This window comes from Serratia sp. K-E0102 (assembly GCF_029962625.1).
GTDB classification, from domain to species: domain Bacteria; phylum Pseudomonadota; class Gammaproteobacteria; order Enterobacterales; family Enterobacteriaceae; genus Serratia; species Serratia sarumanii.
On the sequence record NZ_CP124754.1, the window covers coordinates 3,277,068 to 3,389,838 of the forward strand.

The window sequence follows — 112,771 nt, forward strand, 5'->3', positions numbered from 1 at the left end:
CGCGCGATATTCCGGAAGGCGCCTACGTCAACCTCGGAATAGGGCTGCCGACCCGCATCGCTAACTACCTGCCCGCCGACAAAGAAGTGATTCTGCACAGCGAAAACGGCCTGCTCGGCATGGGGCCGTCACCCGCGCCGGGCGAAGAAGATCCGGAACTCATCAACGCCGGCAAAGAGCTGGTGACCTTGCTGCCCGGCGGCAGTTATTTCCATCACGCCGACTCTTTTACCATGATGCGCGGCGGCCATCTCGATATCTGCGTGATGGGGGCGTATCAGGTCTCGGCTGCCGGCGATCTGGCCAACTGGAGCACCGGCGCCGAAGACGCGATCCCGGCGGTGGGCGGCGCCATGGATCTGGCCATCGGCGCGCGCAAAGTCTATGTGATGATGGACTACCTGACCAAGACCGGCGAATGCAAGCTGGTGGAACAGTGCAGCTACCCGTTGACCGGGTTGGCCTGCGTCAGCCGCATCTATTCGGATATGGCAATCATTGATATCACCCCGGACGGCCCGCAGGTGCTGGAGCTGTGTCCGGGGCTCACCTTTGACGCGCTGCAAGCGTTAACCCCGATACGTTTACTGCAATCTGACCTGATCCCCGCTTGAGGAAATCGCCATGCAACAGGCTTTAATCTGCGATGCCGTTCGTACGCCCTTTGGCCGTTACGGCGGCGCACTATCCGCGCTGCGCGCCGACGATTTGGCCGCTCTGCCCCTGAAGGCGCTGCTTGCCAGACTGCCGCAGCTGGATCCCCAGGCCATTGATGACGTTATTCTGGGGTGCGCCAACCAGGCCGGTGAAGACAACCGCAACGTGGCGCGAATGGCGCTGCTGCTGGCCGGATTGCCGCACTCCGTGCCGGGCACCACCCTCAATCGCCTGTGCGGTTCGGGATTGGACGCGGTAGGGATGGCGGCGCGCGCCATTAAATGCGGCGAAGCGGAGGTCATCATCGCGGGCGGCGTGGAAAGCATGTCGCGCGCGCCCTTTGTCACCGGCAAAGCGGACAGCGCCTTCAGCCGATCGCTGAAAATGGAAGATACGACGATGGGATGGCGCTTTATCAACCCGCAAATGCGCGCTCAGTTCGGTGTCGAAACCATGCCTGAAACCGCCGAAAATGTGGCTCGCGAATTCGCCGTCAGCCGCGCCGATCAAGACGCCTTTGCATTGCGCAGCCAACAACGCACCGCCCGCGCTCAGGAGCTGGGCCTGTTTGATGAGGAACTGATCGCCGTCAGCATTCCGCAACGCAAAGGCGAACCGCTCAACTTGGTTCGCGACGAACATCCCCGCAGCACCTCTTTGGCCGCGCTGTCCGCACTGAAAGGCGTCGTACACGCCGAGGGGAGCGTCACCGCCGGCAACGCCTCGGGCATCAACGACGGGGCCAGCGCCCTGCTCATTGCCAGCGAACGCGCGGCGGTGCAGTATGGACTCGCCCCGCTGGCGCGGGTGGTCGCCATGTCCGCCTGCGGCGTAGAGCCGCGCATCATGGGTTACGGGCCGGTTCCCGCGGTCCGCAAGGTACTGGCGCAAACCGGTTTGAGCCTGGCGCAAATGGACGTCATCGAGTTGAATGAAGCCTTTGCCGCCCAAGCGCTGGCCGTGACGCGCGCCCTGGGGTTACCGGATGATGCGGAACAGGTCAACCCTAACGGCGGCGCCATCGCGCTGGGCCATCCTCTGGGCGCATCCGGCGGCAGGCTGGCCATGACCGCCGCTTATCAGCTGCGTCGCACCGGCGGGCGCTTTGCCCTGTGCACCATGTGCGTAGGTGTTGGGCAGGGCGTCGCCTTGATTCTGGAACGGATATAACCAATGTCACTCTATAGCGCAATGTTTATGACGTCGCCATTAACGCCCTGCTTCAGCGATACGGCCCTGCTACAGGGCATGCTCGATTTCGAAGCCGGCCTGGCGCAAGCCCTGGCATCTGCAGGGATTATCGATGACGAGTCGGCTCGAATCATACGCAGCCACTGCCGGGCGGAAAAACTCGACGCCGCCGCGCTGGCGCAGTCCGCCGGATTGGCGGGCAACTTAGCGATTCCGCTCGTCAAACAGTTGACGGCGCTGGTGGCTCAACGCTCGCCGGACGCGGCGCGCTTCGTTCACTGGGGGGCAACCAGTCAGGATGCGATTGACAGCGGGCTGGTGCTGCAACTGCGCAGCGCGCTCAACCAAACCGACACGCTGCTCAATCAGCTGATTGCGGCGCTGACGGCGCAATGTCGGCGCCATAGCGCAACGTTAATGGTCGGCCGCACCTGGCTGCAACACGCGTTACCCACGACGCTGGGGCTGAAATTGGCCGGCACGCTGGACGCCCTGCTGCGCTTTCGGGTTCGTCTGGCTGAGATCCGGCCACGCGTGCTGGCGCTGCAATTCGGCGGTGCCGCCGGCACGCTCGCCTCGTTCGGCGAGCAGGGAGAACGCGTCGAGCAGGCGCTGGCGGAAGCGCTGGCGCTGCCGCGCAGCGCCACGCCGTGGCATACCCAACGCGACCGGTTGCTGGAACTGGCCGGCTGGTATGCCGGACTCACGGGCACGCTCGGCAAGCTGGCGCGTGACATGTCGCTGTTGATGCAAACCGAGGTCGCTGAAATCAGCGAACCTTCGGCCCCGGGTCGCGGCGGCTCCTCCACCATGCCGCATAAGCGTAATCCGGTACTCTGCGCCGCCATCCTCAGCGCGGCTAACCGCTTGCCTGCGCTGATGGCGGGATTGTATGCCGGCCAGGTGCAAGAGCACGAACGCGCGCTGGGAGGCTGGCAGGCCGAGTGGCAAAGCCTGCCGCAGCTCCTGGTGCTGAGCGGAGCGGCAATGGCGCAAAGCCTTGACCTCGTTAACGGCCTGGAGGTGCATGAAGCGGCGATGCGGCGCAATCTGGCGCTGACGCAGGGGCAGATCATGGCTGAATCGGTTTCCCTGGCCTTAGCCCCGCTTCTCGGCCGCCAGCAGGCGCACCAGCATATCGCGCAATGTTGCCGCCAGGCTCAGGCAACGCAGCAATCCCTGTTAACCCTGCTGTGCGCCGATGCGGAAGTCTCTTCCCGACTCAGCCGGGAAGCTCTGGAGACGTTGCTCGATCCGGCCAATGCCACAGGCAGCGCACAGCGTTTCATTCAACAAGTTCTGGCATCGGCCGAAAAGGAGCAATGATGTTGAATTATGTCCTGGAAGGGCCCGAAAACGCCCCGGTCATTCTGTTCAGCAACTCGCTGGGGACGTCATTGGCAATGTGGCAACCGCAGCGCGACGCGCTCATCTCCCACTATCGCATTCTGCGCTACGACGTTGCCGGCCACGGCGCATCGCCGCCCGGTGAACAACCCGGATCGCTGGCGCTGCTGGGCAGACAGGTGCTGTCATTGCTGGACGCTCTGGCGATTGAGCGCGTCCATTTTTGCGGTATCTCCATGGGGGGGTTAACGGGATTATGGCTGGCGCGTTTTCATCCCGAGCGCTTGCTGACGTTGACCATCGCCAATAGCGCAGCAAAAATTGGAACGGCGGCGAATTGGCGACAACGCGCCGCGCAAGTTCGTCAGTCGGGGATGTCCGCCGTCAGCGATGGCGCAGCATCACGCTGGTTCACGCCGGCATTTTGCCAATCCGCCCCCGCCAGGGTGCAAGCATTATTGAATCAGCTGACGGCCTGCGATCCCAACAGCTATGCCGCTTGCTGCGAAGCATTGGCGAACGCCGATTTACGCGCCGAGCTGGAAGGGATCCTCGTGCCGACGCTGATTATCGCCGGACATGACGACGCGGTAACCACCGTCGATGATGCCAAAGCGTTAGTGGCGGGCATTCCCGGCGCTCAATGCGTCATCTTGCCCGCCTCTCACCTTTCCAGCGTCGAGGCCTGGCGGGCATTCAATCGCACTTTCCGGGCCTTTTTGGATGAACAGCTCACGCAGCGGCAACGCTATCAGCAAGGCATGACGGTGCGCAGAGCCGTATTGGGCGATGAACATGTCGATAATACCCTCGCGGCGCTGTCGCCGTTCAACGAGGAATTTCAACATTTCATCACTCGCTACGCCTGGGGGGAAATGTGGACGCGTCCGGGTCTGTCGCGCCATACCCGCAGCCTGATCACCATCGCGATGTTGATCGCCTTGAATCGCGAAGCTGAACTGAAAATGCATATACGAGCCGCCTTCAACAACGGAGTCACGCGCGAAGAGCTCAAAGAAGTCCTGATGCATGCGGCGCTTTACTGCGGCCTGCCCGCCTCGAACGCCGCCTTTCATTTGGCGCAATCCGTCTTTGCCGAACACGATGCCGGGCAGCCGCCGGTCGAATAGAACAGCCGTTTATACCGGCACATCCAGTACTCTCTGACGCAGCGCTGCGACCAGGCGCTGCTGCTCAGGGGGCGTGAACGCCTCTTGCCGGGTAATGATGCCCAACGGTTCTGCCATTCCCTGAGTAGGCAACGGCAGCGCACGCAGGTGATTGCCGAACAGATCGTCGCGCACCGCGCCGTAAGGCACCAGCCAAACATAGCCATACTGCAACGTCAGGCAGCGCGCCAGCGTGACCGACAAGGTCTCGACGCAGCCTTCCGGCACGGCCAGCCCGTGGCTGACAATGAGCGCCTCCGCATTCTGGCGCGGTACGGTCCCACGCGGTGAGAGCACCAATGGCCAACTCAGGGCCTCCGCCAGCGTGACATCCGCATGCAGCAGCGGATGATGGGGGGAAACCACCAGCCGCAGCGTTTCATGATACAGCAGCTCGAAATTGAGCCCCTCCATGCGAGAGGGGTCTGACATACGCCCTATCCCTAAGGTTAATTGCCCGGATCTCACCGCCATCATCAGCGCATCGTTGGCCAGCGTCGAAACCTGCATGCGCCAACCTGGCGATTGCTGCTGCAACCCCACCACGACCGGCGCGACCAAACTCACCAGCGTGGTGGGCAGCGCCCCGATATGCAGCGGCGCCGGCAGCGCCTCGCTGTCCGATGCGACCGTACGCCCCAACACATTCAGCGCATCCAAAACGCGCCCCGCATCCTGCAGGAAACGCGCCCCAGCGGCGGTCAGCTCTGCCCCCTGCCGGCTGCGCGAAAACAGGCGCTCGCCGGCCAGGCTTTCCAGTTCATTGAGCGTTTTGGAGAGGGCGGGCTGCGTGATGCCCAATTGCTGTGCGGCGCGCACCAGCGTCCCCTGCTGCGCGGTAGCGACAAAGGCGTGCAGATGACGCAGGCGGATGCGTTGGCTAAAGCGAGAAGTCATGTTCATGATTTATAGTATTAACTTGCCGCCGACGCGGCAAGCTCATTCACAGGGCAAACGGAGGTCAAATATCAAAAAAAACGGTCTCGTTCTCGCCCTGTAGCCAGATATCGAAATGGTATACCGTCTGATCACCGCGCTGCCGCCTTTGCGCCAATAACGTGCCGCGCCGTTTCTCCCATTCAATGAGGTTCAACACCGGATCTTCAGCGTTCGCCGCCTGCTCGTCGGCGAAGTAAAGACGCGTGTTCAACCCGATGTTGATGCCGCGGGCCACGATCCATAAATTGAGATGAGGCGCCATCAGCCGGCCGTCGCGCCCCATCACTCTGCCCGGTTTGATCGTCTCAAATTGCCACAGGCCGCTGGTGAAATCCGAACAGGTTCGCCCCCAGCCGCGAAAAGCGGGGTCGTCGGGTTTATCTCGTTGGCCGTCGGCGGGATGCTGATATCGTCCGGCGGCGTTGGCCTGCCAGACTTCAACCAGCGCGTCTCGCACCGGCGTGCCGGTACCGTCATAAACATGCCCTTCCACCACGATGCGTTCCCCGCGCGTTTCCGGTTGCGTCAACACATGGGTGAAATTACGCTCAAAAATGTCAAAACCGGCGGCATGCGGCGCCAAACCGATGTGCACATAAGGGCCGGCGGTTTGCGAGGCCGTTTCAGACAAATACTTTTTCATCACGCGGCTCCCTGTGTACGGTTCTCAAACCACGTGGCCCGATGGCCGCGCAGCACCAGATCGAAGCGGTAGGCCAGGCTGTCCAGCGGCACGGCGGCGTGCATATCCAGCTCGGCAATCAGCGTGCGCATCGCATCGTCGCTGCCTACCGACTGCAAGATGGGGCAACGAACGAGCAACGGATCGCCTTCGAAATACATCTGCGTGATCAACCGCTGCGCGAACGCCTCGCCGGAGAGCGAGAAGTGAATATGCGCCGGACGCCAGTCGCTGACCTGATTGCGCCAGGGGTACGGGCCCGGCTTGATGGTGCGAAAACAGTAATACCCGTTGTCGTCGGTCAGCATCCTGCCGCAGCCGCCAAAATTGGGATCGATAGGCGCCAGATACTGATCCTTCTTGTGACGATAGCGCCCTCCCGCATTGGCCTGCCATACCTCGACCAGGGCGTTGCGCACCGGCGCCCCGAAGGCATCGCGCACATATCCATGCACGATGATCCGCTCGCCGATCGGTAAGCCGTCTTTGGCGTAGTTCAGAATCAGATCGTGATCAATCGGGCCGATATCCGTTGGCGTGAACACGGGTGCGGTCAGTTCAGACAGCGAGTTTTGCAATGAAATTAATGCATTGCGCGGCGATCGCAGCACGCTGGTTTTATACAGCGGCGCCAGCGCAGGCGGGTGATGGCTGTAATCGCGATGCACCAGTTCTCGCGCCATCCAATCACTTTTCATCCCGGTATCCTTATTATTTGAGGGTACATGTCGACAGAGTGTAGGAAGCGCAATATGTAAAAGTAAAGTGAGAAAACCGATCGCTTTATATAACCAAAAGTCATGGAATGTTCTGAATTGACGAAACATTTCATTTGGTCCATAACAGGTTTCAATTCCCGTCGGTGGTCCGCCTCGCTACTGAATGGTCGCTTTCAGGTCATCCATGACCGCTTAACTGGAGGCAATGATGAAACGTTCTATCGCGACGGTCTCGGTATCGGGCTCGCTGCCGGAAAAACTGCGGGCTATCGCCGCCGCAGGCTTTGATGGCGTCGAAATTTTCGATAACGATCTGGTCTATTACCCCGGTTCACCGGCGCAAATCCGTGATCTGTGCGCCGAACTGGGCCTGGAAATTTTGCTGTTCCAGCCGTTTCGGGACTTCGAAGGCGGCCCGCGCGAAAGCCTGGCGCAGAACCTTTCACGCGCAGCGCGCAAGTTCGACGTCATGCAGCAATTGGGCTGCTCGCGCATGCTGCTCTGCAGTAATGTCTCGCCCGACAGCAGCGAAGACATGGCCACGCAAGTGAGCGATTTGCGCGCGTTGGCGGAGTTGGCCGCCGAGTATGATATTACTGTCGGTTATGAAGCGCTGGCATGGGGACGTCACGTGAACCTGTGGCGCGACGCCTGGGCGCGGGTTAAGGCCGTAGACCATCCGGCGCTGGGGATCATTCTCGATAGTTTTCATATCCTGTCGCGCGGCGATAATCTTGACGGCCTTGATGAAGTCCCGCCCGAAAAAATTGTGTTTGTACAACTGGCGGACGCCCCGCTGCTGAAGATGGACGTGCTCGCCTGGAGCCGCCATTTCCGCTGTTTCCCCGGCCAAGGGGAGCTGAACCTGGCTCAGTTCATAACTCAACTTTCCGCGCATGGCTATCGCGGCGCCTGGTCGCTGGAGATATTTAACGATGGTTTCCGCGCCTCGCCGGTGCTTCCCACGGCTCAGGACGGTTTCCGATCGTTGTTGTGGCTGGAGGAACAAACCTATGACTGGTTGGCCAAACAGCCTCTGCTGCCCAACGCCATGGCCTCGCTCATAGAACATTCATTATTTCATTCAGAAGCGCATCCCCCCTTGCTGGCGCTGGAGTTTATCGAATTTGCCGTCTCGCACAGCGATGGGCTGGCGATGGGCCAATGGCTGACGCAGTTGGGATTGGTTCACGCCGGCGAACACCGCTCCAAAAGCGTCGCCCTCTATCGCAACGGCAAAGTGAATGTCATTCTGAATGCTCAACCGGAAAGTCAGGCCAGCGGCTATTATCACTTGCACGGCATTTCTCTTTGCGCCGTGGCGTGGCGAGTTCGCGGCGTAGCGCGTTTACTGCAACGGGCGCAAGACTACGGTTACGCCCTCTGGCAAGGAGAAACCGGCCCCAACGAACGGCAAATTCCCGCCCTGTGCGCACCGGACGGCAGCCTGATTTATCTGGTCGAGGCGGACGAAGATCCCAAGAACGATATTTATCACACCGATTTTCATCTGACTCATCGCAGCGCGCCGCCGCCTGCACTGCAGAGCATCGATCACCTCGCGATAGCGCTGACGGACGAATCTTGCGGCAACTGGATCATGTTCCTGCGCAGCGTGCCGGGTTTTGTGCAGGACAACGAGTGGGAATTGCCCGATCCGTTGGGTTTGGTTCGCAGCCGCGTGTTGCGCAGCCCCAACGACGCCATCCGGCTGCCGCTGAATATGTCGGTGAGCCGGGAAACCCAAATCGCCCAGGCATTAACCACCTATCAGGGCGCGGGATTACAGCATGTCGCCTTTGGCTGTAATGATTTGTTCAGCGTCGTGAAAGCGGCTCAGCAGCGTGGATTAAAAACGCTGCGCATCCCCGATAACTACTATCAAGACCTCAGAGCACGTTTCGATCTTGATCCCGTTTTCCTTTCGCAGCTGCAAGCGTTCAATGTGCTCTACGATCGAGACGAGCAAGGTGGAGAATTACTGCACGTCTATACCGTCGCCTACGAGAAAGGGCGCTTCTTCTTCGAGTTATTGGAACGTCGGGGCGGCTACCGCGGCTTCGGGGCCGCCAACGCCCCGGTTCGGCTCACCGCCATGCGTTAACCGTGCGGGCCATCAAGGCCCGCTCATTCTTTCATCTTACTGAAAAGGTTAATGATCGCGCTCACACTCTCAACCGCTTCCGGCTCAGACATTCCCACGGCAATCCCTTTTCATAACATAAGGTTAACATTCCACCCTCACTTCCCTCTCACCTCATCGTCCGATAAACGCACATTATTTCGATAATCGACATTTATTGCCCCACCAACGGTTGCTTATAGTGATGACACTCAACTACTGCACCGGGAGCCCCCCATGTCGGGAAACAACGCAATCAATGTTCGGGCGCTGATCGACAGCCGCCCCTTAGGGAAATGGCAAAAGATGGTCGTGCTGCTCGGCTTTTGCATCATTGCTCTGGATGGATTCGATATCGTTATCATGGGATTTATTGCGCCAGAGCTTAAGGCCGATTGGCAAATCACTAATCGCGAGCTGGGGCTGGTGATCAGCGCGGCGCTGATTGGCCTGTCGCTGGGCGCGATGCTTTCCGGGCCATTGTCAGACAGGTTCGGCCGCAAAGTGGTCATCATCAACAGCGTATTCTTTTTTGGCGTTTGGACGCTGGTGACGGCGTTTTCTCAAAATATGGAGCAGATGATGTTATTTCGCCTGCTCACCGGGTTGGGACTGGGCGCCGCCATGCCGAATGTCGGCACCCTGGTGGCGGAATTCGCGCCTGCCCGGCGCCGCGCTTTCTTGATTACCGTGGTCTTCTGCGGCTTCACCTTTGGCGCCGCCTTGGGCGGATTCGCCGCCTCCTGGCTGATGCCACGCTTCGGCTGGCATTCCGTGCTGCTGCTCGGCGGGATCTTGCCCCTGCTGTTCGCACCCGTGCTGATGGCGGCGTTACCCGAATCGGTGTGTTTCCTGGTGGAGAAACGGGCGAAAAACGACGGAATTCAGCGGATTTTGGCGAAACTGGCGCCCGACCTCGATCTTCGGCACAGCACCATCATATTGCCCCCGCCAAACCAGGCCTGCGCGCACCCCATCAAATTAGTGGTGAGCTCGCAGTACCGTTTCGGCAGTTTAATGCTGTGGGGATCGTATTTTTCCGCGCTGTTTCTGTTCTATACGTTGGGCAGCTGGCTGCCGTTGCTGATTAAAGACGGCGGCTTCAACGTCACGCAAGCGGCGATCATCACCGCCCTGTTTCAGGCGGGCGGCACGCTGGGCTCACTGTTTTCCGGCTGGCTGATGGACAGGTCCGAACCGCATCGCGCTTTGGCGTCCATTTATGGGATGGGGGCGCTGTTCACCCTGCTTATGGGGCCGGCGATGGGCTACCCCGTCCTGATGGGAGGCTGCGCGATGGCGATCGGATTCTGCATCGGAGGAGCCAACACCGGCATGAACGCCCTGTCGGCCAGTTTTTATCCCACCGAAGCCCGGGCTACCGGTTCCAGCTGGATGCACGGCATCGGTCGTTTGGGCGCCATATTGAGCGCGCTGGCCGGCGCTGAAATGCTGGCGCTCGGTTGGAGCTTAAGCACCATTTTCACCGTGCTGGCGCTGCCGGCGCTATTGACGGTGGCGATGATCGTCGCCAAAGGGCGCCATCAAGTTCGCCAGGCGGCAGGGCATGGGTATAAGGCTTACCTTGACGCACGTTCAAATGACATGCGCTGAACGCGCGGAGTAGCCCCCGTTTGAACAGCGACGACAGGATAGCGGGAATGACATTCCCCCCCTTCCTTTCTTCGGTACAGACGCCTTCCGGCTGCAAACACGCGGCGCCCCAGCCGGAAGGCGCAACGCCACCTCATTCCCCTTTTTAACCGCCTCAGAGAAAAATCACTAAGGAGCTCATATGCAAAAAGCACACAGGACGCGGGACGGGAAGAAGTACCTCCTGTGGTTTCTTGCCGGATTGATGTTCATTATCGGCCTGGCAATCTGCCTTCTCGGCGCCAGATTGGCCTTCGTCGGCGGAACGTTTTATTTCGTGGCGATGGGTCTGGCGATGATTATCGCCGCCGTACTGATTGCCCGGCGCCGTCGCAGCGGCATTATCCTGTACGCGATCGCCTTCGTCGCCTCCCTGTTTTGGGCCGTCGCCGATGCCGGCTGGCATTACTGGCCGCTGTTCTCGCGCCTTTTCACCCTCGGCGTTTTAGCGTTTCTTTGCGCTATCGCCTGGCCATTGATGCCCGGTCATTCGGCCAAAAAAGGCCCGGCTTTCGGCTTAGCGGCGATCCTGGCCATCGGGCTGGGGGTCAGCTTCGGGTGGATGTTCAGATCCCAACCGCTGGTCAGCGCGACGAAAACCATCCCCGTATTTCCAGTAGCCGCCGGCGAGCAACAAAAGAATTGGGAGCACTGGGGAAATACCCCGCACGGCGATCGCTTCGCCGCACTTGATCAAATAAACAAGCAGAACGTTTCCCGCTTGCAGGTGACCTGGACTGCCCATACCGGCGATCTTCCCGTGAGCAAAGGTTCGGGCGCGGAAGATCAGAATACGCCTTTGCAGGTCGGCGACACGCTTTATGTCTGCACCCCGTACAGTAAAGTACTGGCTTTAGATGTCGATAGCGGGAAAGAAAAATGGCGTTTCGATCCGCAGGCCGCCTCGCCGAACTGGCAGCGCTGCCGGGGCCTGGGTTACTACGAGGATCACGCCGCTCCTGCAGCAACAGGCTCGAGTCGCCCACCCGCGATCTGTTCGCGTCGTTTGTTCCTGCCCACGATTGACGCCAGACTCATCGCCCTTGATGCCGACACGGGGAAATTGTGCGACGCCTTTGGCGATCGCGGTACCGTCGATCTCGGCAGCGGCATGGGCGAAATCAAACCGGGCTATTATCAACAAACCTCCACGCCGCTGGTGGCCGGAGAAATCGTCGTCGTGGGGGGACGCGTAGCGGACAACTTTTCCACCGATGAGCCTCCCGGCGTTGTTCGAGCTTATGATGTTCACTCCGGCAACCTCATGTGGGCCTGGGATCCGGGCAACCCTGAACTGAGCGGCCTGCCGCCGGAGGGGCAAACCTATACTCGCGGCACGCCGAATGTCTGGTCAGCCATGTCCTATGACAAGCGGTTGAACCTCATCTATTTACCCACAGGCAACGCGACGCCAGACTTTTTCGGCGGCACTCGCAGCGCGCTGGACGACAAATACAGCTCCGCCGTCGTCGCCATAGACGCCGCTACCGGCAAAGTTCGCTGGCACTATCAGACGACCCACCACGATTTGTGGGACTTCGATCTGCCCTCACAGCCATTGTTGTTCGATTTGCCCGACGGCAAAGGCGGCATTACGCCGGTTCTGGTGCAAACCAGCAAGCAAGGCATGATTTTCATGCTCAACCGCGTGACCGGCGAGCCCGTCGCGCAAGTTGAAGAACGCCCGGTGCCAACGGGAGCTATCAGGGGGGAACGCTATTCCCCCACTCAGCCGTACTCAGTGGGGATGCCGATGATTGGCAATGAACAACTGAAAGAGTCGGATATGTGGGGCGCAACGCCGATTGACCTGCTGTTATGCCGCATTCAGTTTAAAGAAATGCGCTATCAAGGCATTTTCACCCCGCCGGGTGAAGACCGCGCCCTGCAATACCCAGGCTCCCTGGGAGGAATGAACTGGGGCAGCGTCGCCGTGGATCCACACAATAACCTGATGTTCGTTAACGACATGCGTCTGGGATTGGCGCATTATCTGGTGCCGCGGGATAAGGTGCCAACCAACGCCAGCGGTATTGAAATGGGAATAGTCCCGATGGAGGGCACCCCGTTCGGGGCCCTGCGAGAACGCTTCCTCTCCCCGCTGGGGATCCCCTGCCAGAAACCGCCGTTCGGCACGATGTCCGCCGTGGACCTGACTACCGGCAAATTGGTGTGGCAGGTCCCTGTCGGGACAGTCGAGGATACCGGGCCGCTCGGCATCAGCATGCATATGCCGATCCCTATCGGCATGCCAACGCTGGGCGCGCCGCTGTCGACGCAGTCGGGTCTTCTGTTTTTCGCCGGCACGCAGGACTTCTATTTACGCGCCTTTGACACCGCCAACGGTAAAGAGATTTGGAAATCGCGCTTGCCGGTCGGGAGCCAATCCGGCCCGATGACTTACCTTTCGCCGAAAACCGGCAAGCAGTACATTGTCATCAATGCGGGGGGCGCACGCCAATCACCGATGCGCGGCGACTACATTATCGCCTATGCGCTGCCGGACAAGTAATCCCGCACGAGAAATATCAAGGCGCATCGGGTTTACAGAGTGAGTCAATCCCATCGGCAACGGGCGGCGTCAAACCCGCCCTATCGTTCACAACATGACAAACGGTAAGACGAAAAGACGGTTTGATAACGTCGGCAAAGGGTCGGGACAGGAAAATAAGAACGACAGCCGATAAGAACGGTGGTTTTACTGTGATGGGGATCGTTGAAAGATTTATTCGTAAGTGATTGAATAGTGGCGGAGAGAGGGGGATTTGAACCCCCGGTAGAGTTGCCCCTACTCCAGTTTTCGAGACTGGTCCGTTCAGCCGCTCCGGCATCTCTCCTGACAACGCTTGCTATCATGCCCGCTTTTGCGGCATTTTTACAGCATTAGCATACCGCTGAACGTTCAAGTGATGAGTTTACGAGCAACCTGATGATTAAATGGCCGTGGAAAGCGACTCAACCCTCTCAATCCCAGGCAGACATCGAGGCCCAGTGGCAGGACGCGCTGGCGATCCCGCTGCTGTCGCCGCTGAATGAGCAGGAGCGGCAGCGGCTGGTGGCCGTCGCCGGGCAAATCTTGCAGCAAAAGCGCATCGTGCCGCTGCAGGGGCTGCAGCTCACCTCACAAATGCAGGCGCGCATCGCCCTGCTGTTCGCCCTGCCGGTGCTGGAGCTCGGCGCGGAGTGCCTCGACGGCTTCAACGAAATCCTGCTCTACCCCACCCCGTTCGTGGTGGAAGACGAATGGCAGGACGAAATCGGCCTGGTGCACTCGGGGCCGGTGGTGCAGTCCGGCCAGAGCTGGGAACAAGGGCCGATCGTGCTCAACTGGCAAGACGTGCAGGACTCTTTCGATCTCTCCGGTTTCAATCTGGTGATCCACGAAGCGGTGCACAAGCTGGATATGCGCAACGGCGGCGTCGCCACCGGCGTGCCGCCGATCCCGCTGCGCGAAGTGGCCGCCTGGGAGCACGATCTGCACGCCGCAATGGAAAGCCTGCAGGACGAGATCGACATGGTCGGCGAAGAGGCCGCCAGCATGGACGCCTACGCCGCCACCGATGCGGCCGAGTGCTTCGCCGTGCTGTCGGAGTATTTTTTCAGCGCCCCCGAGCTGCTGGCAGAACGCTTTCCGGCGCTGTATCAGCACTTTTGCCGCTTCTACCGCCAGGATCCGCTGGCGCGCCTGCTGCGCGGCCAGGCGGAAAACGATGCGCAATGGGCTGACTGACGGGCATATTGCTCAGATACCGAGCAGTCGCGCCGCCTGGGGCAATTTAGCGTTGACACACCCGGGGCGGCTGGATATGATGCGCCCCGTTCACACGATTCCTCTGTAGTTCAGTCGGTAGAACGGCGGACTGTTAATCCGTATGTCACTGGTTCGAGTCCAGTCAGAGGAGCCATATTTAGAGAAGCCCGCTTAAGGAAACTTAAGCGGGCTTTTTGCTGTTGGGCGTTTACAGCCCGCGTTTTTCCATCAGCAGCGCCAGATCGACCAAGCGGTTGGAGAAGCCCCACTCGTTGTCATACCAGGCGAGCACCTTCACCAGATTGCCGCCGATGACCAGCGTGGACAGGCCGTCGATGATCGACGAGCGCGCATCGCCCCGATAGTCGCTCGACACCAGCGGTTCATCGCTGTACCCCAAGATCCCTTTCAGCGGGCCGGACGCCGCCGCCGCGCGGAAAGCGGCGTTGATCTCCTCCACCGTCGCCGGGCGTTTCAGCGTCACCGTCAGATCGACGATCGAGACGACCGGTACCGGCACCCGCAGCGAGTAACCGGTCAGGCGGCCGTCGAGATCCGGGATCACCTTGCCGAGCGCCTTGGCCGCGCCGCTGGAGTATGGCACGATCGACTCCGCCGCCGCCCGCCCGCCGCGCAGATCTTTTTCCGGCTGATCGTGCAGCGCCTGGCTGTTGGTATAGGCGTGAGTGGTGTTCATCAGCCCGTATTCGATGCCGAACGCCTGATGCAACACCTGCGCGGCGGGCGCCAGCCCGTTGGTGGTACAGCTGCCGTTGCTGACCACTTTATGCCGCGCCGGATCGTAGAGCTGGTCGTTAACCCCCATGACGATGGTGATGTCGTCGTTCTTGGCCGGCGCCGAGATAATCACCCGCTTAGCGCCGCCGTGCGTGATGTGCACTTCCGCCTTGGCTTTATCGGTAAAGAAGCCCGTCGCTTCGATCACCACGTCCACGCCCACGCTGCGCCAGGGGATCTCGGCGGGATCGCGCTGGGAAAACACCTGAATTGGCCGGCCGTCCAGCAGCAGCTGGTTGTCGCCGGCTTCCACTTTGGCCGCCAGCGTGCCGGAAAGCGTGTCGTATTTCAGCAGGTGCGCCAGCGTTTTGCTGTCCGTCAGATCGTTGATCGCCACCACTTCAAAATCGCTGCGCCCCAGCGCCGCGCGCAGCACGTTGCGCCCGATCCTGCCGAAGCCGTTAATGCCTACTTTCACCATGATGCTCTCCTCGTTTGGGCTTTACCTCAAATCTAGCCCTGCCCCGAGGCGGCGTAAATGACGTTTACAGATCAATTTACGCCAAATTGCGCGCATGGAAGCGTTCGCGGTATTCGCTCGGGGTCAGCTGCAGTTTGCGCTCAAACACCCGCCGCAGGTTAAGGCCGTTGCCGAAGCCGGTGGCCAGCGCGATCTGTTCGATGCCCTCCGCACTCTGCTCGAGGCGCTGCCTGGCGGTATGCAACCGCCCTTCTTCGACGAATTTGGCGGGAGAAATGCCCGTCTCGCGGGTGAATACGCGGGTAAAGTTGCGCGGGCTCATCGCCACGCGTTCGGCCAACCGATCGACGCTGAGATCGTCGGCGAGGTTTTCCAGGATCCAGGACTGTAGGTCGCGGATCGGGCCAGGCGATTTGGCCTGGTTGAGCGGGTAGCGGCTGAACTGCGCCTGCCCGCCGGGGCGGCGCAGAAACATCACCAGATCCTGTGCCACTTCGCGTGCCTGCACGAAGCCGTAGTCGTCCTCCACCAGCGCCAGCGTCAGATCGAAGCCGGAACTGACGCCGCCGGAGGTCCAGATCGGCCCGTCCTGTACGTAGATCGGGCCGTTCTCGACCTGCACCCGCGGGAAGCGCGCTTGCAACGTTTCCGCCAGCCGCCAGTGGGTAGTCGCCCGCCGCCCGTTCAGCAACCCGGCCTCGGCCAGCAGCAGAGCCCCGCCGCAAACGGAAGCGATACGGCGCGCCTGCGGGGCCGCGCGGCGCAGCCAATCCGCCACCAGGGCGCCCTCTTCTTCGGTCGCCCCCTTGCCGGCGACAATGACGGTATCGCGCGGCAGGGCCGGATCGAGATCCGCCAGGCGGTGGTCGGCCAACAGGCTCAGCCCGGACAGGCCGTGTACCACCCGATGGGATTGCGTGGTGGCGACCGCGATCTGATACAGCGGCGCCTCGGCAGGGCTCAGACGGTTAGCCTGCATCAGGATATCGGCGATGCCCGCCGCTTCGAACAGCATGCCCCCTTCAGGGACGATAATCAGGAATGTATGCATGGCGACAATAGGAAGAACAAGCAAAAAAGGTCAGACAGCCACTGTATAAGAAAAGCCTCGCCAGTTCACCCTGCGAGCATAAAAAAGCCCGCCGGCAAGCGCCGACGGGCCAACAAAGCACTGTCCTCAAGCCTGCGGCAGGCTCACCCCGCCGGCGCGCGCCAATTGCGCCAGCAGCGCCGTTTGAAACGCCTCGTCGTATACCGCCGCGTGGGGATCGAAGCGCTGTTGATGGTGCCAATAGCCGCCGGACGCCAGAGCCTGCGGCTCATCGCTGCTCACCAGCCACGCCTGCGTCACATGCCCCAGCGCCAGATCGTCTGGCGCATCCGCGCCGCCCATTTTGGTCGGCACCCAGCCGGGATCGACCGCGCTGCTGATCACGTCAGGCCACAGGCGCGCCACGGCGGCGGCCAGCGCGGTGACGAACAGTTTGCTGTCCGAATAGGAGCCGGCTGCGCCGCCGAGCCAGTCCACGCCGCTCAGTTCCGCCACGCCGTCAAAGTGCATGCTGCTGCTCAGATAGACGATACGCTTGGGGCGTTCGATCAGGGCCGTCAGCAGGTAGGGCGCAACGACGTTCACCGGCATCACCTGCGGCCCGGTAAACATACCGGCGTTGTGGATCACCGCGTCCGGGCGGCCGAGGCGGTTGACCTGCTCGGCAAGCTGCCGGATCTGCTGCACATCGGACAGATCGCCGATCGCCGCCTGCGCACCGCGATCCAGCAGATCGCGCACCGCGTCCAAACGGCCGGGTTCACGCGCATGCAAAATCACCTGATGCCCTTCGTCCAACAGCGTTTGCGCGGCGGCGCGGCCCAGCCCGTCTACCGAGCCGGTAATGAAAATGCGTGACATGCCATTCCTCCGTTTAGCGCCAGCCGAGCGCCGGCGCGACATGGGTTAAAATCGATTCGATGACGTGGGCGTTGTAATCCACGCCCAGCTGGTTAGGCACGGTCAGCAGCAGCGTATCCGCTTCGGCGATGGCCTCGTCCTGCGCCAGCTGCTTGATCAGCTCGTCCGGCTCGGCGGCATAGCTGCGGCCGAAGATCGCCCGGGTCTGCGCGTCGATATACCCCAGTTGATCGCCCTCCTTGCCGCCGCCGCCGAAGTAGTTGCGATCCCGCTGATCCACCAGCGCGAAGATGCTGCGGCTGACGGAAACCCGCGGCTCGCGCGCATGGCCCGCCTCTTGCCAGGCGGCGCGGTAGGCGCGGATCTGCTTGGCCTGCTGGATATGGAAGGGTTCGCCGGTTTCGTCGTTTTTGAGCGTCGAACTTTGCAGGTTCATGCCCAGCTTCGCCGCCCAGACGGCGGTGGCGTTCGAACCGGCGCCCCACCAGATGCGGTCGCGCAGCCCGGCGGAAAACGGCTCCGGCCGCAGCAGCCCAGGCGGATTCGGGAACATCGGCTGTGGATTGGGCTCGGCGAACCCTTCACCGCGCAGCGCTTCCAGGAACACTTCGGTGTGGCGGCGAGCCATGTCCGCGTCGCTCTCGCCGTCGGCCGGGGCATAGCCGAAATAGCGCCAGCCGTCGATCACCTGCTCCGGCGAGCCGCGGCTGATGCCAAGCTGCAGCCGCCCGCCGGCGATCAGATCCGCCGCGCCGGCGTCTTCCACCATGTACAGCGGATTTTCATAACGCATGTCGATCACGCCGGTGCCGATCTCGATGCGTTGGGTTTTGGCGCCGATGGCGGCCAGCAGCGGGAACGGCGACCCCAGCTGGCGTGCGAAGTGGTGTACGCGAAAATAGGCGCCGTCCGCCCCCAGATCTTCGGCGGCGACCGCCAGATCGATGGACTGCAGCAGCGCATCCGCCGCGGAACGGGTGCCGGACTGGGCGGAAGGCGACCAGTGGCCAAACGAGAGAAAACCAATCTTTTTCATCGGGAATCGTCCTCAAAGGCAAATCATCGGCCTACAGTGACAAAAACCGCGCGCCCTGCGCCAGCAAAATCGCCCCCGATCGCACTAAACGAACCGATTGCCGCCGCGCCGCCCGGCGATTGTAATCAAAAAACAAATGTCGTATAACAAGCAGCTCCGAGGGGTGTCCTGTTACGGGCTGAGATGGCGCAAGCCGAACCCTTTGAACCTGATCTGGGTCATGCCAGCGAAGGGACGGTTAGGCAACAACGCTCTCACCCGTTGCCTGTTCATACCCCAGCGTGCCCGGATCTCCACTGACTCAAGGAGGTCCCATGTCCATCACCACCCTGTTCGAAAGCGGTCTTTACGGCCGGTTGCGCCAACAAGCCGGCAGCCACTGGCAAGATTACGTTGATCACCCGTTTCTGCAGCAGCTGGCCGCCGGCACCTTGCCCGAACGCGCGTTTCGCCGCTACCTGACGCAGGACTATCTGTTCCTGCTGCACTTCGCCCGCGCCTACGCGCTGCTGGTCAGCAAGCTGCGCACCCTGCCGGAGATGCGCGCCGCTACCGCCTCGCTCAACGGCATCGTCGCCGAACTGCCGCTGCACGTGGCCTACTGCGCCGAATGGGGGCTGAGCGAAGCGCAGATCGCCGCCCAGCCGGAAGCGGCGGAAACCATGAACTATACCCGCTACGTGCTGGATATCGGCCATGCCGGCGACGCCCTCGATCTGCTGGCTGGCCTGCTGCCCTGCGTGGCCGGCTATGCCGAAATCGGCCTGCGGCTGCTGCACGATCCCGCCACCCAAATGGAGGGCAATCCTTACGCCTCCTGGATCCGCAACTACGGCGACGAGGGCTATCTGGCCGGCGTGCGCGCCGCCATCGAGCTGCTGGAAACCGTCGGCCACCAGCGCGGCGCACCAGGCCGCTTCCCCGAGCTGGCGCAGATTTTCACCACCGCCACCCAGCTGGAATCGGCATTTTGGCAAATGGGGCTGAACGCCTCATGACCTCCCCGCTTCTCCCGCCCGGCATCCAGGTGCGGGATCTCAGCCTGCGTTTCGGTCAGCAAATCGTCTTCGACCGGCTGAGCTTCGACATCGCCGGCGGCAGCTTCGTCGCCCTGCTCGGCGCCAGCGGCGCCGGCAAAACCAGCCTGCTGAAGATCATCGCCGGCCTGGCGCAGGCCACCTCGGGCACGGTGACCGGCAGCGACGGCCTGCCGATCGCCGGGCGCATCGCCTACATGGGGCAAAAAGACCTGCTCTACCCGTGGCTGACCGTCGAAGAGAACGTCGCCCTCGGCGCGCGGCTGCGCGGCGAAACGCCGGATCGGGCGTGGGCGGCGCACCTGCTGGAGCGCGTGGGCCTGGCCGCTCATGGCCGCAGCCTGCCCGCCGCGCTGTCCGGCGGCATGCGCCAGCGCGCCGCCATCGCCCGCACGCTCTACGAACGCCAGCCGATCGTGCTGATGGACGAACCCTTTTCCGCGCTGGACGCCATTACCCGCGCCGAGATCCAGAGCCTGGCCGCCGAGCTGCTGGCGCAAAACACCGTGCTGCTGATCACCCACGATCCGATGGAAGCCTGCCGCCTGAGCCACCGGCTGCTGGTGCTGTCGCCCTGGCCGCTGGGCCTCGACGATACCCACCGCATCAGCGGGCAACCGCCGCGTGCGCCGGATGACGCCGGCCTGCTGAAAAGCCAGGCCGAGCTGCTGCAGCAGATGGTGAGGGCCGCGCAATGAATATCGCCAAAGAGCGCGGCCTCACCCGCCTGCTGCGCGGGCTGACGGTGTTCGTCGGCCTGCTGCTGCTGTGGTGGCTGGCGGCGCAAAGCGGCATTCCGGCCTTTCTGCTGCCCACGCCGGGCGCGGTGGCGCAGGCGCTGTGGGACGGACGCGGCTATCTCGCCTGGCACACGCTGGTCACCGCTTCGGAGATCGTCAGCGGTCTCGCGCTCGGCGTGCTGCTCGGCGCGGCGCTGGCGCTGTGCATGATCTTCTCGCCGCGCCTGCAGCGCTGGCTGATGCCACTGGTGCTCACCAGCCAGGCGATACCGGTGTTCGCCCTGGCCCCATTGCTGGTGCTGTGGTTCGGCTTCGGCATGAGCGCCAAAGTGGCGATGGCGGTGCTGGTGATCTTCTTCCCGGTGGTGTCGGCCTTTTTCGACGGGCTGCGCCGGGTCAACAACGACTATCTCGATCTGGCGCGCACGATGCACGCTTCGCGTTGGGCGCAGTTGCGGCACGTGCGGCTGATGGCGGCGCTGCCGGCCTTCGGCTCCGGCCTGCGCATGGCCGCCGCCGTCGCGCCGATCGGCGCCATTATCGGCGAATGGGTCGGCTCGGCCGAAGGGCTGGGCTACGTGATGCTGAACGCCAACGCGCGCATGCAGACCGACGTCTGCTTCGCCGCGCTGTTTATTTTGGTGCTGATGACCGTGCTGCTGTGGGCTGCGGTGGATGCGCTGCTGCGGCGCCTGATCGCCTGGGCGCCGGAAAACGACTGATGATTGCAACCATAACCAGGGATAAAGGAACGACCATGATCAAACAAACCGTTTGCGGGCTACTGCTCGGCGCCGCCCTCACCGGCCAGGCCGGCGCGGCCGACAAGCTGACGCTGGTGCTCGACTGGTACATCAACCCCGATCACGCGCCGATTATGGTGGCCGAGCAGATCGGCGCCTTCAAGGCCGCAGGGCTGGACGTCAAGATCGTGCCGCCGTCCGATCCGGCGCTGCCGCCGCGCCTGGTGGCCGCCAAACAGGCCGACCTCGCCATCACCTATCAGCCGCAGCTGCATTTCTTCGCCGATCAGGGCCTGCCGCTGATGCGCGTCGGCACGCTGATCAACACGCCGCTGAATACGGTGATCGCGCTGGATAAAAACATCACCTCGCCGGCGGATCTCAAGGGCAAAACGGTGGGTTACTCGGTCAGCGGCATCGAACAGGCGACGCTGGCCACCATGGTCGAGCACGAGCACCTCAAGCCGCAGGATATCAAGCTCATCAACGTCAACTTCCAGCTGACCAGCGCCCTGCTGGCGGGCCAGGTCGATGCGGTGATCGGCGGCTACCGCAACATCGAAGCGCTGGAGCTGAAGCTGCAGGGTAAAGAACCGGTGGTGTTCAACGTCGAAGATTACGGCGTGCCGGCCTACGACGAGCTGATTATCGTCGCCCACCGCGATGCGGTGAACGAGCCGAAAATCCGCAAGTTCCTCGCCGCGCTGAAGAAAGGCAGCGACTACCTGCACGCGCACCCGCAGAACACCTGGCTGGCGTTCGCCAAGGCGCACCCGGAGCTGAATACCGAGCTGAACAAACAGGCGTGGCAAGCCAGCCTGCCGCTGTTCGCGCGCGATCCGGCCAAGCTGGATCGCGCCCGCTACCAGGCTTACGAACAGTTCCTGTTCGACAACAAGCTGATCAAGAAAATCACTCCGGTGGAACAGTACGCGGTGGAGTTGAACTGATCACGCCGAGGCGGCCGGCGGCGCCACCGTCACCTCACCCTGGCCGCTGCGCTGCAAGGCCGCCTTCACCAGCCCGTTGGCCTTGCAGCGCTCGATAAAATCGTTCACGTAGGCGGCGCCCTGCGTTTTTTGCCGCGGCACCGCCAGCGCCTGGCGGATAGCGGTGAAATGCCCGTCCAGCACCCGGTAGCCGGGATGGGCGGCCGCGGCGGCCAGCAGCGGTTGGCGCACACCGGCCGCCGCCTCCAGCCCCCGGTCGAAAAACAGCGCGATCGCCTCGGCGGAGGTTGCCGCCCGCACCAGTTGCGCCTGCTGCAGCGTGCGCGATAAAAACAGATCGTACGCCGCCCCCTGGCCGACCGCGATGCGCACCTCCGGCCTGTCGAGCTGCGCCACCTCAAAGTAAGGCGCGTCGTTCGCCACCAGGTAAGTCCCCTCGATGATCACGTACGGCTCGCTGAAGGCGATCTGCGCCGCGCGCACCGGCTCGATGGCCATAAACGCCAGGTTCCAGGCGCCGCTGTCCAGATCGGCGAACACCTTGCCCGCCGCATCATAGGTCACCAGCTCGAGCGCCACGCCCAGCTCCTGGGCCAGCGCGGCGGCCAGCTCCACCGAAGCGCCCTGCGGTTTGCCGCCGGCTCCGGCCTGCGCCAGCACCGGATTACCGTAGTTGATCGCCGCGCGCAACACGCCTTGCGGGGCCAGATCGTCGAGTACCGCGGCGGGAATCGTCTGCATACTTCCTCCTGAATGGCTGATGGGCGCGCCGTCGTGGCGCTCATTAAGCGTAGAGCGAAACCTCGGACCAGCAAGCTTTCGCCACCGAAGCCGCCGCCGGCGTGATTAACGTCACACTATTGTCATAAAAATGTACAATAGCCGCCGTTCGTCGGCCGTAGCGGGAGATCGCGCGTTGTTCCGCCGCCGGCAATAGGCTATACCCTTCACTTTTCGCGCCGCGGCACGCTCGGCGGCGCAGACCAGGGCAGCAACGGTTTTATTTCAATCAGACAGGGTTTGGCGGATGGTTTTAGCAGTCGTTTCGTTTGTTCTCTTTTTGGCGTCGATTTTGATTTATCGCACCCGGGCCGCCGCCAACCGCTGGTGGTTCGCCATTCTGCTGACGCTGCTCGGCAGCTATCTGGTGCTGAACGTCATCCTGATCGCCAGCAACTACTTCACCGGCGACGGCATCACCGACGCGGTGATCTACACCGTCACCAGCAGCCTCAAAGGCGCGGGCATCAGCAAATACGTGCTGCCGTTTATCGGCCTGCTGGCGGCGCTGGGGCTTATCTTCGCGGTGCTGGCTCGCAGCCTGCTGCGCCGCAAGGCCAAAGGCAGCAGCGTGGCCTACAGCATCGTCGCCGTGCTGCTGGCGCTGTTCTCGGTCGGCACCACCCCGGCGTTTCAGGACATCTCGCTGCTGGTCAAGAGCCAGATCGTCGGCGATACCGCCGATTTCGCCACCTATTACAAGGCGCCGAAAAAGACCGTGCAGGGCAAGCGGCCGAACCTGGTGTACATTTATGCCGAGAGCCTGGAGCGCACCTACTTCGACGCCGAGCTGTTTCCCGGCCTGGCCGACGAGCTGAACACCCTGCGCACGGACAGCATCGATTTCAGCAACACCCAGCAGCTGCCGGGCACCGGCTATACCATCGCCGGCATGGTCGCCTCGCAGTGCGGCATTCCGCTGTTCGCGCCCTTCGACGGCAACGCCTCCAGCGCGGTCTCCACCTTCTACCCGGAGAACGTCTGCCTGGGCGACGTGCTGAAGGCCGCCGGCTACAGCAACTATTTCTATCAGGGCGCCGAGCTGGCATTTGCCGGTAAAGACACCTTCCTGAAATCCCACGGCTTCGACCACGTTTACGGCTTCAAAGAGCTGCGCGAACAGGTCGCCGATCCGAGCTACAAAAACGACTGGGGCTGGTACGACGACAGCGTGCTGGACGTGGTGTACGGCAAGTTCGTCGAGCTGTCCAAGCAGCGCCAACCCTTCTCGCTGTTTACCCTGACCGTCGATACCCATCACCCGGACGGCTTTATCTCCGCCGGCTGCAGCAAGAAAAGTTACGCCTGGCAGAACAAGGAAAACCGCTCGCTGAGCGCGGTGGCCTGCAGCCAGCAACACATCGCCGCGCTGATCGACAAGATCAAACGCTCGCCCTATTTCAGCAACACCGTGATCGTGGTGTCCTCCGATCATCTGGCGATGAACAACACCGCCTACGATATCCTGACCAAACAGAAGCGCCGCAACCTGTTCTTCATCATCGACGGCACCCGGCCGCTGGCGGAACAGCGCAACGAGAAGCGCAGCACGCTGGACAACGGCGCCACGGTGCTGGACGTGATGGGCGGCGACAACTACATCGGCCTCGGCCGCAGCAGCCTGTCGGCGCCGTCGCTGTCTACGGTGTTCCTGAACATCGAAGAGAAAATCAACGGCTGGAAACCGGCGGTGATCAACCAGTGGGGCCTGCCGAACCGCATCAGCGACTACAGCGTGGACACGCGCCAGCGCAGCTTCAGCTTCTCCGGCGTCACCTACAAGGTGCCGTTCATTCTGCGGGTGGGCGATAACCGCATCGAACCGATGTTCAACGTCTACCTTTCCACCCCGCTGCGCAAGCAGCTGGCCGGGCTGGGCGCGGGGGAGAAATTCGTCTGGGTCGATAAATGCTACGAGATCGGCCGGGTCTGGGCGCCGCAGCTGGCGCTGAGCACCGACATCTGCGTGGCCTCCGGCACCCTAGCCTCGCCGCCGCAGATCGTGCAGGCCAGCGGCGAACGCTTCCGCGGCAAGGTGAGCTTTACCGCCCCGGCAGCGGACAGCGTCGCCGATTATCAAAACGCCGTCGCCCGCCTGCAGGTGGACGACGCGGCGATGAAGTACCGGGCGGACAGCATCGAGTTCATGCTGCCCGGCCTGCCGGAGCAGGTGAAGGCCATCACCGGCGTTTCCGGCGTCGAGGAGTGGGGCCGCTGGTCCGACGCCAACCTGGCGCCGGCGGTCGACATCGATTACGTCGATCCGCTGCCGAAGCGCTTCGATCTGGTGCTGCGCGCCCGCGCCTACGGCAATAACGTCGGCGAACCGATTTCGGTGCGCGTCGGCGACGAAGAGCGTTTCGTGTCGCTAGGCGAACAGGACAGCACCGTCACCCTGCGCTTCGACAACCCGCGCGGCGCGCAGAAGATCAGCATTACCCCGCCGGCGCCGACCGAGCCGAAAGAGAGCGCCAGCGGCGGCTTCACGCCGAAGAAGCTGGGCATCGGCCTGGTGTCGCTGAAGGTCGAGGCGGCCGCCCCTTCCTCCTGATCCCCACGCCTTCACGGGCGCGGTATTTTCTTTGCTGCGCCCGTCATTTCGACCAAGCTTTTACGCCCTTCTTCGGCTAACCTGTGACGGTAAAACGCCGCAACCCCGCCACAGAGCCGGGACATCCAAGGAGAAAGTATGAGCTATGCCCCACCTCGCAGCGGCCTCAGCGCCGATCAGGCACTCGATCAACTGGAAGCCCTGTATGACGCCGCGGTAGACGCGCTGCGTCAGGCGGTCAGCGACTTTATCAACCACGGCACGCTGCCGGATGCGCAGGCGCGCGCCGCCGGGCTGTTCGTGTATCCCGAGCTGCGCGTCAGCTGGGACGGGCAGCAGTCCGGCCCGAACAAAACCCGCGCCTTCGGCCGCTTTACCCATCCCGGCAGCTACAGCACCACCGTGACCCGGCCGCAGCTGTTCCGCCACTATCTGGCCGAACAGCTGGCGATGCTGGAGCACGATTACGCCGCCCATATCGAAGTGGCGCCGTCGCAGCAGGAGATCCCGTTCCCTTACGTGATCGACGGCTCCAGCCTGGCGCTCGATCGCTCGATGAGCGCCGGCATCGCGCAGCATTTCCCCACCACCGAGCTGGCGCAGATCGGTGACGAGACCGCCGACGGCCTGTACCACGCCACCGACAGCCATTTCCCGCTGTCGCATTTCGATGCGCTGCGCGCGGATTTCTCGCTGGCGCGGCTGCGGCACTACACCGGCACGCCGGTGGAACACTTCCAGCCGTTCGTGCTGTTCACCAACTACACCCGCTATGTGGATGAGTTCGTGCGCTGGGCCTGCGCCCAGATCGCCGATCCGGCCAGCCCCTACATCGCCCTCTCCAGCGCCGGCGGCACCTATATCACGCCGGAAACCCGCGCCCCGGAGCAGGCGGTGTCCGATCTGGCGTGGAAAAACCACCAGATGCCGGCCTATCACCTGATCTCGCGCACCGGCCAGGGCATTACGCTGATCAACATCGGCGTCGGCCCGTCCAACGCCAAAACCATCTGCGATCACCTGGCGGTGCTGCGCCCGAGCGCCTGGCTGATGATCGGCCACTGCGGCGGCCTGCGCGAAAGCCAGAAGATCGGCGATTACGTGCTGGCCCACGCCTATCTGCGCGACGATCACGTGCTGGATGCGGTGCTGCCGCCGGATATTCCGATCCCGAGCATCGCCGAGGTGCAGCGCGCCCTGTACGACGCCACCAAGATGGTCAGCGGCATGCCCGGCGAAGAGGTCAAACAGCGTTTGCGCACCGGCACCGTGGTCACCACCGACGATCGCAACTGGGAGCTGCGCTATTCCGCTTCGGCGCGGCGCTTCAACCTCAGCCGCGCGGTGGCGGTCGACATGGAGAGCGCCACCATCGCCGCCCAGGGTTACCGCTTCCGGGTGCCGTACGGCACGCTGTTGTGCGTCTCCGACAAACCGTTGCACGGCGAAATAAAACTGCCGGGCCAGGCCAACCGCTTCTACGAAGGAGCGATCTCCGAGCACCTGCAGATCGGCATCTGCGCCATCGATCTGCTGCGCGCCGAGGGCGATCGCCTGCACTCGCGCAAGCTGCGCACCTTCAACGAACCGCCGTTCCGGTAACGGTTCTCAGGCCCGCTGCGGCGGGCCATTTTTTCCTTAACGCACCAACGCCAGCGCGCGCTTCTCCTGGCTGCGGCCGCCGGCGATCGACAGCAGCAGGTCTTTGACCAGCAGCGCCGGGGCGGACAGCGCCTGTTGGCCCGACATGCACAGCGACAGCGGCACCGACATCGTCGGCGCATTGATGCGCGCCATCCAGGCTTTGGCCGGGCCGATCATCGCGCGCGCCACCGATTCCGGCAGCACGGTCGCCCCCAGCCCGCCGGCGATCGCGGCGCTCAACGCGCCCGAGGATTCGATCTCCCCCACCACGTTGACAGCCAGCTTGCGCAGCGCCATCGCCTCCTCCAGCTGATTGCGCACCGCATCGCCCTCGCGCGGCAGGAACAGGTTTAGCCGCGCCACGTCCAGCAGCTCGACGCTGTTGCCGGGATGCGGCACCGCGCGCGTCGCCACCAGATAAAGATCTTCTCGCATCAGTGCGATGGCGTGCAGCCCGGCGGGCATTTTGGCGCCGTAGACCATCGCCATGTCCAGCGTCTGGTTAGCCACCTGCCCGGCCAGCGCCGCGCCGCCGTTTTCATGCAGGCTGAGCAGGATACCCGGCTGCTGATCGCGCAGGCTCTGCAGCAGCGGCAACGCCAGCTGCGCCGCGGTGCTGCCCGACGCCAGCCCGAGAGACACCTGGCCGCTCATCGCCTGCCCGGCGCTGTTGACCGCACTCTGCGCCTGCTCGCACTGGCGCAGAATGGTCTGCGCGTGGGCATACAGAATGTTGCCGGCCTCGGTCGGCTGCACGCCGCGCTTGGTGCGGATCAGCAGCTGTTGCTTCAGCTCCCCCTCCAGCGTCGCCAGCTGCTGGCTGAGCGCCGGCTGGGCGATGTGCAACACCTCCGCCGCCTGGGTCAGGCTGCCGATATCGACGATTTTCACGAAGTACTTCAGACGTCTGAAATTCATAGTGCCTCCAGCGAGCCGCTAAATTGAGAATGCCGAAATCCGGTCAGGCAACCACAGCAAGATCCAGGCCAGAGTCGGTAAACGGCCACGGAAGCGGGATATACGGCGGTCAACGGCCGTTCGCCGGGCGGCGCGCGCCACCGCGCAGGGCAGCCGTTGCACCATCGGCAGGCAAATGCGCCAAACAGCGGGCAATCCGGCGGCGCTGCGCGCGGGATAAGCGATAAAAGCGAGAAAAAGCAGCAGGTTGGGCAATCTTGCAGCAAACGAACGCGTCGGGCGTTTTCACGCTTTACAAGCCGCAACCGCCCCGCTATTATTCGCCCCGTTCACACGATTCCTCTGTAGTTCAGTCGGTAGAACGGCGGACTGTTAATCCGTATGTCACTGGTTCGAGTCCAGTCAGAGGAGCCATATTTAGAGAAGCCCGCTCAGGGAAACCCGAGCGGGCTTTTTGCTTTCTGCCGCCGTCAAAAGCTGCGTTTCGCCACCAGATAGGCGCCCGCCACCAGCAACAGGGCGCCGACCAGCGCCGGCAGATTGTCGCGCAGCGCCGCCGGGCCGGCGCGGTAGACGTCCACCAGCAGCCCCATGCACAGCTGACTGGCGACCAGGATCGAGATGGTGGCCGCCGCCCCCAGTTTTTGGTAGCCCAGGATGCCGGCAAACACGAACAGCGATCCCAGCAGCCCCGGCAGCAGCATCCACCACCTGGCGGCGCCGGTCACTTCCACCACCGCGCCGAGGCCGTTTTTGGCCAGTAGCAACCCCACCAGCAGCAGCAAACCGACGCTGGAGTTGATCACCAGCGTGATAAGGATGGTCGAGACGCTTTCGGTAATGCGCACCATCAGCAGATTCTGCACCACCAGCCCCATTCCCGCCGAGATCAGCAGCAATAGCATATTCATCGCCCTGTCTCCAGGATCAGCGCGCCGGCGGCGCCGTTCGCTCGTCGAGCGTCAGCTGCAGGAAAGTCAGATCCAGCCACTGGCCGAATTTGGCGCCCACCTGTTCCATGCGCCCCACCTCGCGGAACCCGAGCGCCAGATGCAGCTTAATCGAGGCCTGATTGCCGGATTCGATACCGGCCACCATCACGTGCTTGCCGATCTCCCGCGCCCGTGCGATCAGGGCGATCAACAGCGCTTTGCCAATCCCTTCACCGCGATGCGCCTGATGGACATACACCGAGTGTTCTACGGTATGGCGATAGCCGTCCCAGGCGCGCCAGTCGCCGAACGACGCGTAGCCGATCGCCTCGTCCGCGCCGTTCACCGCCACCAGCACCGGGTAGCCCGCCGCCTGCCGTTCGCCGATCCACGCCGCGCGGTTGGCCGCATCCACGGTTTGTTCATTCCAGATGGCGGTGCTGTTCAACACCGCGTCGTTATAGATGGCGGCAATCGCCGCGCTATCGTTGAGCGTCGCATTTCGTATAATCATGGTTTACCCCGGCCAATTGTCCACTATAATACTACGATATGAATATTAAATTAGACAATCTAAATCAGCTGATCGGCGCACGCATTCGCCTTGAACGCGAGGCGCGCCACTGGTCGCTGTCCGATCTGGCCGAGCAGGCAGGCGTCTCACGGGCGATGGTTCATAAGATCGAGCGCGGCGAGAGCAGCCCGACGGCGATGCTGCTGGCCAGGCTGGCGGGGGCGTTCGGCCTCAGCATGTCCAAGCTGATCGCCCGGGCGGAAACGCAGGAAGGCCGGCTGCTGCGCCGGGAAGATCAACCGGTCTGGGTCGATCCGGAGAGCGGCTACGTGCGGCGCCACGTGTCGCCGCGCACCGATCTGCCGCTCGATCTGGTGCGTATCGAACTGCCGGCCGGCGCGACGATCCCGATGCCGGCTTCGGTGTATGCCTTCAAGCGTCAGCTGATCTGGGTTTTATCCGGCGAGTTGGTCTTTGTGGAAGGTGACGCGCACCATGACATGGCCGAGGGAGACTGCCTGGAGCTCGGCCCACCGGCGGACTGCCGCTTTGAAAACCAGAGCGATCAACCGTGCGTGTATATGGTGGCGGTGCTGAGCGCCGCCTGATGCCCCGCCCGCGCTAGCCCTGCGTCGGCCGGTTATAGCCGGCGCGGAAAAACTTCTCCGCCAGCCGGCTGTCGCCGCCGGAAAAAAACTCGCTCATCGGCTCGCTGCCGAGGCCATAGGCGCGGCTCAGCTGCCCGGCTTCGAACGCCGCCCGATTCTCGTCGCCGCAGCGCTGCGCTAAATGGTGCGCATAGCCGAGCACAAAGCCGCGCTTGTAGTCGGAGCAAAAGCGCGACAGCTCCGTCTCCGGCTTCAGGTTCTCCGCCTTTAGCCCCGCCAACAGCCCTTTGCCAAAATGGTCACCCACGGTTTCCTCCTCATTACGCCATCGCTATATAACAAAATATACAGCGAATGAGCGAACGAGAACATACTCCCTAAGTTTTACTCGCCGCATAAAAAAGGCCCGCCAAGCGGGCCTGAGGGTAAGCGGGCAATCACAGCGTGAAATTCAGCCCTTCGCTGACGGTTTTGCCCAGCGGCAGGCGGCCCGACGGCGCCTCTTTTTCCTGCAGGAAATCTGGCAGGCGGGCCTTGTCGCCCGGTTTGCCGATCGCCACCATGGCGTGCACCGCATAGTCGTCCGGCAGCTGCAGCGCCGCCTTAATCTTGTCGTGGTGAATGCCGCTCATGCAGTGGGTCAGCCAGCCTTTCAGGTGCGCCTGATGCGCCAGGCTGGCCCAGGCGGCGCCGGTATCGAACGCGTGGGTCGGGTTGTCCACCAGCCGTTCGCCGTTCAGGCTGGTGGTTTTGGAGACGATCACCACCAGCGCCGAGGCGTGCTGCGCCCAGCCGCGGTTGAAGTCGATCAGGAATTCCAGGTAGTTCTCCCAGCTGTCGGAACCGTGCTTGCTATAGGCAAAGCGCCACGGCTGAATGTTGTAGGCCGAAGGCGACCAGCGCGCCGCTTCAAAAAAGCTGAGCAGCGTTTGATCGTCGATGGCGTCGTTGGCCATCGCGCGCGGCGACCAGCGTTCGATAAATTGCGCATCAATCGGATAATCGGAAGTTCTTGGCTGGCTCATGATAGGTTCTCGCAGTGAAGTAAAAACAAAAGTTCGCTGATATTCCCACAGCTTAGGACGATAAAACTTTTATTTCGTGCCATTGCCCTGCGGCAGTTCCTGCTGCAGCCAGGCGAGAAACGCCCTGACCGGCGGATGCCGCTCGCGCCCCGGCGCGCACAGCACGCTGTACGCGGCGCCCGGTACGCGCACCTCCGGCCGGTACGCCACCAGCAGACCGTTGTCCACCATATCGGACACCATCACCGAGCTGGCGAGCACCATCCCCTGCCCGGCCACCGCCGCCTGCAGGGCGTAATGCTCCTCGTGATAGCTGCGCATCGCCGCATGGCGCTGCCACCAGTCCACGCCGGCGGCCAGGCACCAGTCGCGCCAGCCGCTGTCGTACAGCGCCGAATCCCCCCATTTGACGGTGATCAGCACCGGGTTTTCCGGTTCGGCGGCGGCCAGCCCCGGCGCCGCGTAGACGCCAAAGCTTTCCTCCAGCCGCGCCGTCTGATGCAGCGCGGGATAGTGCGCGCGGCTGTAGCGCACCGCCACGTCCACGCTGGCGTCCTGCTGCAGATCGATCACCTCTGCGCAGGCCTCCAACCGCACCAGATAGTGCGGGTACGCCTGGTAGAAACGCCCCAGGCGCGGCACCAGCCACAGCGCCGCGAAAGAGTGCGTGACCGAGACGCACAGCGATCCAGTGCTGGGCTGCGGCCGCAGGCCTTCGAGCGTGGCGGCGACGTCCAGCAGCGCGCCGTGCACCCCGGCAAACAGCGTTTCGCCCTTCGGCGTCAGCCGCACGCCGCGCGGCACCCGCTCGAACAGCGCAAACCCCAACTGCTGTTCCAGCGCTTTGATCTGGTGCGAAATCGCCGTCGGCGTCACCGCCAGCTCGGCCGCCGCCAGCTTGAAGCTGCGCAGGCGAGCGGCAGATTCAAAGGTGCGTAATGCGTTGACGGGTAGCGTGGCGAACATGGCGAAACCTCTAGAGATGAGTTGATCTCATCCTGGCAGAAAAGTCGTCATTTGTCGCCTGCCACTACTTGTTTCTAGAGTAGGGCTGAATCCACTTCATACCGAGGAACATGACATGAATACAACTCATCAGTCCAAACGTCTGGTGGTACTGGTCGGCAGCCCGCGCCGCGACGGCAACAGCGCCACGCTGGCGCAGGCGATCATGGCGGGCGCCGCCGAAACCGGCACGTCCGCCAGCCTGCATTTTCTCGATGATTACCTGAGCGGTTTTCTGAGCGATGAGCGCCATACGCCGCCGCCGGCCGATCGCTACGCCGAACTGTTTCTGGAGCACTTCCTGCCGGCCGACGGCGCGGTATTCTGCACGCCGATTTACTGGTACGGCATGTCGGCGCAAACCAAGGCCTTTTTCGATCGCTCGTTCAGCTTCTATTCCAATGCCTACCCTCAGGCGGAACAGGTGCACCAGCGCATGAGCGGCAAACGCATCGGGCTGGCGGTAGCGTCGGAAGAGACCTATCCCGGCGCGGCGTTGGGCATCGTACATCAGATCCAGGAGTTCAGCCGCTACACCCATTCCGCCTTCGTTGGGCTGGTGCACGGCGCCGGCAATCAGCGCGGCGAGATCGCCCGCGATCCACGCAATCCGCTGCAGGCCGCCCGCGAGTTGGGACGCGAGTTTTTCACTCGCCCCTATTCGGATTATCAGATGGACAGCCCGCGCAGCACGCAGGTGTGGGCGGAGTAAGCGCGGCGCCCGGAGGCAATTGCAAGCATAACGTTAGCATCTGTCGCAATCTGTTGCGGGCCATTGGCCCGCCGTTGCCGCGCTTGTATGATACGACGCGGCGCCAGACGGTGGCCGCCGATCTCAAGCGGAAGCGAACTGCAATGTCTAAACAGTGGAAAATAGCGGCGGCCAACGCCGGGCTGCGTCTCTATACCCGCATCGCGGGCAATTTCCGGCCCGTAGCAAGTTTCGATCCGCAGCAATCCTTTGAGCGTATCGTGATTTTCTCCACCAGCGCCCTCGGCGATCTGATGTTCAACACGCCCGCCATTCGCGCACTGTGCGAACGCTATCCCGACGCGCAAATCACGCTGGTCTCCAGCCATAAAAACCGGCAGCTGGTCGAAGGCAGCCCCTGCTTTCATGACGTGATTTACTGGGACCACAAGGCCAAAGACATGTTGGGCGTTATCCGGCGCCTGCGAAAAAACCGGCCTCAGCTGGCGGTCATCCTGCACTCGAAGGCGCCTTACGATGTACTGGTCGCCATCGCCGCCGGCTGCCAATACCTGTTCAAAGACATTTATGGCAACAAACCGAGCGGCATGGAGCGCTGGCTGACCGGCGTCAGCCGCAGCACCGGCGGCCATTTGATTCAGCGCAAGCTGGATATGATGGGGCAATTGGGCTGCCGCACCGATAACCCGGCGATGTTCATTCCCGTCGCTTTCCCTGCGCGCGCCAAACCGGCGGGCAAGATCCTGATCGGCTTTCAGATGGGCGCTTCCGAAACGCTGCGCCGCTGGCCGGTCGACCACTTTGTTCAGCTGGCGCAACGGCTGCTGGCGCACTCTCCCGACTGTCAGATCGAGTTGATTGGCAGCAAGGCGGAGCACAGCCTCGAGCGGGAGTTTATGGCGGGTTTGAGCGAGGCGCAGCAACAGCGGGTAGTAAGCCATATCGGCGCGACCACGCTACCGCAACTGCTGGCGACGATCGCCAATCTGCAGGTACTGGTGACCGGCGATACCGGCCCGCTCCACCTCGCCGTGGCGTTGAAAACCGCCACCGTCAGCCTGTTCGTCACCGCTAACCCGCGGCATACCGGCCCCTATCAGGACAGCGAACGGCATCAGGTGATGCACGTGCCGGTTGACAGCGCCGCGCTGAGTGCCGCTGAGCGACGCCAACCGCTCAGCATCATCGCGGCGGAACAGGTGCTGGAGAAGACGCTGGCGGCGCTGCCGTCCGCACAGTCCCGATCCGTTTAGGCTGCGACAGCAGCAACGCCAGCGGCAGCCAAAACAGGTACCAAAACTCCGCCGGATTGGCGATCACAAACATGCCCTGCGAACTGTAAAATACCAGCATAAACAGAAACAGGCCCGCCTCCCAACGCCGCCCTGCGCGCCAGTGCGCGATGGCGAGCCGCGCGCCGTATCCCAGCAGCGCCAGCAACAACAGGAAACCCACGCAGCCGCCCTTCAGCAACGCGCCAAGGTACAGGCTGTGCGTGGTGTGGTTCAGCTCGCCGGTGTAATTGAGAAAGTTAAGCTGCTTATCAAAGCCGTAGCCGAAGAACGGCGCCTGTTCGATCAGCGCCAAGCTGTGGCGCCAGATGCTGATGCGAACAAAGCTCTGTTGATACAGCTCGCCAAAACGCGTAAGCAACATTTCGCCGATCGCGCTGTAAACGACGGCGAGAACCACAGCCAGCGCGCCGGGCAACAGAAACCACAGCCATCGTCCCGGCCGGTGTCGATAAGGCATCGCCACCACCACCGCGAACGCCAGCGCGATCAGCGGGCCGCGGCTTTGCGTCAGCACCATGAACGCCAGCAGCGGCGGGATAAAGCACAGCGCCGCTTTTTGCCCGGTATCGCGGAAGATCATCAGGCTCAACAAAATGGCGATGGCGGCGTAACCGGCCAGATCGATCACGTTGCTCGGCCCCGGATTGCGGGCGGTGGTTTCCCGCAGATGATAAATCGACGGGGCGTCGACCAGCGTCAGATACAGGCACAGCGACGTTATGCCGGCCAGCATCGCCCACTGCAGTTGATGACGCCGCTCACCGTCTAGCAGCGTCACCAGCCAGGCGAGATAGAGCAGGATATAGGCGCTGTGGGTCAGGGCCGACTGCATGTCACCCGGCGTCTCGCCCCACAGCGCGCTGAGGGAATAATAAAGCAAAAACATCAGCGCCAGCCCGCCGCCCCAACGCGCCTGACGATTGATCCACAGCTGCCGCCGCAGCGGCGGCCAGGTGAACACGGCGGCCAGCCACAGCAGCGCCGCCAGATGAAACAGGTTGTTGACGCGGGTCTGCCCGCAAAAGATCGCGCTTAAAAATGCGAAGGCTAAAAACAGCGCGCTGCCGAGGCGATAACACCGCTCAGGCTTGCTGAAAGTAAACATTGCCGTCCACCTTCTCGAAGATATCGCTGCCGATAGCGCTGTGCGGGGAAAGGTTTTTTATCGCGATCTGCTGTTTTTGCATGACCGCGCCGGCATGCCGAAAAGCGGGGATCACCAGCGACTCCACTTTGTCCGACAGGAACGTCGGTAACCGATCCAGCTCCGTTTCGTAAAAGCGCGGCTGGTGGAAGTTGTTCATGTCCAACCCGGCGATAAACAGCTGCCTGAAGCCGAGATAGGCGATGATTTGCAGCGCCCAATAGGCCACGGTGCCGGCATCGAAAATGCCACAGCGGATATCCTGGCTGAAGCCGAGCGTGCGGTTCGCGATGCAAAACTCCACCCCGTTTTCCCGGCAGTAGTGATCCCACAGCGCGCCGCTGTCGATCCGGGGACGGTAAATCTTGCAGGCCGCGTCTTCGACAATCGCCAATCGGCAGCCGATCGCCGCCTGTCCAAAACGATCGAGAATGCGCGCCACGCCGTGCACGGTGGTGAACAGCGTCAGCGCCGGCCGTTGAATGACATCGCGCACGATCTCCGGGCGGTTATCGATAAACCCCATGTCCACGATGACGTAGAAGTGAAAATCCACCTGCCGATGCAGGCAATAGGCGCCGTTGACCCCGATCGCGGGCATGGCGGGAATATTTTCGAAGCGCAGCGCCTTCACCGACGGGCCGGTAGCCGTCAACAACGCCGGCCCCCGGCAACTGTTGCGCAGTTCGCTCAGCGGGACGATCGGCACCGGCCGGTGCTTGTACCATAAGGCGGCGATTTCACCGCCCTCGCCGCGCGCAATCTTCACGTAGGGCCAGAGGTTTTCGTTATGCCGATAAGGGCGCGCGTGGGAATAGCGGTAGATCTGCTTAAAAAAAGAGCCCATGGTGGCGATGTCCTGTCCAGAGTGCGTGACGATACCTACAGAGGCATCTTTCTGTATGCTCAGAATTTAAAAACGTGTCAGCACTGGCCAGGCCGCACAGCGAGTATCTAAATATTCGTTTAGTGAGGCAATTTTTGTAATTTGAATTATTAGTCAGCGTATCGGCAAGAAATGTGTCGAAGTGTTATTTGAATGAGGAACTGTTGCCGTGCGTAAAAATACCGTGAATGGCGGCAGCGCCGCCGCTTGGCATTGATGGGGTTTTGTTATAACGTATCACAACTTCAGCCAAAGGAAGACGACGATGAAAATCCAGCTGTCGCTGCTGTTTCTCTGCCTGCTGGCCGGCAAGGCCGCGGCGTTTCAGTCGAAAGTGCCCGAACCGCGCCCGGAACAGGCGCGCGCGGCGGAACAAAACATCGAAAATCTGTTTTACGGCTTTCACGCCATGGACGCCCAGCCGGTGAACATCGGCAGCTGCGCGGCTGTGCCGGTGGCGGGATGCCAATGCGCGTTCTGCACCCAGCTGCGGCAGGCCGGGCGCTGAGCCGCCCCCCTTATTCAATTCAACTCAGCGCATACTGCACGATCAGCTGCCCCTTCTTCATCTTTACGCCGGTGATAGCAATCGCGCCCACCTCGCCCAGCGCGGCGACATGGGTGCCGCCGCAGCCGTAGGCGGGCAGTTCGCCGAAACCGACCTGGCGCATCCCGTCCACCGCCTGTTGGCGGCGCGGCAGATCGGCGGCGATCAAGCGCGCCAGCTCCGCCTGCAAAAAGTCCGCTTCTATCGTCTGCGCATCCGGCCCTGGCGCGAACGTGATGCGCCCCTCTCCCGGCCAATGATGCGCCTTGACCGGCCGCCACCCCCGGCTTTCGCCCAGCCAGCCGATCAGATGCCCGCCGGAGTGCCAGCGGGCGTGCAGGCGGCGCTGCGCCTCATCGACTTGCAGCGTGACCGGCCCGAGCGGCAGCGGCGCGGCGGTAAAGTGCAGCACGGTATCCCCCTGCTGCTGCACCCGCAGCACGGCGACGCCGCCTAACGTCCCCACGTCGGACGGCTGGCCGCCGCCCTGTGGGTGGAACAGCGTGGCGTCCAGCTCTACGGCGTAGGCGCCCGCCTCGGCCGGCGTACAGCTCAACACCTGCGCCTGGCCCTGTACATCGTCGCTGTAGTAATAACGTCGTTCGGTCATCATTTTTCTCCTCGGTTCGAAGAGCCATTATATTCATGTCATAATCGATGGATAATCCGCCGTCATCACAATGGACCTTTGCGTCATGAGCACAAATTTTTCTTACGCGCTGTTGCCCGAAATGGCCGTTTTCGTTCAGGTGGTAGAGAGCGGCAGCTTTTCCGCCGCCGCCCGCAAGCTGGATACTTCGCCTTCCGCCGTCAGCCGCAGCGTGGCAAGGCTCGAACAGGCGCTGGCGCTGCAGCTGTTGCACCGCACCACCCGCAAACTTCGGCTGAGCGAAAGCGGCGAAGAGGCGTATGCGCACTGCCGCACCCTGCTGGCGGCGGCCGACGCGGTTATGGCGATCGGCGGGCGCGGCGCCGCGGAGCCCGAAGGATTGGTCAGCGTCAGCGTGCCCAAGGCGGTAGGCCGCTTCGTGCTGCATCCGCACATGCCGGAGTTCCTGCGCCGCTACCCGAAGGTGGACGTGCGGCTGCGGCTGGAAGATCGCTACATGGATCTGATCGACGATCGGGTCGATCTGGCGCTGCGCATTACCGATCGCCCATCGCCCGGGTTGATCGGCCGCCAGTTGATGAGAATAGACCATCTGCTGTGCGCCACGCCGCACTACCTGGCGCAGCGCGGCACCCCGCAGCACCCGCACGATCTGGCGGCGCACAGCTGCATCTATCTGGGTGAAACGCCGAGCGACGCGCAATGGAAGTTCCGCCGCAGCGGCAAAACGGTGGCGGTCAACGTGCGCGGTCGCTACGCCGCCAACCATACCGGCGTGCGGCTGGACGCGGTGAAACAGCATATCGGCATCGGCAGCCTGCCGTATTTTACCGCCCGCCAGGCGCTCGATGACGGCGAGATCGTGCAGATATTGCCGGCGTGGGATTTCCTCAGCAGCTATCACGGCGGCCTGTGGTTGCTTTACGCGCCCAACCAGTATCTGCCGCCCAAACTGCGGGTGTTTATCGACTATCTCGTCGCCTGCCTGGCGCAGGAGCCGCAGCTAAAGCGCCTTGCGTAGCGTGATGTTGATGCGGTGCGGCCCCACCAACGAGTGATAGCCTTCCTTGACCGGCAGGATGCCGTGAAAACAGAGCCGCGATGGGCCGCCCCACACCACCACGTCGCCGTGCGCCAGCGGGATGCGCCGCGCCCGGTCGCTGCGTTGCAGGCCGCCGAACTGAAATACCGCCGGCAGCCCGAGCGACACCGAAACGATGGGTGCGCCGAAGTCGTGCTCGTCTTTATCCTGATGCAGCGACAGCTTGCTGCCCGGATCGTAGCGGTTCATCAGGCAGGAATCCGGCACGAAGCGGCCGAATCCCGCCTGCTGCGCGGCTTCGTCCGCCAGCGCCATCAGGATCGGCGGAATGGCCGGCCAGCGTTTGCCGCTGCGCGCGTCGCGTTCCGAATAGCGGTAACCGCGGCTGTCGCTGGTCCAGCCGTTGCCGCACCAGCTCATCGCCACCGACATCACGTGCCCGCCGGGCGTGGTCAAATGCCGCCACGGCACCTGGGCGACGACGCCCTGCACCGCCGCCAGCAGTTCCGGCCCGTGATCGCGCACGAAGCCGTGCATCACCACCGCGCCGGGGGCGATTTCTTCGCGCCACGGCGGCGGCAGCGCGTCTTCAAAAAGATCGATTGTCATCGCTAAAGCCTGTATGAATACACAGTATTCATTGTAACCCGCCGCCGCCGATTGTCCAGCGCCCGGCAACGCCATTGTCGTTGGCGGCAAATTTCTCTACAGTAGCCGCCATAAAATCAATCACTCACCAGGAATGCGTGTGATTAAGGGCATCACTCTCTCGGTCGTCGCCTCCATCTTGTTCGGCGCGATGTATTACTTCACCTCTACCCTCACCCCGCTGAACGGCGAGCAGGTCTACGGCTGGCGCACGCTGCTGACGCTGCCGTTCCTGACGCTGTTCATGGCGCTGTCCGGCGATTGGCGCAAAGTGGGCGACACGCTGGGCTGGATCGGCCAACGGCCGCAGCGTCTGCTGGGCCTGCTGCTCACCTCGGCGCTGCTGGGGGTGCAGCTGTGGTTATTCCTGTGGGCGCCGCTGCACGGCAAGGCGCTCGACGTGTCGCTCGGCTATTTTCTGCTGCCGCTGACCATGGTGCTGGCGGGCCGTTTGATCTACCGCGATCGGCTGTCGCTGCTGCAAAAGCTGGCGGTGGCGTGCGCCATGGTGGGGGTGGGCAATGAGCTGTATCAGGCGGGCGGCGTCTCGTGGCCGACGCTGGTGGTGGCGCTGGGCTATCCGCTCTACTTTATTTTGCGGCGGCGTTTCGGCACCGACAATCTCGGCGGGCTGTGGTGCGAGCTGGCGCTGATGCTGCCGGCGGCGGCCTGGTTCGCCTTCGGCGACGGCGGCGCAGCGGCGTTGCCGATCAATACCGAGCTGTATTGGCGCATTCCGCTGCTCGGCGTCATCAGCGCCGTGGCGCTGGTGTGTTACATCCTCGCCAGCCGCCTGCTGCCGTTCAGCCTGTTCGGCCTGCTGAGCTATGTGGAACCGGTGCTGCTGGTGATCGTCGCGCTGCTGCTCGGCGAGAGCATCGGCCAAAGCGAATGGCCAACCTATCTGGCGATCTGGCTGGCGGTGCTGCTGCTGGCGGCGGAAGGTGCGCAGCACCTGCTGCGCCGCCAGCGGGTCTGACTCAGGCGGCCAGCGTGGCGCCGCCGTCGATCACGATATCCTGCATAGTGATGTGGCTGGCCAAATCGGAGGCCAGGAACAACACCGCATTGGCGATTTCGTCCGGGCGGGCGATTTTGCCGAGCGGGATCCCCAGCTTGAACATCTCGGGGAAACCGGCAATGGTGCGTTGCTGCGCATCGTCGGTCTGCCACATGCCGCGCTGCATCGGCGTGTCGGTCGAGCCCGGCGACACCAGATTGCAGCGCACGCCGAACGGCGCCATCTCCAGCCCCACGCAGTGGTTCAGGCTGGTCAGCGCCGCCTTGGAGGCGCAGTAGGCCGCCATCTGCGTGCGCGGCACGTGCGCGGCGTTGGAGCCGATGCTGACGATCGCCCCGCTGCGCTGCGCCTTGAAGTGCGGCAGCACGGCGCGGAACAGGTAAAACGCCCCCGAGGCGTTGACGTTGATGCACTGATGCCAGTCATCCACGCTCAAATCTTCGGTATTGCCCATGCGCAGAATGCCGGCGGCGTTGACCAACACGTCCAGTTTTGGGTTCTCCGCCAGCTGTTGGCGGCACACCGCCTCCACCTGCTCCGGCCGGCTGATGTCCAGCGTCACGCAAGGGTAAGGCAGATCCGGGTTGGCGAACTCGCGGTCAAATCCCACCACCTCGGCGCCCTGCGTCAAAAAATGCCGGGCGATCTGCTCGCCGATGCCGCGCGCCGCGCCGGTCACCCACACGCGTTTGCCGGTGAAATCCATCTGAATGCTCATGCGCGCACCGCCATCCGGGCGCACAGCCGGGTCATGTTGTTGTTCATCGTTGTCTCCTGCGAAAGCGTATGACGCGGCGCGCACTGCGCCGCAAAGAGGCCTACAGCGCGCCGCTGTTCAGGCCGAAAGCGTTGAGCATGGTGCCCAGTTTGGCGGCGGTTTCCATCCACTCGGCCTGCGGCGTCGAGGCGGCGACGATGCCCGCGCCGGCGAACAGCCGCACCCGGTTGCCGCGCAGCAGGCCGCTGCGGATGACGATCGCCCACTCGCCGTCGCCGTTGGCGTCGCACCAGCCGACAATGCCGCTGAACAGGCCGCGATCGTGCGGTTCCAGATCGGCGATCAGTTGGCGGGCGCTCTCGGTCGGGAAGCCGCACAGCGCCGGCGTCGGATGCAGCAGGCAGGCCAGCTGCATCACGTTGAGATTCGGGTTCAGCAGCTCGCCGCGAATGCGGGTGGACAGGTGCCACATGGTGCCGGTGCTGAGCAGCGACGGGCCGCTGGGCACGCTCAGGCTGGCGCACAGCGGCGCCAGGTGACGGCGAATGTCGTCGATCACCAGCTTGTGTTCGTATTTGTCTTTGGTCGAGCGCATCAGGCGCTCGCTGCCGAGGCGATCCTGCTGCGGATCGTCCTGACGGCGCGCCGAGCCCGCCAGCGGATTGGTGTGGATCTCGCCGCCCTGCTTGCGGATCAGCAGCTCCGGGCTGGCGCCGATCAGCACGCCGCCATCGGCCAGCGGCAGGGAAAAGTGGTAACCGGTCGGGTTCTGCACCATCAGGTTATTGAGGATCTGGTGGCCCGCCACCGGCTGCTCCAGCTCGATGTCGAGGATGCGCGACAGCACCGCCTTGTCCAGCTTGCCTTGTTTAAAGCGGCTGACCGCTTCCGCCACCGCGTGCTTGAAGCGCGGCTCGTCCGGAATGCTGGTGCAGGCGGCCAGGCGATGCGGCTGTTGCAGCATCGGGCGCGCGGCGCGGGTAAAGCTGTCGTTGGCGACAAACTGGCAGTTTTCAGGCACGTACAGGCTGGAAGGCCGGCGCGTATCGAACGGAATGGCGCCCACCACCACCGGCGTCTCCTGGCCGGCGGCTTTGGCGCGCGCCAGCGCCTGGCGGATATGCTGCGCCAGCGCGCTGCCTTCCTGCTCGCCGCCGAACGCCGGCGTCTCGATACGCTCGAACACGCCATCGGCGGAGAGGGAACGGAATTCGGACCGGTACAAAAAGGTCGATTGTTCGGCGTACACAAACCCGGGGAAGGTTTGGTTTTCTGTCGTCAGTGTCGCCACAAGACCACTCCTTTGTTGCGCCTTACCAATGATAATGTTTATGCGAATAATTATCATTAGCTGTAAAAGGAGGATAAATTACACCGGATCCCCAGCGTGGGTCAATCTCCGATGAATGAATCTTTCCGCCCGCCGCGGCAAACCTGCGTTACGGCAAATAAAGAAATAACACACTGTTATTATTGGATTTTAGCAAAAGATAAAAGTCGTGACATCGTCACCTTTACGCCAAAAACGCCCGCTAAACCGGCGACCGGCGGGGCAATTTGGCGTCAGCGTCTTAAGCAACGTTAATACAAACGTCTGCCGCTGCGCATCCACGGCGACCATGCGCGCATCGAGAAAATCGAAGTAACAGCGCACCTGCGGATACAGCGCCTTGAACAGGCTCTCTTTGGCGGAAAACGTCAGCGTCAGCAGTTCATTGAACGGCAGCGCCTCGCGCAGCAACGCCTCGCGCTCCGCCGGGGAAACGATCGCCCCCCACAGCTCCTCCGCCCGCACGTCGGAAAGCAGCGTCTCCACATCCAACCCAACGCCGCCCAGCCCGCGCTCGCGGTGCACGGCGCACAGCGCGGTATCCGAATTATGGCTCAGCGCCCCGGCGATGCCCGACGGCCACTGCGGCGCGCGATCTTCGCCGCGCGCCAGGGTGAAGTCGGCAAAACCGAGCGGCGCCAACAGTTGCCGCGCCAGAACACGCCCGGCCAGATACTCCGCGCGGCGCTTCGGCACCGCGCGCGCCAGATGATCCGGCAGTGCAAAACCCGCCTCGGGAAAACTGTCGTCGCGATACTCCGCCAGCGCAAAATGGCAGCGCGCCACCTGGCCCGGATAGCCGTCCGGCGTGAAAAATTCGATATTGCGGATAAAAGTGGGCAACGGCGGTATCCATGATAAGCAGGCAGGCTGATGATGTTAGCCCCCGAAACGGCCTGCAACAATGACCCTGGGCAAAATAAATGGCGTTAACGCCTGCACGGCGGCGCATTAGCCGGGGTGGGGAGAGGCCTCTCCCCCGCGCTCGGGAGAGAGGCTGGGCATTACAAGATGCCTTTCATGGTCTTTTCGAAATCGCTCCAGGCGCAGAAACCGTCCTTGTCGATCGGGCAGCCTTTCAGCGCCAGCGTCACGCGCTGCGGCGGGGTTTGCAGCGTCAGCGGCGTCGCCTTGCGCAGTTGCTCAGTGGACTGATAGACGTACTCGATCTTCAGCAATTCACGGTCGTTCTGCGCGTCGCGCCAGCGCTGGAACACCAGTTTGCCGCCGATCGGCGTTTTCTCGTATTGCTGCGGCAGCTGATACGGCTGGAACTGCATGGCCGACAGCAGCGAGGCAATATTGGAATCGTGGCCGACCAGCACCGTCAGCTTCGGCGCGTCCGGTTTGCGCTCGCCGAGCAGCGCATTGTTGATGTAGGTCAGCAGCGGCTTGGCGACGTTCTGCGCCACCACCGGCGAGGTGAACAGCGAGTCCTGATAGCCGTCTTTCAGCTGCGCCAGCTGCTGCCACTGGTGCGGGGTGGCGATTTTGCCCCAGGCCACCTCTTTCATCGGGAAACCTTCGTAATACTGCAGCATAAAGGCGTCCACCAGCGAGTTGCCCACCCGCAGCGGGCCGGAGACGCCCGGCTCTTTGCCCGGCACCGCGCTCATCACGCTGGCTTCTTTGCTCAGGTCGCAGTGTTTGTCGGTCTTGCAGGCGGCAGAATCCTTGTAGTCGATGATCTTCGCCAGCTGTTGGTAAGAGGCGTCCAGCTTCAGCGATCCCAGCGCGGCGTTCATCGCCGCCAGCGCCTGCTGGTTGAAGGCTTCGCTGGTGTCGGTGATGATCGGGTTGAAGGTCGGATCCATCTCGCCCATCTTGTCCTGATGATGCACGCCGACGTCGCAGCCGGGGAACGCGCCGTTGCTGAAGAACTGCGCGGTGGCGACCGTGCGCTGCAGGCTGTTGGCGTAGACGTACACGCTGCCGGCGGTCGGGCAGCCCTCTTGCGGCAACAGGCCGGTCTGCTTCAGCCAGGCGTTGAAGTAGTGCCCCATATACACTTCCAGCACCCCGCCCTTGGTGGTCAGCTGGCCGCCCGGCGTTTCCCAGGCCGGCCAGGCCTTCGGCGTGGACTGCGCCAGCACGCTGCCGTTGTTGGCCAGCGGCGCGCGCAGGTTATGGCGGCTCATCACCAGCACCTGTTCCAACTGATAACCGCCGGCTTCCGCCAGCGCGTTCCCGGTGAATAACAAAGGCAGGCACAGCAATAGCGTTTTTTTTCTCATCCGCAGAGGCTCCCGGAAAATGATTATTTTTAAGGTGTTAGCGTTTGCCCGAGTATGATGGCGGGGTTAGTGTGACAAGTGTGTGACAGGGTTCACGGGAAAGGATCGTAACCGCGGCCACCGGGCGGTGGCCGCGTGGCTTCAACTCAGTACCACAGGCTCATGATCGGCCAGCCGATCAGCAGCAGCGCGGCAATGTACACTACGCCGAGAATGCCACCCAGGCGCCAGTAGTCTTTCGACTTCACGTAGCCGCAGCCGTAGATGATCACCCCCGGCCCGGTGGCGTACGGCGTCAGCACGCCCATGATGCCGATCGACAGCACCAGCAGCATCGACAGCTGCTCCATCGGCACGCCCGGCAGCCCTTTGCCGACCGCCAGGATCACCGGCAACATGGTGGCGGTGTGCGCCGACAGGCTGGCGAACAGGTAATGGGCGAAGTAGAACACCAGCACCAGCGCCACCACCGTCATGTTCGGCGAGAAGCCGTCCAGGTGGGTGCTCATGGTCTGGGCGAACCAGTCGATAAAGCCGGAGCGCGTCAGGCCGTTGGCCATCACCACCAGCGTCGCCAGGTTAACCAGCGTGTTCCAGGCGCTGGAGTATTTGGTGATCTCTTTCCACGACACCACGTGCAGCGCCAGCATCAGCGACACCGCCAGCAGGCACACCGCGGTGGCGTCCAGCACTTTGCCGCCGAACACCCACAGGCACAGGCTGAGCAGCACCAGGCCGATCAGGGTGTATTCTTTGCGCGTCAGCTTGCCCATTTCCCCCAGCGCGGTATCCGCCCAGGCGGCCACTTCGCTGCTGTGGGTCACGCCCGGTTTGTACAGGTAGTAGGAGATCAGCGGCGCAACGATCAACAGCAGCAGGCCGACCGGCAGGAACGCCAGGAACCACTGCATCCAGCTGATGTGCACCCCGGCGATCTTGCCGACGAACTCGATGCCCAGTACGTTCGGCGCGGCGCCGGTGACGAACATCGAGGAGCTGATGCTGGTGCCGACCACCATCATCCACATCAGGTAACCGCCGATGCGGCGTGAAGAGGGATCGTTGGGGAAAGAATCGAACAGCGGCGGCAGGTTTTTCACCACCGGGAACACCGTGCCGCCGGTGCGCGCGGTGTTGGACGGCGTGAACGGCGCCAGCAGGATATCGATGATCACCACCGCATAGCCCAGCGTCAGCGTGCGCTTGCCCATGAACTTCACCAGGAACAGTGCGATGCGCCGCCCCAACCCGGTGGCCTCGTAGCCCAGCGCGAAGATAAAGGCGCCGAACACCAGCCAGACGGTGGTGCTGGAGAAGCCCGCCAGCCCCCATTTCAGCGCCTCTTTACCGGCCTTGAAGCCCGGCTCCGCCAGTTCCTGCTCGCCGAAAAGCACCCAGTTGGCGCTGAGCACGCTGGCGGTCACCGCGATAAAGCTGATGGCGGTGGCCGGGATCGGCTCCAGAATCATGCCGACGATCATCGCCACAAAGATGGCGAAGTAGTGCCACGCCTGTGGCGGCATGCCGTCGGGCACCGGTATCAATAACAGGATCGCGAGCACCGCCAGCGGCGCTATCGCTTTCCAGATCTTTTCCTGGGTTTGGGACATAGGGACTCTCCTGAAGGCTTGGTTATTATTCTTGGGCACCCAGCTGCGCCAGCAGCCAGGTCACTATCAACAGGTCGGCGCTGCCGCCGGGGCTGAGGTTGCGGGCGATACAGTCGGCATCGAAGCGCCGCAGGCGCGCCAGGCCCGCTTCCCCCGCCGAGCCGCCCTGCGCCAGCAGCAATGCCGCCCGGCGCCGCAGCCAGCGCAGCCCGTGCAGGCCGCCGCGCGAGGCGACGTTGGTGTCGTCGTTGTGAGCCATCAGCCACAGCAGGCTGTCCAGCAGCGCCCGCTGTTCGTCGCCGCCGGCGGCCAGCCGTTGCCGATACAGCGGCAGCGCGCCGTCAAGCACCAGCTGGAAACCGGCCTCCGCCTCGCCGCGCGCGCCGCTCAGCCCGTGCGCGGCGAACAGCCGCTGGCCGGCGGTCTGCCCGGCGTTGTTGCGCCGCAGCTCGCGATCCACCAGCCCCCGGCACATCGCCGCCACCTCGGCGCACAGCTCCTCTGCGCCGATGGCGCGGCCCTGCTGCTGCAGGCGGCCGAAGGCGGTGCACAGCAACCCGAGCGAGAACACGCTGCCCTTGTGGGTGTTAATGCCGCCGGTGGCGCGGAACATCTGGTTTTCGCAGGCCAGGCCGAGCGGCCGCAGCCGCGCCAGTTGCTGCTCTGCCGGCAAAGTGGCGTCTTCGCGCCCGCGTTGGATAAAGCGCGGCAGCCACACGCCGATGGCGCGGGCGCTGCGATAGAAGTGCCCGAGATCCATATCGCGGTGGGCGCCGGTGTTATGGCGATCCACCAGCCCCGGCTTGGGCGTAAGGTTGACCTCCACCAGCAGCGCGCGGAAAGCAGCGCGGGCGAAGTCGCAGGCCGGTTCGGCACGGTGGGCGGGCAGGTTAATCGGCAGAGATCGCATCGTTGAACATCCTTTCCATTTCATGCAGCAGCTGCTCGCTGCTATGCCGCCGCTGGCGGGCGCAGATCTTGGCCGGTTGGCCGCACAGCAGGCAGCGCCGTTCCGGCAGGCCGATGTCGCGGCGCGACAAAATGCGCCCCTGCGTATCCAGCACGTCGATATCCCACAGCCGGCCGATCGGGCGGCTCACCTCCAGCTGCATGGCGCAGTCCTTCACCCGCTGGGCATCGGCGCGCAGCGCGACAAACCCTTCGCAGCCGGTGGAGAGCGCCAGCGCCTCGGCCTGCGGGCTGGGCCAGCCCTGTTCGGCGCACAGCCGCAGCAGCGCCGCCCACCCGAGGTTGAATATGCCGCGCGTCAGCGCGCTGTCCTTCACCGGGCCGGGCACCACCAGCGTCAGCACCAGCAGCGTGCACTGGTGCTGCGCCAGCCATGCCTGCTGGCGCGCCTGGCGGCATTCGCGGCTGGTGAGCAACTCCGGCAGGCTGACCGCGCGTTCGGCGGCCAGTTGGGGATCGACGGCGGCCATCGGCTACTCCGCCACCTGATGCACCACATCGATCACCGAGCCGTCGCGGTAGCGCACCACCGCCACCACCTTATCGGTAAAGGCGATCGGCTGCGGTTCGCCGGTCAGCTGCAGCGCGCGGGCGCGCAGCCAGTCGATGCTCACCACCTCGAGGCCGGCCTCCCGCAGGCGCTGCGCCAGCTCCGGCCGCGCCGGGTTGACGGCGATGCCGTGGTCGGTCACCAGAATGTCGATGCTGGAGCCCGGCGTGACGCAGGTAGTCACCTGCTCCACCAGCGTCGGGATGCGCCCGCGCACCAACGGCGCAACGATGATCGCCAGCCGCGCGGCGGCGGCGGTGTCGCAGTGGCCGCCGGACGCGCCGCGCAGCACGCCGTCGGAGCCGGTCAGCACGTTAACGTTGAAGCCGGTGTCGATTTCCAGCGCGCTCAGCACCACCACGTCGAGCCGATCGACCGACGCGCCCTTGGAGCTGAAGTTGGCGTACTGGTTGGCGCTGATTTCGATATGGCGCGGGTTGCGCGCCAGCGAAGTCGCCGCCGCCCGATCGAAGCTCTGCACGTCCAGCAGCTTGCCGATCAGCCCTTTCTCGTGCAGATCCACCATGGTCGAAGTGATGCCGCCGAGGGCGAACGCGGCGCGAATGCCGCGGGCGCGCATCTTGTCCTCCAGGAACCGGGTCACCGCCAGCGAGGCGCCGCCGGTGCCGGTTTGCAGCGAGAAGCCTTCGGTGAAGTAGCCGGAACCGGCGATCATCTCGGCGGCGCGGCGGGCGATCAGCAGCTCGCGCGGGTTCGAGGTCATGCGCGTGGCGTCGGCGCCGATCTTGTCGGCGTCGCCCACCCGCTCCAGCTGCACGATCAGATCCACCCGATCCTGCGCCAGGCTGGCGGGATGATGCGGATACGGCACCAGCTGCTCGGTCAACAGCACCACGGTGCCCGCCGCCTCGGCGTCCACCCGCGCATAGCCGAGCGAGCCGCAGCAGGCTTCACCGCTGTAACCGTTGGCGTTGCCGAACTCATCGCAGGCCGGCACGCCGAGGAAGGCCACGTCTATCTTCAGCTCGCCGGATTCGATCAGGTTGACCCGGCCGCCGTGCGAGTGAATTTGCACCGGCTCCGCCAGCAGGCCGCGCGAAACCGCGTCCGCCAGCGGGCCGCGCAGCCCGGAGGTGTAAATGCGGCTCACCACGCCGTGGCGGATATGCTCAACCAGCGGCGCATGGCAGTCGGTCAGCGAGCTGGACGCCAGCGTCAGGTTGCGGAACCCCATCGCCGCCAGCGTCTCCATCACCTGATTGAGCGTCAAATCACCGCCGCGAAACGCATGGTGGAAGGAAATGGTCATGCCGTCCTGCAGCCCGCTGCGGCGCACCGCTTCCTGCAAAGAGTCGCACAGCTTGAGATCGCGCGGTTTGCGCGCCTGCTGATTGGCTTTGGACACGTCCTGATAGCCCGGCAGATCCGCCGGGTTGGCGAAGGTCATCAATCGTTGTTGGCGGTTCATCATGCTTCCTCCCCGTGCTGCGCCGGTTCTTCCCGTAAGCCGGACAGCGCGGCGCGCTCCAGCACCAGCCGGGCGCGCTCAATCACCGGGCTGTCGACCATTTTTCCGTTGAGCGACACCACGCCGCGCCCTTCCCGCTCCGCCGCTTCGGCGGCGTCCACCACCCGCTGCGCGTGCGCCACCTCTTTGGCGGTCGGCGCGTACAGGTTGTGCAGCAGCTCAATCTGGCGCGGGTTGATCAGCGATTTGCCGTCGAAGCCGAGCTGTTTGATCAGCGCCGCTTCCTGCAGGAAGCCGGCTTCGTTGTTGGCGTCGGAATAGACGGTGTCGAACGCCTGAATGCAGGCGGCGCGCGCCGCCTGCAGCAGCGAACAGCGGGCAAACAGCAGCTCGATGCCCTCCGGCGAGCGCTCGGTGCGCAGGTTGCGCACATAGTCTTCCGCCCCCAGCGCGATGCCGATAAGCCGCGGCGAAGCGTGCGCGATCGCCACCGCGTTGGTGATGCCCTGCGCCGATTCGATCGCCGCCAGCAGCCCGGTGCTGCCGACCGGCCGCCCGCAGGCCGCTTCGATGGCGGCAATCTCGCGCTCCATGTCGACAACGTCCTGCGCGCTGTCGGTCTTCGGCAGGCGCACGATGTCCGCGCCGCCGCGCACCACCGCCTGCAGATCCGCCAGGCCGTAGGCGGAGTCGAGCGCATTGACGCGCACGATGGTTTCCACCTCCTGGTACAGCGGGTGCTGCAGCGCGTGGTACACCAGCCGGCGCGCCGCGTCTTTTTCACGCAGGATCACCGAGTCTTCCAGATCGAACATCAGCGCATCGGCCTGGTAGATAAAGGCGTTGCTGACCATCGCCGCGTTGGCGCCGGGGACGAACAACATGCTGCGGCGCAGCCGGGTTTTATTCAGCGTTTTCATCTTTCGCCTCCCACGGCAGTTGGCCGCCCTCGCAGGCGCGCATCAGCGCCGTTTCCAGCCGGGCGCGCAGCACACAGTCCAGCGCGCCCTTGTCGTCGACGATCACCTGCACCGGCTCCACCTCATAGCGCTGCAGCACCTCCAGCAGGGTGTGGCGGATCGCCGCGCCGAACTGTTTTTCCACGCTGCTGGCGATCAACAGATCGTGCTGCGGCCCCTCGGCGGGCGCGATGCGCACCATGACATCGCTGGATTCCAGCGTGCCGGCCATTGCTTCTCGGATAATTTTCATCATTCACCTGATTGTGCGGACTCAAAAGGATGCGGGGCCGCCTTGGCCCGGCGCTGCGTTTGCAGATCCTGCAGGTAGTACAGGGTGTCCGGCGGCACCAGCGGCGCGGCGGCGTGGAAGTCCCCCGCCGCCAGCAGCTTGCGCACCCAGGAGGCGGAGATCGCCGTGCCCTGATATTGCAAACGCTCGATTTCCACCAGCGCGATCGGCGGGCTGGGCAGCGCCGGCGTTTCCAGCCAGTAACGCATGTCGCGGTTGTATTTCGCGGTCACCGCGCAGAACGGCTCGTTGCCGACGAAGCGGTGGGTAATGCCCAGCGCGGGCGCCAGATACTGGCGGAAGATCTTCAGATCGATTTCGGTGTAACAGTCGTCGGCCACGCCCTGATCCTTGATGAAGTAACAGGGGAAGGTGGCGCGCGAGATCACGTACTGCGAGCCTTCGTGTACCGTGAGGTTGGGGATATCGGCGGTGCCGGCCAGCACCAGCCGGCGGCGGTCTTCATAGCTGAAGCGCGAGGTGTTTTCCTTCACCAGAAACAGGTGCAGCCAGTCGCAGCGTTTGGCCGCCTGACGCACCAGATACTGATGCCCGCGGGTGAAGGGGTTGGCGTTCATCACAATGCTGCCGATGGTATCGCCCGGCCGGCGCTGGCTCGCCAGCTGGGCGGCGTAGCGCTTCAGGCGGCACGGGCTGTTTTCCATCAGCACCACGATATCCGGCACGGTGGCGATCGGGTAGAAACCGCACTGGCGGAACAGCGGCTCGTTCTGCACCTTGGTGTAGATAAACAGCTGGGTGTGGTGGCGCTCGTAAGCCAGGTTCACCAGCTCGGTCGCCAGCGCCAGCGCCAACCCTTCGCCGCGCATCAGCGGGCTGATGGCGACGCATTTGATAATATTGTCGGCGATGCCGCCGCAGGCGACCAATTTGTCGTGCTGGGTAACGGTAATAAATATTTCAACCGTGGTGTCGATATTCAGATCGTTACTGCGCAAGAAGGCGCTTATTTCCGAAATCGCTTTATGATCCGATCGCTTTACCCGATTAAATACGGTATCGCCTAACATAACACGCTCTCTGGGTTAACTAGCAAACAACAAATTAAATACAAAAAGGCATTTTAATTAACATCGGCAAGGGTAATTAAAACCTTAAAAACCATGCAGATAAACGCGACTTTGCGTTCGATAAATTAATGGTAAACAGAAAAAAAACGCCGATTATTGACCTATTTCACAAACCGATTCCGGTTAATAAGTTATTTAATGTTCTTTATTTGCTTAATTAATCTTATGGTGTTTATTATTGAGATAATCTTTATTTGGCGCCGCAATTTACTTACATTCATTTAGCATCTTGATTGCAATAGTAGGTTTCATTATGGAATGGCTGAACATCCTGATCGTTGAAGACGAAACGCCGCTGGCGGAGATGCACGCGGAGTTTATCCGCCAGAACGGCGGCTGCCGCCAGATTTGGCTGGCCGGCACGCTGTCGCAGGCGCGCGCCATGACCGAGCGCTTCAAGCCGGACCTGATCCTGCTGGACAACTTTCTGCCCGACGGCCAGGGCATCACCCTGCTGCGCGAACTGACGCTGAGCGGGTATCGCGGCGGCATCGTGTTCATCACCGCCGCCAGCGACATGGCCACCGTGGCCGAGGCGTTGCGTTACGGCGTATTCGACTACCTGATCAAACCGCTGGCCTATGACCGGCTGAGCCAGACCCTGCAGCGCTTCAGCCAGCGCCGCGAAGCGCTGAAAGACAAAGCGCGCCTCAACCAGCGCCGCATCGACGAGATGTTCAACACCTACGCCCGCGGCGAACAGCAGGCGGCGCTGCCCGCCGGCATCGACGAGCTGACGCTGGGCAAGGTCCGCGCGCTGTTTGCCGAACCCGCCGCGCGCCACACCGCTGAAAGCGTTGCGCAAAAAATGGGGCTCAGCCGCACCACCGCGCGCCGTTATCTGGAGTTTTGCACCGCCGCGCAGCAGCTGCGCGCCGAGATCATTTACGGCAAGGTCGGCCGCCCGCAGCGGATCTACCGCGCCGGCGAACCGCATTAGCGGTTATTTGATCGCCCTTGCAAGGTTGCGTGTAACCGCTTTACTTTTTATGCGCCGGTCAGCATCTTGGTGAGCATCACCTAGCCGACTGGACGATCGCCGATGCCCGCTGCGCCCCTTGCTTCCCTGACCGAGATCCTCGCCCGCCGTGACTGGCAAAACCCCGCCTGCACCCACTACCGCCGGCTGGACGCCCACCCGCCGTTCGCCAGCTGGCGCAAGGTGGAAGACGCGCGCAACGATGCCCCCAGCGCCAGCCGCCGCTCGCTGAACGGCGAGTGGCGCTTCAGCTATTTCCCGCGCCCAGAGGCGGCGCCGGAAGGCTGGCTGCAGCAGGATCTGCCGGATGCCGCCCCGCTGGCGGTACCGGGCAACTGGCAGCTCGCCGGCTACGATGCGCCGATTTACACCAACGTGCGCTACCCGTTCCCGGTCGATCCGCCGCGCGTGCCGGAAGACAACCCGACCGGCTGCTACTCGCGCACCTTCAGCGTCGATCCGGCCTGGCTGGCCGCCGGCCAGACGCGCATCATCTTCGACGGCGTCAACTCGGCGTTCTATTTGTGGTGCAACGGCCACTGGGTCGGCTATTCGCAGGACAGCCGCCTGCCGGCGGAGTTCGATCTCAGCCCGTGGCTGCAGCCGGGAGAAAACCGGCTGGCGGTGATGGTGCTGCGTTGGTGCGACGGCAGCTATCTGGAAGATCAGGACATGTGGCGCATGAGCGGCATCTTCCGCGACGTCAGCCTGCTGCACAAACCCGCCACGCACCTGAGCGATGTGCGCATCACCACGCCGCTGCATGACAGCTTTACCCGCGGCGAACTGGTGGTGACGGCGCGCGCCAGCCGGCCCGGCCCGCTGCAGGTGCAGATTCAGCTGTGGCGCGATGGCGCGCGGGTGGCCGAACGCACCCAGCCGCTCGGCAGCGAGATCGTGGACGAGCGCGGCGCCTATGACGATCGCGTCACGCTGCGGCTGCCGGTAGAACGCCCGGCGCTGTGGAGCGCCGAAACGCCCGCGCTGTATCGCGCCACCGTCGCCCTGCTCTCGCCCGAGGGGGAGGTCATCGAGGTGGAGGCCTATGACGTCGGCTTCCGCCAGGTGGACATCAGCGGCGGGTTGCTGAAGCTCAACGGGCAGCCGCTGCTGATCCGCGGCGTTAACCGCCACGAGCATCATCCGCGCCACGGCCAGGTGATGGACGAGGCGACGATGCGCCACGACATCCTGCTGATGAAGCAGCACAACTTCAACGCGGTGCGCTGCTCGCACTATCCCAACCACCCGCTGTGGTATCGGCTGTGCGACCGCTATGGGCTGTACGTGGTGGACGAAGCCAATATCGAGACCCACGGCATGCAGCCGATGAACCGCCTGGCTGACGATCCGCTGTGGCTGCCGGCGATGAGCGAGCGCGTTACCCGCATGGTGCAGCGCGATCGCAACCACCCCTGCATCATTATCTGGTCGCTGGGCAACGAGTCCGGCCACGGCGTGAACCACGACGCGCTGTACCGCTGGGTGAAAAGCCAGGATCCGACCCGCCCGGTGCAATATGAAGGCGGCGGCGCCGACACCGCCGCTACCGACATCATCTGCCCGATGTATGCGCGGGTGGATCAGGATCAGCCGTTCCCGGCGGTGCCCAAATGGGCGATCGGCAAGTGGATCGGCCTGCCGGAGGAACAGCGGCCGCTGATCCTGTGCGAATACGCCCATGCGATGGGCAACAGCTTCGGCGGCTTTGGGCGCTACTGGCGCGCGTTCCACGAACATCCGCGCCTGCAGGGCGGCTTTGTCTGGGACTGGGTCGATCAGGCGCTGATCAAGCGCGACGCACAGGGCGAAGAGTTCTGGGCCTACGGCGGCGACTTCGGCGATACCCCCAACGATCGCCAGTTCTGCCTGAACGGGCTGGTGTTCGCGGATCGCACCCCGCACCCGGCGCTGTTCGAAGCGCAGCGGGCGCAGCAGCTGTTCCGCTTCGCCTTCGACGCCGCCTCGCTGACGCTGACCGTCACCAGCGATTACCTGTTCCGCCAGACCGACAACGAGCAGCTCAACTGGCGGCTGGAGCTGGACGGCGTGGAGCGCGCCAGCGGCAGCTTCGATCTGGCGCTGCCGCCGCAGGGCAGCCATAGCTTCACCCTGCTCGACCGCCTGCCGATGCTGCATCAGCCCGGCGAGCTGTGGCTGAACGTGGAGGTGGTGCAGCCGCAGGCCACCGACTGGTCCGAAGCGCACCACCGCTGCGCCTGGGATCAGTGGCGGGTGCCGCGCGCGCTGCATCCCGCGCCGCCGCCGGCGCAGGGCGTGCCGCCAACGCTGATTGAAGACGATCAGGGGCTGACACTCACCCACGGCGACCAGCGCTGGCGCTTCGAGCGCAGCAGCGGCCATCTGACGCAGTGGTGGCAGAATGAGCAGCCGCAGCTGCTGACGCCTCTGCGCGACGGCTTTGCGCGCGCGCCGATCGATAACGACATCGGCGTCAGCGAGGCGGACCGTATCGATCCCAACGCCTGGATCGAACGCTGGAAGCTGGCGGGCCTGTACCGGCTGGAGGAACGCTGCACGCGGCTGCAGGCCGATGCGCTGCAAAACGGCGTGCAGGTGGTGAGCGAACACCAGTTCGGCGTGGACGGGCAGATTTTGCTGATCGGCCGCAAACAGTGGCTGTTCGATGCGCTGGGCGCAGTGAACGTGAGCGTGGAGGTCGAGGTGGCCGACGCCCTGCCGCCGCCGGCGCGCATCGGCCTGCACTGCCAATTGGCGACGGTGCAGCCGCACGCGGAATGGCTGGGCCTGGGCCCGCACGAGAATTACCCGGATCGCCGCCTGGCCGCGCAGCACGGGCGTTGGCGCCTGCCGCTGGCAGATCTGCACACGCCGTATATTTTCCCCGGCGAGAACGGCCTGCGCTGCGACACCCGCAGCCTGCGCTACGGCGGCTGGCGCATCGACGGCCGCTTCCATTTCTCGCTCAGCCGCTACGGCCTGCAACAGCTGATGACCTGCAGCCACCAGCATCTGCTGCAGCCGGAAGCCGGCACCTGGCTGCATCTGGACGGCTTCCATATGGGGGTGGGCGGCGACGACTCCTGGAGCCCGAGCGTACACCGGGATTACCTGCTCACCGCCGGCGTTTACCGCTATCAGTTGCGCCTGCAACTGGCGCCCGAGGGCTAAATCTGCCAAAAAACTCAACGGGTTGCGCATTCTGTAAGCAAACAGTCACAGAATGTGTAATCCGCCTTTGACATGCCGACGGCGCCTCGCTATTATTCGCCCCGTTCACACGATTCCTCTGTAGTTCAGTCGGTAGAACGGCGGACTGTTAATCCGTATGTCACTGGTTCGAGTCCAGTCAGAGGAGCCATATTTAGAGAAGCCCGCTCAGGGAAACCCGAGCGGGCTTTTTGCTGTTGGGCGGATCATAATCGATGATCCCCTACACACTCTCTATCCGAAACCGGTCAGCCATCCGTTGAACGGGTAAGTTGCTCCCATTGTTCAATTTCCTTACCTAACGCCTCGAGCTTTTGCCGCACCAAACTTAATGCGTCACTGCCTAACAACAGATGCGTGGGTGGGGTTCGGCTCTCGATCAATGCCAGCATGGCGTGAGCCGCCTTAACCGGATCGCCCAGTTGCTTGCCGCTTTTTTCCTGACGCGCCTGACGAACAGGTTCAAATAACGCGTCATAGTCCGGAAGACAGCGAGGGCTGCGTACCATTGAACGCCCGGCCCAGTCCGTCCGAAACGAGCCGGGCGCTACTGCGGTCACGTGTATGTTGAACGGGACAAGCTCTTTGCTTAACGTTTCTGATATCCCTTCCAGTGCAAATTTGCTGCCGCAGTAATAGCTGATACCAGGTAAGGTAATGAAGCTGCCCATTGAGGTGATATTAATAATGTGGCCGCGGCGGCGCTGGCGCATGCCCGGCAGCACGGCTTTGATCATCGCCACCGCGCCAAACACATTAACGTCAAACTGGCGGCGCAGCTCTGCAAGCGGGGATTCTTCCAGTATGCCTTCATGGCCGTAACCGGCATTGTTCACCAGCACATCTATCGGACCGACGGCGGACTCTATCTCTCCAACCACCTCATCAATACGTTCAACGTCCGTGACATCAAGCAGATAGCCAAAAGCCCGCTGCGTATCGAGCGCGCCGAATGCCTGCAGTGCTTCGCTGTTGCGCACCGTCCCTACAACCCGATGCCCTACGGCGAGGGCTTCCCGCGCCAGCGCCTGGCCAAAGCCACTGCTGACGCCGGTGATTAAAATCGTTTTTGCAGATGCCATAAAAAGAACTCCCATGAACCATGAAGGTTGCATGGTATTCTCTGTACTGCCGCATTTTTAGGCCGTATCTTCTCTTTTTCTTGCCTGATTTTATGAGGTGGTGGGATGTCCGACATGATTGCCCTGATGAATAGACTTGCGGTGCAAGAGGGATACAACCTCACTGCCCTACCTGATGTGCGAATTTTGCGATCCGATCGCCCGCTTGCCAGAACGCCGGTGCTTTACGATCCGGGGATCGTGATTGTCTGTCAGGGCAGCAAACGCGGCTATTTCGGCCAGCAGACCTATTTATATGATGAGCAGCACTACCTGGCGGTTTCGGTGCCGGTGCCGTTTGTGATGGAAACCGATGCGTCGGCAGCACATCCGCTGCTGGCGATTTATATGCATCTGGATTTTCAGCTTGCCGCTGAACTGATGTTGCAGATTGAACAGCATGGCGCCCCGCACCCTCCCGTCGCGCCGCAAAGCATGATGTCGAGCCCCATGGACGACAGGGTAAAAATGGCCGTACTTCGCTTACTTGAAGTCCTGGCTGACCCGCTTGAGGCGGCGATCCTCGGCCCGACGCGGCTGCGTGAGCTTTATTTTCGCGTGCTGACAGGCGCACAGGGCAACGCCATGCGTGCCGCGCTGGCCTTGCAGGGCCAGTTTGGCAAAATCGGTAAAGCGCTGCAGCACATCCATGCCGCTTACGCGGAGCCGCTAACGCTGACGCAGCTGGCGATGAAGGCCGGCATGAGCGTGCCGACCTTTCATAGCCATTTCAAAGCGATAACGAAGATGCCGCCGATGCAGTATGTGAAATCGGTACGCCTGCACCAGGCACGGATGCTGATGGTGCGCCAACAAATCACCGCCGCCGCCGCGAGTTACGCCGTTGGCTATGAAAGCCCATCGCAATTTAATCGCGAATTCAAACGTCTGTTTGGCCTGCCACCGGCAGAGGAGATAAAACGCATGCAGCGTCACTTCGCCATTCCGCCCGCGCAGCCTGCCTCGATATTTGTTTCGTCGCACTGAGGCTTGTTCGGTATGGCAAACGCTACCTTGAGGTAGGTAGCGTCCGTTTATGCCACAAAACCAACCGTCGGATCACCTACTCAACAATCTCCGCAAACACCAAAAAGCCCGCCCCGTCCCCAGGCAGGCCTTTGGCCCTCCGCACTGTCTCAGGCGCCATCCCGCTCCGCAACCCGCGCCATCAACGCCCCCAACAGCGCCAGATCGACCAGCAACGCCAGCGCGAAACAGCCTCCTCTCGCGCCCGGCGCGGCGTAGGTTTGAATCAGCAACGCGGCAACCAACACGGCCACGATGCTCACCACCGTCGTCAAACGGTGCGCCACGGTGAGCGCTCTTTTTTCCCCCACCGCCGTGCGGTAGGCCACGCCCTGCCCCAGGCCGCCGAGGGCGATGCCCGGCAGCAGGCTCATCCCGCCGTGGCCGCCGAACAGCATCAGCAGCGTCAATAGCCACCCCGCCGCCGCCAGCAAAAAACCGTAGCGGAGCATAGCCAGCGCAGGCCGGTTCCGCAGCGGCTGCCAGCGGGCCAGCGCGGCGCCGCCGAGAAACGCCAGCGCCAATGCCGTTAGCAGCATCAGCGTTGCGCCGATGCCCAGCAGGCTTTCGGTCTTCAGCAGCAAGGCGCCCGCCGCGACCGGCACGCTGAGCGCCAGGGCGCTCGCCGCCGTACCCGTGTGTTCCATGGCGCCCAGGGCGCCGTTGTTGACATATATGCTCATCGTTAACTCCCGACATGGTGGAAATGATGAAATAAATTCATTTCCCTGTTCACATGTCAGTAGCCTATCTCTTGTATAATCGGTCAGACAAACTCATAGTTTTCAGCCTTAGATGAGAATAACTCAGCCATGAGAAAACCCCGTTTGCCGCCGCTGGGCGCGCTGCGCGCCTTCCACGCCGTGGCCGGCTGCCGCAGCTTCAAACTGGCCGCCGAGGAGCTGGGCGTCAGCGCGACGGCGGTCAGCCACCAGATTAAGCTGCTGGAGTCGGTGCTGGCATGCCGGGTGTGCGAGCGCAGCGCGCAGGGCGTCAGCCTGACCGAGATCGGCGAGATCCTGTATGCCGGCACCCAGCGCGCCTTTGCCGCGCTGGAGCAGTCCGTCGCCCAAATCACCCGCGCCCAACAGCCGCCGGCGCTGACCGTCACCACCACTTCCAATTTTCTCACCCACTGGCTGGTGCCACGCCTGGCGGATTTCAAGGCGGAGTTTCCCGCCATCGATCTGCGCCTGCACACCAGCGTCGAGCGCGTCGATCTCAACCAGCGCACCGTGGACGTCGCCATCCGCTACCGTGAAACGCCGGAAACCGATCTGCACTGCACCCTGCTGCATGAGGATCGCTTTATCGTGGTGGCCAGCCCGGCGCTGGCGCTGGAGCGCAGCGAGGATTTGCAGCGGGTAACGCTGTTTCACGTGGAACATCGGCAGGTGCCTGCCGACGCGCCGACCTGGGAAAACTGGCGGCGGCGCTACGGGCCGGAAGGGTTGAACGTGGAAGCCGGGCTGACCTTCAGCGACGAGACGCATGCGCTGCAGGCGGCGGTGGCGGGCCAGGGGGTGGTGATCGCCAGCCGGCTGCTGGCGCGCGATTTGTTGCAGCGCGGCGTGCTGGCCGCGCCGTTCGAGATGTCGTTACCCGGCGCCAACTATTATCTGGTGGCCACCGAAGAAACCGCGCAGCGCTCCGATATCATTGCGCTGCGCGAGTGGCTGCTGCGGCAAATGGCGGTGGGCTAACGGCGCTCGGGGGCGATTTCCCCCAGGCGGATCGCCACGCTGATGGCCTGCGCGGTGGTGGCGGCACCAAGGCGTTGGCGAATGCGCCGCAGGTGGTTTTCCACCGTGCGCTCAGACAGGCCGAGCATCGCGGCGATATCCGCCTGCCGCCGGCCGATGGCGGTCCAGCTCAGCACCTCGCGCTCACGCGCCGACAGCCTGCTCTCCCCCTCGCCGGCCGCCGGTGCGAACAGCCGCCGCGCCGCCTGAAAGGCCGCCGTGCCCACCAGCACCAGCGCCAGCCGCACCGGCGGCGAGGCGTCGATGCGATCGCCCCCCAGGCTGACGGCGCCCTCCAAACCGGCCGGGCCGAACACCGGGATCTGCACGCCGTGCAGGCCGGCGCCACGCGGCGTGCGTACAATCCGGTAGCGCTCGCCCTGCTGCGCCCGGGTCTTGGTCCAGAAGAACGGCTCGCTGACCCGCAGCATATGCCGGGTCACCGGGCAGTGCCGCACGTAGGTCAACGCATCGACCGCCTCGCCGTCGCCGAACCAGTCGCCCTCGACCCAATAGATATGCTCGATCCCCGCCTCCGCCGCAGCGGAAGCGGAAAACAGCACAAAGCGATCGAAGCCGAACGGCGCGGCAAAGGCACGAACCCGCCCCTGAATGGCGGACAGGGTTCGCTCGTGGTCCATCGCCAGCGCCGTCTGGAAAGCGCGCTGCGCGATCTCGTCGCTCATCGCGCGGCGACGTCGGCCAGCAGCGTCTCTGCCGCCAGCTTGCCGAGGTTGTTGGAAGCCAGCGGGCTGTCGCCGGTCAGCAGGCGCCGATCTTTATGCACCTTGCCGGTGATGTCGGCGTTAACGATCTTAACGCCCAGCTCGCGCAGGCGTTCGCCCACCAGCCAGGGCATCGGGCCGGGGATGTAGCCGATGTCGATGTTGGCGCCGGTATCGAGCGAGTCCGGGAACACGCACATTTCATAGCCACGATAGAGGAAATCCTCTTTGCTCTCGTCGATGCCCGCCGCCAGCAAACCGGCCGGCCCGTGGCACAGCGAAATCACGTAGCGATCGTTGTCGTGCGCCCAGTGCAGGGTCTTTTTCACCTCTTCGCTGAACGGGATACCGTTGAGCACGCCGTGGCCGCCGGGGATGAAAACGCCGAGGTAGTTGCCGCCATCCAGATCCTTCACCACTTCCGTCAGCTTTTTCGGCTGCTTGAGCTGGCTGCGGTACTTCTCGTAGGTGGCCTTGACCGCGTCGTCTTCCTGCGGGAACGCCCACATCTCCAGCTTCACCGGATCGCCGGACGGCGTGGCGATGTCGATCTCGAAACCGGCCAGATCCAGGTGATGCATCGGCAACAGCATCTCGACCGGGTGATTGCCGGTGGAGAAGAACTTGCCGTTTTGCATCAGCAGGTAGCGCTCCTGCGAGGCGATCATCAGCACCTTCCATTTGCCGCCGCGATAGGCGTTCGGGTAGCTGGCGCCCGCGAAGTCGGTTTTGGACGAGGTGTACTGACTGAGGGAGTAAGGCGATGGGAAGAACGCGTTGTCTTCCGCCACATCCGGGGTGGGATTACGATCGTTGGACACTGAATCAGTCATGATTATCTCCATATTCACCGTTACGTTGCCCTTTCAGCTTAAATAACCGCCGGCGGAGCCGCAATGAGGGATATCCCTCAAGCAATCTTTGCAGCCGAAACTCAGGCGAGATTGCGTAGAGCGATAATAAAGGTTTCTTCGCCGGCGCCCTGGTGTTGATAGTGGCACTTTCTTACCGGCACCCGGAAATAGCGCTCCAGGATATCTTCCCGCAGCACAGCGCTTTTAACGCCAAACAACGACTGCCGTTTTGCCATCAGTAAACACTTGTCGGAGATGCGTTCGGCGTAATTGAGGAAATGCGTATTCAGCACGATCGTCATCTGCCGCTCTTTGGCGAGGCGCCACAGCATCTCGATCATTTTGGCCTGATTGTAAAAATCCAGATTCGATTCCGGTTCGTCGAGGATCATGACGTCGGGATCTGCCACCAGCGCCTTGGCGAAATAACACATCTGCAGTTCACCGCCGCTGATCTGGTTGATATTTTTCTGCGCCAGCGGCGCGATCTCCAACGCGTGCAACACCGCCTGCGCCCTGGTGAAATCTTGCCGCCGCGGCCCGGCGAACCATCCCGCATGGCGGGCGCAGCCGAAAGTGACAAAATCGAGTACGCCATAGGAAAAATGTGGCGCCTTCGCCTGCGGCACGTAGGCCAGGCGCGCCTCTCGATTATCGACGCGGCCGATCTCGCACCTGCCGGCGCTGGGCCGACACAGGCCCGCAATATTTCTCAGCAGCGTCGTTTTGCCGGCGCCGTTCGGGCCCAGCACGCTGAGGATCTCGCCGCGCTTAAGCTCGAAGCTGACGTTGTCGAAAATGGGCTCCCGCCCCTTGAAACCAAAGGCTAGCCGGCTAGCGGTGATCATATCGATTCCCCAGAATAAAAAGCACCGCGAAAAGCGGCGCGCCGATCAGCGCGGTCAGGATACCGATTGGAATTTCCGTATAGGTGGCGCCTCTCGCAATATTGTCGATAACCAGCAAAAACAACGCGCCGCCGAGCGCCGATGCTGGGATCAAACGGCCGTGGTTATATCCCAGCACGCTTCGCACCAAATGGGGGATCACCAAGCCAACCCACCCCACCACGCCGGCCAAGCTCACGGAAGCGGAAACCAGCAGAGAGGCGGCGATCAGCAATAGGATCTTCAGCCGGGGCGGATTCAGGCCGGCAATGCGCGCCTCGTCGTCCCCCAGCGAGAGAATGTTCATGTTCCACCTGAGCCGGTAGATAGTCAGGTAACACGCCGCAAACAGCGGGATCAGCCAATAGACCTGCGCTTTCGCCACCGAAGCGAAGCTGCCCATCAGCCAGAAGACGATGGCGGGCAAGGTATCCTGCGGATCGGCGACATATTTGATGGCCGAGACAAACGCGATAAACACCGACGCGATAATCATGCCGGACAGGATCGTCGTCAGCGCATCCTGCCGGCGTTTCAGGCGGCAAATGCCAAGCACCAGCAACAAACTCACCACGCCGAAAAGAAACGACAGCAGGGAACTCAGGGCAAAAGGCAAACTCAATAAAATGCCCAGCGCGGCGCCAAAGGCGGAGGCGGAAGACGTGCCCAGCACGTCCGGGCTGGCTAACGCGTTTTTCAGCACCGCCTGAAAGGTCGCGCCGGCGACCGCCAACCCGCCGCCCACCAGCATCACCGCCACCACCCGCGGCGCACGCAGGTTAAAAATCACCGAATAGTGGGCCTGGTTTTCCCCCGGCATGTTCCCCTGCCATAAAATCTGCAGCACGTCATGGGCCGACAAGGCGTAACGGCCGGCAAACAGTGATGCGACGGCAACCACACACAAGGCTAAAAACAGCCCTACCATGATCGCCATATATTTTCCTCTGCCCGGCATCCCCAAGCTCCTCCAACCCACTAACGCAATTCAACCGTGGTGCTAGCGCTGTGCCAGCACCTCATCCAACAAACGGTCCGGGATCGCATAGGAGAACATCGTCTGATAATAGCGGCGCGTCTCCTCCCGCAGCGTCTTGTCGCTAATGTCTTCAGGGGCATAGCGGTTGATCATAAACAGCGGCAGCAGTGACGTTTCCGCCGACAGGCCCCCCCAGTTATGAATGCCCACCGGCGTCGAGAAAACCTTGCCGTTTTTTACCGCCCTGAGCGTCTCCCAGGCCTGGCCGGGGATCCCCCCGTGCAGCAGCGCTTTAGCGCTGCCGAAAACCACGAAAATCACATCCGGGTCCCAGGCCATGATCTGCTCCATCGAAACGTTGATGTACCTGCCGGCATCCCCTTTCACCGGCAAATCCCCGGCGACGTTGTCCATGCCGGCCATTTTCAGGTAGGTGTCGCCGTAGGTATGCGGGCCGCTCACCTTCAGCTGCCTGCCGTCGCTTTCTTCGAGATACAACGCCCTGACGTGCTGCGCGCGGATGGCTGCGGCATAGGGGCGGATCTGCTTCAGGGTCTTTTCCCAGGCGTCTTTGAATTTGTGCGTGCGCGGCAGGCCGAGCGTGTCGGCGAAGGTATTTTCCCAATACATCTGGGTGACCATCGGTTGGTACTTTGTCTTCCCGCCGGCATCCAGATCGACGGTCATCACGCCCGCCCTTTCCAGCCGATCGTCCTGGCTTTTGCCGTAGTAATAAATAATGTCGGGCCGTAGATTCATTAACGACTCCATGTTGACCCGGTAGTCCTTATTGATGAAGGCGGAGGTGATCCTGCCGATGTCAGGCTTCATGTCCTTCAACACATGCATATCGGCATGCATGAACGCCCAGGGCCCCACGCCGACGACGTGCCGGTAGGCCGCCTCGTTCGCCAGGATCACGCCGAAGGGGCAGTTGCCGGTGATGACGATCCGCTGATAGTGGCCAGGCAACTTTTGCACCGCTGCGCTCTGCGGCCGTTCGGCCGCCGCCGGCTGACTACCGCTGGCGCAAGGCGCCGTCGGCAAGGCGAATATTGCCAGCAGCGCGGTGGCGATAAATTTCACTGTGACGCACATGGAGCCTCCTGTGCGCACGCTCGGTGGCGTGCGGCGATGGGCTGCGTTAGGCCGACGCGGCGATGCCGGCGGCCATGATGGTTATCCCGGCCACAAAGACGATTGCCGTGGTGGCGACCGCGCCGCCGCCGACCAACGCGGCGGTTTTTCCTGTGGAAAGGTCTTTTCGTTGCAGGAAAGAGAGCTGCGACAGGGGAATGATTTTTCCGCTGTCGGCGACCAGGTCTTTCGGTTCAACCTTCGCCACCGTCAACTCGCCGCCGCTGCCGTCCTTCAGACCATATTTCAACCGGTCGCCGACATAGACCGGCGGCTGCAGCAGGTAATATTGGCTATTGAGCCCCGTCTCTTTTTGTTGCAACGCCACGTCGTGGTAGGTCGTGCAGCCGGCAAGGGAAAACGCCGCCATGCCGATAACCAACGGCACTAATGGGATAAATCGCATGGGAAACCTCGTGCTTCTATTTACTGGTTTTTAACGTAACGGCGGACTTGAAGCGCATATAGCTCACGACCAGAGAAAGGAACGAGAATGCCGCCCCCGCCATTAAACTGATATTCGTCGCTTGCGCGCCCCGCATGTTGAAGAAAATCGCCACCAACGCCGAACCGACGATTTGCCCAATCAGCCGGGAACTGCCCAACAGGCCGCTGGCGATGCTGCTGTTTTCATGGGAGACCGACGTCATGATCAACAGGTTGTTCGGTGATTGAAACAGGCCGAAACCGATGCCGCACAGCGCCACGCGCCATACGATCGCCCCATTCGACGGATCGCTCGGCAGATTGGCCATCAGCAGCATGCCTGCCAGCAGACAGGCAAGGCCCGAGAGGGCAACAAGATTGGGATCGTACTTCTTGGCCAAATCGCCGGAAATTAGCGAAGACGCCATGGTGGCCAGCGGCCAGGCGGTCAGCAACAGACCGATTTCCACCACGTTTCTTTGCAGAACGTTGTGAAAATAAAAAGGCAGCGAAACATAGGCCAAAAGCTGGGTGCTGTAGGACAGCATCGACATCAGCAAAGACAATGACAGCGTCGGGTTATGCAGCATCGCGATCGGGATCAGCGCGGCGTCGGCCTTTCTTTTTTGATTGATGTACAGCAACCCGGCCAGCCCGGCGAATACCGCAAAGCTCAGCGCCGCCGCCGGCAGATGGTGAGTGGTCATGCTCATGGTGCTGAGCGAGAAAGCGATAAACAGCACAAACACCAACAGGGCGCCCCCGCTGTCGAACCCAACGCTGCGCCGCTCGCGGGAACCCAGGAATATCACGCTCAGCAGCAGCGACAGGCAGGCGATGGGAACATTAATGGTAAACAGCCAGTTCCAGCTCGTTTGAGAAAGTATCGCCGAGGCGATGGATGGCCCGGCGGCGGCGGAAACCGACACCACCATCACGTTTATGCCCAGGCCGCGCCCAAGCAGCCTTGCCGGGTATATCTCCTTGATCAGCGCCGCATTGACGCTGAGCACCGCCGCCGCGCCGAAGCCCTGTATCACCCTGAATGCCGTCAGCATCTCCAGCGTCGTGGACAGCGCGCAGCCCAGGGATGAAAAAGCGAACAGCACCACCCCGGCCATAAAGATTTTTTTATTGCCCACCGCGCGACCCAGCGCCGCGAAGGGCATCAAAGAGGCCACGACGGCAAACTGGTAGGCATTAATAATCATGATGGAGGCCGATTCGGAAACGCCGAAATCTTTGGCGATCACCGGCAGCGCCACGTTGGCGATGGTACTGTCGAGCATGGCGATAACCGTGCTTAACGAGACGGCGAGAACGGCGAATATATTTAATGTCTCTTTTTCCTGGTGTTTAAAAGTCATGTTAACGCTCCAAAAACGTGAGTGACTTCATGCCGGCGGCAAAGACCCCGTTTTTTATCCGTTTTAGTAATTACGTTATAACATATCAATTAAAGAGGAGAATAAATCTCATTTGAAATATTAGATTAAATAGTGTGTCAAAATAAGAATTAACAAATACAAAACAAATTAATAGCAATACGAATATTCAATAAACAAAATAAATGCAGTATAAAAAACCAGTGAATTTAAGGAATGACATTAAAAGTAACAGCCGCTAACAGACAACCCCGCTGGCGCGTGAAATTGTTATGTTATAACAAAAACACCCTTTCCTTTTATGCTGGTTAACCTTATGGCTAAGACGGACCTTTTGAACACCCGGTTATCTCGCCGCAGAATGATGTTGGCAGGGCTGGCGGCCCTGACGCTGAACGGCGCCGTTTCCCCGCTGGCTCACGCCCACGGCCTGCCGCGCCCCAAACCTCAGGGGGCGCGAAAAAGATTCCTGGTCATGTTGGATCCCGGTCATGGCGGCATCGACTCCGGTGCCATTGGCCACACCGGTTCGCTGGAAAAACATGTCGTTCTGGCGATCGCCAAAAATGTGCGTGCACAGCTCGATCGACACGGCATCGATGCCCGCCTGACGCGCGACAGCGACGTTTTTATTCCGCTTTACGATCGGGTGGAGATCGCGCACCGGCACGGTGCGGATCTTTTCATGTCCATCCACGCCGACGGTTTTACCTGCCCCAGCGCCTGCGGCGCTTCGGTCTTTGCGCTTTCCAATAAAGGCGCCAGCAGCGCGATGGCGAAATACTTATCGAACAGTGAAAACGCGGCGGACGATCTCGCCGGCCCTAACGTCATCAAGAAAGACCGCTATTTGCAGAAGATACTGTTTGATTTGGAGCAGACGGAAACGATCAAAGAAAGCCTGACGCTGGGCTCGCACCTGATTCAACATATTGCGCCCATTCATCACCTGCATGCCAAAAATACCGAACAGGCGGCCTTCGTGGTCTTAAAATCCCCGTATATTCCTTCCGTGTTGGTGGAAACCTCTTTCATCACCAACCCTGAGGAAGAAAGGCTGCTCGGCACCCCCGCATTCCGCAATAAAATTGCCACGGCGATCGCTCAGGGGATCGTCAGCTACTTTAAACGCGAAACGCACGCTTAAGCTTCGCCGAGGCGGCAAGCTCACGGGCTTGCCGCGCACAGGGACGGTGTCATCATGATAAAATGCAATCCGCGTTATTTTTCGGCGGGCATGCTTTTCCCCCTGCTGGCCCTATTACCACGCGGCGCCTTCGCCGTGTCGTTGACGGGGTCGCAGCAAAACAGCCTGAATTTCTACGGCACGATTATCGCCAGACGCTACAGCGGCCAAAACGCGCGCGACGACGGCGACCGCAGCTACCTCTATTTCGGCCTGATAGGCAAAAAAAAGATCGCGCCGCGCTGGCGGGCCTACGCCCACTGGGAATATACCGTCAGCTTCGCCGACGCGACTCGCAACAGCACCCGACTCGCCTATATTGGGGTGCAAAACGCAACCTTCGGCAGCCTCGATATCGGCCGCAATTGGGGCGTGCTCTATGATGTGACCGCCCTGACCGATCGCTCTCCGCTGTTTAGAGAGATGGCCTACAACTACATCGACAATTTTATGCGCGGCCGGGCGCGTAACCTGCTCACTTACCGCCGCCCCTTCAGCCTGTTTCAGCGGCGCGCCGCACTCGCGTTGCAATATCAGTTCAAAGACGGCGACGACCGGCAAACGCCGGGCAAACAAAACGGCAACGGATTCGGCCTCTCCTTCCGTTATGCGCTGACGCCGACGCTCAGCCTCATCGCCGCCGCCTCGGCGTCTCAAACCACGCAGCGGCAACAACGCGCCGCCGGCTATCGCCGGCGCATCGATACGCTGGCCGAAGGGGTTCTCTATGCGTCGAAAAAAATCTATCTTGCGGCCGTGTTCACCCAAAGCGACAACGCCATCAGCCCGCAACAAACCGCTAACCGCGGTTCGGCGTCAAGTTATGAAGCGCTCGCCAAATATCGGCTGACGGACCACATCCAACCCAACATCGGCTATACCCTTTTGATACAGACCCGGGCAGGCCGGAACATGGACTTATTGAACTATGAGGAGCTGGGGGTCACCTGGTTACTCAACAGCAATATGCAGGTGTTTATTAACTATGAATTCAATAACCTTTCGCAGCACACGCCCGGCGTCGATGCGTCGGACAAGCTCGATATGGGCATCAGCTATCATTGGTGATCCGCTCTCCCGCAGCCAATAAAAGCCCCGCCCGGTGAAGGGCGAGGCTCGCGACGCGTTGAGTCTTTAGCTGTTCACGAACGCCAGCAGATCGGCGTTGACCTGATCGGCATGGGTGGTCGGGATGCCGTGCGGCGCGCCCTTATAGGTATTGAGCGTGCCGTTCTGCACCAGCTTGGCCGACAGCACGCCGGAATCCTGATAAGGCACCACCTGATCGTCGTCGCCGTGGATCACCAGCACCGGAATGGCGATCTTCTTGAGATCTTCGGTGAAATCGGTCTGCGAGAAGGCGACGATGCCGTCGTAGTGCGCCTTGGCGCCGCCCATCATGCCCTGGCGCCACCAGTTCCAGATAATCGCCTCCGACGGTTTGGCGCCCGGGCGGTTATAACCGTAGAACGGGCCGGCGGGCACGTCGTAATAGAACTGCGCCCGGTTGGCGGCCAGCTGCGCCTGGAAATCATCGAACACCGCTTTGGGGGTGCCCTGCGGATTGGCGTCGGTTTTCACCATCAGCGGCGGCACCGCGCTGATCAGCACCGCTTTGGATACCTTGTCCTCGCCGTGGCGCACGATATAGCGCACCACCTCGCCGCCGCCCGTCGAGTGGCCCACGTGCATCGCGCCCTGCACGCCCAGGTGTTTTACCACCGCGGCGACGTCATCGGCGTAGTGGTCCATGTCGTGCCCTTCCCACACCTGGCTGGAGCGGCCGTGGCCGCGGCGATCGTGCGCAACCACGCGGAACCCTTTCTTCACGAAGAACAGCATCTGGGCATCCCAGTCATCGCTGGACAGCGGCCAGCCGTGGTGAAAATAGATAACCTTGCCGTTTTTGGGGCCCCAATCCTTGTAGAAAATCTCGACGCCATCGCTGGTCGTTACGTAACCCATGTCGTTTCTCCCATTTACACTTTGGTTAAAAAAGAAGGTTTATACTGCGCGCGGCGCCGGGATCTCTGGCTCCCTCATCCCGGTTGGCCGACGATCTTGCGTTGATCGTTTAACGAGTATAGGTTTAAAGTTCACTTTAAGGTCAAACACGATTCGGCAAACCGCATTCCCGCTTTCACTCGGCATCAGGAGAATTCAAGTGCAGGGAGATGACATCCTCATGACGATGGAGCAACGGCTTGCCGCCCAACGTCATGCCTTCCTGCGCGACGGCGCACCGACGATCGCTCAGCGCAAGGCCGCCCTGCGCCGCCTGCGGAGCGCCATTTTGGCCCAGCGCGACGCGCTGACGGCGGCCGTCAGCGCAGACTTCGGCCACCGTTCGCCTTACGAAACCGACATCCTGGAGATTCTGGTCACCGTGCAGGCGATCGATTACCTGCTGCGCAATCTGAAGCGCTTCATGCAGCCGGAACGCCGCCACGTCGCCCTGCCGTATCAGGCCGGGCGCGCCTACGTGCAGTATCAACCCAAGGGCGTAATTGGCATCATGGCGCCGTGGAACTACCCGTTTTCGTTGACCTTCATCCCGCTGGCCACCGCCCTGGCCGCCGGCAACCGCGTGATGCTGAAACCTTCGGAGCTCACGCCGCACACCAGCCAGCTTATCGAAACGATGCTGGCGGCGCTGTTTCCCGCCGATGAGGTCGCCGTGGTGACCGGCGGGCCGGACGTCGGGGCCGGGTTCAGCACACTGGCGTTCGATCACCTGGTGTTCACCGGCAGCACGGCGATCGGCCGTCAGGTCATGCAGGCGGCCGGTAAAAATCTGGTGCCCTTGACGCTCGAGCTGGGCGGCAAAAGCCCCGCCGTGGTGGCGCCCGGCGCGGTTAACGCCAGAACCGTTAACAGCCTGGCGTTCGGCAAGCTGTCGAACGCGGGCCAAACCTGCATCGCGCCCGATTTCCTGCTGATCCATCAGGACGATGTGGAAAACTTCATTGCGCTCTACGACGCGACGGTCAAAGCGTTTTACCCCGACGGGCCGACGAGCCATGACTACGGCGCCATCATCAACGACAGGCACTACCACCGTTTGCAGGATCTGCTCACCGACGCCCAGGCGCGGGGCGCGCGGATCGTTCCGGTGGGCCACCGCCCGGACTCGGCGGTGGAACGGCCGAAAACCCTCGCCCCCACGCTGATCGTCGGCGCCCCCGACGACAGCCGGATCATGCAAGAGGAGATCTTCGGGCCGCTGCTGCCGGTGCGCACCTACACCGCCTTTGATGAAACGATCGACGTTATCAACGCCGGGCCGCGCCCGCTGGCGCTGTACTACTTTGGCCCAGGCGGCACGCTGCAGGACAGGCTGCTGGCACGCACCACCTCCGGCAACGTCAGCGTCAACGCCACCCTGCTGCACTTTGCCCAGGACGATCTGCCGTTCGGCGGCATCGGCCCCAGCGGCATGGGGGCCTGTCACGGCATCGAAGGATTCCGGGCGCTGAGCCATGCCAAGGGCGTCTTTATCCAAAGCCGCTGGCGCTTCACCGATCTGCTGCGCGCGCCGTTCGGCAGGCTGGCAGACGCGGTGCTCAAGGTGATGCTGCGGCGCCGATAGAGCGCCGCGCTGACTATCAATAACACAGCCATGAATCGCCGCAAGCTATCACAGTATTCAATCATTCCTATTTTATCTCTCCGCCGCCGCTGACTAAGCTTAGCCATGAGTCACCCTTTGCCCGTTAGCGGCCGGGGCGATGTGATTCCATTGAGTTCAGTTATTTAGCGCAACACCCGACGCAAGCCTTACCCGCATGCCTTGTTAACCGCTCCACGCCCGGCGGCTGGAGCACCCTTACGGAAGCAGAGAGCGCATTATGACAACTGAAAGCAAATGCCCGTTTTCGGGCGGCAAGCAGCCCGCACCGCAGAACGGCCCCACCAATCAGGATTGGTGGCCCAATCAGCTCAGCCTGAAACCGCTGCATCAGCACTCCCCCCTGTCCGATCCGATGGATAAAGACTTCAACTACGCCGATGCCTTCAACAGTCTCGATCTGGCGGCGGTCAAACAGGATCTGCACGCCCTGATGACCGACTCGCAGGAATGGTGGCCGGCGGACTTCGGCCACTACGGCGGCCTGTTCATCCGCATGGCCTGGCACAGCGCCGGCACCTACCGCATCGGCGACGGCCGCGGCGGCGCGGGCGAAGGCCAGCAGCGATTCGCCCCGCTCAACAGCTGGCCGGACAACGTCAGCCTCGACAAGGCGCGCCGCCTGCTGTGGCCGATCAAACAGAAATACGGCCGCAACATCTCCTGGGCCGACCTGATTATCCTGACCGGCAACGTGGCGCTGGAATCGATGGGCTTCAAAACCTTCGGCTACGCCGGCGGCCGTGCCGACACCTGGGAGCCGGACGACGTCTACTGGGGCTCGGAGAAGATCTGGCTGGAGCTGAGCGGCGGGCCAAACAGCCGCTACTCGGGCGACCGCGACCTGGAGAACCCGCTGGCGGCGGTGCAGATGGGCCTGATCTACGTCAACCCGGAAGGCCCGGACGGCAATCCCGATCCGGTGGCCGCCGCGCGCGACATCCGTGAAACCTTCGCCCGCATGGCGATGAACGACGAAGAAACCGTGGCGCTGATCGCCGGCGGCCACACCTTCGGCAAGACCCACGGCGCCGGTCCGGCGTCTAACGTCGGCGCCGATCCGGAAGCGGCCGGGCTGGAGTCGCAGGGCCTCGGCTGGCACAGCACCTTCGGCACCGGCGTCGGCAAAGACGCCATCACCAGCGGCCTGGAAGTCACCTGGACCACCACCCCAACCCAGTGGAACCACGATTTCTTCCGCCACCTGTTCGAATACGAATGGGAACTGAGCCAAAGCCCGGCCGGCGCGCACCAGTGGGTGGCGAAAGACATCGGTGAAACCATTCCCGACGCCTTCGATCCGAACAAGAAACGCCGCCCGACCATGCTGACCACCGACCTTTCGCTGCGCTTCGATCCGGCCTACGAGAAGATTTCGCGCCGCTTCTATGAGCATCCGGAAGAGTTGGCCGACGCCTTCGCCCGCGCCTGGTTCAAGCTGACCCACCGCGATATGGGGCCGCGCCCTCGCTACCTCGGCCCGGAAGTGCCGCAGGAAGAGCTGATTTGGCAGGATCCGATCCCGGCGGTCGATCATCCGCTGATCGACGAGCAGGACATCGCCGCGCTGAAAAACGCCGTGCTGGCTTCCGGTCTGCCGGTATCGGCACTGGTCTCCACCGCCTGGGCTTCCGCTTCGAGCTTCCGCGGTTCCGACAAACGCGGCGGCGCCAACGGTGCGCGCATTCGCCTGGCGCCGCAAAAAGACTGGGCGGTCAACCAACCTGCGCAGCTCGCCGCGACGCTGGCCAAGCTGGAGAGCATCCAACGCGCCTTCAATGATGCGCAGGCCGGCGGCAAGCGCGTCTCGCTGGCGGATCTGATCGTGCTGGCCGGCGCGGCGGGCGTGGAACAGGCGGCGAAGAACGCCGGTTTGGCCCTGACGGTGCCGTTCGCGCCGGGCCGCATGGACGCTTCGCAGGAGCAGACCGACGTGGACTCCTTCGAGGCGATGGAGCCGCTCGCCGACGGTTTCCGCAACTTCCTGAAGGGCAAATACCGCGTGCCGGCCGAGACGCTGCTGGTCGACAAGGCGCAGCTGCTGACCCTGACCGCGCCGGAAATGACGGTGCTGGTCGGCGGGCTGCGGGTACTCGGTGCCAACGTCGGCGGCACGCCGCACGGCGTATTCACCCAGCGGCCGCAGGCGCTGACCAACGACTTCTTCGTCAACCTGCTCGACATGGGCACCACCTGGCACCCGGTGGGTGAGGACGGCCTGTTCGAAGGGCGCGATCGCCGCAGCGGCGCGGTCAAATGGACCGGCACCCGCGTCGATCTGGTGTTCGGTTCACACGCGCAGCTGCGCGCGCTGGCCGAAGTCTACGGCAGCGCCGACGCGCAGGAGAAGTTCGCCCACGACTTCGTCGCCGCCTGGAACAAAGTGATGAACCTCGATCGTTTCGATCTGGCGTAAATATCCCCCAACGGCCTGCTTCGGCAGGCCGTTTTTCCTCCCGAGATCAACACCGCCTCCGCTCAACGCCGGCCTTAGCACGCGCCGTTATATTTTATTTTCCGCTTATTCGTATTTACTCAACAAGTCATATAAAAATTTGATGGGCGACAATTCTTTTAATGCTGTATTTATATTTAGACGGCAATGAAGACCGTAAACTCAGCTGGCTAATGCGATATATCCCATCCAGGAGAACACCGTTATGGATTATCCTCGATTCGCCTCAGCGCGCGGCGAGGCGGGCCTTATGACCCTCGCCGTTCCTTAGCGACAGCGGGCTTAGCCGGCAAAGGCACCCCACCGTTTTTATGCCAATAAAAAGAGAGGTTCTGCACCTGCGCGATATTCGCTTAGGCGCCAGAATTTCGCCCTTATTTAATGTTTCACGACGCGCATTGCGTTTTTAGTTTTTATTTTTCAGCCGACGGGAAAGCTCATAGGAAATCACGCTTCACTCAGGAAAATAACCGCTACCTGGAGGTCATCATGCAACATATTATCGGTATTTCTTCTCGTCGGCTGAGGATATCAGCCCTTGCGCTGCTGCTCCCTGCCGTATCATGGGCGGCCGATACGGCGTCTCTTGCCGTGGGGCCGCAATATGACACCACCCATGTCTACGTCGAACGCGGAAAAATGGATGCCTTTGTCGACAGCATCCTGAAAACCTTCGGCGGCACCAGCACCGAACGCGTGCTGGTCAACGTCACGCCCACGCCGAGCGAAACCTACTCCCAGCTGATACTGACGCCGGCCGGCAGCTTCTCGGTGTTCGATTTCAAAACGCCGATCCCACACCCGTTCGGCACCGAGCGCAACGGTTTTCTGGTCAGGGATATGGACGCCGCCATCCGCCAGGCCAGAGCCGCCGGCGCCGATGTGCAGGTTGCGCCTTTCGACGATCCGATTGGCCGCGACGCGGTGATCCAGTGGCCCGGCGGCGTCAACATGCAGCTCTATTGGCACACCAAGGCGCCCAACTACAAGCCGCTGCTGAGCGTGCCGGAAAACCGCCTGTATCTCTCCGCCTACCGCGTCGACGATTTCCTGAAAAGCTACCAGGCGTTCTCGCACGCCACGGTGGTGAGCGACGAACAGGTCAGCGATACGGCGATCGGCCGCAGCAACAACGGCAAGATCCGCCAGATCGAACTGGACTCGCGCTTCGGCAAAACGCGCATTTTCGTCACCGACGGGCATCTGCCTTATCCGTTCGGCCATGAGCGCACCGGCTATGGCGTCGACGATCTGCCGGCCACGCTGGCCAAAGCGACGGCCAGCGGCGCGCAGGTGCTGTGGCGTTCGACGGCGGCGGAGCGCCGCGCCTCGGCGCTGGTGCGTTTCCCCGGCGGCTACATCGCCGAAATTCACCAGACGGCTAAATAAACCCAAGGCGCGCTGCGGCGCGCTTTTTTCTTCGGATATCCATAATGAAACGCACGCTTCCCGCACTGTTGCTGTTCTCCACGCTCCCCGCCCTGGCGGCGGAACCCGCCGCTTCCCCCTGGAAAAACATCCCGTTGGGCGATGCGGCCACCCTGTCTTTCGACGGTTCACTGCGCGAGCGCTATGAATGGACGGATCAACGCGATCTGAGCGGCGGACGCGACGACACCTTCATGCAGCGCCTGCTGCTTGGCGCGCGCCTCGACTATGGCGACGACTTTGGCGCCTATCTCCAGTTGGGATCGTCACTGGCCACGCCGCGCGATCGCGGGCGCAAACCGACCGACGAAGATCATGCCTATCTCGGCCAGGGCTATGTGGACTTAAAACTGCCCACCGCCTACGGCCTCGGCACCCTGCGGGCCGGCCGCCAGGAGATTGCGCTGGGTTCGCTGCACCTGATGGGCACCCGCGACGGCCCCAACGTGCGTCGTTCTTTCGACGCCATCCGCGCCAGCTGGGCCAAGGATAAGAACCGCCTCGACGCCTTTATCGGCCACCCCGTCACCCTCAAAGCCGGCAGTTTCGACGACGATACCGACAACAGCCAAAAGGTGTGGGGGCTGTACGGCACCACGCCGCTGGCAGCGCTGGCGTCCTCGCTCGATCTCTACACCTTTGGCTTTGAGGATAACGACGCCCACTACGCGCAGCTCAGCGGGCAAGAACGGCGCTATACCGTCGGCGCGCGCATTTTCGGCGCGGCGCAGGGGTTCGACTGGGATAATGAAGCCGCCTGGCAGTTCGGCAGCGCAGAACAGCGCGACATCCGCGCCTGGTCGGCGTCGGCGCACGCCGGGTATAGGATGAGCGACTGGCGCTGGCAGCCGCGCTTTGGCGGCAAGATTGGCATCGCCAGCGGCGATAAAAACGGTCACGATGGGCAGCTCAATACCTTTAACGCCATGTACCCCAAGCTGCCCTACCTGACCGAAAACGGGCTGGTGGCGCCGGCTAACCTGATCGCCATTCATCCTTCGGTCACGATTACGCCGTGGCAAACCCTGGCCATCGACTTCAGTTGGGACGCGTTGTGGCGGCAACGCCGCGAGGATGCCTTCTACCTCGGGCCGATGCGCCCGGTAAAGGGCAGCGCGCAGGGCTCGCGCTTTATCGGCAATCAGTATCAGGTCGAAACCATCTGGACGCCGCGCAGCGATCTCCAGTTCAAGGTGGCCTATGTCTACTTCGACGTCGGCCACAGCCTGCAGCAGCATGCCGGGCTGAAAAACATGAACTTCATCCTGGCGCAGGGCACCTACAGTTTTTAATTATCAGGCAAGTTAATCGGTGTACGCGAGCGCCCTTAATAATCCCTTACTCAATTAATGACGTTCGCCGGCGTGTAGCCGCCTATATGCATTGCGGCAATGGTGGCTACTCGCCGCTATTCACAGATGAAAATTAATGAAAAGCAAAAAGATAAATCAGTTAGGTAAACTCCACGAGCCAATTACAGAGTAATATTAAATAAAGATTTAATTCCACCTGGTTATTTAAGTGCGCCTTTTACACATATCTTATGTAAAAGATTCATATAAGAATAACTCATTAATAAAATAATTATGCCTATACTGCTTTCAGCCAACCATTGCGCGCCATTAATTCCTCACCGTGATTAATGATAAGGACATATTCCGCTTGAGTGCGATATTCAAGCCAGACAAGGAGGCAAGCCAATGATAACCCAATAACCCCCCCCTATTTTCAAACCTGTGTACGAGCATATAGAGCGTTAGGTGCAATATTGTCAACGTCCAAAGGAGTTTGATATGTCATTAGCTACCGATAAAATCTCAGATTATTTAACCGATTATGAAAGAGGCGATCGCGAGGGAAGCAGCAAGCCTTCATACGCCACGGAAGACGTTTCAGATCTGTTGCTGAGGAGCCATTATTCCGCCAATGGCAAAGGCGTGACTGACCATGCGGCAACAATAACCTACTCTTTCCCCGTGTATACCGACAGCGATAAGCCAGGATCCGCACAGCTTACCGCCGCCCAACAGGCCCAAACCAAGCTTTCATTGCAGTCCTGGTCAGACGTGGCCAATATCACCTTCACCGAAGTCAAAGGCACCGATGCCAAAAGTGCTGATATAAAGTTTGGTTTTTATAAGGCGGCCAGCGGAGGCAATTACACCTCCTATGAAAGTACGCAAAACAACCTGAAAAGCACCATCTGGATCAGCGGCAACAAAGGCTACGACGCTTCGAATCCGCAGACCAATAACTATGCCAGGGATACGCTGACCCATGAAATAGGGCATGCGCTCGGGCTCTCCCACCCCGGAAACTATGATGCCTCCAACGCGACCTACCCCACCTACACCAACTCGGCGAAATATTATGAGGACGACCATCAATACTCTTTGATGAGCTATTTTAGTGAACAAAACACCGGCGCCGACTATAAAGGCGTATGGCCCTCGGGGCCGCAGCTGGATGATATTACCGCCATTCAGAAGCTGTACGGCGCGAACACCACCACGCGCACCGGTGATACCACTTATGGTTTCAACTCGAATACGGATCGAGACTTTTTGAGCGTTAAGGCGTCCACGGACAAAATCGTGGCGGCTATCTGGGATGCCGGCGGCAACGACACGCTGGATTTTTCGGGCTACAGCCAAGATCAGCGCATCAACATTAACGAAGGCTCATTCTCAGATGTGGGCGGATTGAAGGCGAATATCGCCATCGCCTATGGCGCGCAGATTGAAAATATCATCGGCGGCAGCGGCGCCGATATCTTAGTGGGCAACGCACTGAACAATACGCTCAAAGGCGGCGCAGGCAACGATATCATTTACGGTGCCGACGGCGCCGATCAGCTCTGGGGCAATGCAGGTGCCGACACCTTCGTCTTCAGCACAGCCGACGACAGCCAGGCCGCCGCGCCGGACTGGATCCGTGATTTCCAAACGGCGGTGGATAAAATCGATCTGTCGTGGCTCAACCAGACGGTTAAGGCCGAGGGGGGCGAGTTGCACTTCGTCGATAATTTAAGCGGCTCGCTGTATGAAGCGGCGCTGAATTATGACTCGCAGCAGAATGTCACCGATCTGGCGATCAATCTCTCCGGCCATAACCAGCCTGATTTCCTGGTTAAAATCGTTGGGCAGGTCGACGCTTCCGCCGATATTCTCGTCTAGCCAAGAAATCCGCAGTCCGGCGCGAACGCCGGACTGTTTACCTCTTTTCAGGCCTGCCGATGGCGTTTTTTGCGCGGTTCCCACATCACCAAAGCAGTAAATGGGTGTGAGGAGCAACGGAACAATAAACGCACTTAAGCAGTCAATTTAAATGACTATTATTCTATAAATCAATAAGTTATTACGTCATCACCAGAAATCATCCGTTCTTCTTTCTTGTCTCATCCATCACACAGCAAATGATAGTCATTATCATTTGATATCTATTCCTGATGCTCATAACCTACTGTTCATGCATACAGTTTTCGTAATTTTTAACCATCTTCGTCTTAAATGCGCAGCGTCGTTAACTGTCTGTAAAGCGTTACCATGTGCCATTTCCATGGCAGGAACTTATTAATAAACTGAGGAATTATCATGGCTGAACAAAAGAAAAATGCCCAGGTACAGAGTGGCGTCAACGACGACATCACCGAACTAAAGTCGCTGACTACACTGCGCAAACGGGTCGTCAGCGACGGTGAAATCGTCTCCAAATCTGCCAACGGCTTTCGACTGGCCAACGCCAACACCGGCGTAATGTTGCGTAACGACGGCAAGGATTTTTATGCCCTGACCACACCAACCGGACAGGCACAGGACGGGCAGTGGAACACGCTGCGCCCCTTTTCGTTCAATCTGGCTTCCGGTCGGGTGGCACTGCGCAACGGCGTAGATATCTCCGGCGGGGCGATGGTTTCGCATAATGCCGACATCTCCACTGCGACCACCGGCCCGGCTCCGCTTATCAACGGGCAGGTCTATAATGCGGCAACTATACATACCAAATTTACCAGCGGTAATATCACCACAACCATGCTGATGGGGTCACGCGTGGTCGCCGGCAAAGAGGATTATGGCCTGCTCTCTTACCGCGACTGGCAGGGAAACTGGAATGAACTCCGGGTCAAACCCAATGCCGAGCTGTCTGTTGGACAACTGACCAAGCGCAACGCTCACGGCTGGTTCACTGCAAGCCCGCCTGAGAATGTCGATAAATCGCAGGAATCCCTTACCAACGGGCTTTATTTACCTAATCCAGGTAATAAACACGTAAAAATTTATCACCACGACCATGTGAAGTACAACGAGCTGGTCATTAACGTGAGTGACGGCAATAAAAATAGCTGGTTCGTTTTCAAAGAAGACGGCTATGCCGTCACCGGCGGCGGGTGGAACATCAGCTCTGACGTCCGTATGAAAACGGAAATAACCCCAATCGACGGCGCCCTGGACAAGCTGGCCAACATCGGCGGCTACACCTACCTCAAACAGGGCGTGCCGGAAGCCGGCGTGATTGCACAAGAAGTGGAAGAAATTCTCCCCCAATCCGTGACCCAGACCGAGCTGAAACTCAATGACGGCAGCGTGCTGAAAGACGCCCGCAGCATCAATATCAACGGCGTAGTCGCGTTGCTGGTTGAAGCGCTTAAGGAAGAATGCTCACTGCGCGAAGCAGAACGAGAGGCTTTTGAAAGACGACTGGTTGCCTTGGAAAAAGGCATTGAGCGCGCCTGATTAACAATATTGGGGGGTTAGCACTGAATACCTCTCAGCGCCTTTACAGGCGAGTACCACGCTTACAACACGATGACGGAAAGGAACTCAATTATGAATGGATTTAATTACGGTGATGGTAAAGGAAGGGAGCGTCAAGGCGGTGTAAATGCAGAAGCTGCTTCCCGGTTCAATAATGTCTGCGTTATTCGCAGCTCGGCAGCGCGTCGATTACATCGTTCTATTTGAAGAGGGATCGGATTATGACACGATATGAAGATACAACGCAGTATGAACGCGATGTAATGACTTCAATGGGATACAAGTGGAATGGACATGGGTGGCAACGAGGGTTTGACTTATCAGATAGCAATATGGTTGTAGAAGCATGGGTTGGCGAGGGTTTACCTGATAGACAGAAGGAATTGAGTAATATTACCCATATCTGGGATCAAAAAATTTCCGATATTAATAAACCGATAAGTGCTTTTGCTCCTGAAGATGATGATATCACGCCATTCAGTAATGAAGCAAAAGAGAGTTACCGTGAGGATTCAGATACAGCCATTCAGTTTGCAGCTAATAAAGCAAATGAAATTGACAACCAAATTAAAGAAATTCAAAAGGATATTGACGCATTAAGCAAGAAAGCTGAAAGTAGTCAACTGACTGAGTTCGAGAAAGCAAACCTAAAAGTAATTATTAGCAAGTTAAAGGTAAGTAAAGAACGCCTTACCATTCTTCGAAATGAAGCTAATAAACGAAAAGTACATCAGGAATATTTAAAGCTGAATAATGAAGACTGGTTCTTCTCTAGAGAAAAGCCCACCTCCTGGGTTAGGGAGCAGCAATCATTAAACAGAAAGGAAATGGGTAAAAAACTGGAAGAAGAGAAGAGAATACAGTCAGAAATTGACACAGCCAAACAAAATATTGAACATTTAGAAAATGAACAGCGTGAGAAGGAAGAGGAAGTCCGCAAAGCTGAGGAAGCTCGCAAGGCAGAGGAAGCCCGTCGAGCTGAAGAAGCCCGCAAAGCCGAAGAGGCCCGTAAGGCAGAGGAAGTCCGTCGAGCTGAAGAAGCCCGCAAGGCTGAAGCAGCTCGGAAAGCGCTGTTCGCCAAAGCCGGCGTACTGGACGCCCCGGTCTATACACCCGGCATGATAAAAGCGGCCAATGCCGCGATGGCCACGGCCGGGGTCATGGTGCTCAACCGCGCGGGCGGTATGGTACAATTATCAACATGGATCAACAGCGTGATGACCAGCGCCAGTGAGCTGGCCGGCTGGGTATCCGGTGGAGTGTGGCGCGGCGCCGTCGAAGTTTCCCGGGTTACCACGCTCACTGCGGTAGCTCCGGCAGTCGGCGCCTTCGTTGTCGGATTCTGGCCGGGGAAAGCCGGTGAAAGTCAGAGCGATATTGATAAATTGCTGGGTCGTGATTTAACACAGATGTTTACCGTTCCGGCCAGCCTGGTTGCCGCAGGGAAAACACCGATTCAGCCGGAAATGACCACGGTCGATTTACCGGTGCGCGGGTTTATTCGCAGAGGGAATAGCGGTCAGCAAGAGGTAATACTGGTCAAAACAGGAACGGGCGGCGTCTCCGCTACCGTGCCGGTGTATCGGCCGGTTCGCGATGAAAAAACCGGCCTGGACCGGATAACCTTGCCGGCGGTTGCCGGTGCGCCGGGGCGAACCATTTTGATAAACCCGGGCACCGCCCCGTCGGGTCCGTGGCATACCGGCAATCCTGCGTCTGCAGCGCCGGTAACGCCGGTGCATACCGGTACGGAGATAAAGCAGGCCGACAGTATCGTCACGACGACGTTCCCTGCAGATGACATGCCACTGCAGGATTTTATCTACTGGCAGCCTGATGCAACGGGAACCGGTGTTGAGCCTGTCTATGTCATGCTCAGTGGTATCTATGGTGAAACCAACGCTAAAGGGCAATACAGTGGTCGCGACTACAACACGGACAAGGCCGGTGGCCCAATTCAGAATCTGGACTGGAAAACCGCCACCATTGACCGCGCCGGCGTGGACAAAGTGAAGCTGCATACCGGGCGGTTTGGCGAATCTCCCGATAACAAGGTGATGATTGACCGCCTGGAAAATATCCTGAAGGGAGAAGTACAGCCCACCGATACCGACAAGCGTTTTTACACCCACGAAATCAGGGAATTGGAGCGTTATAGAGCAGTTGGTGTTCCTGATGGAATATCACCTGATGACGATGGTGCTACATGGAATAACACTCATACGGCGACGTTGGAAGATTACAAATTAAGTAGCGATCGCTCTCTGTTATATACACCAGAAGCATTAAAAGCTGGTGATGAATAAATCTGGAGGTTATATATGATTGATTTTAAACCTATGTTTGAAAATGAACAAATCCGAGACATAGTTTTATTCTTGTCGGGACGAAAAGAAAACGGGATATCTCATCCTCAATTAGATGGGTATTGCACTATGTATGGTAATAAACGTATATCAAACATTGAACTGATCTCATTAGTGAAAAGCATGCGAGAAAAAGGGGATGTATCATCTAATGGAAAAGGTGGCTATAAAAGAGGTCCAAACTGGAAAGAACCCGCATTCGTAACCGAGAAAAAATACGGTATTGAGTAATTACCAGTGCCTTCCATAAGTGCGTTTTAAGCAGCGTCCAACAAACGAGAGTTTGTTGGACGTTTTCGTTGATGGCTAATTCCACGCCAGATTGGTTTTCAGTCCAGCCCTGGGGCAGAAAACAACGGTTTTGGCTCCGTTGCTCCCCCCAAATCGCGCAGACGAGCTCACACCGCTTCCAGCTCCGCCGCCAGGGTGGCGACCAGCTCCGCCGCCGGCATCGGCCGCGCCAGGCCCACGCCCTGCCCGGCCCACAGCGACATAAACTCTCCGCGCCCGGCCTTGGCCGCCGCCTGGCGGATATCGCCGGTGAGCGCGTTCTGCACCGGATAAGGCAGGATCTGCGCCTCTTCCGCGCGCATCTGCCGCATGAAATCATTGACGATACCGCGCGCCGGGCGGCCGCTGAAGGCGCGCGTCAGGCGCGTGCTGTCATCGCCGGCGTTGCTCAGCGCCGCCCGCCAGGCTTCGGCGATGCCCGACTCCGGGCTGCACAGGAACGCGGTGCCCAGCTGCGCCGCCTGCGCGCCCAGCAATTGCGCAGCCGCGATGCCGCGCCCGTTCATGATACCGCCCGCGGCGATCACCGGGATCTTCACCGCCGCCACCACCTGCGGCAGCAGGGCCATCAGGCCGACGCAGGATTGCTCGATGTCGCCGAGGAAGGTCGGGCGGTGGCCGCCCGCCTCCGAGCCCGAGACGCAAACGAAGTCGGCGCCCGCCTCTTCCCAGGCGCGGGCTTCCGCCACCGTGGTGGCGGTGCCGATCACCCGCGAGCCGGCCTTCTTGAACTGCGTGACCGTGGCGCGCGGCAGCACGCCGAAGGTGAAGCTGGCCACCGGCGGCGCGGCCTCCAGCAAGGCCGCGATCTGGTCACGGTTGTTTTCGGCGAATTGGGTGGGGATCGGCGGCTCGCTCAGCCCCAGCGCTTCGCGGAACGGCCGCAGCAGGTGCTGGGCGCGCTTGAGCTCGGCGAGATCCGGGTGCTGCTCATCGAGCAGAAACAGGTTGATATTGAACGGCCCGGCGGTCTGCGCGCGGATCTGCTGCACGCGTTCGAGGATCACCGCCGGTGAAAACAGCGCCGCCGCGCACGAGCCCAGCGCGCCGGCGTTGCTCACCGCCACCGCCAACGCCGGCGGCGACGCGCCGTTCATCGGCCCCTGAACGATCGGATAGCGTAGCCCAAGCTCGCGGGCAAAAGCAGAAGGTGCCGTCATCAATGTGTCTCCCTGTGCTGACTACATTCGTCTTACGGCGGCCGCGCCGCCGAACCGACCAAAAGCATAGCACCTTCTCACCGCCTGGCCGCGCAGTTAATGCTTCACCTGATGTCTGTCCAGCGACAGGAAGTGATGCACCACCGGTTTCTCCGGCCCGATATGGAAGCGCAGCGCCTCCTGCTGCAGATCGGCGTCGGCGTGCGACACCCGCTGGTGCTGGCGCAGGTGCTCCGCCCAGGACTCCACCAGGAACCACTCCATGATGCATTCCGGATCGCCGGTATGCTCGGTGATGCCCCAGGCGTAAGCGCCATCGCGGCGGCGTGCGCGCTCCAGCATCAGCAGCGTGCGCAAGAACTGCGGCCGATCCTGTTCGCGGATGCGGTACTCCACCTGAATCATCACCGGGCCGCGATCGTTCTCGACCGGCGTGTTGACCAGCGGCTCCGGCCAATGGTTCGACGGCTGCAGATCGGCCTCGCCGGTCGGCAGCCGCAGGCGGTGGAACAGCAGCCCCGCCGCCAACAGGCCGACGCCGCCGACCAGCAGCGTGGCGGCCACGCCCAGCTCCTGCGCCACCAGCCCCCACAGCAGGCTGCCCGCCGCCATCGCGCCGTTGAACACCATCAGGTAAATGGCCAGGCCGCGGCCGCGCACCCAGTTGGGCAGAACGCCCTGCGCCGCGCCGTTGAGCGTGGTCAGCGCGATAATCCAGCCTGCGCCCAGCACCAACAGCAGCACCACCGCCAGCCACTGCGGCGGCGCCAGCGACAGGGCCGCCATCACCACGGCGGTCAGCACCGCCGCCAGCAGCACCAGCCCGTCGGCGTTGAGCCGCTGGCGCAGGCGCGGCAGCGCGATCGCCCCGAGGATCGCCCCGGCGCCTACCGCCCCCAGCAGAACGCCGTAAAAGCCGGCGCTGCCGCCCAGCATGCGGCGCGCCACCAGCGGCAGCAGCGCCCAAACCGAGCTGGAGAAAGCGAAGAACACCGCCGCCCGCAGCAGTACCACGTGCAGTTCGCGGCTGGAACGGGCATAGCGCAGCCCGGCGCGGAAGGCGCCGAAGAAGTGTTCCGACAGGCCGCTGTCCTCGGCCTTCGGCCGCTTCCACCACAGCAGCGCCGCGATCACCAGCACATAGCTCATCACGTCCGCGCCGTAGGCCGCGCCGGCGCCGAAGCTGGCCAGCAGCAGGCCGCCGGCCGCCGGGCCGATGGAGCGGGCGATGTTGATGCCCAGCGAATTCAGCGCCACGGCGTTTTTCAGCTCGGTGCGCGGCACCAGCTCCGGCACGATCGCCTGCCAGGTCGGCCCCATCAGCGCCGCGCCGATGCCGCCGACAAAGGTCAGCGCCAGCAGGTATTCCACCGTCAACGCACCGGTCTGCGACAGCAGCAACAGGCTGCCGCTGACGCAGGCCAGCAGAATTTGCACGAAGATCAGAAAGCGCCGCCGATCGAGGATGTCCGACAGCACCCCGGCCGGGATCGCCAGCAGGAACACCGGCAGCGTGGCGGCGGTCTGCATCAGCGCCACCGCCGAAGGGTTGCTCGACAGATCGGTGATCAGCCACGAGCTGGCGACGTCGCGCATAAAGCTGCCGACGTTGCCGAGCACCGTGGCGCCCCACAGCACCGCAAATAAGGGGATTTTCAGCGGCGCGAAGCCGCCCGCCGCCGCCTTGTTGTCCGCCTGTTCAGCCATCCGTTCGCTCCTTCAAATCGTTAAATGCCACCAGCAACAGCGCGCCGGCCAGCCCAAGGTGTTCAAAAAATCCGTTCATCATCTGGCCGCGTTCCGCCCCGTCGAACTGCCAGAACGGATTGGCCATCAGCGTCGCCATCAGGGTAAAACCGGCCAGCGCCAACGCGCCGAGCCAGCGATAAAAGCCGCTCAGGATCAGCGCCGACGCCGCCAGTTCCAGCAGCGTCACCAGCACGGCGAACAGCGCCGCCGGCTGCAGACCGAAATGGGTCATCTCGGCGATGGCGCCTTCGACGTTCAGCGCCTTGACCAATCCGCCCTGAATGTAGGCGGCGCAAATGGCGAGCAGCAGCAGCCAGCGCACCGCGGGCGCATGCAGCCGCTGCGCGCAGCGGGCGGCGATAGCAGTCAGGTTCATCGCGCCCCCTTAAAACGGCGAATTCTGGATAAAGGCCAGCAGATCGGCGTTGAAGCGATCGGGATCGACCTGCGCCAAGCCGTGAGCGCCGTCGGCGTATACGTTCAGCTCCGCCTGTTGCATAAGCTTAGCGGCTTTCAGCGCCGAGGCACCGATCGGCACGATCCGATCGGCGTCGCCATGTACCAACAGCGTCGGCCTGTCGATCGCCAGCAGATCGGCGGTGAAGTCCACTTCGGAGAACGCGCTCACGCCGTCGTACTGCCCTTTCATGCCGCCCTGCATGGCCATCAGCCAGAAGTGGTCGATCAGCCCCGCATTGCTCTCCACCTCGTCGCAGTGGAGACCGTAGAACGGCACCGCCAGATCTTTGAAGAACTGCGAGCGGTTGCCCGCCACGCCGCTGCGAATGCCGTCGAAGGCCGCCATCGGTGTGCCTTCCGGGTTGACCGGCGTTTGCAGCATCAGCGGCGGCACGGCGCCCACCAGCACCACCTTCGCCACCCGATCGCTGCCGTGGCGGCCGATGTAGCGCGCCACTTCGCCGCCGCCGATGGCGTGGCCGACCAGGATCAGATCGCGCAGATCCAGCGTTTCGATCAGCAGAGCCAGATCGTCGGCGTATTGGTTGATGTCGTTGCCGTGCCAGGTCTGATCGGAACGGCCGTGGCCGCGGCGATCGTGGGCGATCACCCGGAATCCGCTCTGGCCGAAAAACAGCAGTTGGTTGTCCCAGGCATCGGCGGACAGCGGCCAACCGTGGGAGAACAGGATCGGCTGGCCGCGGCCCCAATCCTTATAGAAAATGCGCGCGCCATCGGGCGCGGTGAGGATGCTCATGACGTGTTCCCCGCTCGGTATTGAATTGGATTTTGTACCGGGTAACAGTACGGCAGGCGCAAAGGCAGTGATAACGGAATAATTTTCGCATGATCGCGAGTTTTTTTGCTGAAGAGGCCGGCGTCACCGCCGGCGCAAAACGTCAGATGTTTTCCAGATCGATACCGCGCGTTTTCGGGCCGAACAGCCCGATCACCAGCATCACGATCAGCATGCTGGCAACGATAAACGCGATCACCCCCAGCGAGCCGCCGTACTGCAGGATAATGCCGATGATAATGCTGCTGAACACCGTCGACAGGCGGCTGAAGGAGTAGCAGAAACCGACGGCGCGGGCGCGGATATGGGTCGGGAAGATCTCGGATTGATAGGAGTGGTAGCTGTAGGTCAGCCAGGCGTTGGACCAGGTGATGAAGAAGCCGCACAGGATCAGCCACAGCGGGTTGTTCTGCAGCGCGAACAGCGAGCCGAAGACCACCGTCACCAGGCAAGACAACACGATCTGCCACTTATTCTCCATCTTGTCGGCGTAGAAGCTGCACAGCAGCGAGCCCAGCGGGTAGGCCAGCGTAATGAAGAAAGCGTACAGCAGGCTGTGGGTGACCGATGCGCCCTTGCCCGACAGCAGCGCCGGCAGCCAGTTGCCGAAGCCGAAGAAGCCGATGGCCTGAAAGAAATTCATCACCACCAGCATCAGCGTGCGATCGCGATACTGCGGCGCCCAGATGTCGCGAAAGCGGCCGCGCAGCGGTGCCCCCTCGGCATCGTCCACCGGGCGCGACGGAAAGTCCACGGCTGTCACGCCGCAGCGCCGTTCCATATCCCGCATCACCTGCCGGGCCTGCGCATAGCGCCGCTGCTGCACCAGCCAGCGCGGCGACTCCGGCAGCCCTTTGCGCACCAGCCAGATCACCAGCGAGGCCAGCGCGCCGGCGATCACCACGTAGCGCCAGCCGCTCAGGCCCCAAATCGTCTGCGGCACCAGCCACCAGGACATCAACGCCACCGCCGGCACCGACAGGAACTGCACGAAGAACGCGAAGGCGAAAGCCCGGGTGCGCAGATGCGCGGGCACCCACTCCGTCAGATAGGTGTCGATGGTCACCAGCTCGATGCCGAGCCCGACGCCCACCAGAAAGCGCAGAAAGATCACCCACTCCGCCTGCTGTTGAAACGCCAGCAGCAGCGAGAAGGCGCCATACCAGATCAGGGCGAACATAAATGTGGCGCGGCGGCCGAAGCGATCGGCGTACGGGCTCAGCAGGCTGGCGCCGACGAACAGGCCAAGAAAGGTGGCGGAGGCGAAGGCCGCCTGGTCCGATACGCCGAAGACGCCCTGCGCGCCGGTGTGGAAAATGCCGTCGGCGATAAGGCCGGTGCTGATATAACCGGTCTGGAACAGATCGTAGAGTTCGAAAAAGCCGCCCAGCGACAGCAGAATGATAAAGCGCCACAGGCCGGCCGACGCGGGCAAGGCGTCGATTCTGGCCGCCAAATCCCGCGCATGGATCGGCGACGCCGCTACAGAGTCACTCACCGTTAACCTCGCATTAACATTTTTGATGGCTTTCTATGCTAGCGAAGCGGCGTCGGAGTTAAATTTTTAATTAGCAGACTATGAAAAAAAGTTAAGCATAAAACGCTGCAGCAGCCTGTTTTATCGCAGGAAAATACAGCGCGGGGTGCCGCAGCGGCCCCCCGAATCGGTGGCTTAACGGCTGGGGTGCTGCTGCAGCCGTTCGCTGCGGTAGAAGCTCAGCAGGCACCAGCCGAGGGCGATCAGCGCCAGCGGCGCGGCGACGAAACCGATGTTGCCCATGCCCAGATGCAGGCTCACCTGGTTGCCCAACAGCGCCCCGCTGCCGATGCCGAAGTTGTACAGGCCGGAGAAGATCGCCATCGCCACGTCGGTGGCGTCCGGCGCCAGGCTCAGCACTTTGGCCTGCATCGACAGGCCGATGGCCATGATCGCCATGCCCCAGAAGATGCACAGCACCGTCAGGTGGCTTTCGCTGCCGGCGGCCGGCAACAGCAGCAGCAGGCTCAAGGCCAGCAGCGCGATGGCGCCGATAAAGAAGCCGGAAGGAAAACGCTCGCTGTAGCGGCTGAACAGCAGGCTGCCGACGATGCCGGCGGCGCCGAACAGCAGCAGCATCAGCGTGGTGAAGTTCTCCGACAGCCCGGCCACGGTCTGGATAAACGGCTCGATGTAGCTGTAGGCGGTGAAGTGTGCCGTCACCACGATGACGGTCAGCATGTACAGCGCCAGCAGCGCCGGGCGCTTGAACAGCAGCGGCACGCTGGCCAGCGAACCGGAGTGCTCGCTTTTCAGCACCGGCAGCAGGCGCCACAGCAGCACCAGCGCCAGGGTGGCGCACACCGCGATGCCGATAAAGGTCATGCGCCAGCCGAGCAGCTGCCCCACCACCCGCCCGAGCGGCAGCCCGAGCACCATCGCCAGCGCGGTGCCGCCCGCCAGCAGGCTCAACGCCTGGGCTTTCTTGCCCGGCGGCGCCACGCGGATCGCCAGCGAAGCGGTGATCGACCAGAACACCGAGTGCGCCAGCGCCACGCCGGCGCGCGAGATGACCAGCGTGGTGAAGTTCCAGGCCACGGCGGTCAGCACGTGGCTGGCGATAAACAGCATGAACACGCCGATCAGCAGCTTGCGGCGCTCGATTTTGCTGGTCAGCAGCATGCACGCCAATGAGGCGGCGGCGACGATCCAGGCGTAGATGGTGATGATCAGGCCGACCTGTTCGGTTTGCATCGAGAAGCTGGCGGCGATGTCGCTCAACAGACCGACCGGAATAAATTCGGTGGTGTTGAAGATAAAGGCCGAGACGGCGAGGATAACCACGCGCAACCAGGCGGTTGAGCGCGAAACGGGAGCATGTTCCATGGTAAACAAAATCCGGACAGGTGCGGGCAAGTAGCGATATTTTAACCAACCGGCCCGCTAAATGCGATACGCGTCACACTTTAATTGTGTGGTTTTTTTCGCCGCATTTCGACACATTCGCAGACACACGGTTGCACAAATGCTGTGCTAATCTCTTGAAGCGTACCAATTTTTCCTGCCGCTCTTCCCCTCCGGCCGCCGCAGACGACGCGCCGCGCCGAAGAACCGCGCGCAGTGTCCATTTGGCGTTTTCTGAGGCGAGGTCATTATGTCCGCGATTTATGATTGGTCCGTGCTCGCATTGCGCAATGTTTACGATCGCCGCATTCAGGGCAAGCCGGTGCTCGACAGCGCCGCGCTGTTCCCCGACGCCGACCGTTTCACCGCCCAATGGCGGCAGATCCGCGAAGAGGCGCTGACCGTCGCCCACGATCTGCACAATATTCCCCGTTTTCACGAGATCATGATCCAACAGGAGTCGATCTCCGCCAACGACGCGCGCGACTGGCGCATGTTCATCATGAAGGCCTACGGCCAGCCGATCGCCCGCAACCTGGCGCGCTGCCCGACGCTGGCGGCGTTAATCGCTTCGTCCCCGGACGTGCTGTCCGCCTCGCTCTCTTTCCTGGCGCCCGGCAAGCAGGTGCCGCCCCACCGCGGGCCGTTTCGCGGCATTCTGCGCGGCTATCTGGTGCTGGACATGCCCAAACGCGCCGACGGCGCGCCGGCGGCGGTGCTGAAAGTGGACGGCCGCGAATACCGGCTGCACGAGGGGGAGTTCATGCTGTGGGACGACACCTTCGAACACGAAGTGTGGAACGACAGCCCGCAGGTGCGCACCGTGCTGCTGCTGGACATCCGCCGCCGCGACATGCCCGGCGGGCTGCGGCTGCTCTCCAGCGCCATCATCGCCCTGGTGCGGCTGAACGTGCGCTGGATGCAGAAACAGTTCTGAAGCGGGCCTCCCTGCCCGTGGGGCGGCGTTCAGCCGCCGCCCAGATAGGCCTTTCTCACCTCCGGATCGTTCAACAGCTCCTGGCCGCTGCCGGTGAGGCGGATCTGGCCGTTGACCATCACATAACCGCGATCGGACAGCTTCAGCGCGTGGTTGGCGTTCTGCTCCACCAGAAACAGCGTCATGCCGCTGCGGGTCAGCTCGCGCAGCACGCCGAAGATCTGCCGCACCACGATCGGCGCCAGCCCCAGACTCGGCTCGTCCAACAGCAGCAGCTTCGGCCGGCTCATCAGCGCGCGGGCGATCGCCAGCATCTGCTGCTCGCCGCCGGACAGGGTCATCGCTCGCTGGTTGCGCCGTTCCTTGAGGCGCGGAAACAGCTCGAACATGCGCTGCAGATCCTCCGCCAGATAGCGGTTGCCGACGGTGATGGTACCCATCAGCAGGTTCTCCTCCACGCTCATGTCCGGAAAGATGCGCCGCCCTTCCGGCGCTTGCGCGATGCCGCCGGCCGCCACGTAGTGCGTGGAGCGGCGGCTGATGTCCTCGCCGCCAAACAGGATCTGCCCGCCGGCGATGCGCGGCTGGCCGAAGATCGACATCAACAGCGTGGATTTTCCCGCGCCGTTGGCGCCGATCAGCGCCACCGTCTCCCCGGCGTTGACCTGCAGCGACACCTTGCGCAGCGCCTGGATCGGCCCGTAAAACACGTCCACTTCGCGAAATTCCAGCATCGCTTCGCTCATCCCGCCAGCTCCTCTTCGTCCGCGCCCAGGTAGGCGGCGATCACCGCCTCGTTGTGCTGGATCTCCTGCGGCGTGCCGCGGGCGATCACGTCGCCGTGATCGAGCACGATCACCCGATCGGAGATCTCCATCACCATGCCCATGTCATGCTCGATCAGCAGCACCGTGATGCCGTGATGCTGGCGCAGGAAACGGATGATGCGGCTCAGCGTGGCCGTTTCCACCGGGTTCAGCCCGGCGGCCGGTTCGTCGAGACAGATCATCTCCGGCGCAGTGCACATGGCGCGCGCGATCTCCAGCCGCCGCTGCTGGCCGTAGGACATCTCCCCAGCCAGCCGGTTGGCGCAGTCCACCAGATCCACCACCTCCAGCCAGTAGAAGGCGTGATCCAGCGCGGCGCTCTCCGCCCGGCGGTAGCCCGGCGTATTCAGCACCCCGGCGATCAGGTTGCGGTTGCTCTGCATGTGCTGCGCCACCAGCAGGTTCTCCACCACCGACATTTCGCGGAACAGGCGGATATTCTGGAAAGTGCGCGCCAGCCCGGCGCGGTTGACCAGGTGGGTGCCGCCGAACATCTTGTAATAGAGACGCGAGCCAAGCCGCTTCGGGCGTATCCAGTCGCCGGCGCGGAACTTCTGCCCCAGCACCTGGATCACGTCGGTCGGCCGCTTGTGGGTATTGAGCAGGATCGCGCCGCCGCTGGCGCGGTAAAAGCCGGTCAGGCAGTTGAATACCGTGGTCTTGCCGGCGCCGTTGGGGCCAATCAGGGCGGTGATGGAGCCGCGCTCCACCTCCAGATTGACGTCGTTCAGCGCCTTGATGCCGCCAAAGCGCATCATCAGGTGCTCCACCCGCAAAATGGCGTCGCTCATGGCGCCACCCCCTTGCGCTCGGCGAAGCTGGCGCGGCTGATGCGCACCAGCCCGCGCGGCCGCCAGATCATCATCGCCACCATCAGCACGCCGAACAGCAGCACCCGGTATTCGGCGAAGCTGCGCAGCAGCTCCGGCGCCACCGTCAGCACGAAGGCCGCCAGCACCACGCCGAGGGTGGAGCCCATGCCGCCCAGCACCACGATCGCCAGGATCAGCGCCGACTCGAAGAAGGTGAACGAGGTCGGGTTGACGAAGCCCTGATAGGTGGCGAAAAACACCCCCGCCAGCCCGGCGGTGGAGGCACCCAGCATAAAGGCCGACAGCTTCACCAGCACGTGATTGAGCCCGAGAGAGCGGCAGGCGATCTCATCCTCGCGCAGCGCCTCCCAGGCGCGGCCGATCGGCATGCGCGTCAGCCGGTGCTTGATGTACAGCACCAGCAGCACCACCAAAAACAGCACCGCGTAGATGAAAATGAACTTGAGGTTGGGGTTGTAATCGATGCCGAGAAACTCGTGGATCGGCACCCCGCCGTCTTTGGCGCGGCGGCCGAACTCCAGGCCGAACACCGTCGGCGCCGGCACCGAGACGCCGTTCGGCCCGCCGGTGAGCGACATCCAGTTGTTCAGCACCAGCCGGATGATCTCGCCGAACCCCAGCGTGACGATCGCCAGGTAGTCGCCGTGCATGCGCAGCACCGGAAAACCCAGCAGCGCGCCGGCCAGCGCCGCCATCAGCGCCCCCAGCGGCAGCATCGCCCAAAACCCCAGCCCGAGGTACTGATAGCCCAGCGCCAGCCCGTAGGCGCCGATGGCGTAAAACGCCACGTACCCCAGATCGAGCAGCCCCGCCAGCCCGACCACGATATTCAGCCCCAGGCCGAGCAGCACGTAGATCAGGCCGAGGATCGCCACCGTCAGCAGGTATTTGGTGGCGACGAACGGGAACAGCAGCGCGATCGCCGCCATCAGCGGCAGGAGCCAGCGCAGGTTGGATTTATAGCCCAGCGGCCGCACGTAAACGCCGTCGTTGCCACCGTCGAAGCGCGCCAGCACCCTGCGCCCCGGCGCGGTTTGCAGGAACAGGCTCAGCAGCAGCCGCCCGGCCATCACCGCGACGATAATCCACACCAGCCGGTGCGGTTCGAAGTTAAAGCTGTAGCCGTTCAGCACGATGCCGACGATCGGCCCGAACACGATCAGGGCGATCAGCCCGGCCAAGACGGCGTCCAGCAGGCTGCGTTTAACGTCCAGCCCGCCGTGGATCACGGATTGCGACATGGCGTTCTCCTTAAACCTTGGCGATCAGCGGCCGGCCAAGCAGGCCCTGCGGACGGAAGATCAGGATCGCCACCAGCAACCCGAAGGAGAACACGTCCTTGTAATCCGAGTTCACCATGCCGGCGAACTGCGCCTCCGCCACCCCGAGCAGCAATCCGCCCAGCATGGCACCCGGCAGCGAGCCGATGCCGCCCAGCACCGCGGCGGTGAAAGCCTTGATGCCGATGATAAAGCCGACGTAAAAATCGAAGGTGCCGTAGTTCATGGTGATCAGCACCCCGGCCAGCCCGGCCATGGCGGCGCCGATCACGAACACCAGAGAGATCACCCGATCGGTATTGATGCCGAGAATCGAGGCCATTTTGCGATCCTGCTGGGTGGCGCGGCAGATGCGCCCCAGACGGGTGCGCTGAATGATGTAGGTGAGGATCGCCATGCCGAGCAGCGACGCCACCAGAATAAACACTTTGGTGTAGGTGATTTGCACCACGCCGCTGTCGAACTCCAGGCGGAACACGCCGCTCAGCAGCGTTGGGATGCCCTGCTGGCGCGGCCCTTGGCTTATCTGCGCGTAGTTTTGCAGGATTAACGACATGCCGATGGCGGAGATCAGCGGCGCCAGGCGGGTGGAGTTGCGCAGCGGCTTGTAGGCGATGCGCTCGATCACCCAGCCGTACACCCCGGTGATGACGATGGTGAACACCAGCGTGCCGAGGATCAGCAGCGGGAACGAGTGCAGCCCGAAGAACGACAGCAGCGCCAAACCGATGGCGCACAGGTAGGCGGAGATCATGTACACCTCGCCGTGGGCGAAGTTGATCATGCCGATGATGCCGTAAACCATGGTGTAGCCGATGGCGATCAGGCCATACACCGCACCGAGGGTCAGGCCGTTGATCAGCTGTTGCAGAAAGAATACATCCATAATGAGCAGTCTCGCCTGGTAAGGCCGCCAACGCAGTCCGACGCGGCCCAAAGGTCATCGCGGAACGGGCTCGCCAGAGCGGCGAGCCCGTCGGTCATAGGGTTACAACTTCAAGGTTCGGCCGTTTACAGCTGGTGATATTTGCCCTTGTCATCCCATTGGTAGACCACGTAGTCCGAGACCTTCAGGTCGCCCTTCTGGTCCCAGGCTTTTTTGCCCATCACGGTATCCACATCGTGCGACTTCAGCCATTCGGCGGCCTTGGCGCTGTCTTTGCCGCCGGTGGCGTTGAAGGCGGCGGCGATCGCCTGGATCGAGGCGTAGGAGTAGAGGGTGTACCCTTCCGGCTCAAAGCCGCTGGCGCGGAACTTGGCGATCACCGCCTTGCCTTCCGGGATCTGACGCGGATCGTTGCCGAAGGTCATCAGCACGCCGTTGGTGTACTGCGGCCCGCCGGCGGCGGTCACCAGTTCTTCGGTCACCACGCAGTCGCCGGAGAAGAACTTGGCGGTCACGCCCTGCTCGCGCATCTGGCGCACCAGCGGCCCGGCTTCCGGATGGCAGCCGCCGAAGTAGACCACGTCCGGCTTGACCGAGGCGATCTTGGTCACCAGCGCGTTGAAGTCTTTCTCGCCGCGCGACAGCCCCTCATACAGCACTTCCTTAACCCCGCGCTTGTTCATCGCCGCCTTCGCCGCGTCCGCCAACCCCTGGCCATAGGTGTCTTTATCGTGGATCACCGCGATGCGCTTGGCCTTCAGGGTGTCCAGCATGTAGTTGGTGGCGATCACGCCCTGCTGATCGTCGCGCCCGCACATGCGGAACATGGTCTTCATGCCGCGCTCGGTGATCTGCGGGTTGGTGGAGCCGGGGGTGATGGCGATGATGCCGGCCTCGTCATACACCTCGGAGGCGGGCATGGTAGAAGAAGAGCAGAAGTGGCCGACCACCGCCGAGACCTTTTCCTGATCCACCAGCCGGTTGGCGACCGCGACCGCCTGTTTCGGTTCACAGGCGTCATCCCCCTGCACCAGCTTGATTTTTTCCCCTTTGATGCCGCCGGCGGCGTTGATGTCCGCCGCCGCCTGAGAAGCGCCGCGCCAATACTGATCGCCGTAGGTGGCGTTAGGCCCGGAGAACGGCCCGGCGACGCCGATGACGATATCGGCCTGCGCGGAAAACGCCGTACCTAAACAACCGATGAGCAAAGCAGCGAGCGGACTTTTTATCAATTTCGATGACATTGTTATCTTCCTCAGCACTGGTGTAGCGAAACGCCCGGGGGCGCGGAACTTTCACTTTATGTGTAGACGGGGAAAATAATTTTCTTGAGAGCGCAGTCGCATTCCCCAAAAATGGGTAAGCAAAAATCCAGCCATTGTGACGACGAATACATATTGTTTGCTTATTCATCCTACATATCAGTTGCGGCGCGGCGTTTGACGGGGTTAACGGGGGATAAGCCGTACGGCTAAGAGGGAAGGTGCAGGATAGCGAAAGTGACCCTGCACCATCGCCGTGCAACGGCTTGTGCAAACGACGTCAAAACGATTTGGGATGCAAAAATCAGCGCATAGCGATGAAAAATGCCGAAAAACAGCGCAAGGTGCTCATTCCCTCAGCAAACGCGCTTTTTTTGCAGTTTAGCGCTTTGACAAACCCCAGGCGCCCCGCTATTATTCGCCCCGTTCCAACAATTCCTCTGTAGTTCAGTCGGTAGAACGGCGGACTGTTAATCCGTATGTCACTGGTTCGAGTCCAGTCAGAGGAGCCATATTTAGAAAAGCCCGCTCAGGGAAACCCGAGCGGGCTTTTTGCTTTCACGCTAAATGCGTCGACAGGCAACGTTACTCTTTGGCTATCGGCGCGGCATTTTCATCAATTTTTACCTTACCCTGAATATCAGCAATCTTCTTCTCCAGATCCGCCACCTGCGCTTTGCTGTGCAGCAAGGTATAGGTCAGATCAAACTGCGCACTGGCGCCAGGCTGCAATTGCTTAACGCGTTTTTGTTCGCGCTCGATGGTGACCGGGTAGGCATAGCTGGTGCCCGGCTCAATCCCCGTCACATATCCCTGTTTTAACGTATCGGTATTCTTCCACAGCGTCAGGACGGGCAATTGGCGGGTATCGAACTGAATCGCCACCCCTTTGTCGCCCGCGTGATTGACCAGCGCCGCCAGTGTCTGATGATTCGGATCCGATAAGGGCTTAATGTTAAAGACCATTTCATCGAACCCTTTGGTGGGGCCGGCATAGGTTCCCCAGGTCTTCAACCCGGCTTTGGCATAGTCGTTAAACGGGCTGATGCTGGCCATCGGCGCCAGGAAGCGGGCGCCATTTTCCAGAATCGGCGCGCCGAAATTGCTGTGGTAGATAATCTGGTAGTCGTGGGGATAATCCGCCCGGTTGGTTAACACATCATGCAGGCTGAAACTGTTGCTGCCGGGTACGTAGCGCAGTTCGGTCAGGGTTTGCAGATCGGCTTTTTTGAATGTGCTCTCTTTGATCAGGCCGCGAATACGAATTTCATACGGCGCCGTATCCGCTACCTCAACCTCAACCAGTGAGGCCGGCGTATTGCCCGCTTTGCCGTGCAAGGTGTAAATTTGCCCTCCTTCGGTCACCGGATGACCGGTCCACTCATAGCCGCAGCGCACCATCATCTCATTGAAACCTTCCAGCCAGCCGAGCCCATTGCGGCTTTCCAGGTTGATAAAGGCGGGGTTGACCACCTCTTTGACCGGAGAATCCCACCCCATTTTCGCGCCAAATCCTTCCGCCCGCAGGAGGTTCATGCCGCGCGTGGGACTCAGCGTAATGGTCAGGCCATCCTCGCTGCGGATAATCACGACTTTGCTGCCTTCCTGCTTGCCGCCGTGCAACACTTTCTGCTCAATGCTGAACGTTTTATCCTTAACCTTCAGCGCCTCACTCGAAATCTTCCAGTTTCCTTTCTCCACGCCATCCTCAGCGCTGGTCAGCACCCAACTCTGCGCCGCCGCCTGCCCTGAAATCAGGGCCGAAAACACCGCCATAACCCACGTTTTCTTCATTTCCCTACCCCTTTAGCTGAATCGATTTTTTACTCACGAGAGAAATCTACTGTTAAGCAGGTTAAAGAAATGTGATGAACTTCACCGGGTGAATATTTGAATAAATAGTGCGATAAAAATACGAATTTGTTCGCAATTTTAATGAAACACGTTGAGTTATTGCACGTTAAATGAGCGATTAATCAACATAAGTCGTATCGTTTCAGCTTTGAGCAGGGGAGGGTTTATCGCGAAGGTACGGCGGGTGGCTTGTTAACGCTATCTGGCTCAAACGGCAGCGCCCATACAGCCAGCTCGCCTTGAGCCTCTTTGCTTTCACGGCTGCCTCCTGATATCGGAGGCGCCATATTGCGAACAGCCCGCTCAGGGAAACCCGAGCGGGATTTTTGCCGTTAGCGCTTACAGCACAAATTCGTAGTGAGAGCCGTCCGGCAGTTCAACATCCAGGCGCAGCTTGCCGCCGGCCGCCTCAACATAGCGTTTGAGCGAAGACAGTTTCAGATCGCGGCCCGGTTTTTCCATCACGGCAACGGTTGGTTGCCGGATACCCAGCGCCTGCGCCATTTCAACCTGCGTTTTCTGCACCTTCTCGCGCAGCTCGGCAAGGTGGATGTTCAGCATGATGTCAGCCGCCAGCGCTTGCGCTTTGGCCACGACCTCGGGCTTTTCATCCGCAATAAGCTGTTCCAGCGTTCTGCCCATCGCGTCACTCCTTCTCGTTTAATGTGTTCAGCCAGTTCGTGAATTCCCGATCGGCAGCCTGAATCATCCGATCGTAAAAACGTTTTTCATTACCGGCTTTATTGCCCGCGCAAAGTACAATGCCGATACGGTACGGATCGAAGGCGAAGAATGCCCGCAACGGTTCGCCACGGCTCTGAATGCGCAGCTCTTTCATATTGCTGTAACGCGAACCTTTAACCGTATCGGCATAGGGTCTGGGCAGCCCCGGCCCCTTTTCCCGCAGGATCATCAATGCGGCAAGCACGCCAGCCCGATCGGCATCGTGGAGTGAGCTAAACCAGTTATCAAACGCATCCGTTGTTTTAATTTCCCACACGGGACCTCCCTGCAAATATAGATCAACAACTATATAGATGTAAAGCTATAGCGGAGAGGCGTCAGAATGGCATGCAAAAGCATTCGTGGTTACTGCAATGCTGAACGCATATTCAGGCGTTTTTGCAAACGCAGTGCGAGGCATTCATCTTTTTACGAGCGGTAACGGACAATCGGTCAGAGGCACGGGGCGTTTCCCCGCCGCCCCTTTATGAACCCTGTCACAAAATGCGCATAACGTTTTCGGCGCTCTGCGCCGCGGGCGGCGAGCGATAAGTTTGTTAACGCCACGTTACATCAGGTTAGGCAACATTGTTAACGGCGATTGATGCGCCAAACGCATCGCGCCATGCGTTTATTGCGCTTATTTAGTTTATTTTCCTGAGCGAGTCTTCAGCAACAGGCGCGGCGTCAGGCGCCCATAACAAACTGGAGATAAAGATGCATTCCTCTACCTCACCCATGACCACCCGGGCCAGAACCGGCGCGATACTGCGCGTCACCTCCGGCAACTTTCTGGAACAGTTCGACTTCTTTCTGTTCGGCTTTTACGCTACCTACATCGCACACACCTTTTTCCCGGCCAGCAGCGAGTTCGCCTCGCTGATGATGACCTTCGCGGTATTCGGCGCAGGTTTTCTGATGCGCCCCATTGGCGCCATCGTGCTGGGCGCCTACATCGATAAAGTCGGCCGCCGCAAAGGGCTGATCGTCACCCTGTCGATCATGGCCGCGGGCACCTTCCTGATCGTGCTGATCCCCTCTTACCAGAGCATCGGGCTTTGGGCGCCGCTGCTGGTGCTGTGCGGGCGCCTGTTGCAAGGCTTCTCGGCGGGCGCGGAGCTGGGCGGCGTGTCCGTCTATCTGGCCGAAATCGCCACGCCGGGCCGTAAGGGCTTCTACACCAGCTGGCAGTCCGGCAGCCAGCAGGTGGCGATCATGGTGGCGGCAGCGATGGGCTTCGCGCTCAATGCGGCGCTGGAAGAAAGCGCCATTCGCGAATGGGGCTGGCGCCTGCCTTTCCTGTTCGGCTGCCTGATCGTTCCCTTCATCTTCTTGCTGCGCCGCAAGCTGGAAGAGACGCAGGAATTTACCGCCCGCCGTCACCACCTGGCGATGCGCGACGTGTTTAAAACCCTGCTGAAAAACTGGCCGGTGGTAATCGCCGGCATGCTGATGGTCGCCATGACCACCACCGCGTTTTACCTGATCACCGTGTATGCGCCGACCTTCGGCAAAAAGGTGCTGTTGCTCAGCGCCTCCGACAGCTTGCTGGTCACTTTACTGGTCGCGATTTCCAACTTCATCTGGCTGCCCATCGGCGGTGCGCTGTCGGATCGCTTCGGCCGCAAGCCGGTGCTGGTCGCCATGACGCTGCTGACGCTGGCCACCGCCTACCCGGCGCTGAGCCTGCTCGCCGCCGCCCCCAGCTTCAGCATGATGCTGGCCGTGCTGCTGTGGCTGTCCTTCATTTACGGCCTCTACAACGGCGCCATGATCCCGGCCTTAACCGAGATCATGCCAACGGAAGTGCGGGTGGCCGGGTTCTCGCTGGCCTACAGCCTGGCAACGGCGGTGTTCGGCGGCTTTACGCCGGTGATCTCCACCGCGTTGATCGAATACACCGGCGATAAGGCTTCCCCGGGCTACTGGATGAGCTTCGCCGCGCTGTGCGCCTTGCTGGCGACGCTGTATCTGTATCGCCGCATCGCCATGCCGCTGCAAACCGCACGCTAACGCGCCATCGCCATAAGGAATCATGCCATGCAAAAACTCACTCGTTCGATCCTCGCCGCGCTGGTGTGCGCCTCCTTCAGCACCGCGGCGCTGGCCAAAGACATGACCGTGATGATCTCCGGCGGCTTCAAGGCCGCGCTGGAGAAACTGGCCCCGGAATATGAAGCCCAAAGCGGCGACAAAATCATTCTGGTGTCCGGCCCTTCCATGGGGAAAACGCCGCAGGCGATCCCCGCGCGGCTGGCGCGCGGAGAGCAAGCCGATGTGGTGATCATGGTGGGCGACGCGCTGACCCAACTGGACAAAGGCGGCTGGATCCAGCCGGGTTCGCGCGTGGAGCTGGCCGATTCGCCGATCGGCATGGTGGTGAAACAGGGCGCGCCCAAGCCGGCGATAAAAACGGATGCCGAGCTGCGTAATGCCTTGCTGCAAGCCGACTCTTTCGCCTATTCCGACAGCGCCAGCGGCCGCTACGTCAGCGGCCAACTGTTCAAAAAGCTGGGCATCGAGGAACAGGTGAAAGGAAAAGCGCACATGGTTGAGCGCATTCCGGTGGCCTCTGAAGTGGCGCAGGGGAAATACGCGTTGGGCTTCCAGCAGGTCAGCGAATTGCTGCCCGTGGCGGGCGTCACCTTTATCGGCGAACTGCCGGAAAACGTGCAGTACATCACCCGCTTCGCCGGCGCGGTAACGGCCAAGGCGGAACATCGCCGCGAAGGCAAAGCGCTGCTGGAGTTCCTCGCCTCCTCTCAGGCACAGCCGACCATTCGCGCGACCGGCATGCGAAGCGTGCCGGCGCAGCAGCCGGTCAGGCAGAGTGATACTGTTCAGTAATCAGCTTTTCCAACTCGGCGGCGACGAAAGACTGCATGCGGCCGCCGCGCCGGATCAGGCCCACGGTGCGTTTCACCACCGGATCGACCAGCGGCACCGACGTCAACACTGAATGCTCTGAAGCGGGCATCGACATGGTGGGCACGGCGGCAATGCCGATGCCCGCCTCAACCATGCCCAGCATGGTCGTCACATGGCGAGTTTCGCACACGCTGGGGCGCTCCGGCACGAGGTGTTCCAGGCGCTGATCGAGCAGATTGCGATTGCCGGAGGTTTTATCCAGCGACACGTAATCCTGCTGATAAAATTCCCGCCAGGTGAGGCTCTTTTTAGCGGCGAGCGGATGGTCGCGCCGGCAGGCGGCCACGTAAACGTCCCCCACCAACGGCACAAATTCAAGGTTAGGCTGCAATCGCCCGGCAAAGCAGATGCCGAAGTCAGCCTGGCCGCCGGTGACCGCCTCAATCACATTGCCCGCGCTGCCGTCGATCAGCTTGACGCGCACGCGCGGATAGCGAAGCCGGAAACGGCGTATCACGTCGGGCATGAAATAGTAGGCCGCCGACGGCACCGTGGCGACGGTGACCAGCCCGGTACGCTCCTGGCTGACCTTATCGATATCGGCCAACACCGCTTCGACATTCATCAGCAGCTGATCCGAACGCTCGGCAAACGCCTGCCCGTACAGCGTCAGCGTCACGCGCCGGGTGGTGCGATCGAACAGTTTGCTGCCCAGCGCGTTTTCCAGCTTCTCAATCCTGCGGCTCAGGGCCGACTGCGACAGGCAGATGGATTCTGCTGCCAGCCGAAAATTGCCGTACTCCACCAGCGCGCGGAAGGCATAAAGATCGTTGAGATCAAAATTCACGGGCATAGCGGCCGACTCTCCTTGCTGAACGCAAAACATCGATGATAACCGCTTATAGCGCCACGGCAACCGGCCTGGCAATTGAGCCACCCAAGCCCTTATCGCCCCAGCAGCACCATTCCCCAAATAATGATAGTCATCACCACCGCCACCAGCTGCGCAGCGCCGCCCAGATCTTTAGCGCGTTTGGATAACGGATGTAATTCCAGCGAAATGCGATCGACCACGGTTTCAATCGCCGTATTAAGCAGCTCAACCACCAATAGCAGAAAACTGCAGGCGATTAATAACAGCCGTTCTATATTTGTAATATCTAAACCAAATGTAACAACCAGTAAAATGGCGTTAATAACCAATAATTGGCGAAACGCATCTTCGGTAAGCACGGCGTCAATAAATCCGGCCCAGGAATTCCTTATGCTGTAGGTTAATCGGCTTATTCCTTTTTTCTTTTCCACAGGCATGCAATCAGCTCTCGTCAATACTGCCACAATCACTCGCGAATAAATCACGCGGCGTGAATTTATCTCGAGTTTATTAATTAAAGGCCTTAACCGTTCTCTTCCCGGAGGCGATGCATGCACTCACGCGCCGTCACCCTGCCCCTGAAACGGCACCGCCCGAAAATGCCCCGGCGCGGTTATTATTCTGAGAACGTGAAAAGGCGATGCGTTATCAGCCGGTTAAAGCGTTTTCTCGTATAAGCGGTAGCGCTTATAGGGAACCGCGCCGATGCGTTCTAAAATCGTCCGCATGCCGGTATTGGTTTCCAGGATCCACGACATTTCCAGCGCGTCGATATTGCGCTTGGCGAAAGGCTCGCGCAGCGCCTCAATCAGCAGCAGCGCAATAATCGGCCCGATGCGGCTGAATTGATATTCCTGGCGCACGCCCATCAACGGCACGCGCGCGGTGCGCACGCCGCTGACTTTCAGCCGCCACAAGAGCTTCGCCCAACCAAGCGGCAATAACCGCCCCTGCAGATCGGCAATCGCTTCGTTGATGTTCGGCAGACCGACGATAAAGGCGCAGGGGGCGCCATCCACCTCGGCGATATGGATCATATCGTCGGGCACCAGAAACTTCAGCTGATCCCCCATGGTGGCGAACTCGTGCTCGGTGAACGGGACAAACCCCCAGTTATGCTGCCATCCGGAGTTGAACACCTCGCGCAGCACCTGCATCTCCTCGCGAAAGCGCTTGCGGTTGAGGCGGCGAACGGTCACCTTTTTGCGCACCTGATCCATCATCCGGGTTAACGACGGCGAAAAATGCAGGTCGGTTCTTTTCATCCAATAGGCAAGCAAATCAATCCCTTCGCTGTAGCCCTGCTGCGCTATTTGCGCCGCATAGTAGGGCTTCGCGTGCGTCATCAGGGCGGAAGGCGGCGTATCGAATCCTTCGACCAACAGGCCGCTTTCCTGATTGATATTGAGGCTGAACGGCCCGGTGATTTTACGCGCGCCTTTCGACCTCAGCCACTCTTCCGCCACCGTGAATAAGGTGCTGAAAACAGCGGGATCGTCAACGGCGTCAATCATGCCGAAATGGCCGGTATCCTCGCCATGCAACTCCCGGTGCAGAGCATCGATTTGCGCCGTGATGCGCCCAACGACTTTGCCCTGTTTTTTGGCCACCCATGCCTGCCATTCAATATGGTCGGTGCCGGGGTTCTTCTTTGACAGGTGCTCTTCGCGCTCTACATGCAGCGGCTCAATCCAGTTCGGATCATCGCGAAACAGTTGCGAGGGGAAAGCAATAAATTCTTTAAGTTCGCGTTTACTCAGAACTTTCTCAACACGGATCATAAATAGCCTTACGTTTTAATAAAATAATTAAATAAGCGCGCGACAACGCCTTTAGCATTTTTTATGCTGTTCTCATTTATTGGATTGTGTATTGCCTCCGGTTCAATGATAAGAAAAACCGAATATTACCCCCTGTGAATCAGCGCATTATTGCACCCGACATTCACCCTGTGATGTCCGTAATTGATAAAAAAGGAAACAGAAAGCGGCGCAGCCAGGCTACGCTAATGGTGCTCTTTTATTATTTCGTGCTGTTACGGCAAAAGAAACTCGCCGCTTTTAGTGTACCGACTTTAATCAGGAGGTGTGCCGCCATCTTTACCACTTAATGCTCTTTTTAAGATTAGCCTTAAATGAATCGTTCACTTTTGGATTTCTTGCGGCATACTGTTTAGGAAGTGTTTAAGTTCCAAGATAGCCATGCATGAGGTCATAACCTATGAGCCGACAGTTATTTCCTGCCCGAAAGAGACAGGCTAAAGAACGGCGCTGCCCGGATATTACAATAGTCTCACGTATATCGCCAGGGTACCGCTCAAGGCTGATAACACGGGCTACTCACGCTCTGCCCGGTTAATAACCGGCGTGCCCTCAAGCACGGCAATATACGCTGTTCGCGGAATGAAGATGGTTGAATAACAAACTTATTCAAAACCTATTCATAGTAAAACATCAATTACCTCGCCAAGAGCGATTTCTCTCTTTTGGTGATTTTTAATCTATGGCTAAGTTTGTCTATGTCTGAAACAAGTTCCGTTCATTCTCTTCCCATGCGCTATGCGGACTTCCCCACCTTAGTGGACGCGTTGGATTACGCGGCGCTGGGCAATACGGGAATGAATTTTTACGACCGTCGCAATCAACTCGTGACCGTTCTCGAATATCGCACGCTGCAGCAAAAAGCGATCTCGGGCGCGCGGCGTTTATTGTCCCTGAAACTCAAGAAAGGCGATCGCGTGGCGCTGATCGCCGAAACCAGCGCGGGATTCGTCGAAGCCTTTTTCGCTTGCCAATACGCCGGCCTGGTGGCGGTGCCGTTGGCGATCCCGATGGGCGTGGGCCAGCGCGACTCCTACACCGCCAAACTGAAAGGGCTGATCGCCAGCTGCAACCCCGCGGCGATCGTCAGCAGCGAAGAGTGGACGCCGCTGATCGCCTCAGCCACGGAAAACACCTCGGCGCTGCACATCCTCAGCGATGCGGATTTTAACGCCTTGCCGGAGCCGGAGATCGCGTTGCCCGCACCTTCGCCCGACGACATCGCCTATCTCCAATACACCTCGGGCAGCACCCGCTTTCCGCGCGGCGTGATCATTACCCAGCGGGCGGCGATGGCGAACCTGAACGCGATCAGTCGCGACGGGATCAAGCTGCGCGCGGGCGACCGCTGCGTTTCGTGGCTGCCCTTCTATCACGATATGGGCCTGGTCGGTTTCCTGCTAACGCCGGTGGCGACCCAGCTGTCCGTCGATTACCTGCGCACGCAAGATTTCGCCATGCGCCCGATGCAATGGCTGAAACTGATCGCCAAAAATCGCGGCACGGTGTCCGTCGCCCCGCCGTTCGGCTACGATCTGTGCCTGCGCCGCAGCAACGCCAAAGAGCTGGCCGATCTGGATCTTTCCAGCTGGCGGGTCGCGGGCGTGGGCGCCGAGCCGATCCCGGCCGAGCTGCTCGGCCAGTTCGGCGAACACTTCAGCAGCATCAACTTCGACAGCAAAGCCTTCATGCCGTGCTACGGCCTGGCCGAGAACACCCTGGCGGTGAGCTTTTCCGACCCTTGCTCCGGCCCGCAAACCAACGCGGTCGACCGCGATATTTTGGAGTACGAGGGTAAAGCGGTCGCGCCCGGCGAGAAAACCCGCGCCATCTCGACCTTCGTCAACTGCGGCCGAGCGCTGCCCGGCCACCGCATCGAGATCCGCAGCGAAACCGGGCAACCGCTGCCGGAACGCCAGGTCGGCCATATCACGATCTCCGGCCCCAGCCTGATGAACGGCTATTTCTGCGACGACGAGTCCCAGCAGCAAATTCAGGTGACCGGCTGGATGGATACCGGCGATCTGGGCTACCTGCTGGACGGCTATCTGTACGTCACCGGCCGCAAGAAGGATTTGATCATCATTCGCGGCCGCAATATCTGGCCGCAGGATATCGAGTACGTCGCGGAATCCGAACCGGAAATCCGTTCCGGCGATGCGATCGCCTTCGTAACCGAAGAGCACGACGAAGCGGCCAGGATCATTTTGCAAATCCAGTGCCGAGTCAGCTCAGAAGAACGCCGGGAACAAATCGTGCGTTCGCTGAGCGCGCGCATTCAAAGCGAGTTCGGCATCGCGGTGGACATCGAGCTGCTGCCGCCGCACAGCATTCCCCGCACGTCGTCGGGCAAACCCGCGCGCGCGGAGGCCAAAAAACGCTGGCTGAGCGCCTCGCTCTACCCGCACATGCCGCAGCTTGCCGGTTTCGCGCAATGAGCGGCACGGTGGCAGTGACGGGCGCGACCGGTTTTATCGGCCGGCACATCGTCCAGGAACTGCTGGCGCAAGGGTTTAACGTGCGCGCCCTGACGCGGCGCGCGGGAAAAGCCGCCGCCGACAACCTGCAGTGGATCCCCGGCACGCTGGAGGATCGGCCCTCGCTCACCGAGCTGGTGCGCGGCGCGGAGTGCGTCGTGCACTGTGCGGGCCAGGTGCGCGGGCATGCGGAAGCGGTGTTCACCCGCTGCAACGTCACCGGCAGCCTGAACCTGATGCAGGCGGCCAAACAGAACGGCCGCTGCCGTCGCTTCCTGTTCATGTCGTCGCTGGCGGCCCGCCATCCGGCGCTGTCCTGGTACGCCCATTCAAAACAGGCCGCCGAGCAGCAACTCATCGCCGCCAGCGGCGAGATCGCGCTGGGGATTTTCCGCCCGACGGCGGTTTACGGGCCCGGCGATAAAGAGCTGAAACCGCTGTTCAACGGCCTGCTGCGCGGCGTGCTGCCCCGGCTGGGCGCGCCTGACGCCAGGCTCTCTTTTCTGCACGTGAGCGATTTGGCCAAGGCTGTCAGCCAATGGGTGCAGGCCGAACCCGCGCAGCCGAATATTTACGAACTGTGCGACGGCGTGGCCGAAGGCTATAACTGGCTGCGCCTGCGGGACATCGGCGCCGCCGTGCGGCACGGGCCGGTGCGCCTGGTGGGCATTCCGCTGCCGCTGCTGAAAGCCCTGGCGGATATCAGCGTGGTGTGGAACCGCTTGGTCAAACAAGAGCCGATGCTGACGCGCAGCAAAATACGCGAATTAACCCATCACGACTGGTCCGCCAGTAATCACGCGCTGTCGCAACAGATTAATTGGTTTCCACAGGTAAGTTTGGAGCGCGCGTTGCGCGAAGGGCTGTTTTAATTATTCCAAATAGAGGTGTGTCAACGTTCTTATGCTAAATCGCGATGCTGTAATGGATTATATCCTGACGTGTTTGCAAGGTATCGTCGAAGGCGGAGTGGAAATAAAACCTGATAGCGATCTCGTCAATGATCTTGGCCTGGAATCCATCAGAGTCCTGGATCTGCTGATGATGCTGGAAGATGAATTAGATATCTCCATTCCTATCAATATATTGCTTGATGTCAGAACGCCTGAGCAACTGCTTGACGCGCTGCGCCCTTATCTGGAGAAAAACCATGGGACTGTATGATAAGTTTGCGCGCCTCGCCAATGACCGCGAACAATTTCAAACGTCCGGTCTGAATCCGTTCGGCACCTGCATCGACGAAGTCTATTCCGCCACCCAGGGCCGCATCGGCGATCAAAAGATTGTCCTCGCCGGCACCAATAATTACCTTGGCCTGACATTCGATGCGCAGGCGATCGCCGCCGGCCAGGCGGCCTTGGCCGCGCTCGGCACCGGCACCACCGGCTCGCGCATGGCGAACGGCAGCTACGGATCGCACCTGACGCTGGAACGCGAGCTGGCGGAATTCTTCGATCGCCCTAGCGCCATCGTGTTCTCCACCGGCTACACCGCCAACCTGGGCGTCATCAGCACGCTGGCAGGGCCGGGCGCCGTGGTGTTGATCGACGCGGACAGCCACGCAAGCATTTACGACGCCTGCGCCCTCGGCGGCGCGGAGATTATTCGCTTCCGCCACAATGACGCCGCCGATCTGGAGCGCCGCATGGTGCGCCTGGGCGAGCGTGCGCGCGAGGCGATCATTATCGTGGAAGGCATCTACAGCATGCTGGGCGACGTCGCCCCGCTGGTGGAAATCGTCGACATCAAGCGGCGGCTCGGCGGGTATCTGCTGGTCGACGAAGCGCACTCCTTCGGCGTGATGGGCGAGCACGGCCGCGGCCTGGCCGAAGCGCTGGGCGTCGAGCAAGACGTGGATATCATCCTGGGCACCTTCAGCAAAAGCCTGGCTTCGATCGGCGGTTTCGCCGTCGGCGGCAAGGGAATGGACGTGCTGCGCTACAGCAGCCGGCCGTATATCTTTACCGCGTCGCCGTCGCCGTCGAGCATCGCGTCAGTGCGCACGGCGCTGCAAAAAATCGCGCGCCATCCCGAACTGCGGGAAAAGCTGTGGAGCAACGCGCACCGCCTGTACCACGGCCTCGCCGAGCTGGGGTATACCCTGGGGCCGCGCATCAGCCCGGTGGTGCCGGTGATGATCGGTTCGAAGGAAGAAGGGCTGCGTTTCTGGCGCGAGCTGATCGCCCACGGCGTGTATGTAAACCTGGTGCTGCCACCGGCCGCGCCGGCGGGCGTCACCCTGCTGCGCTGCAGCGTCAATGCCGCGCACAGCGATGAAGAGATCGACACCATCGTGCGCGCCTTTGCGGCGCTGAAAAAATAAGGCCTTTCCCTCTCGGCCGCGGCGGCGGTGCCGAAAATGGCATCGCCGCCCTGCCGAACCGATGCGCGCCTCAGTGCGCAGCCGTTGATACTTCATCAGCGGAATAGCGATAACCCTGCGCCGCCATAAATTCCGCGATGGCTTTTTCCGCCGCCGAAAGCACCTCCTCGATCGGCCGATCGGCATCGAGATCCACGATGTCGGCGCCTTCGAACGTCAATAACGGCGTGACGGCGATCTTCTTCTCCAGCGCCGCTTTGCGGTGATCGGGTTTGCGCGCGCAGGCCACCGCCAGACTGACATTCAGCTTGAGCACCAGATCCGGTTTTTGCCCCGCCATCCATTGGAACGCCGCCCGCTCGCGCGCCGCCAGCCAATGGACGAAACGGCTCCCTTCAACGTCGACGGGAAAAACCGTGCCGTCGTAAGCGCCGGGGATCTGCGCCTGCGGAAAACGGTCGGTCAACACGATGAACCCTTGCCGCCGATACGCCAGCATGCGGCGAAACCGCAGCAGCCGCCGCCCCACGAAAGCGATGATCACCGCCGACGGCAGCAGGCCAATGCGGGATTTTTTCGTTTTGACTTTTTTGGTATTGCTCTCGATAGCCTTGCCCACCGAGCGCCCGAGCAGCGGCAACTTCGCCGCCGCGCGGCCGACGTTGCCCGCCTGTTTGCCCAGATGCACCTGCACCGCCGGGCCATAATGTTTCATATACGCGATCAGATGTTCACAAACGGTGGACTTACCCGATCCGTCGCTGCCGATAACCGCAATCAGCGGCGGAAATTTTGCACTCATAATAAGACTCTCTTTCAATACACCAGAAACGGCGTGCCATATTTGAAGCGAACTACCGCTTATCATTGCCATGGTGGCCGCGTGGAAAAAATTTTCCGTAACGCGACGCCAAAAAAGCACAAAACATTAAGCGAAAATTGAAAAGCCCTGCTCTTTTTTCGCCGTTAGCCCGGCCGGAAATTAACATAAAAAGCGAAACAGGCCCACGCACCAACAATTAGCACAAAATAACAAGAACGAACGCTATAAATATCAATTCAAATAACGAACAGGAATAGCAATCTCATTATTTTATCGCGGCAAAGCACAATAAATATCTTGAACCCAAGGCGTATTGGAATACAATAGTTTTTTTCGCATTGGATCAATTATTGTGAGTCAGCAGATAAGACCTTCATCTGATCGCTCGCCCGTGCGCGTAATAGCGATAACCGGCTGTGACGGCTCGGGAAAATCCACGTTAGCCGCCCGCCTGGTCAACGCCTTATCGGCACAAGAACCTGCCGAACTGCTTTATCTCGGCCAGTCTTCCGGGCGCATCGGCGAATGGATCAGTTCGCTGCCGATTATTGGCGCCCCTTTCGGACGTTATTTATTGAAGAAGTCGGAGCGCGTGCATGAGCGCCCTTCCACGCCGCCGGATAATGCCACGGCGCTGGTGATTTTTTTACTTTCCTATTGGCGCGTTTATAAATTCCGTCGCATGCTGAAGAAAAGCCGCAGCGGCGCATTGCTGATCACCGATCGTTATCCGCAGGCCGAAGTGGCGGGGTTTCGTTTCGATGGCCCACAGCTGGCGAAAACCGCCGGCGGCAATCGCTGGATCCGCTGGCTGAGAAAGCGCGAACAAAACCTCTACCAATGGATGGCGTCTTATCAGCCCTTATTATTAATTCGGCTGGATATTGACGAACAAACGGCCTATTCACGCAAACCCGATCACTCGCTGGCGGCGTTGCGTGAAAAGATCGCCGTCATCCCGCACCTGACGTTTAACGGCGCTAACATATTGGATTTAGACGGCCGCGAGCCGGCCAATCGTATTTTCGACGAGTCTCTGCGCGCCGTTAAAATATCGCTGAGGGCCGCCAATGCCTAGCCGCCAAATAACCTTTTCGTACCGAAACAGATGAAAAAAAATAAACTCACCGCCGAACAGAATACCTCTTCCACCTGCATCACCGGGCTTATTGCCGTGGTGGGCAGCGACGGCACAGGCAAGTCCACGCTGACCGCCGATCTGGTCAAGAACCTGCAGCAACATCGCCCCACGGAGCGGCGCTATTTGGGGCTGATCTCCGGCGAAGACGGCGACAAAATCAAGAAATTGCCGTTCATCGGCGTGTGGCTGGAACGGCGCCTGGCGGCCAAATCCGATAAAACCCAGCGCATGAGCAACAGGCCGCCGGCGCTGTGGGCGGCGCTGATCATGTACGGCTTTTCGCTGTGGCGCGCCTCCAACCTGCGCAAGGTGCGGCGGCTGGCGCAGAGCGGCATGCTGGTGATCAGTGACCGTTACCCGCAGGCGGAAATTTCAGGTTTTTACTACGACGGGCCCGGCATCGGCGTGGAACGCGCAAAAGGCTGGCTATTGAGCCGCCTGGCGGCGCGCGAACGCCGTTTATATCAACGCATGGCCGTCTATCGGCCAGAGCTGATCATTCGCCTCGATATCGACGTCGATACGGCGTTTTCCCGCAAGCCCGATCACAGCTATGAAGAGCTGGAGGACAAGATTTCCGCCATGGTGCGCCTGCAGTACAACGGCGCGCGCATCATCGAGCTGGACGCCAGAGCCCCTTACGACGAGGTGCTGAGCAACGCGCTCAACGCCATTTCCGCCGTGGTGAACCCCGCGAAGCGCCCACAGAGCGACATCGGGCAACCCGGCGAAAACGCCGGCGAAGAAACTCAGGTTTATTAAACGCATACAGGGCAAGCGCATGACAGCGGAACACAAGATGCAGCAAAACAACGATAACGGCTGGTTTGGGTTATGAAACGGTGGTTTTCCGATGGCGCATTTCGCTCCATTTTACGTAATGCCGCCTACTTAGGCTCCGGCAGCGTGGCCAGCGCGCTGCTCGGCCTGCTGGCGCTCTCCTGCGCCGGTAAAGGCATGTCGCCTGAAATGTTCGGCGTGCTGGTGGTGATCCAGGCCTATACCAAAGCGGTCAGCGATTTCATCAAATTCCAGACCTGGCAGTTTGTGGTGCAATTCGGCACCCCGGCGCTGGAGCATCAAAACACCGGGCGCTTCCGCGACGTCGTCGCCTTCTCCTTCGGGCTGGATATCGCCAGCGGCGTCATCGCCGTGCTGGGCGGTATGATCATGCTGCCTTTCTTGTCTCACGCCCTGGGGCTGGACAGCGAAAGCTTCTGGCTCGCCATGCTGTACTGCACCCTGATCCCGTCGATGACCTCGTCCACGCCGACCGGCGTGCTGCGCGCCTTCAACCGCTTCGATCTCATCGCCATTCAGCAGGCGATCAAGCCGTTCCTGCAGGCGGTGGGCAGCGTCATCTCCTATTATTTCGATCTGGGATTCCCCGGCTTTATCGTCACCTGGTACGCCTCTAACCTGATCGGCGGCACGCTGTTCTGGTGGTTCACCGCATGCGAGCTGCGCCGCCGCGATATCCACGGCGCGCTGAGGCCGCGCCTGTTCAACGTCGCGCGCCGCATCGAGGGCGCCTGGAACTTCGTCTGGACCACCAACATCGCCCACACCATCTGGGCCGCACGCAACTCCTGCACCACCGTGCTGGTGGGCGTGGTGCTCGGGCCGGCCGCCGCCGGGCTGTTCAAGATCGCCATGACCTTCTTCGATGCGACGGGCACCCCGGCCAAGCTGCTGGAGAAAAGCTTCTATCCGGAGATCATGCGCCTGGATCCGCGCACCAAGACCCCGTGGCTGCTGGGCCTGCGCTCCTCGCTGCTGGCCGGCGGCATCGGCCTGGCCGTCGCGGTGTTGATGCTGCTGGTGGGCAAACCGCTCATTTCCGCGGTGTTCGGGCAGCAATACCTGGAAGCCTATGACCTGATTCAAATCATGCTGGGCGCGATCATCGTCTCCATGATGGGCTTCCCGCAGGAATCCTTACTGTTTATGGCAGGCAAGCAGCGCGCCTTCCTGATCGCGCAGGCGACGGCCTCGGCGGCCTATATTGCGCTGCTGGTGTCGATGGCGTATGCCTTCGGCGTGCAGGGCGCCGCCTTCGCTTATTTACTGGGGCAATGTTTAGACGTTCTGTTATCCCTGATACCGACGATCGGCGCCTACCGCAATCGCTTTATGTTGGGGCTGAATGCGCCCAAAGAGAGTAATCAATGACCGCTACCGATAATTGGAAGAAGTTCTCCGCCGAAACCACCCAGGCGCTGTTTGTCGCGGTGGAAGAAGACGACCTGGTTGAGGCGAATATCAGCCTGCCACAGCAGATTGATTTGCAGTGTTCCCCCGAGAGCATCCGGGACAACTACGCGCTGTGCCTGCAGTTTTGGGAAGACGGCTTTTCCCGCCGCGAGCTGCTGCAACTGGTGAACGGTTTCCTGCAAGACCCGCAGTTGGCGGCGCCCACCCGCATGCGCTACAAATATATCCGCGCCCGCTACAAGCACCTGCGCTTCGCCCAGCAGCTGTACGGCGCGCCCCACCGCGCCAACCGCCTGTTCCACACCACCACCGTGGTGCTCGGCCATTTTCAGGACGCGTTTCGCAACGGCAACCAGAAGAACCTGACGCTGTACGGCAACCTGCTGCGGCTGCTGCTCAGCAAGCCGGTATGGTCATATGTGCGCTATGCGCTGCGCCACACCCGGCTGGAAAGCGCACAGGGCTTTATCACCTACCGCCAGGAGCAAATGCGCCAGCTGCAGACGCTGATCGCCAGCCCGGCGCTGACCGGGCACCAGTTCCACAACGTGCGCAAAATCGTCAGCCGCCAGGTGTCGTTTTACGACACGCTGAGATCGATCGACCCCGACAATCGCGAAGCCCGGCAGATCTCGCGCTTCCTGGCGGCGATTAACGGCCTGATGGGCGACCGGCACGACGTGATGGTGGCGGACAAACTGGCCGGCGGCGATATCTACGATCGGCCGGCGATCCTGGATATCGACATTCGCCAGCGCCTGGAGCTGCTGCTGGCGCGCTTTCCGCTGTCGTTTTCCCCGCCGGCCGTCGCGGCGGGCAGATAAGCGCGTTGCAAGGAGCCATGATGACGTTGCTTCGCTTGTTGATCTTCACGCTGCTGCTGTCGCCGCTGGCGGCATCCGCGCATAACTTCGTGCTGGGCCGGCCGGTGGCGCCGATCGCCATCGCCGATCGCGGCGAACTGCTGCTGCGCAACGGCGATTTCAGCTACCGGCCGTGGAACAGCGCAAAACTGGTGGGCAAAGTGCGGGTGATCCAATACATCGCCGGGCGCACCTCCGCCAAGAAGAAGAACTCGCTGCTGATCAACGC

General features: G+C 61.3%; 103 protein-coding genes, 5 tRNA genes, 1 pseudogene and 1 riboswitch (2 of these 110 only partly in view). Of the genes and pseudogenes, 51 read left to right on the plus strand and 58 right to left on the minus strand.

The annotated features are described in order from the left end of the window. The 5 genes and pseudogenes from SSARUM2_RS15735 to pcaC form a co-directional block, all read left to right on the plus strand. Positions 1-614: the 3' portion of a 3-oxoacid CoA-transferase subunit B gene (locus SSARUM2_RS15735; RefSeq protein WP_033647889.1), read on the plus strand. The gene continues 40 nt to the left of window position 1, outside the view; only the last 614 of its 654 coding nucleotides appear in the window; its start codon lies off the left edge, out of view; its stop codon occupies positions 612-614. Between the two features lie 10 nt (positions 615-624). Continuing rightward, the gene (gene pcaF / locus SSARUM2_RS15740; RefSeq protein WP_033647890.1) at positions 625-1,827 is read left to right on the plus strand and encodes a 3-oxoadipyl-CoA thiolase; all 1,203 of its coding nucleotides are present in this window, start codon (positions 625-627) and stop codon (positions 1,825-1,827) included. A gap of 3 nt (positions 1,828-1,830) precedes the next feature. Further along, positions 1,831-3,174: a 3-carboxy-cis,cis-muconate cycloisomerase gene (locus tag SSARUM2_RS15745; protein ID WP_033647891.1), complete on the plus strand. Its 1,344-nt coding sequence runs from the start codon at positions 1,831-1,833 to the stop codon at positions 3,172-3,174. Further along, a pseudogene (gene pcaD / locus SSARUM2_RS15750) lies at positions 3,171-3,893 on the plus strand (3-oxoadipate enol-lactonase); the annotation flags it as partial. The gene SSARUM2_RS15745 and the pseudogene pcaD, both read left to right, overlap by 4 nt. A gap of 63 nt (positions 3,894-3,956) precedes the next feature. Next, a complete protein-coding gene (pcaC, locus tag SSARUM2_RS15755; protein WP_213976526.1) occupies positions 3,957-4,325 on the plus strand; it encodes a 4-carboxymuconolactone decarboxylase in 369 nt (122 codons plus the stop codon). A gap of 9 nt (positions 4,326-4,334) precedes the next feature. On the opposite strand, the gene SSARUM2_RS15760 is transcribed toward pcaC, so the two are convergent. From SSARUM2_RS15760 to pcaH, 3 genes are read right to left on the minus strand one after another with little or no spacing between them, the layout of a single operon-like run. After that, on the minus strand, positions 4,335-5,267 hold the full coding sequence (locus SSARUM2_RS15760) for a LysR substrate-binding domain-containing protein (protein ID WP_033635142.1): 933 nt from the start codon (positions 5,265-5,267) through the stop codon (positions 4,335-4,337). A gap of 58 nt (positions 5,268-5,325) precedes the next feature. Beyond that, a complete protein-coding gene (gene pcaG, locus SSARUM2_RS15765) occupies positions 5,326-5,946 on the minus strand; it encodes a protocatechuate 3,4-dioxygenase subunit alpha (RefSeq protein ID WP_033635143.1) in 621 nt (206 codons plus the stop codon). Next, positions 5,946-6,683, minus strand: a complete 738-nt coding sequence (gene pcaH / locus SSARUM2_RS15770) for a protocatechuate 3,4-dioxygenase subunit beta (RefSeq protein WP_033647894.1) — start codon at positions 6,681-6,683, stop codon at positions 5,946-5,948. The genes pcaG and pcaH overlap by 1 nt, the downstream gene beginning before the upstream one ends. A gap of 229 nt (positions 6,684-6,912) precedes the next feature. Between pcaH and SSARUM2_RS15775 the strand changes: the two genes are divergently transcribed. The 3 genes from SSARUM2_RS15775 (at position 6,913) to SSARUM2_RS15785 (ending at position 12,991) form a co-directional block, all read left to right on the plus strand. Beyond that, positions 6,913-8,808: a sugar phosphate isomerase/epimerase and 4-hydroxyphenylpyruvate domain-containing protein gene (locus tag SSARUM2_RS15775; RefSeq protein ID WP_049234652.1), complete on the plus strand. Its 1,896-nt coding sequence runs from the start codon at positions 6,913-6,915 to the stop codon at positions 8,806-8,808. 255 nt (positions 8,809-9,063) lie between these two features. Further along, on the plus strand, positions 9,064-10,440 hold the full coding sequence (locus tag SSARUM2_RS15780) for an aromatic acid/H+ symport family MFS transporter (protein ID WP_033653547.1): 1,377 nt from the start codon (positions 9,064-9,066) through the stop codon (positions 10,438-10,440). Between the two features lie 181 nt (positions 10,441-10,621). Then, on the plus strand, positions 10,622-12,991 hold the full coding sequence (locus SSARUM2_RS15785) for a glucose/quinate/shikimate family membrane-bound PQQ-dependent dehydrogenase (RefSeq protein ID WP_282488498.1): 2,370 nt from the start codon (positions 10,622-10,624) through the stop codon (positions 12,989-12,991). Between the two features lie 235 nt (positions 12,992-13,226). Here the strand turns inward: SSARUM2_RS15785 and SSARUM2_RS15790 are convergent. Beyond that, positions 13,227-13,316, minus strand: a tRNA-Ser gene (locus SSARUM2_RS15790). 92 nt (positions 13,317-13,408) lie between these two features. On the opposite strand from SSARUM2_RS15790, the gene mtfA reads away from it, so the two are divergent. Both mtfA and SSARUM2_RS15800 read left to right on the plus strand, forming a co-directional pair. Continuing rightward, positions 13,409-14,209, plus strand: coding sequence for a DgsA anti-repressor MtfA (mtfA, locus tag SSARUM2_RS15795; protein WP_033635147.1), 801 nt, complete (start codon positions 13,409-13,411; stop codon positions 14,207-14,209). Positions 14,210-14,308: 99 nt separating this feature from the next. Further along, a tRNA-Asn gene (locus SSARUM2_RS15800) sits at positions 14,309-14,384 on the plus strand. 54 nt (positions 14,385-14,438) lie between these two features. On the opposite strand, the gene gap is transcribed toward SSARUM2_RS15800, so the two are convergent. The 4 genes from gap to SSARUM2_RS15820 all read right to left on the minus strand — a co-directional run bounded on the left by gap (position 14,439) and on the right by SSARUM2_RS15820 (position 18,397). Continuing rightward, positions 14,439-15,449: a type I glyceraldehyde-3-phosphate dehydrogenase gene (gap, locus tag SSARUM2_RS15805; RefSeq protein ID WP_060452554.1), complete on the minus strand. Its 1,011-nt coding sequence runs from the start codon at positions 15,447-15,449 to the stop codon at positions 14,439-14,441. Between the two features lie 76 nt (positions 15,450-15,525). Continuing rightward, positions 15,526-16,500 carry a helix-turn-helix domain-containing protein gene (locus SSARUM2_RS15810; protein ID WP_060438516.1) on the minus strand — a complete coding sequence of 325 codons (975 nt, stop codon included), beginning with the start codon at positions 16,498-16,500 and terminating at the stop codon, positions 15,526-15,528. Between the two features lie 126 nt (positions 16,501-16,626). Next, positions 16,627-17,361 (minus strand): SDR family NAD(P)-dependent oxidoreductase, encoded by a 735-nt coding sequence (locus SSARUM2_RS15815; RefSeq protein ID WP_060438515.1) that lies wholly within the window; start codon positions 17,359-17,361, stop codon positions 16,627-16,629. Positions 17,362-17,374: 13 nt separating this feature from the next. After that, complete coding sequence (locus SSARUM2_RS15820) at positions 17,375-18,397, minus strand: LLM class flavin-dependent oxidoreductase (protein WP_033635151.1); 1,023 nt, start codon at positions 18,395-18,397, stop codon at positions 17,375-17,377. A gap of 149 nt (positions 18,398-18,546) precedes the next feature. After that, a riboswitch (TPP riboswitch) is annotated at positions 18,547-18,649 on the plus strand. Between the two features lie 62 nt (positions 18,650-18,711). On the opposite strand from SSARUM2_RS15820, the gene SSARUM2_RS15825 reads away from it, so the two are divergent. Genes SSARUM2_RS15825 through SSARUM2_RS15840 form a run of 4 tightly spaced genes read left to right on the plus strand, consistent with a single transcriptional unit; the run spans position 18,712 to position 21,867 of the window. After that, the gene (locus tag SSARUM2_RS15825; protein WP_060438514.1) at positions 18,712-19,395 is read left to right on the plus strand and encodes a TenA family protein; all 684 of its coding nucleotides are present in this window, start codon (positions 18,712-18,714) and stop codon (positions 19,393-19,395) included. Then, positions 19,392-20,132 carry an ABC transporter ATP-binding protein gene (locus SSARUM2_RS15830; protein ID WP_060438513.1) on the plus strand — a complete coding sequence of 247 codons (741 nt, stop codon included), beginning with the start codon at positions 19,392-19,394 and terminating at the stop codon, positions 20,130-20,132. The genes SSARUM2_RS15825 and SSARUM2_RS15830 overlap by 4 nt, the downstream gene beginning before the upstream one ends. Next, on the plus strand, positions 20,129-20,896 hold the full coding sequence (locus SSARUM2_RS15835; protein ID WP_060438512.1) for an ABC transporter permease: 768 nt from the start codon (positions 20,129-20,131) through the stop codon (positions 20,894-20,896). The genes SSARUM2_RS15830 and SSARUM2_RS15835 overlap by 4 nt, the downstream gene beginning before the upstream one ends. Before the next feature lie 35 nt (positions 20,897-20,931). Then, complete coding sequence (locus tag SSARUM2_RS15840) at positions 20,932-21,867, plus strand: ABC transporter substrate-binding protein (protein WP_060438511.1); 936 nt, start codon at positions 20,932-20,934, stop codon at positions 21,865-21,867. On the opposite strand, the gene SSARUM2_RS15845 is transcribed toward SSARUM2_RS15840, so the two are convergent. Continuing rightward, positions 21,868-22,608, minus strand: a complete 741-nt coding sequence (locus SSARUM2_RS15845; protein ID WP_060427817.1) for a transporter substrate-binding domain-containing protein — start codon at positions 22,606-22,608, stop codon at positions 21,868-21,870. Positions 22,609-22,894: 286 nt separating this feature from the next. On the opposite strand from SSARUM2_RS15845, the gene opgB reads away from it, so the two are divergent. Beyond that, the gene (gene opgB, locus SSARUM2_RS15850; protein ID WP_060438510.1) at positions 22,895-25,198 is read left to right on the plus strand and encodes a phosphatidylglycerol--membrane-oligosaccharide glycerophosphotransferase; all 2,304 of its coding nucleotides are present in this window, start codon (positions 22,895-22,897) and stop codon (positions 25,196-25,198) included. A gap of 138 nt (positions 25,199-25,336) precedes the next feature. Beyond that, positions 25,337-26,800: an AMP nucleosidase gene (locus SSARUM2_RS15855; RefSeq protein ID WP_060436469.1), complete on the plus strand. Its 1,464-nt coding sequence runs from the start codon at positions 25,337-25,339 to the stop codon at positions 26,798-26,800. A 36-nt stretch (positions 26,801-26,836) separates the two neighbouring features. On the opposite strand, the gene nac is transcribed toward SSARUM2_RS15855, so the two are convergent. Beyond that, positions 26,837-27,760, minus strand: coding sequence for a nitrogen assimilation transcriptional regulator NAC (nac, locus tag SSARUM2_RS15860; protein WP_033635160.1), 924 nt, complete (start codon positions 27,758-27,760; stop codon positions 26,837-26,839). 338 nt (positions 27,761-28,098) lie between these two features. Between nac and SSARUM2_RS15865 the strand changes: the two genes are divergently transcribed. After that, a tRNA-Asn gene (locus SSARUM2_RS15865) sits at positions 28,099-28,174 on the plus strand. 56 nt (positions 28,175-28,230) lie between these two features. Here SSARUM2_RS15865 and SSARUM2_RS15870 read toward each other — a convergent pair. Both SSARUM2_RS15870 and SSARUM2_RS15875 read right to left on the minus strand, forming a co-directional pair. Continuing rightward, complete coding sequence (locus SSARUM2_RS15870; RefSeq protein WP_060452553.1) at positions 28,231-28,671, minus strand: DMT family transporter; 441 nt, start codon at positions 28,669-28,671, stop codon at positions 28,231-28,233. A gap of 16 nt (positions 28,672-28,687) precedes the next feature. After that, positions 28,688-29,206, minus strand: coding sequence for a GNAT family N-acetyltransferase (locus SSARUM2_RS15875; protein ID WP_033654908.1), 519 nt, complete (start codon positions 29,204-29,206; stop codon positions 28,688-28,690). 38 nt (positions 29,207-29,244) lie between these two features. Here SSARUM2_RS15875 and SSARUM2_RS15880 point away from each other — a divergent pair, with 38 nt between their 5' ends. After that, positions 29,245-29,814 carry an XRE family transcriptional regulator gene (locus SSARUM2_RS15880; protein ID WP_033654909.1) on the plus strand — a complete coding sequence of 190 codons (570 nt, stop codon included), beginning with the start codon at positions 29,245-29,247 and terminating at the stop codon, positions 29,812-29,814. A gap of 13 nt (positions 29,815-29,827) precedes the next feature. Here SSARUM2_RS15880 and SSARUM2_RS15885 read toward each other — a convergent pair whose 3' ends face one another. From SSARUM2_RS15885 to SSARUM2_RS15895, 3 genes are all read right to left on the minus strand, one after another. Further along, a complete protein-coding gene (locus SSARUM2_RS15885) occupies positions 29,828-30,121 on the minus strand; it encodes a DUF2623 family protein (protein WP_038878018.1) in 294 nt (97 codons plus the stop codon). Between the two features lie 130 nt (positions 30,122-30,251). Beyond that, positions 30,252-30,839: a nitroreductase family protein gene (locus SSARUM2_RS15890; RefSeq protein ID WP_033635168.1), complete on the minus strand. Its 588-nt coding sequence runs from the start codon at positions 30,837-30,839 to the stop codon at positions 30,252-30,254. A gap of 69 nt (positions 30,840-30,908) precedes the next feature. Next, on the minus strand, positions 30,909-31,805 hold the full coding sequence (locus tag SSARUM2_RS15895; protein WP_033635169.1) for a LysR substrate-binding domain-containing protein: 897 nt from the start codon (positions 31,803-31,805) through the stop codon (positions 30,909-30,911). Positions 31,806-31,920: 115 nt separating this feature from the next. Here SSARUM2_RS15895 and SSARUM2_RS15900 point away from each other — a divergent pair, with 115 nt between their 5' ends. Then, a complete protein-coding gene (locus tag SSARUM2_RS15900; RefSeq protein ID WP_060452552.1) occupies positions 31,921-32,556 on the plus strand; it encodes a flavodoxin family protein in 636 nt (211 codons plus the stop codon). Positions 32,557-32,699: 143 nt separating this feature from the next. Then, a complete protein-coding gene (locus SSARUM2_RS15905) occupies positions 32,700-33,809 on the plus strand; it encodes a glycosyltransferase family 9 protein (protein ID WP_047571423.1) in 1,110 nt (369 codons plus the stop codon). Here the strand turns inward: SSARUM2_RS15905 and SSARUM2_RS15910 are convergent. Next, entirely contained in the window at positions 33,739-34,956 is a 1,218-nt protein-coding gene (locus SSARUM2_RS15910) for an O-antigen ligase family protein (protein ID WP_060421732.1), read from the minus strand. The two genes, SSARUM2_RS15905 and SSARUM2_RS15910, sit on opposite strands and share 71 nt — an antisense overlap. Next, the gene (locus tag SSARUM2_RS15915) at positions 34,934-35,842 is read right to left on the minus strand and encodes a hypothetical protein (protein WP_060438505.1); all 909 of its coding nucleotides are present in this window, start codon (positions 35,840-35,842) and stop codon (positions 34,934-34,936) included. The genes SSARUM2_RS15910 and SSARUM2_RS15915 overlap by 23 nt, the downstream gene beginning before the upstream one ends. Positions 35,843-36,146: 304 nt before the next feature. Between SSARUM2_RS15915 and SSARUM2_RS15920 the strand changes: the two genes are divergently transcribed. Then, complete coding sequence (locus SSARUM2_RS15920) at positions 36,147-36,389, plus strand: hypothetical protein (protein ID WP_033635174.1); 243 nt, start codon at positions 36,147-36,149, stop codon at positions 36,387-36,389. A 19-nt stretch (positions 36,390-36,408) separates the two neighbouring features. Here SSARUM2_RS15920 and SSARUM2_RS15925 read toward each other — a convergent pair whose 3' ends face one another. Next, complete coding sequence (locus SSARUM2_RS15925; protein WP_060438504.1) at positions 36,409-37,038, minus strand: hypothetical protein; 630 nt, start codon at positions 37,036-37,038, stop codon at positions 36,409-36,411. An 85-nt stretch (positions 37,039-37,123) separates the two neighbouring features. Between SSARUM2_RS15925 and SSARUM2_RS15930 the strand changes: the two genes are divergently transcribed. Then, complete coding sequence (locus SSARUM2_RS15930) at positions 37,124-38,059, plus strand: LysR family transcriptional regulator (protein ID WP_060438503.1); 936 nt, start codon at positions 37,124-37,126, stop codon at positions 38,057-38,059. Here the strand turns inward: SSARUM2_RS15930 and alkB are convergent. Continuing rightward, entirely contained in the window at positions 38,042-38,689 is a 648-nt protein-coding gene (gene alkB / locus SSARUM2_RS15935) for a DNA oxidative demethylase AlkB (RefSeq protein WP_060388008.1), read from the minus strand. The two genes, SSARUM2_RS15930 and alkB, sit on opposite strands and share 18 nt — an antisense overlap. A gap of 139 nt (positions 38,690-38,828) precedes the next feature. Here alkB and rarD point away from each other — a divergent pair, with 139 nt between their 5' ends. Continuing rightward, entirely contained in the window at positions 38,829-39,707 is an 879-nt protein-coding gene (gene rarD, locus SSARUM2_RS15940; RefSeq protein WP_060421744.1) for an EamA family transporter RarD, read from the plus strand. Position 39,708: 1 nt separating this feature from the next. On the opposite strand, the gene dhbA is transcribed toward rarD, so the two are convergent. The 11 genes from dhbA to citC all read right to left on the minus strand — a co-directional run bounded on the left by dhbA (position 39,709) and on the right by citC (position 50,871). Further along, a complete protein-coding gene (dhbA, locus tag SSARUM2_RS15945; RefSeq protein WP_033638538.1) occupies positions 39,709-40,467 on the minus strand; it encodes a 2,3-dihydro-2,3-dihydroxybenzoate dehydrogenase in 759 nt (252 codons plus the stop codon). A 100-nt stretch (positions 40,468-40,567) separates the two neighbouring features. After that, entirely contained in the window at positions 40,568-41,758 is a 1,191-nt protein-coding gene (locus SSARUM2_RS15950) for an isochorismate synthase MenF (RefSeq protein WP_033635179.1), read from the minus strand. 189 nt (positions 41,759-41,947) lie between these two features. Then, entirely contained in the window at positions 41,948-42,640 is a 693-nt protein-coding gene (locus SSARUM2_RS15955; RefSeq protein ID WP_080437546.1) for a 4'-phosphopantetheinyl transferase superfamily protein, read from the minus strand. Positions 42,641-42,801: 161 nt separating this feature from the next. Continuing rightward, positions 42,802-44,031: a bifunctional glucose-1-phosphatase/inositol phosphatase gene (agp, locus tag SSARUM2_RS15960; protein WP_060438501.1), complete on the minus strand. Its 1,230-nt coding sequence runs from the start codon at positions 44,029-44,031 to the stop codon at positions 42,802-42,804. A gap of 146 nt (positions 44,032-44,177) precedes the next feature. After that, positions 44,178-45,641, minus strand: coding sequence for an anion permease (locus SSARUM2_RS15965; RefSeq protein ID WP_060438500.1), 1,464 nt, complete (start codon positions 45,639-45,641; stop codon positions 44,178-44,180). A 25-nt stretch (positions 45,642-45,666) separates the two neighbouring features. Beyond that, the gene (citG, locus tag SSARUM2_RS15970; RefSeq protein ID WP_060438499.1) at positions 45,667-46,551 is read right to left on the minus strand and encodes a triphosphoribosyl-dephospho-CoA synthase CitG; all 885 of its coding nucleotides are present in this window, start codon (positions 46,549-46,551) and stop codon (positions 45,667-45,669) included. Next, positions 46,532-47,080, minus strand: a complete 549-nt coding sequence (citX, locus tag SSARUM2_RS15975; protein ID WP_019452467.1) for a citrate lyase holo-[acyl-carrier protein] synthase — start codon at positions 47,078-47,080, stop codon at positions 46,532-46,534. Before citX ends, citG begins: the two co-directional genes overlap by 20 nt. A gap of 3 nt (positions 47,081-47,083) precedes the next feature. After that, positions 47,084-48,589 carry a citrate lyase subunit alpha gene (citF, locus tag SSARUM2_RS15980; RefSeq protein ID WP_060452551.1) on the minus strand — a complete coding sequence of 502 codons (1,506 nt, stop codon included), beginning with the start codon at positions 48,587-48,589 and terminating at the stop codon, positions 47,084-47,086. Then, complete coding sequence (gene citE, locus SSARUM2_RS15985) at positions 48,589-49,509, minus strand: citrate (pro-3S)-lyase subunit beta (RefSeq protein ID WP_060452550.1); 921 nt, start codon at positions 49,507-49,509, stop codon at positions 48,589-48,591. The genes citF and citE overlap by 1 nt, the downstream gene beginning before the upstream one ends. Then, positions 49,493-49,801 carry a citrate lyase acyl carrier protein gene (gene citD, locus SSARUM2_RS15990; RefSeq protein ID WP_019452464.1) on the minus strand — a complete coding sequence of 103 codons (309 nt, stop codon included), beginning with the start codon at positions 49,799-49,801 and terminating at the stop codon, positions 49,493-49,495. Before citD ends, citE begins: the two co-directional genes overlap by 17 nt. Next, positions 49,801-50,871 (minus strand): [citrate (pro-3S)-lyase] ligase, encoded by a 1,071-nt coding sequence (gene citC, locus SSARUM2_RS15995; RefSeq protein WP_120763955.1) that lies wholly within the window; start codon positions 50,869-50,871, stop codon positions 49,801-49,803. Before citC ends, citD begins: the two co-directional genes overlap by 1 nt. A 313-nt stretch (positions 50,872-51,184) precedes the next feature. Between citC and dpiA the strand changes: the two genes are divergently transcribed. The 3 genes from dpiA to SSARUM2_RS16010 all read left to right on the plus strand — a co-directional run bounded on the left by dpiA (position 51,185) and on the right by SSARUM2_RS16010 (position 55,253). After that, positions 51,185-51,871 carry a two-component response regulator DpiA gene (gene dpiA / locus SSARUM2_RS16000; protein ID WP_060388011.1) on the plus strand — a complete coding sequence of 229 codons (687 nt, stop codon included), beginning with the start codon at positions 51,185-51,187 and terminating at the stop codon, positions 51,869-51,871. A 102-nt stretch (positions 51,872-51,973) separates the two neighbouring features. Next, complete coding sequence (locus SSARUM2_RS16005; RefSeq protein WP_120763957.1) at positions 51,974-55,063, plus strand: beta-galactosidase; 3,090 nt, start codon at positions 51,974-51,976, stop codon at positions 55,061-55,063. 114 nt (positions 55,064-55,177) lie between these two features. Beyond that, positions 55,178-55,253: transfer RNA gene (locus SSARUM2_RS16010), tRNA-Asn, on the plus strand. A gap of 97 nt (positions 55,254-55,350) precedes the next feature. Here the strand turns inward: SSARUM2_RS16010 and SSARUM2_RS16015 are convergent. Beyond that, entirely contained in the window at positions 55,351-56,184 is an 834-nt protein-coding gene (locus SSARUM2_RS16015; protein ID WP_060452680.1) for an oxidoreductase, read from the minus strand. A gap of 105 nt (positions 56,185-56,289) precedes the next feature. Between SSARUM2_RS16015 and SSARUM2_RS16020 the strand changes: the two genes are divergently transcribed. Further along, complete coding sequence (locus tag SSARUM2_RS16020; protein WP_049233609.1) at positions 56,290-57,210, plus strand: AraC family transcriptional regulator; 921 nt, start codon at positions 56,290-56,292, stop codon at positions 57,208-57,210. Between the two features lie 149 nt (positions 57,211-57,359). Here SSARUM2_RS16020 and SSARUM2_RS16025 read toward each other — a convergent pair whose 3' ends face one another. After that, positions 57,360-57,932 carry a hypothetical protein gene (locus SSARUM2_RS16025; RefSeq protein WP_060452547.1) on the minus strand — a complete coding sequence of 191 codons (573 nt, stop codon included), beginning with the start codon at positions 57,930-57,932 and terminating at the stop codon, positions 57,360-57,362. Positions 57,933-58,061: 129 nt separating this feature from the next. On the opposite strand from SSARUM2_RS16025, the gene SSARUM2_RS16030 reads away from it, so the two are divergent. Next, on the plus strand, positions 58,062-58,952 hold the full coding sequence (locus SSARUM2_RS16030; RefSeq protein ID WP_060452546.1) for a LysR substrate-binding domain-containing protein: 891 nt from the start codon (positions 58,062-58,064) through the stop codon (positions 58,950-58,952). Here SSARUM2_RS16030 and SSARUM2_RS16035 read toward each other — a convergent pair. From SSARUM2_RS16035 to SSARUM2_RS16065, 7 genes are all read right to left on the minus strand, one after another. Beyond that, entirely contained in the window at positions 58,949-59,677 is a 729-nt protein-coding gene (locus SSARUM2_RS16035; protein WP_033647935.1) for a PA1136 family autoinducer-binding transcriptional regulator, read from the minus strand. The two genes, SSARUM2_RS16030 and SSARUM2_RS16035, sit on opposite strands and share 4 nt — an antisense overlap. Beyond that, positions 59,674-60,549, minus strand: coding sequence for a glyoxalase III HchA (gene hchA, locus SSARUM2_RS16040; RefSeq protein ID WP_060388015.1), 876 nt, complete (start codon positions 60,547-60,549; stop codon positions 59,674-59,676). Before hchA ends, SSARUM2_RS16035 begins: the two co-directional genes overlap by 4 nt. Positions 60,550-60,650: 101 nt before the next feature. After that, positions 60,651-61,418, minus strand: coding sequence for an ABC transporter ATP-binding protein (locus tag SSARUM2_RS16045; RefSeq protein ID WP_048321770.1), 768 nt, complete (start codon positions 61,416-61,418; stop codon positions 60,651-60,653). Continuing rightward, positions 61,405-62,394, minus strand: a complete 990-nt coding sequence (locus SSARUM2_RS16050; RefSeq protein WP_225369036.1) for an iron ABC transporter permease — start codon at positions 62,392-62,394, stop codon at positions 61,405-61,407. The genes SSARUM2_RS16045 and SSARUM2_RS16050 overlap by 14 nt, the downstream gene beginning before the upstream one ends. A gap of 63 nt (positions 62,395-62,457) precedes the next feature. Further along, the gene (locus SSARUM2_RS16055; protein WP_202637324.1) at positions 62,458-63,534 is read right to left on the minus strand and encodes an ABC transporter substrate-binding protein; all 1,077 of its coding nucleotides are present in this window, start codon (positions 63,532-63,534) and stop codon (positions 62,458-62,460) included. Positions 63,535-63,580: 46 nt separating this feature from the next. Beyond that, the gene (locus SSARUM2_RS16060) at positions 63,581-63,979 is read right to left on the minus strand and encodes a hypothetical protein (protein WP_223181972.1); all 399 of its coding nucleotides are present in this window, start codon (positions 63,977-63,979) and stop codon (positions 63,581-63,583) included. 16 nt (positions 63,980-63,995) lie between these two features. Further along, complete coding sequence (locus tag SSARUM2_RS16065) at positions 63,996-65,366, minus strand: MFS transporter (protein ID WP_041035867.1); 1,371 nt, start codon at positions 65,364-65,366, stop codon at positions 63,996-63,998. 334 nt (positions 65,367-65,700) lie between these two features. Between SSARUM2_RS16065 and amiA the strand changes: the two genes are divergently transcribed. Together amiA and SSARUM2_RS16075 are read left to right on the plus strand one after the other, a co-directional pair. Continuing rightward, positions 65,701-66,531, plus strand: coding sequence for an N-acetylmuramoyl-L-alanine amidase AmiA (gene amiA, locus SSARUM2_RS16070; protein ID WP_049195279.1), 831 nt, complete (start codon positions 65,701-65,703; stop codon positions 66,529-66,531). Between the two features lie 54 nt (positions 66,532-66,585). Beyond that, on the plus strand, positions 66,586-67,638 hold the full coding sequence (locus tag SSARUM2_RS16075) for a porin (RefSeq protein WP_049195265.1): 1,053 nt from the start codon (positions 66,586-66,588) through the stop codon (positions 67,636-67,638). A gap of 66 nt (positions 67,639-67,704) precedes the next feature. Here the strand turns inward: SSARUM2_RS16075 and SSARUM2_RS16080 are convergent, their stop codons facing one another. Beyond that, positions 67,705-68,535: an alpha/beta hydrolase gene (locus SSARUM2_RS16080; protein ID WP_282488499.1), complete on the minus strand. Its 831-nt coding sequence runs from the start codon at positions 68,533-68,535 to the stop codon at positions 67,705-67,707. Between the two features lie 220 nt (positions 68,536-68,755). On the opposite strand from SSARUM2_RS16080, the gene SSARUM2_RS16085 reads away from it, so the two are divergent. From SSARUM2_RS16085 to SSARUM2_RS16120, 8 genes are all read left to right on the plus strand, one after another. Continuing rightward, on the plus strand, positions 68,756-70,159 hold the full coding sequence (locus SSARUM2_RS16085) for a coniferyl aldehyde dehydrogenase (protein WP_049195264.1): 1,404 nt from the start codon (positions 68,756-68,758) through the stop codon (positions 70,157-70,159). Between the two features lie 259 nt (positions 70,160-70,418). After that, positions 70,419-72,614 (plus strand): catalase/peroxidase HPI, encoded by a 2,196-nt coding sequence (gene katG, locus SSARUM2_RS16090; protein ID WP_039565197.1) that lies wholly within the window; start codon positions 70,419-70,421, stop codon positions 72,612-72,614. 630 nt (positions 72,615-73,244) lie between these two features. Further along, a complete protein-coding gene (locus tag SSARUM2_RS16095; RefSeq protein WP_197791519.1) occupies positions 73,245-74,042 on the plus strand; it encodes a glyoxalase in 798 nt (265 codons plus the stop codon). Between the two features lie 44 nt (positions 74,043-74,086). Further along, positions 74,087-75,373, plus strand: a complete 1,287-nt coding sequence (locus SSARUM2_RS16100) for an alginate export family protein (protein ID WP_194243211.1) — start codon at positions 74,087-74,089, stop codon at positions 75,371-75,373. A gap of 501 nt (positions 75,374-75,874) precedes the next feature. After that, entirely contained in the window at positions 75,875-77,257 is a 1,383-nt protein-coding gene (locus SSARUM2_RS16105; RefSeq protein WP_049233595.1) for a serralysin family metalloprotease, read from the plus strand. Positions 77,258-77,674: 417 nt separating this feature from the next. Beyond that, entirely contained in the window at positions 77,675-78,814 is a 1,140-nt protein-coding gene (locus tag SSARUM2_RS16110) for a tail fiber domain-containing protein (RefSeq protein ID WP_049211368.1), read from the plus strand. A gap of 242 nt (positions 78,815-79,056) precedes the next feature. Next, positions 79,057-81,141, plus strand: a complete 2,085-nt coding sequence (locus SSARUM2_RS16115) for an S-type pyocin domain-containing protein (protein WP_223479893.1) — start codon at positions 79,057-79,059, stop codon at positions 81,139-81,141. Between the two features lie 15 nt (positions 81,142-81,156). Then, entirely contained in the window at positions 81,157-81,432 is a 276-nt protein-coding gene (locus tag SSARUM2_RS16120) for a hypothetical protein (protein ID WP_071796825.1), read from the plus strand. Positions 81,433-81,599: 167 nt separating this feature from the next. On the opposite strand, the gene SSARUM2_RS16125 is transcribed toward SSARUM2_RS16120, so the two are convergent. The 6 genes from SSARUM2_RS16125 to SSARUM2_RS16150 all read right to left on the minus strand — a co-directional run bounded on the left by SSARUM2_RS16125 (position 81,600) and on the right by SSARUM2_RS16150 (position 88,519). Beyond that, a complete protein-coding gene (locus SSARUM2_RS16125) occupies positions 81,600-82,652 on the minus strand; it encodes a nitronate monooxygenase (RefSeq protein ID WP_060452543.1) in 1,053 nt (350 codons plus the stop codon). Positions 82,653-82,748: 96 nt separating this feature from the next. After that, on the minus strand, positions 82,749-84,359 hold the full coding sequence (locus SSARUM2_RS16130; RefSeq protein WP_060425992.1) for an MFS transporter: 1,611 nt from the start codon (positions 84,357-84,359) through the stop codon (positions 82,749-82,751). Then, positions 84,352-84,777 carry a DoxX family protein gene (locus tag SSARUM2_RS16135; protein ID WP_033639880.1) on the minus strand — a complete coding sequence of 142 codons (426 nt, stop codon included), beginning with the start codon at positions 84,775-84,777 and terminating at the stop codon, positions 84,352-84,354. Before SSARUM2_RS16135 ends, SSARUM2_RS16130 begins: the two co-directional genes overlap by 8 nt. Positions 84,778-84,786: 9 nt before the next feature. Continuing rightward, the gene (locus SSARUM2_RS16140; RefSeq protein ID WP_060452542.1) at positions 84,787-85,617 is read right to left on the minus strand and encodes an alpha/beta hydrolase; all 831 of its coding nucleotides are present in this window, start codon (positions 85,615-85,617) and stop codon (positions 84,787-84,789) included. Between the two features lie 142 nt (positions 85,618-85,759). Then, entirely contained in the window at positions 85,760-87,154 is a 1,395-nt protein-coding gene (locus SSARUM2_RS16145) for an MFS transporter (RefSeq protein WP_172448254.1), read from the minus strand. 174 nt (positions 87,155-87,328) lie between these two features. Continuing rightward, on the minus strand, positions 87,329-88,519 hold the full coding sequence (locus SSARUM2_RS16150) for a sugar transporter (RefSeq protein WP_060421811.1): 1,191 nt from the start codon (positions 88,517-88,519) through the stop codon (positions 87,329-87,331). A gap of 268 nt (positions 88,520-88,787) precedes the next feature. Between SSARUM2_RS16150 and SSARUM2_RS16155 the strand changes: the two genes are divergently transcribed. After that, on the plus strand, positions 88,788-89,474 hold the full coding sequence (locus tag SSARUM2_RS16155; protein ID WP_060430605.1) for an aspartyl/asparaginyl beta-hydroxylase domain-containing protein: 687 nt from the start codon (positions 88,788-88,790) through the stop codon (positions 89,472-89,474). 29 nt (positions 89,475-89,503) lie between these two features. On the opposite strand, the gene SSARUM2_RS16160 is transcribed toward SSARUM2_RS16155, so the two are convergent. The 5 genes from SSARUM2_RS16160 to SSARUM2_RS16180 form a co-directional block, all read right to left on the minus strand. Then, on the minus strand, positions 89,504-90,220 hold the full coding sequence (locus tag SSARUM2_RS16160) for an ABC transporter ATP-binding protein (RefSeq protein ID WP_033647952.1): 717 nt from the start codon (positions 90,218-90,220) through the stop codon (positions 89,504-89,506). Further along, positions 90,217-91,092: an ATP-binding cassette domain-containing protein gene (locus tag SSARUM2_RS16165; protein WP_033635209.1), complete on the minus strand. Its 876-nt coding sequence runs from the start codon at positions 91,090-91,092 to the stop codon at positions 90,217-90,219. Before SSARUM2_RS16165 ends, SSARUM2_RS16160 begins: the two co-directional genes overlap by 4 nt. Continuing rightward, entirely contained in the window at positions 91,089-92,375 is a 1,287-nt protein-coding gene (gene livM, locus SSARUM2_RS16170) for a high-affinity branched-chain amino acid ABC transporter permease LivM (protein ID WP_033647953.1), read from the minus strand. The genes SSARUM2_RS16165 and livM overlap by 4 nt, the downstream gene beginning before the upstream one ends. Positions 92,376-92,385: 10 nt before the next feature. Continuing rightward, positions 92,386-93,300, minus strand: a complete 915-nt coding sequence (locus SSARUM2_RS16175; RefSeq protein WP_060452541.1) for a branched-chain amino acid ABC transporter permease — start codon at positions 93,298-93,300, stop codon at positions 92,386-92,388. A gap of 125 nt (positions 93,301-93,425) precedes the next feature. Next, positions 93,426-94,544 (minus strand): branched-chain amino acid ABC transporter substrate-binding protein, encoded by a 1,119-nt coding sequence (locus tag SSARUM2_RS16180; protein ID WP_033647954.1) that lies wholly within the window; start codon positions 94,542-94,544, stop codon positions 93,426-93,428. Between the two features lie 454 nt (positions 94,545-94,998). Between SSARUM2_RS16180 and SSARUM2_RS16185 the strand changes: the two genes are divergently transcribed. Beyond that, a tRNA-Asn gene (locus SSARUM2_RS16185) sits at positions 94,999-95,074 on the plus strand. A 73-nt stretch (positions 95,075-95,147) separates the two neighbouring features. Here SSARUM2_RS16185 and SSARUM2_RS16190 read toward each other — a convergent pair. The 3 genes from SSARUM2_RS16190 to SSARUM2_RS16200 form a co-directional block, all read right to left on the minus strand. Continuing rightward, on the minus strand, positions 95,148-96,356 hold the full coding sequence (locus SSARUM2_RS16190; RefSeq protein ID WP_039565158.1) for an aldose 1-epimerase family protein: 1,209 nt from the start codon (positions 96,354-96,356) through the stop codon (positions 95,148-95,150). Positions 96,357-96,755: 399 nt separating this feature from the next. Then, a complete protein-coding gene (locus SSARUM2_RS16195) occupies positions 96,756-97,058 on the minus strand; it encodes an XRE family transcriptional regulator (protein WP_033635213.1) in 303 nt (100 codons plus the stop codon). Positions 97,059-97,062: 4 nt separating this feature from the next. Continuing rightward, positions 97,063-97,416: a type II toxin-antitoxin system RelE/ParE family toxin gene (locus tag SSARUM2_RS16200; protein ID WP_033647956.1), complete on the minus strand. Its 354-nt coding sequence runs from the start codon at positions 97,414-97,416 to the stop codon at positions 97,063-97,065. 440 nt (positions 97,417-97,856) lie between these two features. Here SSARUM2_RS16200 and SSARUM2_RS16205 point away from each other — a divergent pair, with 440 nt between their 5' ends. Then, on the plus strand, positions 97,857-99,152 hold the full coding sequence (locus tag SSARUM2_RS16205) for an MFS transporter (RefSeq protein ID WP_048321788.1): 1,296 nt from the start codon (positions 97,857-97,859) through the stop codon (positions 99,150-99,152). Between the two features lie 27 nt (positions 99,153-99,179). Further along, positions 99,180-99,986, plus strand: coding sequence for a substrate-binding domain-containing protein (locus SSARUM2_RS16210; RefSeq protein WP_048321789.1), 807 nt, complete (start codon positions 99,180-99,182; stop codon positions 99,984-99,986). On the opposite strand, the gene SSARUM2_RS16215 is transcribed toward SSARUM2_RS16210, so the two are convergent. The 3 genes from SSARUM2_RS16215 to SSARUM2_RS16225 all read right to left on the minus strand — a co-directional run bounded on the left by SSARUM2_RS16215 (position 99,961) and on the right by SSARUM2_RS16225 (position 102,662). After that, positions 99,961-100,860, minus strand: a complete 900-nt coding sequence (locus SSARUM2_RS16215) for a LysR family transcriptional regulator (protein WP_060452540.1) — start codon at positions 100,858-100,860, stop codon at positions 99,961-99,963. The genes SSARUM2_RS16210 and SSARUM2_RS16215 overlap by 26 nt on opposite strands. Before the next feature lie 92 nt (positions 100,861-100,952). Next, positions 100,953-101,318, minus strand: a complete 366-nt coding sequence (locus tag SSARUM2_RS16220; RefSeq protein ID WP_033635218.1) for a diacylglycerol kinase — start codon at positions 101,316-101,318, stop codon at positions 100,953-100,955. Between the two features lie 219 nt (positions 101,319-101,537). Beyond that, positions 101,538-102,662: a hypothetical protein gene (locus tag SSARUM2_RS16225; RefSeq protein WP_039565146.1), complete on the minus strand. Its 1,125-nt coding sequence runs from the start codon at positions 102,660-102,662 to the stop codon at positions 101,538-101,540. Positions 102,663-103,399: 737 nt separating this feature from the next. On the opposite strand from SSARUM2_RS16225, the gene SSARUM2_RS16230 reads away from it, so the two are divergent. Genes SSARUM2_RS16230 through SSARUM2_RS16245 form a run of 4 tightly spaced genes read left to right on the plus strand, consistent with a single transcriptional unit; the run spans position 103,400 to position 107,501 of the window. After that, complete coding sequence (locus SSARUM2_RS16230) at positions 103,400-105,139, plus strand: fatty acyl-AMP ligase (protein ID WP_072270119.1); 1,740 nt, start codon at positions 103,400-103,402, stop codon at positions 105,137-105,139. After that, on the plus strand, positions 105,136-106,050 hold the full coding sequence (locus SSARUM2_RS16235) for an NAD-dependent epimerase/dehydratase family protein (RefSeq protein WP_060452538.1): 915 nt from the start codon (positions 105,136-105,138) through the stop codon (positions 106,048-106,050). The genes SSARUM2_RS16230 and SSARUM2_RS16235 overlap by 4 nt, the downstream gene beginning before the upstream one ends. 31 nt (positions 106,051-106,081) lie before the next feature. Next, positions 106,082-106,342 (plus strand): acyl carrier protein, encoded by a 261-nt coding sequence (locus tag SSARUM2_RS16240; RefSeq protein WP_015378483.1) that lies wholly within the window; start codon positions 106,082-106,084, stop codon positions 106,340-106,342. Then, complete coding sequence (locus SSARUM2_RS16245; RefSeq protein WP_004935542.1) at positions 106,329-107,501, plus strand: aminotransferase class I/II-fold pyridoxal phosphate-dependent enzyme; 1,173 nt, start codon at positions 106,329-106,331, stop codon at positions 107,499-107,501. The genes SSARUM2_RS16240 and SSARUM2_RS16245 overlap by 14 nt, the downstream gene beginning before the upstream one ends. Positions 107,502-107,571: 70 nt before the next feature. On the opposite strand, the gene SSARUM2_RS16250 is transcribed toward SSARUM2_RS16245, so the two are convergent. Next, positions 107,572-108,303 (minus strand): thymidylate kinase, encoded by a 732-nt coding sequence (locus SSARUM2_RS16250; RefSeq protein WP_125460723.1) that lies wholly within the window; start codon positions 108,301-108,303, stop codon positions 107,572-107,574. A gap of 373 nt (positions 108,304-108,676) precedes the next feature. On the opposite strand from SSARUM2_RS16250, the gene SSARUM2_RS16255 reads away from it, so the two are divergent. The 5 genes from SSARUM2_RS16255 to SSARUM2_RS16275 all read left to right on the plus strand — a co-directional run. Continuing rightward, positions 108,677-109,402, plus strand: coding sequence for a lipoprotein (locus SSARUM2_RS16255; RefSeq protein WP_047571331.1), 726 nt, complete (start codon positions 108,677-108,679; stop codon positions 109,400-109,402). Between the two features lie 30 nt (positions 109,403-109,432). After that, positions 109,433-110,227 (plus strand): hypothetical protein, encoded by a 795-nt coding sequence (locus tag SSARUM2_RS16260; RefSeq protein WP_060421827.1) that lies wholly within the window; start codon positions 109,433-109,435, stop codon positions 110,225-110,227. 72 nt (positions 110,228-110,299) lie between these two features. Further along, positions 110,300-111,637, plus strand: coding sequence for a lipopolysaccharide biosynthesis protein (locus tag SSARUM2_RS16265; protein WP_060452537.1), 1,338 nt, complete (start codon positions 110,300-110,302; stop codon positions 111,635-111,637). Further along, positions 111,634-112,503: a hypothetical protein gene (locus tag SSARUM2_RS16270; RefSeq protein WP_048321794.1), complete on the plus strand. Its 870-nt coding sequence runs from the start codon at positions 111,634-111,636 to the stop codon at positions 112,501-112,503. Before SSARUM2_RS16265 ends, SSARUM2_RS16270 begins: the two co-directional genes overlap by 4 nt. A 20-nt stretch (positions 112,504-112,523) precedes the next feature. Further along, a protein-coding gene (locus tag SSARUM2_RS16275; RefSeq protein ID WP_060452536.1) for a YtfJ family protein crosses the window boundary here: on the plus strand, positions 112,524-112,771 show its 5' portion. The gene runs 319 nt beyond the window's last position; 248 of the gene's 567 nt are visible here — the first part of the coding sequence; it begins with the start codon at positions 112,524-112,526; its stop codon lies off the right edge, out of view.

Bases quoted from the DNA above. Each gene is read 5' to 3' on its own strand.
- pcaF (WP_033647890.1), top strand. From the start codon at position 625: ATGCAACAGGCTTTAATCTGCGATGCCGTTCGTACGCCCTTTGGCCGT.
- SSARUM2_RS15745 (WP_033647891.1), top strand. From the start codon at position 1,831: ATGTCACTCTATAGCGCAATGTTTATGACGTCGCCATTAACGCCCTGC.
- pcaC (WP_213976526.1), top strand. From the start codon at position 3,957: ATGACGGTGCGCAGAGCCGTATTGGGCGATGAACATGTCGATAATACC.
- SSARUM2_RS15760 (WP_033635142.1), bottom strand. From the start codon at position 5,267: ATGAACATGACTTCTCGCTTTAGCCAACGCATCCGCCTGCGTCATCTG.
- pcaG (WP_033635143.1), bottom strand. From the start codon at position 5,946: ATGAAAAAGTATTTGTCTGAAACGGCCTCGCAAACCGCCGGCCCTTAT.
- pcaH (WP_033647894.1), bottom strand. From the start codon at position 6,683: ATGAAAAGTGATTGGATGGCGCGAGAACTGGTGCATCGCGATTACAGC.
- SSARUM2_RS15775 (WP_049234652.1), top strand. From the start codon at position 6,913: ATGAAACGTTCTATCGCGACGGTCTCGGTATCGGGCTCGCTGCCGGAA.
- SSARUM2_RS15780 (WP_033653547.1), top strand. From the start codon at position 9,064: ATGTCGGGAAACAACGCAATCAATGTTCGGGCGCTGATCGACAGCCGC.
- SSARUM2_RS15785 (WP_282488498.1), top strand. From the start codon at position 10,622: ATGCAAAAAGCACACAGGACGCGGGACGGGAAGAAGTACCTCCTGTGG.
- mtfA (WP_033635147.1), top strand. From the start codon at position 13,409: ATGATTAAATGGCCGTGGAAAGCGACTCAACCCTCTCAATCCCAGGCA.
- gap (WP_060452554.1), bottom strand. From the start codon at position 15,449: ATGGTGAAAGTAGGCATTAACGGCTTCGGCAGGATCGGGCGCAACGTG.
- SSARUM2_RS15810 (WP_060438516.1), bottom strand. From the start codon at position 16,500: ATGCATACATTCCTGATTATCGTCCCTGAAGGGGGCATGCTGTTCGAA.
- SSARUM2_RS15815 (WP_060438515.1), bottom strand. From the start codon at position 17,361: ATGTCACGCATTTTCATTACCGGCTCGGTAGACGGGCTGGGCCGCGCC.
- SSARUM2_RS15820 (WP_033635151.1), bottom strand. From the start codon at position 18,397: ATGAAAAAGATTGGTTTTCTCTCGTTTGGCCACTGGTCGCCTTCCGCC.
- SSARUM2_RS15825 (WP_060438514.1), top strand. From the start codon at position 18,712: ATGTCCATCACCACCCTGTTCGAAAGCGGTCTTTACGGCCGGTTGCGC.
- SSARUM2_RS15830 (WP_060438513.1), top strand. From the start codon at position 19,392: ATGACCTCCCCGCTTCTCCCGCCCGGCATCCAGGTGCGGGATCTCAGC.
- SSARUM2_RS15835 (WP_060438512.1), top strand. From the start codon at position 20,129: ATGAATATCGCCAAAGAGCGCGGCCTCACCCGCCTGCTGCGCGGGCTG.
- SSARUM2_RS15840 (WP_060438511.1), top strand. From the start codon at position 20,932: ATGATCAAACAAACCGTTTGCGGGCTACTGCTCGGCGCCGCCCTCACC.
- SSARUM2_RS15845 (WP_060427817.1), bottom strand. From the start codon at position 22,608: ATGCAGACGATTCCCGCCGCGGTACTCGACGATCTGGCCCCGCAAGGC.
- opgB (WP_060438510.1), top strand. From the start codon at position 22,895: ATGGTTTTAGCAGTCGTTTCGTTTGTTCTCTTTTTGGCGTCGATTTTG.
- SSARUM2_RS15855 (WP_060436469.1), top strand. From the start codon at position 25,337: ATGAGCTATGCCCCACCTCGCAGCGGCCTCAGCGCCGATCAGGCACTC.
- nac (WP_033635160.1), bottom strand. From the start codon at position 27,760: ATGAATTTCAGACGTCTGAAGTACTTCGTGAAAATCGTCGATATCGGC.
- SSARUM2_RS15870 (WP_060452553.1), bottom strand. From the start codon at position 28,671: ATGAATATGCTATTGCTGCTGATCTCGGCGGGAATGGGGCTGGTGGTG.
- SSARUM2_RS15875 (WP_033654908.1), bottom strand. From the start codon at position 29,206: ATGATTATACGAAATGCGACGCTCAACGATAGCGCGGCGATTGCCGCC.
- SSARUM2_RS15880 (WP_033654909.1), top strand. From the start codon at position 29,245: ATGAATATTAAATTAGACAATCTAAATCAGCTGATCGGCGCACGCATT.
- SSARUM2_RS15890 (WP_033635168.1), bottom strand. From the start codon at position 30,839: ATGAGCCAGCCAAGAACTTCCGATTATCCGATTGATGCGCAATTTATC.
- SSARUM2_RS15895 (WP_033635169.1), bottom strand. From the start codon at position 31,805: ATGTTCGCCACGCTACCCGTCAACGCATTACGCACCTTTGAATCTGCC.
- SSARUM2_RS15900 (WP_060452552.1), top strand. From the start codon at position 31,921: ATGAATACAACTCATCAGTCCAAACGTCTGGTGGTACTGGTCGGCAGC.
- SSARUM2_RS15905 (WP_047571423.1), top strand. From the start codon at position 32,700: ATGTCTAAACAGTGGAAAATAGCGGCGGCCAACGCCGGGCTGCGTCTC.
- SSARUM2_RS15910 (WP_060421732.1), bottom strand. From the start codon at position 34,956: ATGTTTACTTTCAGCAAGCCTGAGCGGTGTTATCGCCTCGGCAGCGCG.
- SSARUM2_RS15915 (WP_060438505.1), bottom strand. From the start codon at position 35,842: ATGGGCTCTTTTTTTAAGCAGATCTACCGCTATTCCCACGCGCGCCCT.
- SSARUM2_RS15920 (WP_033635174.1), top strand. From the start codon at position 36,147: ATGAAAATCCAGCTGTCGCTGCTGTTTCTCTGCCTGCTGGCCGGCAAG.
- SSARUM2_RS15925 (WP_060438504.1), bottom strand. From the start codon at position 37,038: ATGACCGAACGACGTTATTACTACAGCGACGATGTACAGGGCCAGGCG.
- SSARUM2_RS15930 (WP_060438503.1), top strand. From the start codon at position 37,124: ATGAGCACAAATTTTTCTTACGCGCTGTTGCCCGAAATGGCCGTTTTC.
- alkB (WP_060388008.1), bottom strand. From the start codon at position 38,689: ATGACAATCGATCTTTTTGAAGACGCGCTGCCGCCGCCGTGGCGCGAA.
- dhbA (WP_033638538.1), bottom strand. From the start codon at position 40,467: ATGAGCATTCAGATGGATTTCACCGGCAAACGCGTGTGGGTGACCGGC.
- agp (WP_060438501.1), bottom strand. From the start codon at position 44,031: ATGAGAAAAAAAACGCTATTGCTGTGCCTGCCTTTGTTATTCACCGGG.
- SSARUM2_RS15965 (WP_060438500.1), bottom strand. From the start codon at position 45,641: ATGTCCCAAACCCAGGAAAAGATCTGGAAAGCGATAGCGCCGCTGGCG.
- citG (WP_060438499.1), bottom strand. From the start codon at position 46,551: ATGCGATCTCTGCCGATTAACCTGCCCGCCCACCGTGCCGAACCGGCC.
- citX (WP_019452467.1), bottom strand. From the start codon at position 47,080: ATGGCCGCCGTCGATCCCCAACTGGCCGCCGAACGCGCGGTCAGCCTG.
- citF (WP_060452551.1), bottom strand. From the start codon at position 48,589: ATGAACCGCCAACAACGATTGATGACCTTCGCCAACCCGGCGGATCTG.
- citE (WP_060452550.1), bottom strand. From the start codon at position 49,509: ATGAAAACGCTGAATAAAACCCGGCTGCGCCGCAGCATGTTGTTCGTC.
- citD (WP_019452464.1), bottom strand. From the start codon at position 49,801: ATGAAAATTATCCGAGAAGCAATGGCCGGCACGCTGGAATCCAGCGAT.
- citC (WP_120763955.1), bottom strand. From the start codon at position 50,871: ATGTTAGGCGATACCGTATTTAATCGGGTAAAGCGATCGGATCATAAA.
- dpiA (WP_060388011.1), top strand. From the start codon at position 51,185: ATGGAATGGCTGAACATCCTGATCGTTGAAGACGAAACGCCGCTGGCG.
- SSARUM2_RS16005 (WP_120763957.1), top strand. From the start codon at position 51,974: ATGCCCGCTGCGCCCCTTGCTTCCCTGACCGAGATCCTCGCCCGCCGT.
- SSARUM2_RS16015 (WP_060452680.1), bottom strand. From the start codon at position 56,184: ATGGCATCTGCAAAAACGATTTTAATCACCGGCGTCAGCAGTGGCTTT.
- SSARUM2_RS16020 (WP_049233609.1), top strand. From the start codon at position 56,290: ATGTCCGACATGATTGCCCTGATGAATAGACTTGCGGTGCAAGAGGGA.
- SSARUM2_RS16025 (WP_060452547.1), bottom strand. From the start codon at position 57,932: ATGAGCATATATGTCAACAACGGCGCCCTGGGCGCCATGGAACACACG.
- SSARUM2_RS16030 (WP_060452546.1), top strand. From the start codon at position 58,062: ATGAGAAAACCCCGTTTGCCGCCGCTGGGCGCGCTGCGCGCCTTCCAC.
- SSARUM2_RS16035 (WP_033647935.1), bottom strand. From the start codon at position 59,677: ATGAGCGACGAGATCGCGCAGCGCGCTTTCCAGACGGCGCTGGCGATG.
- hchA (WP_060388015.1), bottom strand. From the start codon at position 60,549: ATGACTGATTCAGTGTCCAACGATCGTAATCCCACCCCGGATGTGGCG.
- SSARUM2_RS16045 (WP_048321770.1), bottom strand. From the start codon at position 61,418: ATGATCACCGCTAGCCGGCTAGCCTTTGGTTTCAAGGGGCGGGAGCCC.
- SSARUM2_RS16050 (WP_225369036.1), bottom strand. From the start codon at position 62,394: ATGGCGATCATGGTAGGGCTGTTTTTAGCCTTGTGTGTGGTTGCCGTC.
- SSARUM2_RS16055 (WP_202637324.1), bottom strand. From the start codon at position 63,534: ATGTGCGTCACAGTGAAATTTATCGCCACCGCGCTGCTGGCAATATTC.
- SSARUM2_RS16060 (WP_223181972.1), bottom strand. From the start codon at position 63,979: ATGCGATTTATCCCATTAGTGCCGTTGGTTATCGGCATGGCGGCGTTT.
- SSARUM2_RS16065 (WP_041035867.1), bottom strand. From the start codon at position 65,366: ATGACTTTTAAACACCAGGAAAAAGAGACATTAAATATATTCGCCGTT.
- amiA (WP_049195279.1), top strand. From the start codon at position 65,701: ATGGCTAAGACGGACCTTTTGAACACCCGGTTATCTCGCCGCAGAATG.
- SSARUM2_RS16075 (WP_049195265.1), top strand. From the start codon at position 66,586: ATGATAAAATGCAATCCGCGTTATTTTTCGGCGGGCATGCTTTTCCCC.
- SSARUM2_RS16080 (WP_282488499.1), bottom strand. From the start codon at position 68,535: ATGGGTTACGTAACGACCAGCGATGGCGTCGAGATTTTCTACAAGGAT.
- SSARUM2_RS16085 (WP_049195264.1), top strand. From the start codon at position 68,756: ATGACGATGGAGCAACGGCTTGCCGCCCAACGTCATGCCTTCCTGCGC.
- katG (WP_039565197.1), top strand. From the start codon at position 70,419: ATGACAACTGAAAGCAAATGCCCGTTTTCGGGCGGCAAGCAGCCCGCA.
- SSARUM2_RS16100 (WP_194243211.1), top strand. From the start codon at position 74,087: ATGAAACGCACGCTTCCCGCACTGTTGCTGTTCTCCACGCTCCCCGCC.
- SSARUM2_RS16105 (WP_049233595.1), top strand. From the start codon at position 75,875: ATGTCATTAGCTACCGATAAAATCTCAGATTATTTAACCGATTATGAA.
- SSARUM2_RS16110 (WP_049211368.1), top strand. From the start codon at position 77,675: ATGGCTGAACAAAAGAAAAATGCCCAGGTACAGAGTGGCGTCAACGAC.
- SSARUM2_RS16115 (WP_223479893.1), top strand. From the start codon at position 79,057: ATGACACGATATGAAGATACAACGCAGTATGAACGCGATGTAATGACT.
- SSARUM2_RS16120 (WP_071796825.1), top strand. From the start codon at position 81,157: ATGATTGATTTTAAACCTATGTTTGAAAATGAACAAATCCGAGACATA.
- SSARUM2_RS16125 (WP_060452543.1), bottom strand. From the start codon at position 82,652: ATGACGGCACCTTCTGCTTTTGCCCGCGAGCTTGGGCTACGCTATCCG.
- SSARUM2_RS16130 (WP_060425992.1), bottom strand. From the start codon at position 84,359: ATGGCTGAACAGGCGGACAACAAGGCGGCGGCGGGCGGCTTCGCGCCG.
- SSARUM2_RS16135 (WP_033639880.1), bottom strand. From the start codon at position 84,777: ATGAACCTGACTGCTATCGCCGCCCGCTGCGCGCAGCGGCTGCATGCG.
- SSARUM2_RS16140 (WP_060452542.1), bottom strand. From the start codon at position 85,617: ATGAGCATCCTCACCGCGCCCGATGGCGCGCGCATTTTCTATAAGGAT.
- SSARUM2_RS16150 (WP_060421811.1), bottom strand. From the start codon at position 88,519: ATGGAACATGCTCCCGTTTCGCGCTCAACCGCCTGGTTGCGCGTGGTT.
- SSARUM2_RS16155 (WP_060430605.1), top strand. From the start codon at position 88,788: ATGTCCGCGATTTATGATTGGTCCGTGCTCGCATTGCGCAATGTTTAC.
- SSARUM2_RS16160 (WP_033647952.1), bottom strand. From the start codon at position 90,220: ATGAGCGAAGCGATGCTGGAATTTCGCGAAGTGGACGTGTTTTACGGG.
- SSARUM2_RS16165 (WP_033635209.1), bottom strand. From the start codon at position 91,092: ATGAGCGACGCCATTTTGCGGGTGGAGCACCTGATGATGCGCTTTGGC.
- livM (WP_033647953.1), bottom strand. From the start codon at position 92,375: ATGTCGCAATCCGTGATCCACGGCGGGCTGGACGTTAAACGCAGCCTG.
- SSARUM2_RS16175 (WP_060452541.1), bottom strand. From the start codon at position 93,300: ATGGATGTATTCTTTCTGCAACAGCTGATCAACGGCCTGACCCTCGGT.
- SSARUM2_RS16180 (WP_033647954.1), bottom strand. From the start codon at position 94,544: ATGTCATCGAAATTGATAAAAAGTCCGCTCGCTGCTTTGCTCATCGGT.
- SSARUM2_RS16190 (WP_039565158.1), bottom strand. From the start codon at position 96,356: ATGAAGAAAACGTGGGTTATGGCGGTGTTTTCGGCCCTGATTTCAGGG.
- SSARUM2_RS16195 (WP_033635213.1), bottom strand. From the start codon at position 97,058: ATGGGCAGAACGCTGGAACAGCTTATTGCGGATGAAAAGCCCGAGGTC.
- SSARUM2_RS16205 (WP_048321788.1), top strand. From the start codon at position 97,857: ATGCATTCCTCTACCTCACCCATGACCACCCGGGCCAGAACCGGCGCG.
- SSARUM2_RS16210 (WP_048321789.1), top strand. From the start codon at position 99,180: ATGCAAAAACTCACTCGTTCGATCCTCGCCGCGCTGGTGTGCGCCTCC.
- SSARUM2_RS16215 (WP_060452540.1), bottom strand. From the start codon at position 100,860: ATGCCCGTGAATTTTGATCTCAACGATCTTTATGCCTTCCGCGCGCTG.
- SSARUM2_RS16220 (WP_033635218.1), bottom strand. From the start codon at position 101,318: ATGCCTGTGGAAAAGAAAAAAGGAATAAGCCGATTAACCTACAGCATA.
- SSARUM2_RS16225 (WP_039565146.1), bottom strand. From the start codon at position 102,662: ATGATCCGTGTTGAGAAAGTTCTGAGTAAACGCGAACTTAAAGAATTT.
- SSARUM2_RS16230 (WP_072270119.1), top strand. From the start codon at position 103,400: ATGTCTGAAACAAGTTCCGTTCATTCTCTTCCCATGCGCTATGCGGAC.
- SSARUM2_RS16235 (WP_060452538.1), top strand. From the start codon at position 105,136: ATGAGCGGCACGGTGGCAGTGACGGGCGCGACCGGTTTTATCGGCCGG.
- SSARUM2_RS16240 (WP_015378483.1), top strand. From the start codon at position 106,082: ATGCTAAATCGCGATGCTGTAATGGATTATATCCTGACGTGTTTGCAA.
- SSARUM2_RS16245 (WP_004935542.1), top strand. From the start codon at position 106,329: ATGGGACTGTATGATAAGTTTGCGCGCCTCGCCAATGACCGCGAACAA.
- SSARUM2_RS16250 (WP_125460723.1), bottom strand. From the start codon at position 108,303: ATGAGTGCAAAATTTCCGCCGCTGATTGCGGTTATCGGCAGCGACGGA.
- SSARUM2_RS16260 (WP_060421827.1), top strand. From the start codon at position 109,433: ATGAAAAAAAATAAACTCACCGCCGAACAGAATACCTCTTCCACCTGC.
- SSARUM2_RS16265 (WP_060452537.1), top strand. From the start codon at position 110,300: ATGAAACGGTGGTTTTCCGATGGCGCATTTCGCTCCATTTTACGTAAT.
- SSARUM2_RS16270 (WP_048321794.1), top strand. From the start codon at position 111,634: ATGACCGCTACCGATAATTGGAAGAAGTTCTCCGCCGAAACCACCCAG.